The sequence below is a fragment of the Sphingorhabdus rigui genome, assembly GCF_014196595.1.
GTDB lineage: Bacteria > Pseudomonadota > Alphaproteobacteria > Sphingomonadales > Sphingomonadaceae > Sphingorhabdus_B > Sphingorhabdus_B rigui.
In genome coordinates, this window is record NZ_JACIEA010000001.1 from 1,335,521 (window position 1) to 1,450,863 (window position 115,343).

General features: G+C 56.3%; 108 protein-coding genes, 2 tRNA genes and 1 other RNA gene (2 of these 111 running past the window's edge). 55 read left to right on the forward strand and 56 right to left on the reverse strand.

Going from position 1 to position 115,343, the window contains the following annotated elements; genetic code table 11:
* The 5 genes from tig to gatC all read right to left on the reverse strand — a co-directional run.
* Positions 1-259: the 5' end (the start) of a trigger factor gene (tig, locus tag GGR91_RS06095; protein WP_183941030.1), read on the reverse strand. The gene continues 1,241 nt to the left of window position 1, outside the view; the window shows 259 of its 1,500 coding nt (coding positions 1-259); its start codon is at positions 257-259; its stop codon lies off the left edge, out of view.
* Positions 260-353: 94 nt separating this feature from the next.
* Positions 354-438 (reverse strand) — tRNA-Leu (locus GGR91_RS06100).
* Between the two features lie 104 nt (positions 439-542).
* Complete coding sequence (gene gatB, locus GGR91_RS06105) at positions 543-2,009, reverse strand: Asp-tRNA(Asn)/Glu-tRNA(Gln) amidotransferase subunit GatB (RefSeq protein ID WP_183941032.1); 1,467 nt, start codon at positions 2,007-2,009, stop codon at positions 543-545.
* 1 nt (position 2,010) lies between these two features.
* Positions 2,011-3,495: an Asp-tRNA(Asn)/Glu-tRNA(Gln) amidotransferase subunit GatA gene (gene gatA, locus GGR91_RS06110; protein WP_183941034.1), complete on the reverse strand. Its 1,485-nt coding sequence runs from the start codon at positions 3,493-3,495 to the stop codon at positions 2,011-2,013.
* Entirely contained in the window at positions 3,495-3,782 is a 288-nt protein-coding gene (gene gatC, locus GGR91_RS06115; RefSeq protein ID WP_183941036.1) for an Asp-tRNA(Asn)/Glu-tRNA(Gln) amidotransferase subunit GatC, read from the reverse strand. Before gatC ends, gatA begins: the two co-directional genes overlap by 1 nt.
* A gap of 127 nt (positions 3,783-3,909) precedes the next feature.
* On the opposite strand from gatC, the gene GGR91_RS06120 reads away from it, so the two are divergent.
* The 4 genes from GGR91_RS06120 (at position 3,910) to GGR91_RS06135 (ending at position 7,762) form a co-directional block, all read left to right on the forward strand.
* Positions 3,910-5,019, forward strand: coding sequence for a DUF3089 domain-containing protein (locus GGR91_RS06120; protein WP_183941038.1), 1,110 nt, complete (start codon positions 3,910-3,912; stop codon positions 5,017-5,019).
* On the forward strand, positions 5,016-5,477 hold the full coding sequence (gene ruvX, locus GGR91_RS06125) for a Holliday junction resolvase RuvX (RefSeq protein ID WP_183941040.1): 462 nt from the start codon (positions 5,016-5,018) through the stop codon (positions 5,475-5,477). The genes GGR91_RS06120 and ruvX overlap by 4 nt, the downstream gene beginning before the upstream one ends.
* Positions 5,478-5,552: 75 nt before the next feature.
* Positions 5,553-6,548 carry an aspartate carbamoyltransferase catalytic subunit gene (locus tag GGR91_RS06130; protein ID WP_183941042.1) on the forward strand — a complete coding sequence of 332 codons (996 nt, stop codon included), beginning with the start codon at positions 5,553-5,555 and terminating at the stop codon, positions 6,546-6,548.
* Entirely contained in the window at positions 6,545-7,762 is a 1,218-nt protein-coding gene (locus GGR91_RS06135; RefSeq protein ID WP_183941044.1) for a dihydroorotase, read from the forward strand. The genes GGR91_RS06130 and GGR91_RS06135 overlap by 4 nt, the downstream gene beginning before the upstream one ends.
* Positions 7,763-7,812: 50 nt before the next feature.
* On the opposite strand, the gene GGR91_RS06140 is transcribed toward GGR91_RS06135, so the two are convergent.
* The 5 genes from GGR91_RS06140 to hisI all read right to left on the reverse strand — a co-directional run bounded on the left by GGR91_RS06140 (position 7,813) and on the right by hisI (position 11,593).
* Entirely contained in the window at positions 7,813-9,165 is a 1,353-nt protein-coding gene (locus GGR91_RS06140) for an SPOR domain-containing protein (protein ID WP_183941046.1), read from the reverse strand.
* A gap of 31 nt (positions 9,166-9,196) precedes the next feature.
* The gene (locus GGR91_RS06145) at positions 9,197-9,820 is read right to left on the reverse strand and encodes a hypothetical protein (protein WP_183941048.1); all 624 of its coding nucleotides are present in this window, start codon (positions 9,818-9,820) and stop codon (positions 9,197-9,199) included.
* A 19-nt stretch (positions 9,821-9,839) separates the two neighbouring features.
* Entirely contained in the window at positions 9,840-10,556 is a 717-nt protein-coding gene (locus GGR91_RS06150) for an AAA family ATPase (RefSeq protein ID WP_183941050.1), read from the reverse strand.
* A gap of 156 nt (positions 10,557-10,712) precedes the next feature.
* On the reverse strand, positions 10,713-11,237 hold the full coding sequence (locus tag GGR91_RS06155) for a hypothetical protein (protein ID WP_183941052.1): 525 nt from the start codon (positions 11,235-11,237) through the stop codon (positions 10,713-10,715).
* Complete coding sequence (gene hisI, locus GGR91_RS06160; RefSeq protein WP_183941054.1) at positions 11,234-11,593, reverse strand: phosphoribosyl-AMP cyclohydrolase; 360 nt, start codon at positions 11,591-11,593, stop codon at positions 11,234-11,236. Before hisI ends, GGR91_RS06155 begins: the two co-directional genes overlap by 4 nt.
* A gap of 128 nt (positions 11,594-11,721) precedes the next feature.
* Between hisI and purF the strand changes: the two genes are divergently transcribed.
* A complete protein-coding gene (gene purF / locus GGR91_RS06165; protein WP_183941056.1) occupies positions 11,722-13,179 on the forward strand; it encodes an amidophosphoribosyltransferase in 1,458 nt (485 codons plus the stop codon).
* 3 nt (positions 13,180-13,182) lie between these two features.
* Positions 13,183-13,893, forward strand: coding sequence for an SDR family NAD(P)-dependent oxidoreductase (locus tag GGR91_RS06170; protein ID WP_183941058.1), 711 nt, complete (start codon positions 13,183-13,185; stop codon positions 13,891-13,893).
* Positions 13,894-14,039: 146 nt separating this feature from the next.
* Here GGR91_RS06170 and GGR91_RS06175 read toward each other — a convergent pair whose 3' ends face one another.
* From GGR91_RS06175 to GGR91_RS06195, 5 genes are read right to left on the reverse strand one after another with little or no spacing between them, the layout of a single operon-like run.
* Positions 14,040-15,437 (reverse strand): cryptochrome/photolyase family protein, encoded by a 1,398-nt coding sequence (locus tag GGR91_RS06175; protein WP_183941060.1) that lies wholly within the window; start codon positions 15,435-15,437, stop codon positions 14,040-14,042.
* Positions 15,434-16,396 carry a metal-dependent hydrolase gene (locus tag GGR91_RS06180; RefSeq protein ID WP_183941062.1) on the reverse strand — a complete coding sequence of 321 codons (963 nt, stop codon included), beginning with the start codon at positions 16,394-16,396 and terminating at the stop codon, positions 15,434-15,436. Before GGR91_RS06180 ends, GGR91_RS06175 begins: the two co-directional genes overlap by 4 nt.
* Positions 16,397-16,440: 44 nt before the next feature.
* Positions 16,441-16,839, reverse strand: a complete 399-nt coding sequence (locus GGR91_RS06185; RefSeq protein WP_183941065.1) for a GxxExxY protein — start codon at positions 16,837-16,839, stop codon at positions 16,441-16,443.
* 46 nt (positions 16,840-16,885) lie between these two features.
* Positions 16,886-17,932 carry a 2-oxoacid:ferredoxin oxidoreductase subunit beta gene (locus tag GGR91_RS06190; RefSeq protein WP_183941066.1) on the reverse strand — a complete coding sequence of 349 codons (1,047 nt, stop codon included), beginning with the start codon at positions 17,930-17,932 and terminating at the stop codon, positions 16,886-16,888.
* Positions 17,932-19,800 carry a 2-oxoacid:acceptor oxidoreductase subunit alpha gene (locus GGR91_RS06195; RefSeq protein WP_183941068.1) on the reverse strand — a complete coding sequence of 623 codons (1,869 nt, stop codon included), beginning with the start codon at positions 19,798-19,800 and terminating at the stop codon, positions 17,932-17,934. Before GGR91_RS06195 ends, GGR91_RS06190 begins: the two co-directional genes overlap by 1 nt.
* A gap of 146 nt (positions 19,801-19,946) precedes the next feature.
* Here GGR91_RS06195 and GGR91_RS06200 point away from each other — a divergent pair, with 146 nt between their 5' ends.
* Both GGR91_RS06200 and GGR91_RS06205 read left to right on the forward strand, forming a co-directional pair.
* Positions 19,947-20,906: an alpha/beta hydrolase gene (locus GGR91_RS06200; protein WP_183941070.1), complete on the forward strand. Its 960-nt coding sequence runs from the start codon at positions 19,947-19,949 to the stop codon at positions 20,904-20,906.
* Positions 20,903-21,388, forward strand: a complete 486-nt coding sequence (locus GGR91_RS06205; protein WP_183941072.1) for an RNA pyrophosphohydrolase — start codon at positions 20,903-20,905, stop codon at positions 21,386-21,388. The genes GGR91_RS06200 and GGR91_RS06205 overlap by 4 nt, the downstream gene beginning before the upstream one ends.
* 32 nt (positions 21,389-21,420) lie before the next feature.
* Here the strand turns inward: GGR91_RS06205 and GGR91_RS06210 are convergent, their stop codons facing one another.
* From GGR91_RS06210 to GGR91_RS06230, 5 genes are read right to left on the reverse strand one after another with little or no spacing between them, the layout of a single operon-like run.
* A complete protein-coding gene (locus GGR91_RS06210; RefSeq protein ID WP_183941074.1) occupies positions 21,421-21,948 on the reverse strand; it encodes a tetratricopeptide repeat protein in 528 nt (175 codons plus the stop codon).
* 35 nt (positions 21,949-21,983) lie between these two features.
* The gene (locus GGR91_RS06215; RefSeq protein WP_183941076.1) at positions 21,984-23,165 is read right to left on the reverse strand and encodes an RsmB/NOP family class I SAM-dependent RNA methyltransferase; all 1,182 of its coding nucleotides are present in this window, start codon (positions 23,163-23,165) and stop codon (positions 21,984-21,986) included.
* Between the two features lie 3 nt (positions 23,166-23,168).
* Positions 23,169-24,629, reverse strand: a complete 1,461-nt coding sequence (gene guaB / locus GGR91_RS06220; RefSeq protein WP_183941078.1) for an IMP dehydrogenase — start codon at positions 24,627-24,629, stop codon at positions 23,169-23,171.
* A gap of 54 nt (positions 24,630-24,683) precedes the next feature.
* Complete coding sequence (locus GGR91_RS06225; RefSeq protein WP_183941080.1) at positions 24,684-26,168, reverse strand: M28 family peptidase; 1,485 nt, start codon at positions 26,166-26,168, stop codon at positions 24,684-24,686.
* A 16-nt stretch (positions 26,169-26,184) separates the two neighbouring features.
* A complete protein-coding gene (locus GGR91_RS06230; RefSeq protein WP_183941082.1) occupies positions 26,185-27,012 on the reverse strand; it encodes an HpcH/HpaI aldolase/citrate lyase family protein in 828 nt (275 codons plus the stop codon).
* A 138-nt stretch (positions 27,013-27,150) separates the two neighbouring features.
* On the opposite strand from GGR91_RS06230, the gene GGR91_RS06235 reads away from it, so the two are divergent.
* Together GGR91_RS06235 and GGR91_RS06240 are read left to right on the forward strand one after the other, a co-directional pair.
* Positions 27,151-28,065 carry an SPFH domain-containing protein gene (locus GGR91_RS06235; protein WP_183941084.1) on the forward strand — a complete coding sequence of 305 codons (915 nt, stop codon included), beginning with the start codon at positions 27,151-27,153 and terminating at the stop codon, positions 28,063-28,065.
* A 194-nt stretch (positions 28,066-28,259) separates the two neighbouring features.
* Positions 28,260-28,712: an NfeD family protein gene (locus GGR91_RS06240; RefSeq protein WP_183941086.1), complete on the forward strand. Its 453-nt coding sequence runs from the start codon at positions 28,260-28,262 to the stop codon at positions 28,710-28,712.
* 43 nt (positions 28,713-28,755) lie between these two features.
* On the opposite strand, the gene GGR91_RS06245 is transcribed toward GGR91_RS06240, so the two are convergent.
* A complete protein-coding gene (locus tag GGR91_RS06245; protein ID WP_183941087.1) occupies positions 28,756-29,208 on the reverse strand; it encodes a hypothetical protein in 453 nt (150 codons plus the stop codon).
* Positions 29,209-29,247: 39 nt separating this feature from the next.
* Positions 29,248-30,849 carry a phosphoenolpyruvate carboxykinase gene (locus GGR91_RS06250; protein WP_183941089.1) on the reverse strand — a complete coding sequence of 534 codons (1,602 nt, stop codon included), beginning with the start codon at positions 30,847-30,849 and terminating at the stop codon, positions 29,248-29,250.
* Between the two features lie 191 nt (positions 30,850-31,040).
* Between GGR91_RS06250 and GGR91_RS06255 the strand changes: the two genes are divergently transcribed.
* From GGR91_RS06255 to GGR91_RS06285, 7 genes are read left to right on the forward strand one after another with little or no spacing between them, the layout of a single operon-like run.
* Positions 31,041-31,748 carry a response regulator transcription factor gene (locus GGR91_RS06255; RefSeq protein WP_183941091.1) on the forward strand — a complete coding sequence of 236 codons (708 nt, stop codon included), beginning with the start codon at positions 31,041-31,043 and terminating at the stop codon, positions 31,746-31,748.
* Positions 31,729-33,297 carry a sensor histidine kinase gene (locus tag GGR91_RS06260; RefSeq protein WP_407698402.1) on the forward strand — a complete coding sequence of 523 codons (1,569 nt, stop codon included), beginning with the start codon at positions 31,729-31,731 and terminating at the stop codon, positions 33,295-33,297. Before GGR91_RS06255 ends, GGR91_RS06260 begins: the two co-directional genes overlap by 20 nt.
* Complete coding sequence (locus GGR91_RS06265) at positions 33,297-33,770, forward strand: HPr kinase/phosphorylase (RefSeq protein WP_183941093.1); 474 nt, start codon at positions 33,297-33,299, stop codon at positions 33,768-33,770. Before GGR91_RS06260 ends, GGR91_RS06265 begins: the two co-directional genes overlap by 1 nt.
* A complete protein-coding gene (gene rapZ / locus GGR91_RS06270; protein WP_183941095.1) occupies positions 33,767-34,732 on the forward strand; it encodes an RNase adapter RapZ in 966 nt (321 codons plus the stop codon). The genes GGR91_RS06265 and rapZ overlap by 4 nt, the downstream gene beginning before the upstream one ends.
* A complete protein-coding gene (locus tag GGR91_RS06275; protein WP_183941097.1) occupies positions 34,729-35,133 on the forward strand; it encodes a PTS sugar transporter subunit IIA in 405 nt (134 codons plus the stop codon). Before rapZ ends, GGR91_RS06275 begins: the two co-directional genes overlap by 4 nt.
* The gene (locus tag GGR91_RS06280; RefSeq protein WP_183941099.1) at positions 35,130-35,408 is read left to right on the forward strand and encodes an HPr family phosphocarrier protein; all 279 of its coding nucleotides are present in this window, start codon (positions 35,130-35,132) and stop codon (positions 35,406-35,408) included. The genes GGR91_RS06275 and GGR91_RS06280 overlap by 4 nt, the downstream gene beginning before the upstream one ends.
* Positions 35,408-36,220: a TrmH family RNA methyltransferase gene (locus GGR91_RS06285; protein WP_183941101.1), complete on the forward strand. Its 813-nt coding sequence runs from the start codon at positions 35,408-35,410 to the stop codon at positions 36,218-36,220. The genes GGR91_RS06280 and GGR91_RS06285 overlap by 1 nt, the downstream gene beginning before the upstream one ends.
* A 15-nt stretch (positions 36,221-36,235) precedes the next feature.
* On the opposite strand, the gene rmuC is transcribed toward GGR91_RS06285, so the two are convergent.
* The 3 genes from rmuC to GGR91_RS06300 are packed head-to-tail and all read right to left on the reverse strand — an operon-like array spanning position 36,236 to position 39,132.
* Entirely contained in the window at positions 36,236-37,576 is a 1,341-nt protein-coding gene (gene rmuC / locus GGR91_RS06290) for a DNA recombination protein RmuC (protein ID WP_183941582.1), read from the reverse strand.
* 54 nt (positions 37,577-37,630) lie between these two features.
* Positions 37,631-38,398, reverse strand: coding sequence for a CDP-alcohol phosphatidyltransferase family protein (locus GGR91_RS06295; protein ID WP_183941103.1), 768 nt, complete (start codon positions 38,396-38,398; stop codon positions 37,631-37,633).
* Positions 38,398-39,132 (reverse strand): phosphatidylserine decarboxylase, encoded by a 735-nt coding sequence (locus GGR91_RS06300; RefSeq protein WP_183941105.1) that lies wholly within the window; start codon positions 39,130-39,132, stop codon positions 38,398-38,400. The genes GGR91_RS06295 and GGR91_RS06300 overlap by 1 nt, the downstream gene beginning before the upstream one ends.
* A gap of 151 nt (positions 39,133-39,283) precedes the next feature.
* Between GGR91_RS06300 and GGR91_RS06305 the strand changes: the two genes are divergently transcribed.
* The gene (locus GGR91_RS06305; RefSeq protein WP_183941108.1) at positions 39,284-40,504 is read left to right on the forward strand and encodes an NADP-dependent isocitrate dehydrogenase; all 1,221 of its coding nucleotides are present in this window, start codon (positions 39,284-39,286) and stop codon (positions 40,502-40,504) included.
* A gap of 100 nt (positions 40,505-40,604) precedes the next feature.
* A complete protein-coding gene (locus GGR91_RS06310; RefSeq protein ID WP_183941110.1) occupies positions 40,605-42,365 on the forward strand; it encodes a cation:proton antiporter domain-containing protein in 1,761 nt (586 codons plus the stop codon).
* On the opposite strand, the gene alaS is transcribed toward GGR91_RS06310, so the two are convergent.
* The 8 genes from alaS to dapA all read right to left on the reverse strand — a co-directional run bounded on the left by alaS (position 42,362) and on the right by dapA (position 52,585).
* Positions 42,362-45,004 carry an alanine--tRNA ligase gene (gene alaS, locus GGR91_RS06315; protein WP_183941112.1) on the reverse strand — a complete coding sequence of 881 codons (2,643 nt, stop codon included), beginning with the start codon at positions 45,002-45,004 and terminating at the stop codon, positions 42,362-42,364. The genes GGR91_RS06310 and alaS overlap by 4 nt on opposite strands.
* 63 nt (positions 45,005-45,067) lie before the next feature.
* On the reverse strand, positions 45,068-45,694 hold the full coding sequence (locus tag GGR91_RS06320; protein ID WP_183941114.1) for a glutathione S-transferase family protein: 627 nt from the start codon (positions 45,692-45,694) through the stop codon (positions 45,068-45,070).
* 2 nt (positions 45,695-45,696) lie between these two features.
* Entirely contained in the window at positions 45,697-46,515 is an 819-nt protein-coding gene (gene speB / locus GGR91_RS06325; RefSeq protein ID WP_183941116.1) for an agmatinase, read from the reverse strand.
* Positions 46,516-46,683: 168 nt separating this feature from the next.
* Entirely contained in the window at positions 46,684-47,763 is a 1,080-nt protein-coding gene (recA, locus tag GGR91_RS06330; RefSeq protein WP_183941118.1) for a recombinase RecA, read from the reverse strand.
* A 126-nt stretch (positions 47,764-47,889) separates the two neighbouring features.
* A complete protein-coding gene (locus GGR91_RS06335) occupies positions 47,890-50,250 on the reverse strand; it encodes a hybrid sensor histidine kinase/response regulator (protein ID WP_183941583.1) in 2,361 nt (786 codons plus the stop codon).
* 414 nt (positions 50,251-50,664) lie between these two features.
* On the reverse strand, positions 50,665-51,231 hold the full coding sequence (locus tag GGR91_RS06340) for a DUF2062 domain-containing protein (RefSeq protein WP_183941120.1): 567 nt from the start codon (positions 51,229-51,231) through the stop codon (positions 50,665-50,667).
* Positions 51,228-51,710 (reverse strand): SsrA-binding protein SmpB, encoded by a 483-nt coding sequence (gene smpB / locus GGR91_RS06345; RefSeq protein WP_125230014.1) that lies wholly within the window; start codon positions 51,708-51,710, stop codon positions 51,228-51,230. The genes GGR91_RS06340 and smpB overlap by 4 nt, the downstream gene beginning before the upstream one ends.
* Complete coding sequence (dapA, locus tag GGR91_RS06350; RefSeq protein ID WP_183941122.1) at positions 51,710-52,585, reverse strand: 4-hydroxy-tetrahydrodipicolinate synthase; 876 nt, start codon at positions 52,583-52,585, stop codon at positions 51,710-51,712. Before dapA ends, smpB begins: the two co-directional genes overlap by 1 nt.
* An 87-nt stretch (positions 52,586-52,672) precedes the next feature.
* Here dapA and GGR91_RS06355 point away from each other — a divergent pair, with 87 nt between their 5' ends.
* Both GGR91_RS06355 and GGR91_RS06360 read left to right on the forward strand, forming a co-directional pair.
* The gene (locus GGR91_RS06355) at positions 52,673-54,703 is read left to right on the forward strand and encodes a lytic transglycosylase domain-containing protein (protein ID WP_183941124.1); all 2,031 of its coding nucleotides are present in this window, start codon (positions 52,673-52,675) and stop codon (positions 54,701-54,703) included.
* Between the two features lie 12 nt (positions 54,704-54,715).
* Positions 54,716-55,201 (forward strand): GreA/GreB family elongation factor, encoded by a 486-nt coding sequence (locus GGR91_RS06360; protein WP_183941126.1) that lies wholly within the window; start codon positions 54,716-54,718, stop codon positions 55,199-55,201.
* Here the strand turns inward: GGR91_RS06360 and GGR91_RS06365 are convergent.
* Together GGR91_RS06365 and aspS are read right to left on the reverse strand one after the other, a co-directional pair.
* Entirely contained in the window at positions 55,183-55,968 is a 786-nt protein-coding gene (locus GGR91_RS06365; protein WP_183941128.1) for a polyphosphate kinase 2 family protein, read from the reverse strand. The genes GGR91_RS06360 and GGR91_RS06365 overlap by 19 nt on opposite strands.
* 90 nt (positions 55,969-56,058) lie before the next feature.
* The gene (aspS, locus tag GGR91_RS06370; protein ID WP_183941130.1) at positions 56,059-57,849 is read right to left on the reverse strand and encodes an aspartate--tRNA ligase; all 1,791 of its coding nucleotides are present in this window, start codon (positions 57,847-57,849) and stop codon (positions 56,059-56,061) included.
* 94 nt (positions 57,850-57,943) lie between these two features.
* On the opposite strand from aspS, the gene rnd reads away from it, so the two are divergent.
* Positions 57,944-59,128, forward strand: a complete 1,185-nt coding sequence (rnd, locus tag GGR91_RS06375) for a ribonuclease D (protein WP_183941132.1) — start codon at positions 57,944-57,946, stop codon at positions 59,126-59,128.
* Between the two features lie 30 nt (positions 59,129-59,158).
* On the opposite strand, the gene GGR91_RS06380 is transcribed toward rnd, so the two are convergent.
* Positions 59,159-59,743, reverse strand: a complete 585-nt coding sequence (locus GGR91_RS06380; protein ID WP_183941134.1) for a P-loop NTPase family protein — start codon at positions 59,741-59,743, stop codon at positions 59,159-59,161.
* 18 nt (positions 59,744-59,761) lie between these two features.
* Entirely contained in the window at positions 59,762-60,820 is a 1,059-nt protein-coding gene (locus GGR91_RS06385; protein WP_183941136.1) for a heavy-metal-associated domain-containing protein, read from the reverse strand.
* A 61-nt stretch (positions 60,821-60,881) separates the two neighbouring features.
* On the opposite strand from GGR91_RS06385, the gene purM reads away from it, so the two are divergent.
* Complete coding sequence (gene purM, locus GGR91_RS06390) at positions 60,882-61,988, forward strand: phosphoribosylformylglycinamidine cyclo-ligase (RefSeq protein WP_183941138.1); 1,107 nt, start codon at positions 60,882-60,884, stop codon at positions 61,986-61,988.
* Positions 61,981-62,931, forward strand: coding sequence for a phosphoribosylglycinamide formyltransferase (gene purN, locus GGR91_RS06395; RefSeq protein WP_183941140.1), 951 nt, complete (start codon positions 61,981-61,983; stop codon positions 62,929-62,931). Before purM ends, purN begins: the two co-directional genes overlap by 8 nt.
* Positions 62,932-63,034: 103 nt before the next feature.
* On the opposite strand, the gene ndk is transcribed toward purN, so the two are convergent.
* The 3 genes from ndk to GGR91_RS06410 form a co-directional block, all read right to left on the reverse strand.
* Complete coding sequence (gene ndk, locus GGR91_RS06400; RefSeq protein WP_183941142.1) at positions 63,035-63,457, reverse strand: nucleoside-diphosphate kinase; 423 nt, start codon at positions 63,455-63,457, stop codon at positions 63,035-63,037.
* 67 nt (positions 63,458-63,524) lie between these two features.
* Positions 63,525-63,956, reverse strand: a complete 432-nt coding sequence (locus tag GGR91_RS06405) for a DNA polymerase III subunit chi (protein ID WP_183941144.1) — start codon at positions 63,954-63,956, stop codon at positions 63,525-63,527.
* Between the two features lie 12 nt (positions 63,957-63,968).
* Positions 63,969-65,426, reverse strand: a complete 1,458-nt coding sequence (locus GGR91_RS06410) for a leucyl aminopeptidase (RefSeq protein WP_183941146.1) — start codon at positions 65,424-65,426, stop codon at positions 63,969-63,971.
* 175 nt (positions 65,427-65,601) lie between these two features.
* Here GGR91_RS06410 and GGR91_RS06415 point away from each other — a divergent pair, with 175 nt between their 5' ends.
* The 8 genes from GGR91_RS06415 to GGR91_RS06450 all read left to right on the forward strand — a co-directional run bounded on the left by GGR91_RS06415 (position 65,602) and on the right by GGR91_RS06450 (position 74,978).
* Positions 65,602-67,833, forward strand: a complete 2,232-nt coding sequence (locus GGR91_RS06415) for an LPS-assembly protein LptD (protein ID WP_183941148.1) — start codon at positions 65,602-65,604, stop codon at positions 67,831-67,833.
* A 105-nt stretch (positions 67,834-67,938) separates the two neighbouring features.
* A complete protein-coding gene (locus GGR91_RS06420) occupies positions 67,939-69,279 on the forward strand; it encodes a peptidylprolyl isomerase (protein WP_183941150.1) in 1,341 nt (446 codons plus the stop codon).
* Positions 69,279-70,298, forward strand: a complete 1,020-nt coding sequence (gene pdxA, locus GGR91_RS06425) for a 4-hydroxythreonine-4-phosphate dehydrogenase PdxA (protein ID WP_183941153.1) — start codon at positions 69,279-69,281, stop codon at positions 70,296-70,298. Before GGR91_RS06420 ends, pdxA begins: the two co-directional genes overlap by 1 nt.
* Positions 70,295-71,116: a 16S rRNA (adenine(1518)-N(6)/adenine(1519)-N(6))-dimethyltransferase RsmA gene (rsmA, locus tag GGR91_RS06430; RefSeq protein WP_183941155.1), complete on the forward strand. Its 822-nt coding sequence runs from the start codon at positions 70,295-70,297 to the stop codon at positions 71,114-71,116. The genes pdxA and rsmA overlap by 4 nt, the downstream gene beginning before the upstream one ends.
* A 50-nt stretch (positions 71,117-71,166) precedes the next feature.
* Positions 71,167-72,375, forward strand: coding sequence for a hydrolase (locus GGR91_RS06435; protein ID WP_183941157.1), 1,209 nt, complete (start codon positions 71,167-71,169; stop codon positions 72,373-72,375).
* Complete coding sequence (locus tag GGR91_RS06440) at positions 72,372-73,403, forward strand: arginine N-succinyltransferase (protein WP_183941159.1); 1,032 nt, start codon at positions 72,372-72,374, stop codon at positions 73,401-73,403. Before GGR91_RS06435 ends, GGR91_RS06440 begins: the two co-directional genes overlap by 4 nt.
* Before the next feature lie 2 nt (positions 73,404-73,405).
* On the forward strand, positions 73,406-74,659 hold the full coding sequence (locus tag GGR91_RS06445; RefSeq protein ID WP_183941162.1) for an N-succinylarginine dihydrolase: 1,254 nt from the start codon (positions 73,406-73,408) through the stop codon (positions 74,657-74,659).
* 94 nt (positions 74,660-74,753) lie between these two features.
* A complete protein-coding gene (locus GGR91_RS06450; RefSeq protein WP_183941163.1) occupies positions 74,754-74,978 on the forward strand; it encodes a hypothetical protein in 225 nt (74 codons plus the stop codon).
* 156 nt (positions 74,979-75,134) lie between these two features.
* Here GGR91_RS06450 and ssrA read toward each other — a convergent pair.
* From ssrA to GGR91_RS06470, 4 genes are all read right to left on the reverse strand, one after another.
* Positions 75,135-75,476: a transfer-messenger RNA gene (ssrA, locus tag GGR91_RS06455) on the reverse strand.
* 6 nt (positions 75,477-75,482) lie between these two features.
* On the reverse strand, positions 75,483-75,815 hold the full coding sequence (locus GGR91_RS06460) for a 2Fe-2S iron-sulfur cluster-binding protein (RefSeq protein ID WP_183941165.1): 333 nt from the start codon (positions 75,813-75,815) through the stop codon (positions 75,483-75,485).
* On the reverse strand, positions 75,812-76,876 hold the full coding sequence (locus tag GGR91_RS06465; RefSeq protein ID WP_183941167.1) for a cysteine desulfurase family protein: 1,065 nt from the start codon (positions 76,874-76,876) through the stop codon (positions 75,812-75,814). Before GGR91_RS06465 ends, GGR91_RS06460 begins: the two co-directional genes overlap by 4 nt.
* Positions 76,873-77,913 (reverse strand): cysteine desulfurase family protein, encoded by a 1,041-nt coding sequence (locus GGR91_RS06470; RefSeq protein ID WP_183941169.1) that lies wholly within the window; start codon positions 77,911-77,913, stop codon positions 76,873-76,875. The genes GGR91_RS06465 and GGR91_RS06470 overlap by 4 nt, the downstream gene beginning before the upstream one ends.
* Positions 77,914-78,026: 113 nt before the next feature.
* On the opposite strand from GGR91_RS06470, the gene GGR91_RS06475 reads away from it, so the two are divergent.
* Complete coding sequence (locus GGR91_RS06475) at positions 78,027-78,683, forward strand: alpha/beta hydrolase (RefSeq protein ID WP_183941171.1); 657 nt, start codon at positions 78,027-78,029, stop codon at positions 78,681-78,683.
* A 119-nt stretch (positions 78,684-78,802) separates the two neighbouring features.
* On the opposite strand, the gene GGR91_RS06480 is transcribed toward GGR91_RS06475, so the two are convergent.
* On the reverse strand, positions 78,803-79,009 hold the full coding sequence (locus tag GGR91_RS06480; protein WP_183941173.1) for a hypothetical protein: 207 nt from the start codon (positions 79,007-79,009) through the stop codon (positions 78,803-78,805).
* A 116-nt stretch (positions 79,010-79,125) separates the two neighbouring features.
* On the opposite strand from GGR91_RS06480, the gene rpiB reads away from it, so the two are divergent.
* From rpiB to GGR91_RS06505, 5 genes are read left to right on the forward strand one after another with little or no spacing between them, the layout of a single operon-like run.
* Positions 79,126-79,578, forward strand: a complete 453-nt coding sequence (rpiB, locus tag GGR91_RS06485; protein ID WP_183941175.1) for a ribose 5-phosphate isomerase B — start codon at positions 79,126-79,128, stop codon at positions 79,576-79,578.
* Positions 79,575-80,879 carry a serine hydroxymethyltransferase gene (gene glyA / locus GGR91_RS06490; RefSeq protein ID WP_183941177.1) on the forward strand — a complete coding sequence of 435 codons (1,305 nt, stop codon included), beginning with the start codon at positions 79,575-79,577 and terminating at the stop codon, positions 80,877-80,879. The genes rpiB and glyA overlap by 4 nt, the downstream gene beginning before the upstream one ends.
* A gap of 46 nt (positions 80,880-80,925) precedes the next feature.
* Entirely contained in the window at positions 80,926-81,270 is a 345-nt protein-coding gene (locus GGR91_RS06495) for a zinc ribbon domain-containing protein (RefSeq protein WP_183941180.1), read from the forward strand.
* Entirely contained in the window at positions 81,271-81,732 is a 462-nt protein-coding gene (gene nrdR, locus GGR91_RS06500) for a transcriptional regulator NrdR (protein ID WP_183941182.1), read from the forward strand.
* Positions 81,729-82,451: an RNA methyltransferase gene (locus tag GGR91_RS06505; protein ID WP_183941184.1), complete on the forward strand. Its 723-nt coding sequence runs from the start codon at positions 81,729-81,731 to the stop codon at positions 82,449-82,451. Before nrdR ends, GGR91_RS06505 begins: the two co-directional genes overlap by 4 nt.
* Before the next feature lie 87 nt (positions 82,452-82,538).
* Here GGR91_RS06505 and GGR91_RS06510 read toward each other — a convergent pair whose 3' ends face one another.
* A complete protein-coding gene (locus GGR91_RS06510; RefSeq protein ID WP_183941186.1) occupies positions 82,539-82,856 on the reverse strand; it encodes a chorismate mutase in 318 nt (105 codons plus the stop codon).
* Positions 82,857-83,034: 178 nt separating this feature from the next.
* Between GGR91_RS06510 and rpsD the strand changes: the two genes are divergently transcribed.
* From rpsD to GGR91_RS06545, 7 genes are all read left to right on the forward strand, one after another.
* Complete coding sequence (gene rpsD, locus GGR91_RS06515) at positions 83,035-83,649, forward strand: 30S ribosomal protein S4 (RefSeq protein ID WP_183941188.1); 615 nt, start codon at positions 83,035-83,037, stop codon at positions 83,647-83,649.
* 114 nt (positions 83,650-83,763) lie between these two features.
* Positions 83,764-85,431, forward strand: coding sequence for a M28 family metallopeptidase (locus GGR91_RS06520; RefSeq protein WP_183941190.1), 1,668 nt, complete (start codon positions 83,764-83,766; stop codon positions 85,429-85,431).
* 4 nt (positions 85,432-85,435) lie between these two features.
* Complete coding sequence (locus tag GGR91_RS06525; protein WP_183941192.1) at positions 85,436-86,416, forward strand: agmatine deiminase family protein; 981 nt, start codon at positions 85,436-85,438, stop codon at positions 86,414-86,416.
* A gap of 65 nt (positions 86,417-86,481) precedes the next feature.
* Positions 86,482-87,342, forward strand: a complete 861-nt coding sequence (locus GGR91_RS06530) for a class I SAM-dependent methyltransferase (protein ID WP_183941194.1) — start codon at positions 86,482-86,484, stop codon at positions 87,340-87,342.
* A 171-nt stretch (positions 87,343-87,513) separates the two neighbouring features.
* Positions 87,514-88,380: an N-carbamoylputrescine amidase gene (gene aguB, locus GGR91_RS06535; RefSeq protein WP_183941196.1), complete on the forward strand. Its 867-nt coding sequence runs from the start codon at positions 87,514-87,516 to the stop codon at positions 88,378-88,380.
* A gap of 25 nt (positions 88,381-88,405) precedes the next feature.
* A complete protein-coding gene (gene folK / locus GGR91_RS06540; protein ID WP_322788787.1) occupies positions 88,406-88,897 on the forward strand; it encodes a 2-amino-4-hydroxy-6-hydroxymethyldihydropteridine diphosphokinase in 492 nt (163 codons plus the stop codon).
* 40 nt (positions 88,898-88,937) lie between these two features.
* Positions 88,938-89,013: transfer RNA gene (locus GGR91_RS06545), tRNA-Lys, on the forward strand.
* A 308-nt stretch (positions 89,014-89,321) separates the two neighbouring features.
* Here GGR91_RS06545 and GGR91_RS06550 read toward each other — a convergent pair.
* On the reverse strand, positions 89,322-89,579 hold the full coding sequence (locus tag GGR91_RS06550) for a helix-turn-helix domain-containing protein (RefSeq protein WP_183941198.1): 258 nt from the start codon (positions 89,577-89,579) through the stop codon (positions 89,322-89,324).
* Between the two features lie 324 nt (positions 89,580-89,903).
* On the opposite strand from GGR91_RS06550, the gene GGR91_RS06555 reads away from it, so the two are divergent.
* Positions 89,904-90,797: a hypothetical protein gene (locus GGR91_RS06555; protein ID WP_183941200.1), complete on the forward strand. Its 894-nt coding sequence runs from the start codon at positions 89,904-89,906 to the stop codon at positions 90,795-90,797.
* Positions 90,798-90,939: 142 nt separating this feature from the next.
* On the opposite strand, the gene GGR91_RS06560 is transcribed toward GGR91_RS06555, so the two are convergent.
* The 8 genes from GGR91_RS06560 to GGR91_RS06595 all read right to left on the reverse strand — a co-directional run bounded on the left by GGR91_RS06560 (position 90,940) and on the right by GGR91_RS06595 (position 100,651).
* Positions 90,940-92,157 (reverse strand): saccharopine dehydrogenase family protein, encoded by a 1,218-nt coding sequence (locus GGR91_RS06560; RefSeq protein WP_183941202.1) that lies wholly within the window; start codon positions 92,155-92,157, stop codon positions 90,940-90,942.
* Between the two features lie 87 nt (positions 92,158-92,244).
* Complete coding sequence (locus GGR91_RS06565) at positions 92,245-93,411, reverse strand: acyl-CoA dehydrogenase family protein (protein WP_183941204.1); 1,167 nt, start codon at positions 93,409-93,411, stop codon at positions 92,245-92,247.
* Between the two features lie 66 nt (positions 93,412-93,477).
* Positions 93,478-94,635, reverse strand: a complete 1,158-nt coding sequence (locus GGR91_RS06570) for an acyl-CoA dehydrogenase family protein (RefSeq protein WP_183941206.1) — start codon at positions 94,633-94,635, stop codon at positions 93,478-93,480.
* Position 94,636: 1 nt separating this feature from the next.
* Entirely contained in the window at positions 94,637-95,494 is an 858-nt protein-coding gene (locus GGR91_RS06575) for an FAS1-like dehydratase domain-containing protein (protein WP_183941208.1), read from the reverse strand.
* Positions 95,494-97,083: an acyl-CoA dehydrogenase family protein gene (locus GGR91_RS06580; protein ID WP_183941210.1), complete on the reverse strand. Its 1,590-nt coding sequence runs from the start codon at positions 97,081-97,083 to the stop codon at positions 95,494-95,496. Before GGR91_RS06580 ends, GGR91_RS06575 begins: the two co-directional genes overlap by 1 nt.
* On the reverse strand, positions 97,080-98,294 hold the full coding sequence (locus GGR91_RS06585) for an acetyl-CoA C-acetyltransferase (protein WP_183941212.1): 1,215 nt from the start codon (positions 98,292-98,294) through the stop codon (positions 97,080-97,082). The genes GGR91_RS06580 and GGR91_RS06585 overlap by 4 nt, the downstream gene beginning before the upstream one ends.
* Positions 98,291-99,493: a CoA transferase gene (locus GGR91_RS06590; protein WP_183941214.1), complete on the reverse strand. Its 1,203-nt coding sequence runs from the start codon at positions 99,491-99,493 to the stop codon at positions 98,291-98,293. The genes GGR91_RS06585 and GGR91_RS06590 overlap by 4 nt, the downstream gene beginning before the upstream one ends.
* A 3-nt stretch (positions 99,494-99,496) precedes the next feature.
* A complete protein-coding gene (locus GGR91_RS06595; RefSeq protein WP_183941216.1) occupies positions 99,497-100,651 on the reverse strand; it encodes an acyl-CoA dehydrogenase family protein in 1,155 nt (384 codons plus the stop codon).
* Between the two features lie 329 nt (positions 100,652-100,980).
* Here GGR91_RS06595 and cysD point away from each other — a divergent pair, with 329 nt between their 5' ends.
* From cysD to GGR91_RS06610, 3 genes are read left to right on the forward strand one after another with little or no spacing between them, the layout of a single operon-like run.
* On the forward strand, positions 100,981-101,916 hold the full coding sequence (gene cysD, locus GGR91_RS06600; RefSeq protein WP_407698403.1) for a sulfate adenylyltransferase subunit CysD: 936 nt from the start codon (positions 100,981-100,983) through the stop codon (positions 101,914-101,916).
* Positions 101,916-103,838: a sulfate adenylyltransferase subunit CysN gene (gene cysN / locus GGR91_RS06605; RefSeq protein WP_183941220.1), complete on the forward strand. Its 1,923-nt coding sequence runs from the start codon at positions 101,916-101,918 to the stop codon at positions 103,836-103,838. The genes cysD and cysN overlap by 1 nt, the downstream gene beginning before the upstream one ends.
* On the forward strand, positions 103,835-104,587 hold the full coding sequence (locus tag GGR91_RS06610) for a 3'(2'),5'-bisphosphate nucleotidase CysQ (protein WP_183941222.1): 753 nt from the start codon (positions 103,835-103,837) through the stop codon (positions 104,585-104,587). The genes cysN and GGR91_RS06610 overlap by 4 nt, the downstream gene beginning before the upstream one ends.
* Before the next feature lie 37 nt (positions 104,588-104,624).
* On the opposite strand, the gene GGR91_RS06615 is transcribed toward GGR91_RS06610, so the two are convergent.
* Positions 104,625-106,061, reverse strand: coding sequence for a S41 family peptidase (locus tag GGR91_RS06615; RefSeq protein WP_183941224.1), 1,437 nt, complete (start codon positions 106,059-106,061; stop codon positions 104,625-104,627).
* Positions 106,062-106,284: 223 nt separating this feature from the next.
* On the opposite strand from GGR91_RS06615, the gene GGR91_RS06620 reads away from it, so the two are divergent.
* The 6 genes from GGR91_RS06620 to wecB form a co-directional block, all read left to right on the forward strand.
* Complete coding sequence (locus tag GGR91_RS06620; protein WP_183941226.1) at positions 106,285-107,607, forward strand: ABC1 kinase family protein; 1,323 nt, start codon at positions 106,285-106,287, stop codon at positions 107,605-107,607.
* Positions 107,608-107,755: 148 nt separating this feature from the next.
* Positions 107,756-108,319 carry an alkyl hydroperoxide reductase subunit C gene (gene ahpC / locus GGR91_RS06625; protein WP_183941228.1) on the forward strand — a complete coding sequence of 188 codons (564 nt, stop codon included), beginning with the start codon at positions 107,756-107,758 and terminating at the stop codon, positions 108,317-108,319.
* 112 nt (positions 108,320-108,431) lie between these two features.
* Positions 108,432-109,982 carry an alkyl hydroperoxide reductase subunit F gene (gene ahpF / locus GGR91_RS06630; RefSeq protein WP_183941230.1) on the forward strand — a complete coding sequence of 517 codons (1,551 nt, stop codon included), beginning with the start codon at positions 108,432-108,434 and terminating at the stop codon, positions 109,980-109,982.
* A 159-nt stretch (positions 109,983-110,141) separates the two neighbouring features.
* Positions 110,142-111,188 (forward strand): efflux RND transporter periplasmic adaptor subunit, encoded by a 1,047-nt coding sequence (locus GGR91_RS06635; RefSeq protein ID WP_183941232.1) that lies wholly within the window; start codon positions 110,142-110,144, stop codon positions 111,186-111,188.
* A 12-nt stretch (positions 111,189-111,200) separates the two neighbouring features.
* Positions 111,201-114,305, forward strand: coding sequence for an efflux RND transporter permease subunit (locus GGR91_RS06640; RefSeq protein WP_183941234.1), 3,105 nt, complete (start codon positions 111,201-111,203; stop codon positions 114,303-114,305).
* A 117-nt stretch (positions 114,306-114,422) separates the two neighbouring features.
* Positions 114,423-115,343: the 5' portion of a non-hydrolyzing UDP-N-acetylglucosamine 2-epimerase gene (wecB, locus tag GGR91_RS06645; RefSeq protein ID WP_183941236.1), read on the forward strand. 210 nt of this gene lie beyond the right edge of the window; only the first 921 of its 1,131 coding nucleotides appear in the window; it begins with the start codon at positions 114,423-114,425; the stop codon falls past the right edge of the window.

The following is a 115,343-nucleotide window of genomic DNA, read 5'->3' on the forward strand; positions in this document are numbered from 1 at the left end:
CAGGGCGCAGCTTGTGGTCAGAAATCGCCTTTTGGACGCCTTCTTGGATCGAGCTGTTCAGCGCGTCCTGAAGCAACGAATCCTTATGCATTTTCTTGACCAGATTGGCAGGAACCTTGCCAGGACGGAAACCGGGCATACGCACCTGAGGCGCGATTTTCTTTACCTCGGCATCGATGCGTGATTCGACGTCTTTCGCGGTAATCGTCATACGATATGCGCGCTTCAGGCCTTCATTCTGTGTCTCGACGGTTTGCATAATATCTTCTCTATCTGCAGGCAAAGCGGCTGGCCTCACCTTAAACGTTAAATGGCTTTCGGGCTCAACGACAGCCGGGAACTTCCCTATTTCGTGGTGCGGGCGAAGGGACTCGAACCCCCACACCTTGCGATGCCAGAACCTAAATCTGGTGCGTCTACCAATTCCGCCACGCCCGCTTACGAAAAGCTGCCGTTTCACAAACGACGGGAGCCTCTAACGGGAAAGCCCCGCTAGGGCAAGGGCAGAAGCGGCAAAACCGCCGCTGCGCCCTTATCATCTGTTAACCAAGCGCCTTTTTCAGCAAGTCGTTGATGATTTGCGGATTGGCCTTGCCCTGCATCGCCTTCATCGTCTGGCCCACGAAGAAACCAAACAATTTGTCTTTGCCGGAGCGGTACTCGGCAACCTTGTCGTCATTGGCGGCCATGATCTTGGCAATCTCTGCCTCAATCGCGCCTGTGTCATTGGTCTGCTTCAGGCCTTTTTCTTCGACAATGGCAGATGCGCCCTGCCCCGTCTCAAGCATGATTTCGAAGACCTGCTTGGCGATGCTGCCGCTGATTGTGCCATCGGCAACCAGGCCAAGAAGCTCGGCAGCTTGCTTTGGATTGACCGGGCTTTCGTCCAAGGTCTTGCCCAGCTTGTTCAGCGCACCGAACAATTCGGACATCAACCAGTTCGACGCCTGCTTGGCATCGACGCCTTCGGCCAACAAATCTTCAAACCAAAACGCCGTTTCGGCTTCCGCCGTCAGAACAGCGGCATTGTATGCGGTGAGGCCCAATGCTTCATAACGCGCACGTTTGGCGTCGGGAAGCTCTGGCAAGGACGCACGGCATTCCTCCAGAAACGCGTCGTCGAGTTCGACCGGCAACAAATCAGGGTCGGGGAAATAACGATAGTCATGCGCGTCTTCTTTCGACCGCATCGAGCGCGTCTCCATCTTGTTCGGGTCGAACAAGCGGGTTTCCTGAACCACTGCGCCGCCGCTTTCGATCAGATCCACCTGGCGCTGCGCTTCATACTCAATCGCCTGCATCATAAAGCGGATGGAGTTGACGTTCTTGGTCTCTGTGCGCGTGCCCAGTTCACCACCGGGCTTACGGACAGACACGTTGACGTCAGCGCGCATGGAGCCTTGTTCCATATTGCCATCGCACGATCCGACATAGCGCAGGATAGAGCGGAGTTTCTTGAGATATGCTCCAGCCTCTTGCGGGCTGCTAATGTCAGGACGCGACACGATTTCCATCAGCGCAACACCCGAGCGGTTCAAATCAACAAAAGACATTGTTGGATGCTGGTCATGCATCAACTTGCCTGCGTCTTGCTCGACATGGATCCGTTCAATCCCGATTTTCTTGGTCGGGCTATCGGGGTCTTTTTCGTTGAGCGTGACTTCAATCTCGCCCTCACCCACGATGGGGTGATACAACTGCGAAATCTGGTAGCCCTGCGGCAAATCGGCGTAGAAATAATTCTTGCGGTCAAAGCGCGACCAGCGGTTGATCTGCGCATTGATCGCCATGCCGGTGCGCACAGCCTGACGCAGACATTCGCGGTTTGGCACGGGCAACATGCCGGGCATCGCTGCGTCGACAAGGCTCACATGGCTGTTGGGTTCGGCGCCAAAGCCGGTCGATGAGCCTGAAAAGAGTTTGGACTCACTGGTGATCTGCGCATGAACTTCAAGGCCAATCACGACCTCCCACTCACCGGTATTTCCCTGGATGCGGTACTCGCTCATATTACCACCACTCTCCGGCTTCCGCCGTAAATCCTGAACGCTGCTCAATCGCGAGGCCGGCGTTGAGCACAGCCTGTTCGTCAAGCGCCTTGCCGATAATCTGCAGCCCCATAGGCAGGCCTTGCTTGTCGAGGCCACCCGGAACCGACATCGCGGGCAGGCCAGCCAATGAGGCAGGCACCGCGAACACGTCGTTCAAATACATCGACAATGGGTCGGCGTTTTTCTCACCCAAGCCAAAGGCCGCGCTAGGTGCGGTTGGCGCGAGGATGAGGTCACAGCTTGCCCACGCATTTTCGAAATCGCGTGCGATCAAGGCGCGAACCTTTTGCGCCTGCGTGTAATATGCGTCGTAGAAACCAGCGCTGAGCACATAAGTGCCGATCATGATGCGACGGCGCACTTCTTCGCCAAAACCGGCGGCGCGGGTTGCGGCATACATATCCTGCAGGCCAGCGCCCTCAGGCAAATCGCGCAAACCAAAACGCACGCCATCATAGCGCGCAAGGTTCGATGACGCTTCAGCAGGGGCGATGATGTAATAAGCAGGCAACGCATATTTGGTATGCGGCAGGCTGATGTCGACGATTTCCGCGCCTGCATCCTTCAGCCATGCGATGCCATTATCCCACATCTTGGCAATATCTTCGTCGATACCATCAAGACGATATTCGCGGGGAATGCCGATGCGCTTGCCCTTCAGATCGCTATTCAAAGCCGCTTCCCATGCGGGCACAGGCAAATCGAGCGAGGTGGAATCCTTCGGATCAAAGCCTGCCATGGCTTCCAACATGATCGCGCAATCGCGGACGTCGCGCGCCATTGGGCCAGCTTGGTCAAGCGAACTGGCAAACGCCACAACGCCCCAACGCGAGCAGCGGCCATAGGTTGGCTTGATACCGCTAATGCCGACAAATGCGGCAGGTTGGCGGATCGAGCCACCGGTGTCGGTACCCGTCGCAGCAGGGCACAGCCGGGCCGCGATGGCAGAGGACGAACCGCCCGATGAACCACCCGGCGCAAGTGCGGCGTTGCCACCATCATTGCGACGCCAAGGTGAAATGACGTTGCCGAAATAGCTGGTTTCGTTCGACGAACCCATGGCGAACTGGTCAAGGTTGAGCTTGCCCAACATCCCTGCCCCAGCCTTCCAAAGATTGGCGGATACCGTCGACTCATAGGTCGGCACGAAACCTTCCAGCATATGGCTTGCAGCGGTCGTCTGCACGCCTTCGGTGCAGAACAAATCCTTCATGCCAATCGGCACACCGGCCATTTTGCCAAGTGGCTTGCCCGCCGCGCGGTCGGCATCAACCGCTTGTGCAGCAGCAACGGCCATTTCAGGCGTTTCGACGATAAAGGCGTTGAGTGCCTTTGCCGCAGCAACGCGCGTGTTCAGCGCTTCAGCAACCTCAACGGCTTTGAATTCGCCGTTGGCGACACCATCACGAATGGCAGCTACGCCCAGTCTCGAAAAATCAGTCATTATTCAATCACCTTGGGCACGCCAAAGAAGCTGCCTTCCTTCGCTGGCGCATTGGCAAGCACCTTGTCGCGGACATCGCCATCGGTGACGACGTCATCACGCAGGCGCAGCTTATTGGGGATGACAGCCGTCATTGGCTCAACGCCAGTGACGTCTACTTCGCCCAATTGCTCCACCCAGGCAAGAATGCCATTGAGTTCGCCGACCATCTTGTCAGCCTCTGCATCGCTAATCGCGATGCGCGAAAGCCGTGCGATTTTGTTCACGGTATCTTTATCTATAGACATACGCCAGCCGCTAGCATTGCACCTGCCCCGCTTCAACGGAAAAGCTTAATCTTTCAGGCTCTATTCAATTTTCCGATGCTATTTCCGTCCAATCGGCTAAATCGCATCAAAATTTCAGGACATAAACTTGGCTCGTAAATTCATTTATATCGTTGCAGCACTCATCGTCCTCGTCATTGCGGGTGGTTTCGTTATCCGCATTTATGAGGCTGAGCTCACCGAATTGGCATTCGTGCCAACGGCAAAGTTCGAAAAACAGGCGGCGTTTGAACCAAACAAATATGCCAGCAACGATATGTGGTTTGCGCGACCGGGCAAAACCGGCAATCCAGCCGACTGGTTGCCTGCCGGCGCGGCCAAGCCAGACGTGCGGGGCCCCGCGGCGATATTTTTCATTCACCCGACATCTTATATTGGCAGGGACCATTGGAATGCCCCGCTCGACGACGCGGAATCGCAGGATCGCGCGAGATTGTTCCTGCGCGGCTTGGCCTCGCCCTTTGCCAGCACCGGCGAAATGTGGGCACCCCGCTATCGTCAGGCAGCAATAGGCTCGTTCCTAACCACCAAGCCCGAGGGTCAGCAGGCGTTGGACGCCGCATATCAGGACGTTCTTTTGGCGTTCGATGAATTTGTCGCGAAAGTGCAAAAGGACCGGCCGATTATATTGGCTGGCCATAGCCAAGGCGCGCTGCACCTTACACATCTGCTGAAAGATCGCGTTGCAGGCAAACCAATCGCCAAACGAATCGTCGCCGCTTATGTTGTTGGCTGGCCAATTTCATTGAACAATGATGTCGCTGCGATGGGGCTGCCCGCGTGCTCGGGTCCAGATCAAACGGGATGCATCATGGCGTGGCAGAGCTTTGCCGAGCCAGCCGAGTATGACCGCATATCAAAAGTCTACGACACAACGACGGGTTTCAACGGGCAAAGCCGCAAAGGCACCGCGATGTTGTGCACAAATCCTTTAAACGGTGGTGCAGCAGCTGCGGCAGACATGAAGGCCAATTTGGGTACATTAAAACCAGACGCCACGCTGGACACCGGCGAGCTGGTCGTTGGGGCCGTACCCGCACGATGCGACGCAAAGGGCTTTCTATTGATCGGCGATCCGCCCGAAGTCGGCCCTTATGTGCTGCCCGGCAACAATTATCATGTGTATGATTTCCCGCTGTTCTGGGCGAATGTGCGGGCGGATGCCACGTTGCGACTGCGGAAGTTTCTTCAGAAATGATTTTTGATGCCGTCGCCGATTTTCTGGAACAGTTGCCCGAAGGCGGCGTGTTGATAGGGCTCGATATCGGCACCAAAACGATTGGCACGGCGTTTTGCGACGCGGGCTGGACATTCGCATCGCCCGCCGACCTGATCCGCAGGAGCAAGTTTTCCAAAGACAAGGCGTTGCTCAGCGCCGCGATTGCGACCCGCCCTACGCGCGGTATCGTCATTGGCCTGCCGCTCAACATGGATGGCAGTGAAAGCCCGCGAAGCCAATCAAGCCGCGCTTTTGCCCGCAACATCGCGGATCTCGGCCTGCCGATTTTGTTGCGCGACGAACGTTGGTCGACCCAAGCCGTTGAGCGCGACATGATCGCCGCCGACATGAGCCGCGCAAAACGGGCCGAAAAAATCGACAGCGGCGCAGCGGCATTCATTCTGCAAGGCGCAATAGATGCGCTGACCATTGGGTGACGTTTTTGCTCGGCCACGACCTAGCCGACAAAATGATTGAGTATTGCCCCCCTTCCCTTTAAGGGCATCGCTTTAATGACATGGACACAGCCTTTTGCAGCCGACAGCTTTCCAAGCGGGTCGGGCGCTTTTCCGCACAAGCATTTGCTTGGTATCGCTGGACTTCAGAAATGGGAAATTCTCTACATCCTGAAAGAGGCTGAACAATGGGTGGCCTTGAACCGATCCGGCCCTGCAAAGCATGATGGCCGATTGTCGGGCCTTACGATTATCAATGCCTTTTTTGAAAACTCGACACGCACATTGCTGTCATTCGAAATTGCCGGAAAACGGCTTGGCGCGGATGTCGTGAATATGCACGCGGCGCAATCGAGCGTCAAAAAGGGCGAAACGCTTATCGACACAGCAATGACGTTAAACGCCATGCGCGCCGATGCCATTGTCATCCGCCACGGCAGTTCCGGCGCGGTGCAACTGATTTCAAGCAAAGTCGATTGCCCTGTCATCAACGCAGGCGACGGAAGCCACGAACATCCAACGCAGGCCCTGCTCGATTCGCTGACCATCATGCGCCGCAAAGGGCGGGTTGAGGGCCAAACCGTCGTCATTTGCGGCGATGTGCTGCACAGCCGCGTTGCGCGCTCAAATCTGTTCTGCCTGAAAACTCTGGGCGCCGAAGTCCGCGTCGTTGCGCCCCCTGCATTGATGCCAAGCGGTATCGAGGCCTTTGGTGCGCAGACATTTACCAATTTTGACGCCGCATTGGATGGCGCGGATGTCGTCATGATGCTGCGGCTTCAGAATGAACGTATGCAGGGGGATTTCATCCCCTCACCCCGCGAATATTTCCATTTATACGGCCTCGATGAACGCCGGCTCGCCTTGGCCAAGCCCGATGCGCTGGTCATGCACCCGGGCCCAATGAACCGCGGCGTAGAGATTGCGAGCAATGTCGCCGACCATGTTGAACGTTCCGCCATTACCGAACAGGTCGAAATGGGTGTCGCCGTTCGCATGGCGTGCCTCGATATACTCACCCGAAAAGCACGCGGTCAGGAGGGTTGGTCATGACCGGAATCAGCATCCTGAACGGCCACGCCATTTTGCCCGGCGCGAACAAGGCCGAGCCACTGAATGTGCATATTGAAAATGGCAAAATTGCCTCAGTTGGAAAAGCCGCCCCGATAGCGAACCAGTTGGACGCAAGCGATCTCATCATCGCGCCGGGTATCATTGATCTGGGCGTATTTAAGACCGACAAGCCCGCTTTCCGCTTTGGCGGCATCACGCGCGCCGCATTAATGCCTGACCAGTCGCCTGTGCACGACGACCCGGCAACGGTGCGCTTTGCTGCGCTGAAAGGGAAACCCGATCTTTGGGTACATCCGCTCGCTGCAGCAACGCAGGGCCTCAACGGGCTGCAGATGGCCGAAATCGCGCTGATGAAAGAAGCAGGCGCAGTTGGCGTTGCGACGGGACGCAAATGGATTGCCGATAGCGGCATATTGCTGCGCATCATGCGCTACTGCCATGCGCTCGACCTACCCGTCTTTGTGCACAGCGAAGATGCAGGCCTATCGGGTAACGCGGTTGCAACGGCCGGGGAGACAGCCACGTTGCTGGGCCTATCCAGCGCATCGCCCATCACCGAAGCGCTCGCCATCGCCCGCGACCTATTGCTCGCGGAGGAAAGCGGCGTGCATGTGCATTTCCGGCAAGTGACGACCGAACGCGGGCTGGACCTTATTCGCGCGGCGAAGGCAAAGGGCTTACGCATCACATGCGGCATTACGCCAGGGCATCTGTTCCTGTCCGACAACGCCGTTTCGGATTTCCGGACCTTCGCCCATCTGTCGCCGCCCTTGCGTTCGGAAAACGATCGACTGGCCTGTGTCGCCGCCATTACCGATGGCACGATTGACGTGATTGCATCGGGGCACGACCCACGCGGGCCAGAGGACAAGCGCCTGCCCTATTCCGAGAGCGCGCCGGGCATGGCAGGGGCGGAAACGCTTCTCGCGCTGTCGCTCAACCTCGTGCGGGACAATGTGATTTCGATCGGTCGGCTATTCGAACTGCTGGCATCAAATCCCGCGAAGATCTTGGGGCTAAATGCCGGTCAAATAGCAGAAGGATATGAGGCAGATCTTATCCTCGTCGATCCAGACGCGCCGTGGCAGGTCGATGGCGACCGCATGGCCGCACTTGCGGGCAATACGCCATTTGACCGACTGCCGGTTCAGGGCCGCGTGCGCCATATGCTAAAGGGCGGCAAGGTCATTTAATAGGTCCTGACCCTAAACCCACCGCCCAATAACGTTTCACGGATATCAATTTATCGTGCGGCGATCTTACGCCCTGCGGTGTTCGCCATACGGATATTTTGGGGGCCACCATTCGTGCGCACGAAACAATCGCCCCCTTGCGACTTGATCATCTTGCAAGTTGCCCGTGCGCTTGCTGCGTCCCCGAAACCCATTGCAGTCAAACGAACAAGTTTCTTGCCGTTGACCGTTACGGTCGAGCTGGCGGAGGCAAAGCCGTTCAATGCGCGGTAGCGTTTGGCATATTTGTTCCAAGCCGCTTGCGCACTGGCCACAGACGAGAACGCGCCTAGCTGAACCAAGTGGCTTCCCGCAACCGCTGGCGTTGCTGCCTTCGGCACATATGACACGGCGAGCTTCACCGGCGCGGTCACAAATGACTTTGCGGGAACTTCCGACGCCTTGATAAGTGGCGCTTCGTAAACCGGCTGGCTCGGCATTGTCTCGGCAGCTCTCATATAATTCTCAACAGCCGCAAAACCAACACTGTCCGATACAGGTGCCGGACCCACCGCAGCCAACTCCACTGCTGCTGCAGGTGCAGACGAAACATCTGCAAATTCTGGTGCAGCAGTTGGCGCGACATCAGCCTGCGCAAACCCAATGGCATTGATGCTGCTTAACGCGAGGCGCACCGGCTGCCCCGTATCTGACATGTCGGGCTGAACCTTCAACAGGCCTGCTACGCGCGTCGTATAAGCACCGGGACGCGCGAGCTGCGCCCATTCGGCGATCCGTTCGTTGACACGCTCCTGCGGCATATCTTGCGATGCCATGATCCGCGCATCGCGCCAGCGACCATCAAGTGCATAGGCCAAAGCCAGATTCTGACGTATGCGCGATGTGACATTGTCGGCGCGCACGGCATCGGTCAGGATTTTGACGGCATCCGCCGAACGACCTGCCAAAGCCAAGGTCAACGCATAGTCGCTGACAGGCAGAATGGATCGGTTCGAATCGACGAGCAATACGGCAGATTCGGTGTTGCCCAAGGCAATACGCGCCAGAGCGAGGCTGATGACCGTGCGCGAGTCGACTTGGCCCAGCTCCATAACGTCCATCAACGTCCGTTCTGCTGAGGCAAAACGCCCCTTCGCCATGTAAGCGCGTGCCAGCAACCCACGATAGTCGCGGTTTTGCATGTCAGCCTGAACCGCACGCTCTGCAAAGGCCAATGCCTTGTCAGCCTTGCCTTTGGCCAGCGCCCGTTCGGCTGTCTTCGCCCAGGAAAATGCCTTTTGCGGCGATGCCGTATTGACGGAAGCGTTGGCCGTGCTGCCCGCTCCGGCCGCTGATGCAGTCATTGCCGGCACCGCAACCAACGCGGCCGACAAAGCCAGCTTTATAACAAAACGGCTATTCATGGCATCACCTCAAAAAAGCTAAATATAGGCATTAGTGTTTTTTCGCAGGAACATGGGACGCGAGGTCACCAATTTCCGGCATGGATTCGAGAAGTGCATCAAGCGCATCGGTCACAAGCTGTTGCGCCGACTGGTGACGCACCGCGCATGCCAGCCGCAATTTCAAATGCCGTTCGCTATCAAGACGCAAGGTGAAGGCTGCTTTCGCTTTCAAGCCGGGCTTCGCGCGGGCACGCGAACGTGGCGCATCCTTGGCACCCAAAGGCGAGACTGGCCGCGTTGCCGGCTCAGGCGTCATGGTAACAATTGCGGGTGCATCGGTGACCGATTCCGGCGCATCAGCAACGCTATCAACGCCAGATTCGGGTTCAATGTCATTGGAAAGAGCGTTTACGAGACGGTCTTGCATGTGCCTGACCTCAGGAACAGCCGCGGCAAGCGGGTTGGTCCCATTAAAGCCGTGGTCATAATCCATTGGGGTCGTGGGATCTGGATCGACATCATATCCCATATCGTTCCACCCTAGGTCGTCTTGCGACGCTGCAGCGTTGCCATTGCTCGACAGCATTGATGGACGGCGCATTGCGGGACGCGCCAGTCCTTTGCGTGCCAACAATATGCCTGACAGCGAAGCGATTGGTTTAGGTTCACCCATTATCCGGCCCTTCCTTCGCTTAACCTACGACCCGGCGGCCGAAGCCACCCATGGGACGCGCGGCGGATATTTGCTGGCTTACGGCAGCGGGCGCACTAAAAACGGTGCGGCGGAAATTCTTCTCGAGACGATCCGAAATATATGTCCACAGCTGGACAACCTCTTGCGAGGACCTGCCATTGGGATCGATTTCCATCACTGTGCGGCCGTCAATCATGGATGCAGCGAAATCTGTGCGATGGTGGAGCGTAATCGGCGCAACCGTGCCGTGCTGCGACAGTGCCACGGCGGCTTCCGAAGTAATCCGGGCCTTTGGCGTCGCTGCATTCACAACGAAGATCAGCGGCTTGCCAGCACGCTCACACAGGTCGACAGTCGCACCCACGGCGCGCAAGTCATGCGGGCTTGGCCGCGTGGGCACGACGATCAGTTCTGATACCGAAATGACGCTCTGGATAGCCATCGTAATGGCAGGCGGCGTATCAATCACCGCCAGTTTAAAACCTTGCTGCCGCAATACGGCAAGATCGGTGGCGAGGCGGGCCACGGTTGTCTGTGCAAAGGCGGGAAGGTCAGCTTCACGTTCATTCCACCAATCGGCCAAAGACCCCTGGGGATCGATATCGATAAGCACAACCGGCCCCGCGCCTGCGCGCTGCGCCTGAACCGCCAAATGGCCGGACAGAGTCGTTTTGCCCGATCCGCCCTTCTGTGATGCCAATGCGAGTACCCTCACATCATTCCCCTTTTGCAAATGTTTCAAATGGGGATGTGACAGAACAGGGCTAAAAATAGGTTAACACTGATCGGAGGTGTCGGATTTTGCCGTTCGGATGCACCGGCACGCAAAGGTGACGGTATCGGGCCAAGCTTGCTTCGCGATACTGCGGCCTTAACCGCAAAGGCGCTCGATCTCGCGGCCTAGCGTATTACGGGCCGCGCTGTCTCCGGGTTCAATCATGAAATAATGCGTGCCGGAAAGGCTTGCCTTTTCAGAGCAATAGCTTGCGCACCCGCTTTCAACCGCTCCGGCAAAGCGCAGTTCAATACCGTCATAGCGGGCAGCGAAAGTGCAATTACCTTTACCATTCAATGTAACTTCGACCTCATCGCCTTTTACCGACGCTGCTCCGGTTCCTTCGCATTTGCTTTCGGGGCCGAAGACCGCAAGAAAACCGATATCGAAGCGGTTCGCATCGGTTTTCACCGCACAGAATTTATCGATGCCAAGATCGCTGCGCGTTTCAAAACGGCCCGCAAATTCTATTTTATCCGGGTTCGGAAGAACACCCGTCTCCACCGCACGTGCGTCCAGCGTTGCGCCAGCGTCCGACCCAAGGCTTGACGTAAGTGCGCCGTCACCGCACCCCGCCAACAGCGCGCATAGCGCGAAGATTGGAAATGCCGTGCGCGTCACACTGGTTCCAATCCATCCTTGTTTATCCTGCGATAAAAGCAGCTGCGGGCGCCGGTATGGCAACTCGGGCCTTGTGGCTCTGCGATTATCCAAATGGCGTCCTGATCACAGTCAATGCGCATGTCGACAATGTGCAGGACATTCCCGCTGCTTTCGCCCTTTTGCCAAAGCCGCTGCCGGCTGCGCGAGTAAAACACCGCAGTGCGGCTCTCCATGCTTTTGGCGAGTGCCTCCGCGTTCATATGCGCCACCATCAATAGGGCACCATCCGCCGCATCAGTGACGACTGCAGTCAACAATCCGTTGGCGTCAAATTTGGGTGTGAGGGTAAGCCCTGTCTCAATCTCGTCGGTCATTTCCAAGGCCTAACGCAAGGGCAAGTGGCCCGCCAACATTTTCTTTGTTACATTGCTACGACAAGGGGGAGACAATCGATGACGCCTTGCCTATACGCCAGCCAGCGACGCGCAGCGGGATTCGAATTATGCTGACCACCGACCCATTTGATGACGACAAACTTCGCGAGGAGTGCGGGATTTTTGGCGTCTACGACGCCGAAGGTGCTTCAGCGATGGTTGCGCTTGGCCTACATGCGCTTCAGCATCGTGGCCAGGAAGCCGCCGGCATCACCAGTTACGACGACCATGAATTTCACACGCACCGTGCCATGGGCCATGTTGCGGGCAATTTTGACCGTGATGAAATCATCAACGGCCTTGTCGGACGCAGTGCCATTGGCCATGTCCGCTATTCAACGACGGGCGAAACATCGCTGCGTAATGTGCAGCCCTTATATGCGGACCTTGCCACCGGCGGATTTGCGGTCGCGCATAACGGCAATATTTCAAACGCGGTTGCATTGCGCCGTGACCTTGTCCGCCGCGGATCGATATTCCAGTCATCATCGGACACCGAAGTCATCATTCATTTGGTGGCGACGTCTGGGTACCGGACGTTGCTGGACCGCCTGATTGATGCGCTGAAGCGTGTTGAGGGTGCCTATTCGCTCATTTGCCTGACCACCGAGGGCATGATCGCATGCCGTGATCCGTTGGGCATCCGGCCATTGGTCATGGGTAAGCTTGGCGATACAATAATCTTCGCATCGGAAACCGTTGCGCTCGATATTGTTGGCGCAGAATTCATCCGTTCTGTTGAACCGGGCGAATTGGTTGTGGTGCATGGTAGCGAAATTCAGTCGCACAAGCCGTTCATCCCCGTTTCGCAACGCCCCTGCATTTTTGAGCATGTGTATTTCTCACGGCCCGACTCCATTGTTGAAGGCATCAGCGTCTATTCGGTCCGCAAGGCCATCGGCGCGGAACTCGCGCGCGAAAATGGCGTCGATGTCGATTATGTCATTCCTGTGCCCGACAGCGGCACCCCTGCAGCCATTGGCTATGCCGAGGCGGCAAAGATTCCGTTTGAGCTGGGTATCATCCGGTCACATTATGTTGGCCGTACGTTCATTCAGCCGGGCGATGGCGTTCGCCATTTGGGCGTGAAGCTGAAGCATAATGCAAACCGCAATCTGGTCGCGGGCAAAAAGATTGTCCTGATCGACGATTCCATCGTTCGTGGTACGACCTCGCTCAAGATCGTTCAGATGATGCGCGAAGCGGGCGCTGCCGAAGTGCATATGCGTATTGCAAGCCCGCCAACGATGAACAGCTGTTTCTATGGCGTCGATACGCCGGAACGCTCCAAATTGCTCGCGAGCCGCATGGACGTGGAAGAAATGCGGCAGTTTATTCAAGCCGACAGCCTCGCGTTTCTCTCCATCGATGGGCTGTACCGTGCGTTGGGCGAAGATTCACGCAACAAAAACCAACCGCAATATTGCGATGCGTGTTTCACCGGCGACTATCCCACCACCCTCACCGACCATGAGGAGCATGAATCGGGTGATCTCATGATGCTGGGCGAACGGAAGTCTGCGTAAATCATGACGAAGCTATTTGAAGGCAAAGTGGCGCTGGTGACCGGCGCAAGCCGCGGGATTGGTGCGGCAACGGCGAAAGCGCTCGCGGCGCAAGGTGCACATGTCATCATCACAGCGCGCACCGCGAAAGACCTAGAAGCCGTTGAAGACGCGATATTCAACGCTGGTGGTAATGCGACGATTGCGCCTTTGGACCTCACTGATGGCGACAGCATTGCACGGCTCGCCACAGCAGTGACCGAGCGTTGGGGTAAGCTTGATGTCTTGGTATTAAATGCCGCAATGCTCGGAACGCTCGCGCCGGTTCCAGCCATTGATGGCGCAGAATTTGCGCGTTTGTTCACCCTAAATGTAACCGCGCAGCAGGTGCTGATCGCGTCATTTGATGCGTTGTTGCGCAAATCAGATGCGGGTCGCCTCGTCGCGCTGACATCCTCGGTTGGCGCGACACCGCGCGCATTTTGGGGCGCTTATGGCGCATCAAAGGCCGCGCTCGAAACGCTCGTCGCCAGCTATGGCGAGGAAGTGAAGAACCTGTCCGCTGTGCGCACTATTATTGTGGATCCGGGCCGTACGCGCACCCAAATGCGCGCAAAGGCCTATCCGGGCGAAGACCCGGCGACGGTGAAGGAACCATCGGTTGTGGCCGATGCAATCGTCGCGATGCTGACGACCGAGTTTGAGACCGGGCATCGTTTGGTGGTCGAGGGCTAACCCTTTAACATTACCGAAGTCCTGAGCAGCAGTCGCATCGCGACTGCGTCTGTCGAAGGACGCCCATCAGTAAACAGCTATGCTGGGCCGAGAAGCGCCCTTCGACTTTTCGCCAGCGCTGCGCGCTGACGGCTCAGGGCTACGGTTTAAGACTTCACCACCTCATGCGCCTTTAACGCACGCTCACGCGCGGCTTTGTGGCCAATGATTTTGCGCGGATAGCTTTTTGGCCGTGCGCCATATTCGTCGGGGTCATGAATATACGGCTCTTGCAAGCCCGCAAGCTCCGGCACCCATTCGCGGATGTAACGTGCGGCGTCGAATTTCTCTGACTGCGACAATGGCGCCATGATGCGCACGAACATATTGCTGTCTACGCCCGTCCCCGCTGTCCATTGCCAATTGACGCTGTTGCTGCCGTAATCGGCATCGACCAGCGTATCCCAAAACCATTTTTCGCCTTCGCGCCAATCAATCAGGAGATGTTTGACCAGGAACGACGCCGCAATCATCCGCACGCGGTTATGCATCCATCCGGTCGCCCATAATTGCCGCATCCCGGCGTCGACGATTGGGTAACCCGTCCGACCCTTAGTCCATGCCACGAAATCAGCCTTTACCGCCGGATCGGATAGATCGCGCCACGGCAGCCTGTCAAACGCATCGCGAGCATTCTTCGCGCCATATTCGGGCATCTGGACGATCACATTCTGCGCATAGTCCCGCCACACCAGTTCCTTAAGGAACACGTCAACCGACCCGCCGGCATGCATGGTCGCGTGCCAGCACGCAGCAGGTGAAATCTCGCCAAAGTGCAGATGCGGTGACAGGAATGACGAACCCGCCACCGATGGCAGATTGCGTTTCTCGTCATAAAATTTGGCCTTGTCGGCAAAATCCTCAAGCCGATGCCGCGCACCAGCTTCACCCGGGATCCACATATCGGCCATAGCGCCGGACCAATCGGGCTCGGTGGGTAACAGGGCCCAATCATTTAAGCCTTCGCTCGCCGGCCATGTATGGGGCGCAGCGACGTGCGCGGGTGCTGCCAGTGGCACGGGCGGCGGCATATGCTGCCAAAGCGCGCGCATGAATGGCGTGTAGATCTTGTACTGACCGCCGGTGCCTGTTGTGACGCTACCTGCGGGCAACAGATAGTTGCCGTCATGGCACACAAATGCGCAACCCGTGCTTAGCCCACTTGCAACGGCCTTTTCCGCATTCCGCCACCATGGTTCGTAATGCCGCATGCAATGAATGGCCGACGCGCCGGTCTCTTCAGCGAGTGCGCATAAAACGTCGTCGGATTTTCCGGCGCGCAGGATCAATCGCGACCCCAACGCCCGCAAATCTGCGTCGAGCGCCGTCAGACTATGGTGCAACCACCAGCGCGACGCCGCGCCCATCTTGCGATGCTTTGGCGTATCGTCATCAAGGATGTAGACGGGGATAACCGGCGCACCACTTGCCACTGCGGCTGCAAGCGCAGCTTGGTCCGCAAGACGCAGGTCGCGGCGCAGCCAGAGGATAACTGGGGCCGTCATTTGCTTTCAACTCCAATGGGAAAGAACATACTGAACCGGTCACCCACCAGCGGGTCAGAAAAGCGCTGGTCGGAAACCTTCAACGTCTTTTTTGCACCGTCGCCAACAATCTCGGCCACCGGCATACGTGACCAGAACAACAATGGCGTACCGCGGGCAATATGTGCCTCAAAAGCCTGGGAATCTTCACGTCCCATATAATGGGCGCGAATGTCGTCATCGATGCGCGCGCCATGAAACGGCGTGTACGTGCCCTGCCCATAATGGCTGTCATCGCGCCAAAGCATTTCACGCTTCCAAAATTGCACAGGCACAGGGTTTGCGACAACCAGAGTCGGCATAATCTTATGCTGTTTCTGAACGGCTTGAGCGGTCAATTGCTCCGCCCTGCCCGTGATGAGCCCATTGGCCAAGAGATACGCGCAAATGGCGGCAAAACTGGCCAACGCCGGTGTGCGCCAGTTTGCGCGCCCCTTACGTTCGCGGCGAAGCGAAACCCAAACGCCGCATATCAGCGCAGCCCACAGCCAGATGTCGATGATGAATAACGTATCGCCATAAAACCATTGGTTCGAAAATGGTTCGAGCAAACGGATCCCGTAACTGTTGAACCAGTCGAAAAGCGGGTGGCTCAAGCATCCAACATAAGCCAGCGCCAACAACCAGCCTTTATGGACGGGCAACCTTTTCTCAGGCCGCTTTCCGCGTCTTTCTTGCCAGCGATCAAAGCACAGCATGATGCCCCACAACATCAGCGGCAGCACCAGCATCGCGATTGGACCATGCGTGAGGCCGCGCCGGATCGCCAAATGCTGCTGCCCGCCCAGCAAAGTCGCCACGGCGTCAATATCGGGGATGTTCGCAGCAATAATCAGCGTGGGCATGGCAAGGCCAGTCCGCCGCTTCAACCCCATTTGCCCGATGAGCGCGCCAACAAGGCTATGAGTGAGATTATCCATAACAAATTTACTCGCACAAAGGCACGAAGGCACAAAGATAGGATTTAAGCTAAGGGTCGGTAATAATCGTTCGCCAGTCGCTTTACGCCATCGCGAAATGTTTCCATTCCGAAATTCATTAGCAAACCTAATGGAAGTCTCATCAGCCTCAGATACGTGAGAACCTGCTTTGCATGCACCGCCGCATGCTTTTCCGTCGACTTAATTTCAATCAGCAGGCTGCGTTCAACCAACAGATCGGCGCGAAAGCCCTGCTCAAGAACGCGTCCGTTATACGAAATTGGAATGACTTTTTGAACCTCGACAAAAAGCCCGCGATCTTTGAGCGCCTCACACAAAAGAAGCTCATAGACCGATTCCAAAAGGCCCGGTCCAAGCTCTTTGTGAAGCTTAAAGCCGCAATCTATCGCTGCCTTTGCTAGTGCTTCAACGTCGCCCTGCACCAAAACCTCCTTCGTGCCTTCGTGCCTTTGTGCGCGTTAAAATCAATTAAGTCTCCGGATGGCCCTCGGCTACGGTCCAGGTTTGTCCCTTTGCCAGCAGCTTGCCGAGATCAGGTGATTTACCTGCACTGGCCGACTCGTTTTGCGCGATGACGGCGTCGTTAAAGGTCGGGCGTGGATCGTCGTACAGGACGCCGAGTGCCATGGGGAATTCGCCAAATGGCATTTCCACAAGCATGTGCGCGAGCGAACGGTTGGTCACGTCATGGACGATAACGCCCGCGCTCTGCCAATCGCCATCAACGACATCGACAACCTTCAGCGTCAGCCCAACATTGTCGAGCGCAATGCCTTTGGTGCCGCCGGACTTTTCGCTGCCGAACAACATCGGCTCACCATTACGCAGCCACAATTGGTGGCCGTCAGCACCCTTTGGCGCAGCGAAGTCTTCAAACACGTCCTTGTTATACACGATGCAGTTCTGGAAGATTTCGATGAACGCCGCGCCGCGATGGGCGTGCGCTGCCTTCAGCACGTCAGGCAGATTTTTCGACACATCAAAGCCGCGCGCAACAAACCGCGCGCCTGAACCCAGCGCAAACGCACATGGCGTGGCTGGACGATCAACCGAGCCATAAGGCGTCGACGGGCTGTTAGTGCCAACGCGCGATGTTGGCGAATATTGGCCCTTGGTCAGGCCGTAAATTTCATTGTTGAACAGCATGATCTGGCAATCCAGATTGCGGCGCAGCAAATGCATCGTGTGGTTGCCGCCGATCGACAGCGCATCGCCATCGCCCGTGATAATCCATACATCAAGATCGGGATTGGCGAGCTTTACACCCGTCGCCACCGCAGGTGCGCGGCCGTGGATGGTGTGGAAGCCATAAGTTTCCATATAATATGGGAAGCGCGACGAGCAGCCGATGCCGCTGATGAACACGGTGTTTTCGGGCGTGCCGCCGATTTCAGGCATGGTGCGCTGCACCGCCTTCAAAATCGCATAGTCACCACAGCCAGGGCACCAGCGAACCTCTTGGTCGGTTTCCCAATCCTTGGGCGTCGTCGCTTTCACGGGGGTCATATCGTTCATTATAAAGCACTCCCAATCGCGGCTTCAATTTCGGCGATAGTAAATGGCTGACCGGACACTTTGTTCACGGGCTGCGCATCCACAAGGAACTGGTCACGCAATATCGTCTTCAACTGGCCCGTGTTCATTTCGGGGACGATGATCTTGTCAAAGCTCTTCAACAACTCGGCCATGTTTTTCGGCATGGGCCAGATATGGCGAATGTGGACATGCGCGACATCAACACCTTCGGCGCGCTTGCGGCGGACGGCTTGCTTGATGGGTCCATAGGTTGAACCCCAGCCAACGACAGCAAGCTTCGCGCCTGCTGCGCCCTGCTCGACGATCTGGTCGGGAATGCTGTCGGCGACGCCGTTTACCTTGGCCGAACGAATATCGGTCATCGCCTGGTGGTTGGCCGGTGCATAGTTGATGTGGCCGGTATCGACTTCTTTTTCGATACCACCAATGCGGTGCAGCAATCCGGGCGTGCCGGGCTTCACCCATGGGCGCTTCAATTTATGGTCGCGCGAATAGGGCTTGAAGCCATCTTCGGGCACGCTTTCCAGAAACTCGACCGGGAATGGCGTATACTCTTCGAGATCGGGCACCAGCCATGGTTCAGCCGCGTTGGCGATATAGCCATCGGTAAGCAACATCACTGGCGTCATATACTCAACCGCAATCCGCACAGCTTCCACCGCGCAGTCAAAACAATCAACGGGCGAGCGTGCTGCGATCACGGGCATCGGTGCATCACCGTTGCGGCCGTACACCGCCTGATACAGATCGGACTGCTCGGTCTTGGTTGGCAGGCCCGTCGAAGGGCCGCCACGCTGGCTGTTGACGATCACCAACGGAAGCTCGGTCATGATGGCAAGACCCATGGCTTCACCCTTCAACGCAATGCCGGGACCAGACGAGCTGGTAACGCCAAGCTGTCCTGCATAGCTTGCGCCAATGGCCGAACAAATCGCGGCAATTTCATCTTCGGCCTGGAATGTGGTGATACCATATTCTTTCAAGCGGCTGAGGTGATGCAAAATCGCGGATGCTGGCGTGATGGGGTATCCGCCGAAGAACATCTTCAGGCCAGCGAGTTGTGCGCCAGCGACCAAGCCATAAGAAATGGATTCGGCGCCCGTAACCGTCCGATAAAGACCCGCAGGTGCAGGCGCGGCATCGACATGATATTGCTTCAGCGGTCCGGCCAATTCAGCGGTCTCACCATAAGCATGGCCAGCATTCAGCGCCGCGATATTGGCGTCGGCCAAAACCTGATTCTTTGCAAATTTCGCGTTCAGCCAATCGATGATAGGCTGACGATCACGATCAAACATCCATAACGCAAGACCAAGCGTCCACATATTCTTACAACGCAACGCGTCTTTGTTGCCCATGCCAAACGGCTTGACGGCTTCCAGCGTCAGCGCGCTGATATCGAACGCCAGCACCTGCCATTTCGCAAGGCTGCCATCTTCAAACGGGTTGCTGGTATATTTGGCTTTATCGAGGTTGCGTTGGTTAAACTCGCCTGTGTCCGCGATAATCAAACCGCCTTCGCGCAACGACCCGACATTGGTTTTCAGTGCGGCGGGGTTCATCGCGATCAGCACGTCGGGCTGGTCGCCAGCGGTGTCGATTGCGGACGAACCAAAGTTAATCTGAAACGCCGAAACACCGAAAAGCGTGCCGATTGGTGCGCGGATTTCGGCAGGAAAATCAGGGAATGTGGCAAAGTCATTGCCCGCCAATGCCGACGACAGCGTAAACTGTCCCCCGGTCAACTGCATGCCGTCGCCGCTGTCCCCTGCAAAGCGCACAACAACTGCGTCGCTTTGCACTGGAGTATGTCCGCTCGTCTGTTCGTCTTTGAATGCCGTAGCCATGCGTTCTAGCCCGTCTTTAATTGCAACTTTATTGCCTTTTCGCCTAATCCCATTCGCCGCGCACTGCAATGTTAGAAAAACTATAGGTGGATATGCTGGACGCATTGCCCAAGCCACCCTAGGAAGCGGCTGAAATGGAGAATGCGATGACCGATACCCCACCTTATGTCCGTCCAGACGTGGCATTGTTTCTGCAATTTCTGAACGCGGTACCCGGCCCTAAATTTTGGCAAGTGCCCGTTGATGATGCACGCGCGATGACCGCTGCGATGCGCGACGTTGCCGATGCACCCGTTGGCGAACTGGCGGTTATCCGCGATTTATCGATTCCCGGCCCCGCCGGTGCCATCCCCGCGCGATTATATGACAGCCGCGAAGAGCGCGAAGCTGGCCCTGTCATGGTGTTTTACCATGGCGGCGGATTCGTTATCGGCAGCCTCTATACCTATGAACCCTATTGCGCAGAAGTTGCGCGCCTTCTCGATTTGCCGGTCATCTCCATCGATTACCGGCTGTCACCCGAATATCCATTCCCTGCCCCGGCCGAAGATTGTGAAGCCGCAACGCGCTGGATTGCAACAAGCCCTGCGGAACTTGGACGGCGGGTGACTGGGCTGATTACGTCCGGCGACAGTGCTGGCGGTAACCTAGCGATTGTCACCACCATGGCGCTTCGCGACCGTCCGGCCGCCGTGCCTGTGTTGGTGCAACATCCGATTTACCCCGTCGTGACGCTCGATGCTGACTGGCCGAGCATGCGCGAATTTGCCAACGGCTATTTGCTAACCGACGAAGCAATGGCCTATTTCGGCGAAGGCCACGCAGCAACACCCGGAGACTATCGTTCCGAGCCGTTGAATTTCAGCCAGCAGGGCATGCCACCGAGCCTTGTCACCACCGCAAGCCTTGATCCGTTGCGCGACCAAGGCATCGCTTATGTTGAAAAGCTGAAACAGGACGGTGTGCGCGTTGAACATCGCAGTGCCGAGGGCAATATTCACGGGCATATCAACATCCGCCAGGCTATCCCATCGGTCCAATCGGACATCGAGGGCAATATCGCCGCGCTCAAAAACCTGCTGGCAGAAGTGGCGGCAACAGCATGAGCATATCGTTGGAAGATTTACCGTACCGTCCCTGCGCCGGCATCATGCTCGCCAATATGCAGGGCAAGATATTTGTCGGGCAACGCTTGGACAGCCCCGTCGGAACCGATGCATGGCAAATGCCACAAGGCGGCATCGACGATGGTGAGGATGCGGAGACTGCGGCGCTACGCGAGCTATTCGAAGAAACCGGCGTGCGCGCGGATTTGGTCGATATTCTCGCGCGCAGCCGCGATGAACATTTCTATGACTTACCCGATGATATGATTGGCCGCATTTGGAAGGGCAAATATCGCGGGCAACGCCAGCATTGGTTTCTAATGCGCTTCAAAGGGACCGATGCCGATATCAACATCGAAACGGCGCATCAGGAATTTAGCAAGTGGCAGTGGATCGATGCACCGCAATTGCCCCAACTGATCGTCCCGTTCAAAAAGCGGCTGTACGAGAATATTCTCGCGGAGTTTGCAGACCTGATTTGACGCCGTTCCGCGTGCGGAACGCATCCGCGCCCTTAATTGGGTTGCGGAACCGGCACGCTAGCGACGCTTGGTTTCGCATCGGCTGCGCTTGCCTGCATTTGCGGTTTTTCGCTAGCCTTGCTGGATGCAAGCGCAAGCCGGTCAACAGCGCTGCAGTCCGCACGGCATAATGTTTTCAGACGCGCGATATTTTTGCCCGCTTGCTCAATTGCCCCCTTGGCAATCATCGCATCGGCCTGCTCGGCCAATGCAACCTGATCATTGGGTTCAAGTTCCAACGCTTCTGTGTAAAAGCGGATCGCTTTACCATTCAGTCCCTGGGCCTTCACCGCGCGCGCCATCGCAATATATGCAGGGCGATTGCGCGGGTCTACCGCCAGTGCGGATTCATACCAGCTGATCGCATTGTCGAACCGTCCAGCGCTCGATTCCTGGTCCCCCGTCTGCATCAGGGCAATGGAGCGAGCGTCGATATCATCATCCGCGCGTCCGCCGATGCTGGCGCTCGACATGACCGCTAATGTGAACGACAGCGCAATAGCCGCGGGAGAAAAACGCATAAACAATATCCATATCTTTTTGGAACGTGATGCTATCACAGCTTTTGGAGCCTCGCGAAGAAGAATCCATCGCTGGCATCGTGATGCGGGGTCAACAATATGCCGTCGCCGTCGGCACGGCCCATCGACACGCCCGTATCGGCCGCGCGCCAGCCCGGATGCGATTTTAAGAACGCCGCCACTTGGCCCTTGCCCTCACTCTCAATCAGCGAGCACACGGCATAAACCAGATAGCCGCCGCGCACGACCATGTCGGCGCCAATGTCCAACAGCTTCGCCTGTTCATCAACAACGCGCTTCAACCGCGCTGCATCCAAACGCCAGCGCGTCTCTGGATTGCGCCGCCATGTCCCGCTTCCCGAACAAGGTGCGTCAATGAGGACAAGGTCGCAGCCACCGACCAATTCGGACAGCATTTCTTTTTCTTTGCCCGGATTGAGCAAACGCGTTTCGATATTGGTGGCGCCAGACCGGTTGGCCCGAGGTTTCAACTGGTCCAGCCGGTTGCGGTTTGTGTCGGTTGCGATCAACCGTCCCTGATTTCGCATCGCGGCGGCGAGTGCGAGGGTTTTGCCACCAGCGCCGGCGCACAGGTCAAGCACCGTGCCAGCACCCTTTGCCTGACATGCCTCTACAATCAGCTGGCTTCCCAGATCCTGAATTTCCACCTGACCGTCTTCCACGGCGGGGTGGCTGTCGATGGCAGTCCCGCCCGGCAGGCGGAGCGCATATTCGAGGTGCGGAAGGACTTCAGCGTCGGGAAACGTCGCGGATACTTCGGCACGGCTCGCCTTCAACGCATTCACGCGCAAGTCCATAGGAGCGCGGTCAAGCAGGCTTGCCTGCTCGGCCTCGTCAACATGGGCGGAAAACAAAGGTTTGATCCATTTGGGCAGTCCGCCACCCGTTGATCGCGCTTCGCCGGGCTCAATCGCCGCTGGACCATAATCGGTGCCGTCGAACAATGCCGCCAGTTCCGGATCGGCATCCGCCATTGCGACAAAGGCAGACCGCGCTGTCGCTGGCCTTTTGCCAAAGCGGCGGATGGCGCCCCACGCCAAATCGCGGACAGCACGGCGGTCTTTCGAGCCAGCATAACGCCGCTCGGCAAAAAAGCGCTTTGCAAGCTGGTCAGCAGATGCGCCGCCATCACGTGCGGAAAGGATGATTTGGTCAACCAATTCAATGGCTGACTGCAGGCGAGCAGCAGGTCTCATGCGTCAACGCGTCGGATAATTTGGAGCTTCCCGCGTAATTGTAACGTCATGTACATGGCTTTCCCGTAATCCGGCATTGGTGATGCGCACAAACTGTGCGCGTTCCTGAAGGTCCGCAATCGTGCGCGAACCGGTATAACCCATAGCTGCTTTAACGCCGCCGACAAGTTGATGAATGACGTCGCGTGCGGGGCCTTTGAAAGGCACCTGCCCTTCAATGCCTTCTGGAACCAGTTTAAGCTGGTCCTTAATGTCCTGCTGAAAATAACGGTCAGCAGAGCCACGCGCCATCGCGCCGACGCTGCCCATGCCGCGATAGCTTTTATAGGCACGTCCCTGATACAGGAATGTTTCACCGGGCGCTTCCTCGGTTCCCGCCAATAGCGAACCGACCATCACCGACGATGCCCCGGCCGCAAGTGCTTTCGCCAAGTCGCCCGACGTCCGCAATCCGCCATCGGCGATGATTGGAATGCCCGACTTTGCGGCTTCGGCCGCCGATTCCATAACCGCAGTCAATTGCGGAACGCCAACGCCAGCAACAACGCGGGTGGTACAAATGGAGCCTGGGCCGATGCCAACCTTGATACCATCCGCGCCCGCATCAATCAGCGCACGTGTCGCCGCCGCCGTCGCCACATTTCCGGCAACGACCTGAACTTCAGGTGCCATGCGCTTAATCTCTGCAACCGCAGCCGCGACCATCGCGCTATGGCCATGCGCCGTGTCGACCACGATGAGGTCGCACTCCGCGTCAATCAACGCCTTCGTGTACGCCATTCCCTTTTCGCCAACAGTCGTCGCCGCAGCGACGCGCAAGCGTCCTGTGCCGTCCTTTGTTGCGTTGGGATATAGAACGGCCTTCTCGATATCCTTTACGGTAATCAGGCCAATGCAATGATAGGCGTCATCGACGACCAAAAGCTTTTCGATGCGGCGTTGATGCAGCAAACGGCGCGCTTCTTCCTGCGTGACCGACGATGCAACCGTCGCCAGATTTTCATGCGTCATCAACTCAGACACAGGCTGCGCCGGATTTTCAGCAAAGCGCACGTCACGATTGGTCAAGATGCCAGCCAGTTTACCGCTCGCCTCAACAACCGGAATACCGGAGATGGCATGCGCCGACATCAATGCTTGCGCTTCGGCCAAGGTCGCTTCGGGTGCGATTGTGATGGGGTTCACGACCATACCGCTCTCAAAACGTTTGACCTGACGCACGGCAGCGCACTGTTCTTCAATGCTCAGGTTGCGGTGCAAAACGCCAATGCCGCCGAGCTGCGCCATGACGATCGCCATGCGCGCTTCGGTTACGGTGTCCATCGCCGACGATAGCACTGGAATGTTCAGTGATATGCTTTTGGTCAGCTGCGTACGGGTGTCGGCCTGGCTTGGCAAAATGTCGGATGCCCCGGGCTGCAACAGCACGTCGTCAAATGTAAGTCCGAGGGAGATTTCTTTCATTGTGCCACCGCTTTAAGCTTTGATTCGTGGCGGCCCATGTAAACAGTAAGTCCCTTATTCGCCAGCCTTCTTGGATTTATATTTTCTGGCGTCCGCAAAATAGCGGCCAAGCGCAATGTGCAAGTCAGCGTCATCGGCCGCGCCGCCAAGCTCCGTCTTATCCGTGAGCTCATCATCAGGGCCATGATAATCGCTGCCCAGAAACTTTTGCATCAGCTCAAGATCGGCGAACGAACCACCGACCATGAGCGCAGGCACGCCCTTTTGCGCGAGTGCCCAGCCGTCCTGCCTTTGGATAAACGCATTTGCATCGGTCGAACTTTCAATCGCCCTACCCGTCTTTTTTGCTACCGCCTCAACCGTGGCATCATATGGGGTGGTTCCGCGACCGATGATCGCAACCTTTGACCCGCGCGGCGCAATGGCAATTGTATCGACATTTAGGGAAATCACGATCTGATCAAGCGGTAAAGCTGGCTTTTCAGCGAAAGCATAAGCACCCAATAGGCCACTCTCTTCCGCAGTCGTCGCTACAAAATAAATATCACGATCATGCTTTTTCTTCGCCAAGCTTTCCGCGATTTCGTTCAGCACGGCAATTCCGCTGGCATTGTCCACGGCACCATTACAAATCCGGTCAGGCGCACCCTCTGGCGCGCAAATACCCAAATGGTCCCAATGCCCCATGAACAAAACAGCGCCGCTGCCCTTTTTCCGACCCGCAATCTTGCCAACGACGTTTGAGCTGTTGAACCGGTAAATATCCGTCGTGACTTTGAAATCTGCGTCAATGCCAAGTGGCTCGCCCGCATAATCGCTGGCCTTGGCATGTGCGCGCAATTTGTCCCAATCTTGCCCGGCGGCGGTTATCATCGCGACCGCAAACTCGGCGCTCATCGCCCCTTCCAACGGCGCGCGTTTTTCGCGACTCTCAAGTGCGATGGGACGCGACAGCAACAAACGCCGCAGTGAAGGCCAACTTCCTTGCCCGTCGCCGATGAAGATAACTGCCTCCGCTCCGGCGGCGATCAGCGCTTCGCGCCGCGCGCGGGGTGACTTCATATTGTTTGGCACATTTTCGGCGTCAAACAGCACAAGCGCGGCTTTTCCCGCAACATCTGCAGCAACCGAACCATCCGCTTTTACGCCTGCGCCGGTGAATATAAGCGGCAAATCATTGCGCGCATAATCCACCTGTTTACCAATCAGGATGATTTCTTCAGAAACGATGCGCAGTTTGCGGCCCTTGGCCGTAAATGCATATTCCGCACTGCCCTGCCCGCGCTGGATCAACGGAACCGCATCAAACCAGCCGCCGTCTGTCGCCGCGGGCTTTAAACCTGATGTCGCCCATTGCTGCGCAATGTACTGAACGGTTTTTGCCTCGCCCTCCGTGCCGGGTTTACGGCCTTCAAAGGCGTCGCTGGCCAGAATTTCGATATGTGCGCGCAGGTCCGCTTCGCTCACCGCCTTGGCCTGCACCGAACCCGCGGCCATTGCTGAAAAACTGACAAAGACTGCAAAATGGGCAAGACGCATAAATGATCGCTCCGGACTACGAAGGGGCGGCACCCGTCCTATGTCGGGAACGCTCTATCGTTAATTTCGCTTCGTCTACATGCATCGATTCAATCATGCGACCCTTAAATCGCTGCGCACCCCCTCGGCTCGCCGCAATTAATTCCTCCGCCTCAGCCACCGCAGCAGCATCCGCGCCAAAGGCCTGATTGGCGATCGCAATTTGATTGGGGTGAATGAGCGTTTTGCCCGTGAAGCCATAGATTGCGCCTTGACGGCATTCGGCATCGAAGCCGCTCATGTCATCCAGCCGGTTGCACACCCCGTCAAAACGCGGCTTACCCGATGCAGATGCCGCGAGCACGATTGTCTGCAGCGCCAGTTCCAGCCCTTCGCGCAATGGACCGGGCCGAATACCTGTTTCCGCCGCAATGTCATTTGTGCCCGCAATTAGTCCCGCAACCATAGGGTGCGCTGCAATCTCGCGTGCGGCATATAATCCCGTTGGCGTTTCGATCATCGCCAATATGGGCTTGCCAGCATCGGGTATGTCGTCAGGACCTTCAACCTTAGGTACAACAATGAAGTTCGCGCGGCTTTGCGCCAAAACGGCAATGTCGTCGGCATGATATACGCTGTCGGCGCCATTTGCCCGTATGGCAATTATTTTGCCTGTGACGCCGTCTGCGGCATATTGCACGGCTGCCGCGCGGGCATCCGCCTTTGACTCATGCGGGACGGCATCTTCCAAATCAATGATCAGCATATCTGCATCAAGCGACCGCGCCTTTTCCAACGCGCGTGCATTAGACGCCGGCATATAGAGCGCCGACCGCGTAAATTTCAGTTGCTGCAAGATATCCATTTTAGTTCCCATTTTATCGGCCTGCGCATGCTCCCTGCGTAACCTTGGTTAAATGGTAAAGCCCCTCCACCGATTTTTCTTGAAACTATTTCTTAAACCCACCGAATTACAGCTCACTTTTAAAAGGGAGGGCAATCCATGGAATATTTTTTCGGTTTACTCGCGCTGATCGTCATCATTTTTGTGATGATGGGCGTAACCGTTGTGCAGCAAGGCTTTGTTTTCACAATTGAGCGGTTCGGGCGTTATACCTATTCCGCGCAACCCGGGCTGACCGTCATCATCCCGTTCTTTGACCGCGTTGGCCGCAAGGTAAACGTGATGGAACAAGTTCTCGATATTCCCGGACAGGAAATCATCACCAAGGACAACGCCATGGTCGGCGTTGACGCCGTGGTGTTCTTCCAAGTGCTCGACGCAGCCAAAGCCGCATATGAAGTGTCCGACCTCTACGTCGCCATCATGCAAATCACGACAACCAACCTGCGTACCGTGATGGGCAGCATGGACCTCGATGAAACCTTGTCGAAACGTGACGATATCAATGGCCGTCTGCTGTCGGTGGTGGACCACGCAACCAGCCCATGGGGTGTCAAAATCACGCGTGTTGAGGTGAAAGATATTCGTCCACCCGCTGATATCTCGAACGCGATGGCGCGGCAGATGAAGGCCGAGCGTGAAAAGCGTGCGCAAATCCTGGAAGCAGAAGGTATGCGCGCCGCAGAAATCCTGCGCGCTGAAGGCGAAAAGCAAGGCGCCATTCTTCAGGCCGAGGGCCGCAAGGAGGCGGCATTTCGTGACGCCGAAGCCCGCGAACGCGAAGCAGAGGCCGAGGCGAAGGCAACAGTCATGGTTTCCGATTCCATCGCGACATCGGGCACGCAGGCGCTGAATTACTTCATTGCGCAGAAATATACCGAAGCCATCAGCCAGTTCGCAACATCGCCCAATGCAAAGACCATTTTGTTCCCTGTAGAAGCCACACAGTTGATCGGCACGCTGGGCGGAATTGGCGAATTGGCCAAGGAAGCGCTTGCACCCAAAGAAAAGTGAGGCGTGGGGGCGGAGTCAAAGCCCGTAGTCCTGAGCAACAATCGCAAGGCGATTGTGCCCGTCGAAGGACGCCTGTAAGACAGACGCTGCGCTCCACCGGCACACGCCCGTCGACTTTCGTCAGCGCGGTCGCACTGACGGCTCAGGGCTTCGGTAAGATCTGCAGTTTGGACATCGAGATTACGGAGTAACACATGGCACAATGGCTCGACACAATTTCAACCCACTGGTTCTGGCTCTCGCTGGGGCTGGTGCTCGGGGTCGCCGAAATGGTTGCGCCCGGTTTCTTCCTGATGTGGCTTGGCCTTGCCGCGTTGATTGTCGGTGGGCTGGATTACTTCCTTCCCATCACCGTCGCCTATCAAGTTGCCATGTTTGCGACATTATCGGTGTTGACGGTCTTTGCGGGTAAGAAATTTCTACACGACAACCCCATCGAGACCGAAGACGCAAAGTTGAACGACCGTGGCGCGCGGCTAACGGGTGAAATCGTGACCGTGGTTGAGGCGATCACAAACGGTCATGGCCGCGTCAAGGTTGGCGACAGCGTCTGGTCCGCCCGCGGCGTCGATGCCGCGACAGGATCCCGTGTGCGCGTCACGGGCGCTGACGGCGCGGTGTTGCTGGTCGAAGGCGGCCTCGACTGATCGAAGGACGCACTCGGTCCGTCTTTTCAGAGCCCAAAGAGTTCTAAATCAGGTCAAGGCTCGCGCGGTCGGGCTCGATAAAGCCCCGCCGCGCTTGCACGGAAAACAGCCGATCCTTTGAATAAAACTGAAGCGGCAGGTCCCGGCGTCCCCGGTGGGAAAGCAGCAGCGCGTTCACGGCCTCGTGCAACGGCACCTCCATCCCAATCTCTGCCAGATGCGCCTTCACACCAGCGATATACACTTGCGTAATCGTTTCATGATAGCCTTGGGTATCGTCATTCACGCCGCCGACGGCTTCGTTATAGGCTGAAATGATGGCGGGCAGCGCACGCTCAATCGCGATATCCGGCCGATTGCGCACCAGCCAAGTACATGCCGCCAGATGCGCTTCATGGGTCCAATGTTCGCGCGGCAAGGTGCACGCAAGCAAGCCTTCGCCGATCGCGACGATTGCGGCGTCATCTTCAAATAAGCGCATAGAATATTCGGACATGATCGGACCTTCTGCATTGTCCGATGATGTCCGGACGGGTTAAGCGACCTTTGGTGCCGACTGCCTTACACCTTCGTCGACATGATCTGCAAATTGCGCGAAGTTGTCGATGAACTGCTGAACAAGTCCGCGCGCCGTCACATCATATTCCGCCTTGTCCGCCCAAGCTTCGCGCGGATCAAGAATGCCGCTGTCGACGCCCGGAACGGCGACGGGGAATTCAAAACCAAAATTCTGATCCTTACGAAATTCTGCATTGTTCAGGCTTCCGTCAAGCGCAGCGTTAAGCAATGCCCGTGTGGCCTTGATCGGCATACGGCTGATGCCGGGCATCGTTGCTTTGCCGCCCGTCCAGCCGGTGTTGACCAACCAGCATTGTACCGCCCCCTTGGCAATCCGCTCTTTCAGCAAATTGCCATAGATGCTTGGGTGACGCGGCATGAATGGCGCGCCAAAGCAGGTGGAGAATGTTGCTTCAGGCTCGGTCACGCCGATTTCTGTACCAGCGACACGAGCCGTGTAACCCGACAGGAAGTGGTACATCGCCTGATCGGGCGTCAGGCGCGCGATCGGAGGCAAAACGCCGTACGCGTCTGCGGTCAGGAAGATGATTGTCTTGGGAACGGGCCCCATATTCTTTTCCGATGTGTTCGGAATGAACTCAATCGGGTATGAACCACGGCTGTTTTCCGCGAGGCTATTGTCGTCGAAATCCAACTCGCGTGTTTCCGGGTCGATAACGACATTTTCAAGCACCGTTCCGAAGCGCTTTGTCGTCGCAAAGATTTCCGGCTCGGCTTCTGCCGAGAGGCGAATCATTTTTGCGTAGCAACCGCCTTCAAAATTGAAGACGGCAGTGTCCGACCAACCATGTTCATCGTCGCCAATCAGCGTGCGGCTGGCGTCTGCAGACAAGGTCGTCTTGCCAGTGCCTGACAGGCCAAAGAATACGGCGGTGTCCCCGTCCGGGCCGATATTGGCGGAGCAATGCATGGGCATCACACCCTTCACCGGCAACAGATAATTGAGGATGCCGAAAACCGACTTCTTCATTTCACCCGCATAGGCAGTGCCGCCGATCAGAATAAGCTTTTCGGTGAAGTTCACAGCAATGACAGTCTCGCTGCGGCAGCCATGACGCGCAGGATCTGCGCGGAAGCTTGGCAAATCGATAATGGTGTATTCCGGCACAAAGCTGGTCAGCTCTTCCTGCGTCGGGCGCACCAGCAAGGTGCGGATGAACAGATTGTGCCATGCCAATTCGTTAATCACGCGCACATTGACGCGGTGCTCCGGCTGCGAACCCCCGAACAAGTCAGCAACGTACAATTTGTCCTTGCCACCAAGCGCGGCAATGAAATCTTCTTTCAGCGCAGCAAAATGGGCCGGATCCATCGGGACGTTGGTTTTACCCCACCAGATGCTGTTTTCGGTTTCGGCGTCGCGCACGATAAACTTGTCTTTGGCCGAACGCCCCGTGTGTGCACCGGTCTTAACAACGAGCGGACCGTTTTTGGCCAAAATGCCTTCATCATTCGCCAGCGCGGCTTCCACCAAAGGCGCTGTGCCGAGGTTGCAATGCAGCTGCGCCTTTGTGTCAAAACCTTGTTGCGAAAGCGAGATATGTAAAGGTGTCGACATTGGCTACTCCGGCAAAAGTTGCGAATCTAGTGCATACGTATGCACTGTGAAGCCGGAGCCGGTATACCATGGAGCCAGCAACGTCAAATGGGGTTCGTTGTTTAATCGCAACAGCGGCGCCTGCGCCCATCACATTGGCATCAAGAGAGCAAGTGATTGAACCCAAGCCATTGCCCCCCTATAGTCGGCCCATGAGTGCAACCATCGCCCTGGTCGACGACGACCGCAACATTTTGACGTCTGTGTCCATCGCTATGCAGGCGGAAGGATATGTCACCCGGATTTATTCGGACGGCGAAACAGCATTAAAGGCGATGCTTGAAAACCCTGCAGATCTTGGCATTTTCGACATTAAAATGCCGCGCATGGATGGCCTCGAATTGCTCCGGCGGTTGCGCGAAAAAAGCGCTATGCCGGTTATCTTTCTGACATCGAAAGATGAAGAGCTGGATGAAGCACTTGGCCTGGCCATGGGTGCCGACGATTATATCACCAAGCCTTTTTCCCAGCGCCTGTTGGTGGCCCGCGTAAAGGCCATACTGCGTCGTGCGACCTATGATCGCGGCGTGAGCAGCGGCGACGCAGAACCTGAGCTTGAGCCTATGGTGCGCGGGAAATTGCAAATGGACCCCGCGCGGCACCATGTAAAATGGGATGGAAAACCGCTTACACTCACGGTGACCGAGTTCATGATATTGGAAGCGCTCGCCAATCGGCCGGGCGTTGTGCGCACGCGTGATCAGCTGATGGATGCCGCATATCAGGATGACGTGTATGTCGATGATCGCACCATCGACAGCCACATCAAACGGCTACGGCGCAAGTTTCGTGAAGTCGATCCGGAATTTGCGGCCATAGATACGCTTTACGGTGCAGGATATCGCTTTGCAGACAGCTGAGCCCGCTGATCTTCAGCTGGGATGGAGCCGGGGGTTGTCGCTCACCGCCCGCATCCTTGCTGTAAATCTCTTCGTTTTGGCGCTGCTGGGCGCAGGGCTGTTTTTCCTCGACAGCTATCGTGTGCGCCTGATTGCCGAACGCGAAGACGCTGCGCGGCGTCAGGCAACGTTCCTCGCGGAAAGCCTGTCTTTGGTCGCACCCGAAAAGCGCGCCGCGTACATCTATGAATTTGGCCAAGAGCACCAATCGCGGATACGCGTCTATGCGCAAAATGGCGAAAAAATCTTGGACAGCTTCGCCGGCCGTCCGCCGACATATGTCTTCCGCGACCCGGCCAAAGAACCGATACGCAAAGTCATCGCGCGCGGCATTGATAAGATGTTCGATTTTTTGGTGGGTGCGGCCGTGCTGGGGCCATTTGCGGAACCGCGCATAGATACGGCCGATGCTTGGCAACATGTACTAAAGCCTAAGCCAGCGGACGCAGCGTCGACGGTCGCTTTTGCCCCTGACCTCACACATGTGATCAGCGCTGGTTCGCGGTCCCGCGATGGCCGCTTTGCGGTCCTGACGACATCCAATGAACGTGATATTCGCCTATTTGTGCGGGCTGAGCGGTTCAATGTCGGGATGTTTTTTGTCATCGCGCTTGCCATTGGCATATTGCTGTCGATGTTCCTTGCCCGAACCATTGTGCGTCCGCTTCGGCATCTGTCGCGCGCGGCGGTCAAAGTCCGGCTTGGCCGCGCTCAGGAAGTCACCGTTCCGCGCCTGCCCTCACGCCGTGATGAAATCGGCATGCTTGCACGCGCACTGTCCGACATGAGCATTGCCCTTCGGCAACGTATTGACGCGACCGAAGCATTTGCGGCGGACGTCGCGCACGAGATTAAGAACCCGCTGGCTTCGTTGCGGTCGGCACTGGACGGTGCAGAGCGCATTCAAGACCCCGCCCTGCGCAAACAGCTTATGGATGTTGCAAAAGCCGATGTGCAGCGGATGGACCGTTTGATCAGCGATATATCCGACGCCAGCCGCGTGGATTCGCAACTGGCCAAGGCAAAGTTCGAACCCATCGACTTGGGCGATATGATTGAACAATTGCTGCAGGCGCGCGAAGACCGTGGCAGCGACAAGGATGTGAACATCGCCTTCGCACGGCCACGGCGGACAATCGCCACGGTCATGGGGGAAGATGTCCGCCTCGAACGCATGCTCACCAATCTGATTGATAACGCGGTGTCCTTTTCACCACCGGGCGCAGTCGTTGAAATATCGGCTACGCTGGCCGACGAGGAAGTTATCATTCGCATCAGCGATGAAGGCCCAGGCGTTCCTCCGCAGGAACGGGAAGCCATCTTCCGCCGGTTCCACAGTGAACGCCCGCCAACCGAGAATTTCGGCAAACATAGCGGGCTGGGACTGGCCATCGCGCGCACGATTGTTGAGGGGCATCATGGCCGCATCAATGTGCGCGACCGGGTTGATGGCAAAGGCGGGGCCTGTTTTGAAATTGCCCTTCCCTGCGCAGCGGTGGCGACCCGCTAATGCCACAGATGATCCATGGCACCGCGATATCCATCGGTGGCCATGCTGTACTGATTATAGGCGAATCGGGTAGCGGCAAATCCGATCTCGCGCTCCGGCTGATCGATCGCGGCGCTATTTTGATCAGCGACGATGTCGTCTTTCTGGAAACCCGTGACAACGCTCCAATGCTCACTGTTGCCCCCAATATCGCCGGAAAGATCGAAGTGCGCGGCGTCGGCATCGCTAACGTCGATTTCCTTGCGTCTGCGCCGCTTCGCCTCGTTGTGGAGTTCGTCGATTCACCAGACAGATTACCTGAAGACATTGCGCGCACCAACATTGGTGATTACGTCGTTCCCGTGTCCAAGCTAAATCCATTTGAACAAAGCAGCGCGATCAAGGTCGAATATGCGTTGCGGGCAGTTCTCGACCGTGGCGTCCGGCCCGAATTTGTGTCCGCTAATGCTGTAAAAGAAAGCTTGCCATCGTGAACGCCAAAACAGCCTCTACCCCGCAAACAATATTGATTGTGACGGGCGTTTCTGGCGCAGGCAAGACTACCGTTTTGAAGGCGCTTGAAGATTTAGGCTGGGAAGCCGTCGACAATTTCCCAATCCGCCTTGCCAGCCAGTTACTTGAAATACCCGTCACCGGTCGTCAGGCGAGCCCCGATATCCCGATAGCCCTTGGCTTTGACAGCCGAACCCGGGGTTTTGACGCCGAAACGCTCATTCAACAGATCAAACAGCTACAGAACCAGCCCAACCTGACCATCAGAACGCTGTTTCTAGACTGCGCAGGCGTTGAAATTGAACGCCGTTACGCAGAGACGCGTCGCCGTCACCCCGCGGCACCTGACCGCCCTGCCATGGACGGCATCGCGATTGAACGCGCGTTGATGGATCCATTTCGTCAGTGGGCGGAAACGGTCATCGATACCAGCAAGCTGTCTGCACATGACCTGCAACAGGCGATCCGCGAGCAGTATAACAACGAAACATCGCCACATTCGGTCATTACGATAACCAGCTTTGGCTATTCGCGGGGCATTCCCCACAATGCCGATCTGGTTTTTGACCTACGCTTCCTGCGCAATCCGCATTGGGACAATATACTTCGGCCGCTTACGGGGCTGGATGAAGGTGTATCGCATTATGTCGAAGCTGACCCGGCATATCACGCGGCGATGGAAAAGATACGCGACCTGCTCCGCTATCTTTTGCCGCTCTATGACGCGCAAGGTAAGGCCTATGTAAATATCGCCTTTGGCTGCACCGGCGGGCGTCACAGGTCCGTCCATGTTGCCGAACAATTCGGGCGTTGGTTGCGTGAAGATGGCTTTGACCCCGCGGTTAACCATCGCAACCTGACATCAAGACCGATTGACGCAATTGAAGAGCCTGCTAACGGCGCAAATAAGAATAGCGCACCACAGGGTAACGACATCACATGATCGGTTTGATTTTAGTCACACATGGCAAGCTTGCGGACGAATTTCTCGTCGCGTTCGAACATGTTGTTGGCCCCCAAAAAGACATCGCCACCATTTGCATTGGTCCGCATGATGACATGGAGGCCCGCCGCAATGAAATAGCTGCGGCCATTAAACAGGTTGATTCAGGCAAAGGCGCGATAATTCTGTCCGATCTTTTTGGCGGAACGCCCTCCAATCTGGCCATCTCGCTGCTGGAAACTGGCCGGGTCGAAGTCATCGCTGGCGTAAACCTGCCCATGCTGATCCGTCTCGACAGCGCCCGCAAAAACCTGGATGTAAAAGAGGCTGTCGCTGCTGCACGTGAAGCGGGCCGGAAATATATCAGCGTGGCGTCCGAAGTGCTTGAGGCATCAAAATGACCCGCCTCAGCCGGTCTGCCACAATCGTGAATGTGAAAGGGCTGCATGCCCGCGCCAGTGCAAAATTTGTCACCTTTGTCAGCCGGTTGCCCGAGGGCATTAAAGTTGAAGTTGAAAAAGACGGTCAGCTCGTCACGGGCACATCCATCATGGGTCTGATGATGCTCGGCGCGGCAAAGGGTAGTGAAATTACCATTCACGTCGAAGGCGACCAGGCAGAGCCCGCCATTGAAAAGCTCATCGGGCTGGTTGTTGACGGCTTTGGCGAAGACTGATGCGCCGTGAGATTACCGGATTTTCGAATCCGCTTCTGAAGGAAATCCGCGGACTGCGCGAAAAGAAATTGCGGAAACGTGCCGGGCTATTTCTTGCCGAGGGCCTCCGCATCATGACAGAAGCGCGCGAAGCGGGTTTCCTCCCCGAAATGCTGTTCCGGGTCAAAGACCGGCCCGTTCATGCGCTGGAAATCGCGCTTGAAGACGAGGTGCTACGCAATGGCGGGGACGTCATTGAAACCAGCGCCGAAATCATGGCAAAATTGTCCGGCAAAGATAACGCACAGGCAGTCGTCGGTGTCTATCGTGACCATGGTACCGCGCTTGCCGATATAGATCGCGCGACCGCGCCGATCTGGCTCGTGGCGCAAGCGATGCGCGACCCGGGCAATTTGGGGACAATGTTGCGAACCGGTGATGCTGTGGGCGCCGGCGGGCTTATCCTCATTGATGACTGCACCGACCCGTTTTCAGTTGAGGCTGTCCGCGCGAGCATGGGCGCGATTTTCACGCAAAAGATCGTTCAGTGCCGATGGGACGAGTTTATCACTTGGTTACGCGCGGGCGATGGCCAGCTGGTCGGAACGAGCCTGCAAACCGACACGGATTATCAGGCTGCGCACTACAATAGCCCTTGCTTCATCCTCACAGGCAATGAAGCGCAGGGTCTGCCCGACGATTATGAAGGTCAGTGCGACCTGCTCGTCAAAATGCCGATGCAGGGCAAGGCAGACAGCTTAAACGCCGCGGTGGCCACGGCGGTCATGGCGTATGAAGTGCTGAACCAGTTTCGCCGTCCAGCGCGCGGCTGAGGCCCACCAGAGCTATTACTCCGCCGCTTCGCATCCGTCGGCGATTTGCCCGTTGCCTTCGTCATCGCCATAACGGGGCAGCGCCTCAACCGACGGGATATCTTCCAATTCGCGCTTGCCGGTTTCGATATTGAGATCCGCAAACTTCCGACCCGTCGACATGACATTACGTTCAAAGCTGCCCACGAATTTATTGTAGTTATTCACCGCCGAGGACAGGCCACTGCCCACCGATTTCAGATGCTGCGCGGCCACGGCAATGCGGTCATACAATTCCTTGCCAAGTGCGCCAATCTGCTTGGCTTCGCGCGCGAGGCCCTCTTGCCGCCACACGCTGGCAACGGTCCGCGCAATCGCAACCAGATTGGTCGGCGTGGCCAACAACACCTTCTTATCAAAGGCAAAGTCCCACAATTGCGGTTCATGCTCAAGCGCAGCCGCCAGAAAATGTTCGCCCGGGACAAACATAATCACATAATCGGGCGCGTCCTCAAACTGGTCCCAATAGGCTTTGCGCGACAGGCCATCGATATGGTTCTTCATCGACTGTGTGTGCCGCGTCATGGCGACTGCGCGGACGTCGTCATCCACGGAGGCAAAAGCGTCTTGATAATCGTTCAAAGACACCTTGGCATCGATAACCAACGTCCGACCGCCCGGGACATGAATGATCGCGTCAGGCCGCAAGCGAAGGCCATCACCTGCATCAATGCTGGTTTCCAGGTCAAAATCGACATGTTCGGATAAGCCGCAGCTTTCCAAAACATTCTTCAGCTGCTGCTCGCCCCAGCGGCCCCGCGCCTTTGGCGCATTGCGCAATGAGTTCATCAGGCCAGAGGCAACGTTGGAAACACGCTCCTGCCCAAGCCGCATTTCGCCAATCAGGCCCTTCAGATCGCCATATGCTTCCGTGCGGTCTTTCTCGATTTTGCCAACTTGCTCTTCATACGCTTTCAGCTTGTCGCCAACGGGCCCCAAAAGCTGTTTCAGCCGCTCTTCATTCTTTTCACCGGCCTGATGAAAGCGTTCATCGGCGCGTTGAAGAAACGCCGCTTGCGCTTCGCCCAACAGTTTTTGCCCAATCTCGCCAAACTGCGCCGACAAGGTTTCTTTGGCCTGAGCCAGCGCAGCGATCTGTTCTTCAAAGCCGCGTTCACGCTCTTCTAGGCTGGTTTCAAGGCGCGCTAGACGGTCTTTTGCACTGTCGCGTTCAACCACGACCTGATCGAGCATGGAACGCAGTTGCGCGGTGGTCTCCTGCCCTGCCCGGCTTTCACGCCCGCCTGCAAACCAGCCGAGCACAAGCCCGACCAGCAAAGCAAGCACAACAATGACGATGACGACTAACGGCTCCAACACAGCACTCCATATATAGAACGAATGCGGAACATAGCCTATGGTAGGCTTAGGTCAAGCGGCTTCGGTTTGCACCCGCCGTGCCTTTTTTACGCGCGCATAGCTTATGGCGCTAAACGGCAGCAGCGCTGCATAAACTATTGTCGCCCCGATCATCGCAACCCAAGGGGCAGCAACCAAGGTCGCGGTAAACAAACCAACAGTGGCGAGTGCCATAAAGCGCAGGCTGCGGCGGACCTTAATCGACGACCAGCTGTAGGTGGCCACGTTAGAAACCATCAAGACCGCGCACAGGAGCAACCACGGCCCCAGAAAGCGATAGTCACGTACCCATTCCGCACCGGTTTCGAACCAAATCATCATTGGCAGCAAGGCCAGCGCCGCGCCAGGCGGCGATGGGACGCCGGTGTTAAATCCCGCCAATTTATGCGGCTGGTTTTCGGTATCGATACGGGCATTGAAACGCGCAAGTCGCAGCGCAGCGCACAATACGAAGAATACTGAAATGGTCCAGCCGAAGCGGGGCATATCCTGCAGCACCCACATGTACATGACCAATGCCGGGGTCGCGCCGAAAGCAATTACATCCGACAGCGAATCCAATTCCGCGCCAAAGCGGCTTTCGCCTTTCAACATCCGCGCGACGCGGCCATCCATGACGTCAAGCACGCCTGCAATAACCATCGCGGCGACAGCATTTTCCCAGCGGCCCTGCATCGCAAACCATGCCCCCGAGAGGCCAGTGCACAAAGCAAGCGCGGTGATCGCATTTGGTGCGAGCGCCCGTAACGGAATGCCGGGGCGGGAGGAAAAATCGTTCATTAGTGTGCGACGGCAATCAAATCTTGGTCAACACCCAAGTCGGCGATGACCGTTTCGCCCGCAACGCAACGCTGCCCTTTAATGACGCGCGACGATGTTCCATGCGGTAAATATACATCCACGCGGCTGCCAAAGCGGATAAGGCCAATACGTTGGCCATTGGCAACGCTGTCGCCTTCTTTCACAAAAGCGACGATACGACGGGCGACAAGACCAGCGATTTGCGTAAAGCCGATACGCACGCCGTCACTGCGTTCCACGAGGAAATGCTGACGTTCGTTTTCTTCGCTCGCTTTATCCAGGTCAGCGTTCAAAAACTTACCGGCGATATACACCACGCGTTTGATCGTGCCGCGGATAGGCGTCCGGTTGATATGGACGTCAAAAACGCTCATAAAGATCGAGACCCGGGTCATTGGCTCATCACCAAGCCCGTCTGGTCCCCGCAATTCTACCGGTGGCAGAACTTGCTCAATCAAGGTGACAAGGCCATCTGCTGGCGAAACCACAAAGCGGTCGTCTATGGGTGTCGCACGGACTGGATCGCGAAAGAAAGCGAGTGTCCATATAGTCACGGCGCCCATGGGCCACGCGAGCGTCTCCCACGCCATAAATGCAAAAAACAGGGTGATACCCGCTGCGATCAGGCCAAATTTACGGCCTTCAGGGTGAACAGGTGGAAACGACCATTTCGCGACCCCGGTGCCCCGGTTTGTCAGTTCTTGTCTACTCATAGACTTTAGCTAGGGGATGACGGTGCATATGACAACCTTTGATGCCGTTTCCGGCAATTTCCGACAATTGCGCTAGCCAGTTGAACATATGGCAGACTTTGCTATGGCACCGGTCAATATCAAATCTCCCCAACGGAAAGAGCTTTCTGACATGGCAAAAATTAAGGTCAAAAACCCGGTTGTAGAACTCGATGGCGACGAAATGACACGCATCATCTGGGAATGGATCAGGGAACGCCTCATCCTGCCATATCTCGATATTGACCTGAAATATTATGACCTTGGCATGGAATATCGCGACAAGACCAATGACAAGGTCACTGTTGATTCCGCAAACGCAATCCGCGAATTCGGTGTCGGTGTAAAATGCGCGACGATCACACCAGATGAAGCGCGCGTCGAAGAGTTCGGCCTTCAGAAAATGTGGAAGTCGCCAAACGGCACCATCCGCAATATTTTGGGCGGCGTTGTTTTCCGTGAACCCATCGTCATCGAAAATGTCCCGCGCCTGATTCCAGGTTGGACGGACCCTATCGTGATCGGCCGCCATGCATTTGGTGACCAGTATCGCGCGACCGATTTCCTCGTTCCTGGCCCCGGCACATTGCGTCTGGTTTGGGACGGCGACGATGGCCGGACGATTGACGAGGAAGTTTTCCGTTATCCATCACCGGGCGTTGCCCTTGCGATGTACAATCTCGACGATTCGATTCGTGACTTTGCCCGCGCTTCGCTGAACTATGGCGTCACTCGCGAATGGCCCGTGTATCTGTCAACCAAGAACACCATCCTGAAATATTATGACGGTCGCTTTAAGGACCTGTTCCAAGAAGTGTACGAAGCCGAATTTGCCGACAAGTTCAAAGAACTCGGCATTGTGTACGAGCATCGCTTGATCGATGACATGGTCGCGTCCGCGCTGAAGTGGTCGGGCAAGTTCATCTGGGCGTGCAAAAACTATGATGGTGATGTGCAGTCTGACCAAGTCGCACAAGGATTTGGTTCGCTTGGATTGATGACGTCGATTCTGATGACACCAGATGGCAAGACCGTTGAAGCCGAAGCCGCACATGGCACCGTAACGCGCCATTTCCGTCAGCATCAGCAGGGCAAGGCAACATCGACCAACCCGATTGCGTCGATTTTTGCATGGACCGGCGGACTGAAATTCCGTGGCAAATTTGACGAAACACCTGAAGTGACGCGCTTTGCAGAAACGCTTGAAGAAGTGTGCATCCAAACGGTTGAAGACGGCCACATGACAAAGGATCTCGCGATCCTCATTGGCCCAGACCAGGCATGGATGACGACCGAGCAGTTCTTTGAACAGGTTCGCGCCAACCTCGAAGCCAAAATGGGTAGCTGGCAGTAACAGCAAACTGATGAGTACAACAAAGCGCGGGGGGCGACCTCCGCGCTTTTTTATTGTCCGGTCCTTCCCTTTTCATACGGCATTGGCGTAGAAGGTGGGCATGGCAGGCGAACTACACGGTGAAAGCATCAGCGATCTGCTCGTCATTCTGGGCGCAGCTGGCATCGTCATCCCGGCCTTCGCCCGTTTTCGCATCACGCCTATTATCGGTTTCATCTTGGTGGGAATATTGGTCGGCCCCATGGGCCTCGGCACTTTGGTCGAACGTTATCCATTGCTTGAATGGGTCACCATCACCAATCCCGAGGCTATTGGACCCATTGGCGAATATGGCATTATCTTATTGCTATTCACCATTGGGCTTGAACTGTCCTTTCGGCGATTGTGGAAGATGCGGCGTCTGGTTTTTGGCGTCGGCGCAGCGCAATTGTTCGGTGCGGGGCTCATCATTGCCGCGGGTCTTTTGCTTTTTGGATATAACCTGACGGCGGCGATTGGCATCGGCGTTGCGCTGGCGCTTTCATCGACTGCGCTTGTGCTGCCCATATCAGGCACGCATTCCGCCGTTGGCAAATCGGCCCTTGCGATGCTGCTTTTCGAAGATCTTGCCATCGTCCCGATCATCTTCGTCCTGGGCGCACTGGCACCACAAGCGGGTTCGGATTCGTGGGAGGGCATGGTTACTGTGCTCTGGCAGGGCACATTGGTGATCGTCGGTATGCTTGTGCTTGGCCGTTTCTTCCTGCCCCGCCTGTTCGGACAGGCCGCGCGCACCAAAAGCCCGGAACTATTTGTGTCGGTCAGCCTGTTGGTGGTGATCGTGGCCAGTCTCGCGACCGGCGCGGTTGGCCTTTCGCCCATCGTCGGCGCAATGATCGCTGGCCTGTTAATCGCCGAGACGGACTATCATACCGAAGTCGCCGTCATGACCGCGCCGTTCAAGGGGCTGGCGCTGGGTGTGTTTCTAATCAGCATCGGCATGCAAGTTGATCTGCGCTTTGTCGCGGCCAATTGGGCGGCGTTGGTCGGTGCAGTTGCCAGTGTCGTTCTGATAAAGGCGGCGGTTACCGCGGGCCTGCTGAAATTGAACGGCGCACGCACGGGAACCGCGACCGAGACAGGCGTTCTTATGGGAAGCCCATCCGAAACCACCCTCATTGTGTTAGGCGCAGCCGGCGCGGCGCAGATCATTGACGCCGCGACCATCAATTTCTGGCAAGTCGCAACGGCGATTGGGTTGACCATCACACCGATATTGGCGCGTATCGGTCACGATATGGCACGGCGACTTGAACTGCGCGAAAGCGATGACGAAGTGCATGAACAAGACCCGACGCAGGAACCGCGCACGGTCGTTATCGGCTTTGGCCGGGTCGGTCATTTGGTGGCCGACATGCTCACGATGCATGGGCAGCCTTATGTTGCGGTTGAATCCAATGTGGATGCGGTCACAGCCGCGCGGCGCGGCGGGTATAAAGTTATCTTTGGGGACATCTCACGGCCCGAAACATTGGACAAGTTAAGCCTTGGCCACGCAAAGGCGCTTATCCTGACCATGGATCAACCGGTGCTCGCCGAACATATCGTCAAGCGCGTCCGTCAATGGTTGCCCGACATCACTATCGTCGCGCGTGCACGCGATGCAGACCATGCCGCACGCCTGTATCAGGCCGGCGCAACCGATGCCGTTCCAGAAACGCTGGAAAGCTCGCTACAGCTATCGGAAGCCGTGCTCGTCGACCTCGGCGTCGCCATGGGCCCCGTGATCGCATCGATCCACGAAAAACGCGACGAATTCCGGCGGCAGATTAAAGAAGCCGGCGGCCTCGACGAGGCCCCCAAGCTCAAGCTTACCTCTTAACCGGCAATCTTTGCCCTGATGGCATCCAACGCCGCCTGCGCCAGCTCAGCGCCAGCTGGGCCACCACCTTGCGCCATGTCGGGACGTCCACCGCCACCTTGAGCGCCCATTGCCTCGGTCGCGGCGCGAACGAGGTCTGGAGCGGTCAACGTAGCGTGGAGCGCGGGTGAGACGGCGACAACGACGGTGTTGCTGTTCTCATTCGCCGCGATGATGGCGACGATGCCGCTGCCAATGGCTTTCATCTGGTCATCGGCCAAACCGCGCAGGGCCTTTGGCTCAATACCGTTGATGACCTGCCCCATGAATGTGACATCACCGATTGTTTCGGCTTCTGCCTTGGGACCACTGCCACCGGACAATGCGAGCGCCGTTTTGGCTTCGGAGAGTTCTTTCTCCATCCGCTTGCGTTCGCTCATCAATGTTTCAATACGCGCGCCGACTTCATCAGGCGCAGTTTTCAGCATCGCGGCGACATTCTTCAACTGTGTTTCGCGGCCAACGAGCCAGAGGCGCGCGGCCTCTCCGGTCAATGCCTCAATCCGGCGGATACCGCTTGCGACAGCGCCTTCAGAAATGATCGTAAACAACGCAATGTCGCCCAATGCGTTGACATGCGTGCCACCGCACAGTTCGAGCGAATAATGCGTGTCATCGGTCTTGCCCATCGTCAGCACGCGGACTTCCTCGCCATATTTCTCGCCAAACAACGCAAGCGCACCGGCAGCGACCGCGTCATCGGGGGTCATCAAACGCGTAGTTACCGCCTGATTACCGCGAATTTGTGCGTTCACATCGGCTTCAATCATCGCAATTTCATCAGCCGTGACCGCCTGATTATGCGAGAAGTCGAACCGCAGACGATCCGGTGCAACAAGGCTGCCCTTTTGCGTCACATGACTGCCCAGTCGTTCACGCAAGGATGCGTGCAGCAAATGGGTTGCGCTATGGTTCGCGCGCAGGGCGTCACGGCGGCCTGTGTCGATCTTCAAGGTGACAAAGTCGCCGACCTTGATCTCGCCTGTTCCAATCGTGACCTGATGCGCATGCAAACGTCCAAGCGGCTTTGCCGTGTCGGTGACATCACCGCGCATGTTGGTGCTTGAAATAACCCCAGCGTCGCCCATCTGGCCGCCGCTTTCGCCGTAAAATGGCGTCTGGTTGGTGATGACGGTCACAGTGTCGTTTGCCACCGCAGACTGCACTTCAACGCCATCGTTGACGAGGGCAACGACTTGCCCCTCACCTTCATTGGCTGCGTAACCTGTAAATTCGGTCGAACCAACGCGTTCGGCGATGTCGAACCAGACGTCGTCCGATGCCTTCGCGCCAGAACCCTTCCATGCGGCACGCGCCATGGCCTTTTGATTGTTCATGGCGGTTTCAAAACCGGCCTGATCAATGCCAAAGCCCTGCGCACGCAACGCGTCTTCGGTCAGATCATATGGAAAGCCATATGTGTCATACAGTTTAAACGCAGTATCGCCGGCAAGTACATCGCCGGGTTGCATGCCCGTGGTGGCTTCATCCAGCAGCTTGATGCCCTTGTCCAACGTGCGGCGGAACTGGGTTTCTTCCTGCTTCAACGTCGCTTCGATCATCGGTTGCGCGCGCAGCAATTCGGGATAGGCCGCACCCATTTCCGCGGCAAGGCTGCCGACCAAACGGTGCATCAATGGCTCTTTCGCGCCAAGGATATGCGCATGACGCATGGCGCGGCGCATGATGCGGCGCAGAACATAGCCGCGACCTTCGTTCGACGGCATAACACCATCGGCCAACAAGAAGCTGGTCGAGCGCAAATGGTCGGCAATCACGCGGTGGCTGGCCATTTGGTCGCCCTGCGCCTTGGTGCCGGTCAGCTCTTCCGACGCATTGATAAGCGCCTTGAACGTGTCGGTATCATAATTGTCGTGCACGCCCTGCATGACCGCCGCGATGCGCTCAAGGCCCATGCCGGTATCGATCGATGGCTTTGGCAACGGTACATCGGTGCCGTCATCCTGCCGCTCGAACTGCATGAACACGAGGTTCCAGATTTCGACAAAGCGGTCGCCATCTTCATCCGGGCTTCCGGGAGGGCCACCAAAGATATGGTCGCCATGGTCATAAAAAATTTCGCTGCACGGACCGCATGGCCCCGTGTCGCCCATCGACCAGAAATTATCGTTCGTGGCGATACGGATGATACGCTCTTCTGGAAGGCCCGCAATCTTGCGCCACAGGTCGAACGCCTCGTCATCAGTGTGATAAACCGTCGTCGTTAGGCGCGATGGATCAAGGCCCCACTCCTTGGTCAGCAATGTCCACGCATGGGTAATCGCCTGCTCTTTGAAATAATCGCCGAACGAGAAGTTGCCGAGCATTTCAAAGAATGTGTGGTGGCGCGCCGTGTAGCCGACATTGTCCAGATCATTATGCTTGCCGCCCGCCCGCACGCATTTCTGGCTTGAAGCTGCACGCGGCGTTTCGCGGCTTTCCAAGCCCGTAAATACGTTTTTAAACGGTACCATGCCGGCATTGACGAACATCAATGTCGGGTCATTGTACGGCACGAGTGGCGCAGACGAGACTATGTCGTGCTGGGCAGCACCAAAATAATCAAGGAACCCGCGGCGAATATCATTGGTCGATGTCATAACGAAAGCGACTTAGGGAACGACTCGCCGCCCTGCAAGCCGGATATGCACTTTGCCGCTCCATCAGGCATAAGCATAAGGTCCGCCCTTTTCGAGCGCGCGCTGAAATGCCGGCCGCGCGTGGATTGTTTCCACAAATTTGGTGAGGTTCGGGCGGTTGGCGGCACGGCTCATTTTGACGGCGGCCTCCGCTGGAAAGCTCAACATGATATCGGCGCCGCTTATCGTATCGCCCACAAACCATCCGCTGGCGTTCAAGCCATCCTCCATGAACTGGAAATGGCTTTCCAATTGCTCGTTAATGCGCGGGTGCAGCGGCGCGGCGGCTTCGCCCAGACGGGCCGTGTAGAGGTTGAGCAAAATCGGCGTCATTGCCGAACCTTCGGCAAAATGCAGCCACTCAAGGTAGCGGATATGTTGATCTGTCCCGCGTGGTGGCACCAGATGCGCACCGTTATGACGTTCACACAGATATTCGACGATGGCCCCTGATTCAAAAACGACATTGCCGGCGTCTTCTATCATCGGTGACTTACCCAAAGGATGTATTTTCAAAAGCGCCTCGGGCGCAAGATTGGTCACGGCATCGCGCTGATGATGCTGAATTTCATACGGCACGTTCAATTCTTCGAGGAGCCACAAAATCCGTTGCGACCGCGAATTGTTCAAATGGTGCACTGTGATGGTCATGGTTATTCTCCTGAATGATTTTGATAGATACGCGCGGCAATTTCCCGAACCAGCTTGGCCCCGACGATTGCCGTAACATCGTTCACGTCGCGCCGGGGGTTAAGTTCCACAACATCCGCGCCGACGATTGCCGCATTTTGCTTGGCCAATATCGACAGGACTTCGCGCACCGTCAGGCCACCCGGCTCCGGATGCGCCACACCCGGCGCCTCCGACGGGTCAAGGCCATCGAGATCAAAGCTGATGTAGAGCGGCCCTTCAAGAACGGGAACATGCTCCGGCGAGAAGTTCAGCATCGGGAGTATTTCAACGCCGTAACGCTCCGCCTGTTCGCGGCAGTGGCGGTTGAGCGTCCGGATGCCGACTTGAACAATGCGCTTTGCATGGCCAGCTTCCAATATGCGAGCAAATGGCGATGCATGGCTGCGCGGATTGCCTTCAAAATCGGCATACATGTCGGGGTGCGCATCGAAATGCAGGATGTTGAGTGGACCATGACGCGCGGCCAGAGTCGCCACCACCGGATATGTTACCGAATGATCGCCGCCCAGCAGCAGAGGGACAGCGCCCGCGTCCATCGCGTCAGCCACCGCCTTTATGATGCGCGCGTCATCAGCCGCAGTATCAACGTCCAAAAGCGGCACATCCCCGCGATCTACCAGCGCGATGTCGGTTCCTATTTCAAGGCCGCACTCGGTCGATAGGTTGCCCCGATCGCTAAATAACGCATGGCGAATTGCCGCCGGTGCCGCCGCTGCGCCACGTTCGAACGAACTGTTTTGATCTGTGGGCAAGCCAATCAGGTGAATCTGGAATGTCATTGACGCAGTTGTGCCTTAGCCACCCTGCCTGTCAAGAAGTCAGCGGCCAGCGCGCGCTCGACTTTTCATATATCTATGCGCGGCAAGACAAAGTGACCCGCCCCGGGGTGGACCAGGGCGGGTCGAAAGCAGCGGCCTCAGGCAAGGCCGCGCTTGTTCCTATGTTTCTTAAACGTCGTCTTCCGCGTCAGGCCCTGTCATCAGGACTTCAGCGACTTCTTCAGTCTTACCCCGAATGGCGGCTTCCAACCGTGCCGCGACTTCAGGATTTTCCGTGAGATAGGTTTTTGAATTCTCACGACCCTGCCCGATACGGATCGAGTCATAGCTGAACCAGCTGCCAGACTTTTCGACAATGCCCGCCTTCACGCCCAGATCCAAAAGTTCGCCGGTCTTGGAAATACCTTCGCCATACATGATGTCGAATTCGACCTGCTTAAAAGGCGGAGCGACCTTGTTTTTCACAACCTTCACGCGGGTTGTGTTGCCCACAATATCTTCACCAGATTTAATCTGACCCGTGCGGCGAATATCCAAACGGACCGACGCATAAAATTTCAACGCATTACCGCCAGTGGTCGTTTCGGGCGAACCGTACATCACACCGATTTTCATACGGATCTGGTTGATGAAAATCACCATGCAGTTCGACCGGCTGATCGAACCTGTGATTTTGCGAAGCGCCTGGCTCATCAAACGGGCTTGCAAGCCGACATGGCTGTCGCCCATTTCACCTTCGATTTCGGCGCGCGGCACAAGAGCAGCGACCGAGTCGATCACCAAAATGTCGACTGCGTTAGAACGCACCAACGTATCTGCAATCTCGAGTGCTTGCTCACCCGTGTCAGGCTGCGACACGATGAGGTTGTCAATATCGACACCCAATTTCTTCGCATAGCCCGGATCCAGCGCATGCTCTGCATCGATAAATGCCGCCGTACCGCCTGCCTTCTGCGCCTCTGCAATTGCATGCAGGGTCAGCGTGGTCTTACCAGAGCTTTCTGGTCCATAAATTTCAATGACCCGTCCCTTAGGTAGGCCGCCAATGCCAAGCGCAATATCCAGACCAAGCGAGCCTGTGGACACTGCATCAATAGCAATCGCCTCACGGCTACCCAGCTTCATCGCCGAACCCTTACCAAAGGCCCGATCAATCTGCGCAAGCGCCGCTTCTAACGCCTTTTCACGTTCCGAACTTTTCATACCGTTTGCCTGATTCCCATCGACCATTTTAAGACTTGCTGCCATTTTTCCACTCCTTTAGCGTCATGCCTGTTCCAGAACATCATCCGGAATATCGACTATGTACACTTTATGTTCCAAAAGAACAAGAGCGGAACAAATTTATTTATACGTTTATTTTCAATGCCTAAACTAATCAGCCCTCGCGAGCGCGTCGTGGACCGCTTCCGCAATTTGCTGCACTGAAAATGGCTTAGCAAGGAACGACACATTGTCGAGGCTGATCGTCTCGCGCAACTGTTCCTCTGCATAACCCGACATGAACAACAGGCGGATGTCCCCATATGTCTCGCGCAAATTGCGTGCCATTGTCGGGCCATCCATATTGGGCATAACCACGTCCGAGACGACGAGGTCATATCGCTTGCCTTCTGCAAAAAGTTCAAGTGCCTGCTCGCCATCACTTGCGGTTTCCACGACATATCCCTGCCGCACCAACGCGCGCTCTGCAACGGCGCGCACCATGTCTTCGTCTTCAACAATCAAGACCCGGCCGCTGCCCCACAAATCCTTGGGCTTGTACAATTCCTTTTTGCCCGACCCGACAACAGGTGCTTCACCGCGATGCACGGGTAAAAAGATGTCGAAGCGCGTTCCTTTGCCGACTTTTGACTCGGCAAAAATGAACCCGCCCGATTGCTTCACAATGCCGTAGACGGTGGAGAGACCAAGGCCAGTGCCCTTACCCAATTCCTTGGTTGTGAAAAATGGTTCAAATATCTTCGACAGATTTTCTTTGGAAATACCGACACCACTGTCTTCGACTGATAATTTGACATAGTCACCAACGGGCAAGAACTCTTTGCCCATCGCAGCGACTTCCTGCTGACCCACCGCCAATGTGCTTATGTGCACCACACCGCCCTTGGGCATCGCGTCGCGGGCATTTACGCCCAAGTTGATGATCACCTGCTCAAGTTGCCCCGGGTCAGCGCGCACAGCGCCGACATTGCGCCCGTGATGCACCTCAAGCCGGACCGTCTCGCCAAGCAATCGCTTAAGCAAGCTTGATACGTCGGCCACAACATTTGCCAACTGTAATATCTGTGGACGCAATGTCTGCTGACGCGAGAATGCGAGCAACTGACGGGTCAGGCTGGCCGCGCGATTTGAGTTGTTCTTGATCTGCTGAATATCGTCATAATCGCCATCGCCGGGCTGATGCCGCAACAGCATGAGGTCGCAATATCCGATAATCGCGGTCAGGATGTTGTTGAAATCATGCGCAACACCGCCTGCAAGCTGCCCGATCGATTCCATCTTCGTCTGTTGTGCGACCTGCCGCTTCAGCGTTATCTCTTCGCTGTTATCCTTAAGTCCAAGCAGAACCGCAGCGTCGCCAAGCCCACGCACGCCAGCGATGGAAAGCGCAATGACCTCATCGGGTCGCTCTTTCAAGCGAATGACGATATCCCCTGAGGTCATGGAGCCACTACCATAGCGGCGAATGCTATCCAGAACCGCGCCTTTGTCCTCGGCAATGACCAAATCGCCAGGATATGGGGGCAATTTGGTCGGCTCAACGTCCAGAACGCGGGCAAATGCGTCGTTGGCAAACAGGAACCTGCCATCGCGATCAACAAGCGCCAGCCCCAGAGGCAGTGTGGAGAGCAATTGCTCAACATGTGCCAGCGCGAGGCCGCGGTCGACCTTTGCGCTCTCTTCGTCCACCGCGAGCAGCAAGGCGGAGCCTTCAACATTATGTTCGTTCAACGGCACATGCAAAAGCCGGATAGGCAGCCCGCGACGTCCTTCGCGTTCAAAAAAGACGCTGCCCTTGTCATCCATCCGCACAAAATCTGCGAATGAACGGCCATTGAGGGGATCTTGATCCGTGCCCGTTGCGCGCAAGGCAAAAGCAGCGTTTGCGGCACGCACGCAGCCGTCGGGACCAACGGCGACGGCCATGACGCCGCTGCCGGACATGGCGCGCCCGATACGTCCGGTAATCAGTTCAATCGCACGGCTTTCAATCGCAAGCCGCTCAATGGGTGCGAGTCTCCATAATAGATATTCGTCAGAGGCGCCCGCGCGCGCAACCTTGACGCTATATGCCCGCTGGTCCTTCGTTATACTATCGATCTGGGCACTGCCGTCGCGCCATGCTGCACGACCTGCCGCGACCATCAAAGATTGGCTCGATTCATCTACACCGAGATCCGGCGGCGCTTTCAGTCCGGGAAACGCTTTGGTGAAATGGTCATTTGCGCATACCAGCCGACCAGCGCGGTCACTTATGGCGATTGCAGCGTCGCTCAACTGCGTAGCAGCGTGCGCGATGGACCAATCCGGCGGCGAGACATCGACGGCATCCTCGACCGAACCAGCATGACGGAAAAAGTGAATGAGCGCACCCGCCGCAATGATGACGGCGGCGCACGAACCGACAAGAATGATGTTGCCTGTCGAAAACCACAATATCGCCAGCGACAATAAGGTTGCGAGAACCAACACCGCCAGCTGACGCACATCCAGCTTGGCGGATTGATCCATATCCCCGCCAAACATCTGGAATTGGGTCGGCGGGGATATCTTGTTCAAAGCGGTTCCTTACCAGATGCGAACGCGGTCCTCAGACTTGAGGTACAATTTTCCGTCTGCTTTCGGCTGGAACGCATCGTACCATTTGTCAAGATTGCGAACGACCCACGCGCGTTGTTCCGACGGGCTGTGCGGATCCGTGATCAAACGCTGATCGCCGGTCATTCAGTCAATCACCTACCCAGTTGCGGGCCGTCTTTAGCGGGCTCTTGCGTGGCGTCAGATTGGCTTTGGGCAAAAGCTGGTGCGGCGATCGATGCCAACGACACTGATGCGGCCAATGCGAGTTTAAGTGCGAATTTCATTTTTATGCTCCCGTGATATCATGGGGAGATTAGAGGCTGGCGGGCCAAAGGCTACAAAAGTTTATCCGCGAGACGCAACTGACTTCGACCGGCGTCGCCACTTGGCGCTTATCCGCCAGCGCCAGAACCAAGCAGAAACAACATAACCGATGACAGCCGCCGCGATGGAGATGATCGCAAGCCCTGCAATCCCTTGCACCAACGCCAAAGGCGCTTCGTTCCAGACATAATCACCCCACGCGGAAAGCGGCGCCGATGTCTCGATAAGTTCATAAAAGCGGCCTGAGCCATTGTTCAACCGCAGCACCGATTCACCGACATAAACCGACCCAAGCAAAATGAATGGCGTTGTGGCAGGCATACTCAGGAACGTCATCGCCGCACCGATGGGGATATTTGCCCGAAATGGCAGCGCAAGCAGCGCAACACCAGCAATCTGGACACCCGGTATCAAAAGGAAAATCCCAACCAACAGGCCAAGAGCTACGCCCCGCGGAACGGAGCGGCGTGTAAAGCGCCAGAGAGCTGGATGAAACACGCGCTGCGCAAACGGCCGCAGAAAGCGGCTCCGTTCAAAGCTGTCGCGCGTGGGTGCTTGCCTGTGCAACCAGGTATTAAACTTACTCATCCACGATCGCGCATAATGCGTCCCTGCTCACGCTTCCAATCCCGCTCTTTCTCGGTAGCACGCTTATCGGGCGCCTTTTTACCCTTTGCCAAAGCCAATTCCACTTTCGCCCTGCCGCGTCCATTGAAATAAATCGACAGAGGCACAAGCGTCATGCCCTGCCGCATCACCGCGCCATGCAGCTTGTTTATTTCGCGCTCGTTCAACAGCAACTTTCTGGGCCGCTTTGGTTCGTGGTTAAACCGGTTCCCGTGGCTGAATTCGGGGATATTTGCGTTAATCAACCAAATCTGATCATCGCGAACTTCGGCATAGCTTTCGGCGATGGACCCTTCACCAAAGCGCAAAGATTTCACTTCGGTTCCGGTCAGGACAATCCCGGCCTCATATTTGTCATCGATATGAAAATCATAACGGGCGCGTCGGTTTTCCGCGACCGTTTTGACTTTGTTGAATGCTTCAGGTTTTGGACGCGTCATTAAATAAGCCCTGCATTCTCCAAGGCGGCATCAACCTGACGACGGCTCGCTTCGCTTGGCGGGGTCATTGGCAAGCGCAACTCGGTTGGAAAACCGTCGATGACGCGCGACAACGCATATTTAATTGGGCCCGGCGATGCATCAGAAAACAAGGCTAAATGAAGGGGATACAGCTTATCATTCAGTTCACGTGCCAAGTTGTAATCACCCGATGCACATGCTGCCTGAAATTCTGCGCATAATTTCGGCGCAACATTTGCTGTAACCGAAATGCACCCGCGCCCGCCTGCGGCATTGAACGCAAGCGACTGTTCGTCGACGCCCGAAAGTAAGCAGAAATCAGGTCCGCAGGCCAACCGATGGTCCGTTACGCGTGGCATATCACCGCTTGCATCCTTGATACCGATCACCGTCGGCAACTGCGCAAGGCGTGCAACGGTTTCCGGCTTGATGTCGGTCACGGTGCGCGCAGGCACATTGTACAGCACGATAGGCAGGTCGTTCTTCTTGGTCATCGCCTCGAAGTGCGCGTAAATGCCCTCTTGGTTCGGGCGGTTATAGTAAGGGGCGACAACCAGCCCGGCAGCAGCGCCACTTTTCTTTGAAAAGTTAAGATGGAGAATTGCGTTGTTGGTGTCATTCGACCCACATCCTGCAATCACGGGCACGCGCCCGGCGGCTTGCTCTATACACACTTCGATCACGCGATGATGCTCTGCGTTCGACAGCGTTGACGCTTCACCGGTCGTTCCGGCGGGCACCAGCGCGCTTGATCCTTGGTCGATTTGCCAATCGATCAAGGCGCGAAAATGCTTTTCGCTAAACGCTCCGTCGCAAAAAGGAGTCACTAGAGCCGGTATCGATCCCGAAAACATAGCATAACACTTTCAATCTGGGCCATATAGGTCGCTAAGGGCTATATAGTCGTTCGTTCAGCACCTGATAAGGATGGGGCACATAATATGTCCAGCATGGTAAAGCATCTCATTTCGGCATCTATGCTGATAATTCCGTTTTCGACCGCTGTGGCGGCCCAACAAAGTGATGGCATAACTTGGCAGCGCGGTACGGGAGGCTCCCCTGCTGCTGCGCCCACTGCGCAAATGCCTCAGGTCCCGGCGGTGCAATATGACCCAAGCGAGGGCCAAGTCCCTGCCGCATTGCAGCGTTGGAAAATGCTCAGCGCGTCCGCCAATTTCAGCTTTGGTGAATATGCGTCATTTTTGATGCGCTATCCCGATTGGCCAAATAGCGATGAGATGCGCAAGAACGCAGAACAGGCGATCAATCCTTTGTCATCGTCTCCCAGTCAGGTTGTGGCGTTTTTTGACCGCTTACCCCCCCTCACCAACGCGGGGCGCGCAAGGTTCGCAATTGCACTCGACGCGTCGGGCGACAAATCGCGCGCGGAAGCACAAGCGCGCGCGGCATGGCGCGGCGGTGCCCTTAACGATGACGACGAAGCGCGCATGTTCCGCATCGCCGGCAAGTATTTTACGTCCGCTGACCATGACGCCCGCGTTGACCGCTTATTATGGTCGGGCTCAACCCGTGGCGCAGAACGCTGGATAGCCTACACATCCCCGCAACGTCGCCCCGCCTTTGTTGCCGCGCTTGCCACGCGCCTAAAAGCCCCTGATGCCGATCAAAAGGTTCAGGACGCTGGATCACTCGCCAACAGTGAAGCGAGCCTAATCGCCGCCAGAGCAGACTCCATGCGGTCCTCGGGTAACAGCATCGGTGCGCGCGAATTGCTGGCGAACCGCGCCAATCTTGCTGCGCAGGCACCTGTTCTGAAGGACTGGTATCAATTGCTGCTAACGCATGCGCAGGCAGCCGCGAATGACGGCCAATATGATATCGCGTACCGCATAGCGTCACGCGTTGACGACGCAACGCCGCGTGGACTTGTCATGGTCGATCAAGATATCGCCACACGTGATCGCTATACCAGCCTGACATGGCTTGCTGGCATGACGGCGATGGAAAGGCTTGGCCGCCCTGGTGATGCCGTTGCTATGTTCGAACGTTATGCGTCCGCTGCAAAATCGGCGCAAACCCGATCAAAAGGGTTGCACTTTGCTGGCAAAGCCGCGGCAAAGGCCGGAGACCAAGCGTCAGCGACACGCTATCATGAACAAGCCGCCGCTTATTATGAGAGCTTTTTTGGCCAGTTGTCGCTTGAACAGTTGCGGCGTCCCATGCCCCCAGTGCCGCGCATCACCCCCGCCGCACCCGTTTTGGCAGAAGGCGATGTACCGGCAGTCTATTTGGCCGCAGCCCTCGCCTCCAAATATGGAAGTTGGAAGGACCAAAGCAATTTCTTCAGGGCCATTGCGCGGAACGCCAAGGATCCGGATGATTTTGCCACGGCCATTGGCCTTTCCCAAAAATTGGGCCGTCCTGATCTTGCGGTAATGGCGGGTCGCAGCGCCCGATCGGCAGGCATTTCTGAGCTTTTGGGAAACAGCTATCCAACGGTCAATATTCCCGCCGCGCATCACCAGACATGGACGCTTGCCCATGCGATCATGCGGCAGGAAAGCCAGTTTGACCGGGCGGCGGAAAGCCACGCAGGTGCACGCGGCCTGATGCAGCTCATGCCAGGCACCGCGCGCGAGACGTCAGGCAAAATCGCGATGGCATATCGCCCCGAAGCGTTGACCGTAGATACAGATTACAACATCGCCCTTGGCGCGACATATATCGAACGCATGCTGAATTATTTCAACGGAAGCTACCCCCTCGCAATTGCCGCGTACAATGGCGGCCCCGGCAATGTGAACAAATGGCTGAAGGCTTATGGTGACCCGCGTACGGGCAGCATCGGCATGATGGAATGGATCGAAAAAATCCCGCTGAGCGAGACCCGCGATTATGTTTACCGCGTGCTGGAAAATGCGGTGATGTACGATCATCTCCACCCCGAACGCGCGCGCGTGCGGTCGGCAACGCCGCTCAGCACATATCTGGGCAAATCAAGCCCGGGGTGACATAGAGGCGCTATGGAGCGCACGAACCCCATTACCCCTGTCGGATTCGCGGCCTTGCGCGCGCGGTATGAACAATTGTTCGCGGTCGAACGGCCAGCGGTTGTTGAAATCGTCCACTGGGCGGCGGGCAATGGCGACCGAAGCGAGAATGGCGACTATATTTACGGTCGGCAGAAGCTGCGCGCAATCGACCGTGAACTCGGCCAGCTTTCCAAGAAAATGAAAGTTGCAAAGGTCCTAGACCCGTCCAAGCAGGAAGACCGAGACCGCGTATTTTTCGGCGCGACGGTTACGTTGGCTGATATCGACGACGCGGAACGAATCATTACGTTGGTCGGCGATGACGAAGCCAATGCAAGCCATGGCCGCATTGGATGGAACGCGCCGCTGGCCCGCGCCCTGCGCGGTGCGCGTGTGGGCGATGTCAAAACGGTAACGTTGCCAACCGGGCCCAAAGAGTGGGAAGTCGTCGGGATCGCCTATCCAATAGGGGAATAGCCGAATGTCTTTTCGGCCAGCGCGGCAATGTCTGGTTTGGTATCAGGGAAATTCTGCGGAACGCTTGCCTCCAGCGACTCCACAACATGCGTTAATGCAGCTATCCGTGCCGCTTTCTGGTTATTGCCATCGATAACGGTCCACGGGGCCCAGTGCGTGTGGGTGCGCTTAAACATGTCCGCCAGCGCATCCATATAATCCGCGCGCCGTTCGCGATTTCGAAAGTCCTCTGCGGTCACTTTCCAGCGCTTGGCGGGGTCCTTGAGCCGCTCCATCAACACCTTATCCTGTGTTTCCTGTGTGACGTGGAAGAACAGCTTAATGATTTTCGTGCCGATTTCGCACTGTCGCGACTCAAACTCATTAATCTCGTCATATCCACGTCGCCATTCTGCTTCGCTGCAGAATTTTTCGACGCGTTCGACCAGCACACGGCCATAATGGCTTCGGTCCCAGATGCTGATTTCCCGGCTGCCGGGCAGCTTACTCCAAAAGCGCCAGAGGAAATGCTTGTCCTTTTCCTCTGCAGTGGGCGCTGAAACGGGATAGACATGATAATAACGCGGATCGAGCGTCGCCGTCATGCGCTTGATCGCGCCGCCCTTGCCAGCCGCGTCCCACCCTTCAATCACGATCAACGTGCGCGCATTGTGCAATATGTGCAGCGACTGCAGCCGCGAAAGACGGTCCTGCAGCGCTTTCAGGTCTTTGTCGTACGTCCCGCCGTATTTTTTACCGGACTCATAGTTTGATAGATCAATCGCCATCTAACGATTGCAGCACCTATTCGACCGTTAGACAAGACAAAGCAAAACGCTGTCCCCAAAAGGGACAGCGCAATTGCGTCGGCCTATGCTTTACGATTGCGCTTTGGGCGGCTGTTCCACAACGCGAATGTTCAGCTCGCGCAGCTGCTTATGCTCGGCAGGTGACGGTGCGCCCATCAGCAGATCTTCCGCGCGCTGGTTCATCGGGAACAAGGTGATTTCACGCAAGTTCTGAACGCCGCACAGCAACATGACCATCCGGTCGACGCCAGCTGCCATACCGCCATGTGGTGGGGCACCATATTGGAATGCCCGGTACATGCCGCCAAAACGATCCTCAACATCAGCCTGCGTCAAGCCAGTCAGTTCAAACGCCTTCACCATCAGATCGGGATGCTGGTTCCGGATGGAGCCAGAGGCGAGCTCATAACCGTTACAGACCATATCATATTGATAGGCTTTGATGGTGAGCGGATCCTGCGTCTGAAGCGCTTCGAGGCCACCTTGTGGCATCGAAAACGGGTTGTGGGCAAAATCGACCTTCTTGTCTTCCTCGCTCCATTCGTAAAACGGGAAGTCGATGATCCAGCAAAAGCGAAATGCGTCTTTTTCAATGAGATCAAGCTGCTCACCCGTGCGCGTGCGCGCGGCACCCGCCAGCTTGGCGGCTTGTTCTTCCTTGCCCGCAGCAAAGAAGCAACCATCGTCGGGGCCAAGGCCAATGGCGTCGTACAGCGCCTGCATACCTTCGTCGCCGTGGTTTTTGGCAATGGGGCCACCAAATTCGCCAGCCTTGCGGGTGACGTAGCCCAAGCCAGCATGGCCTTCGCTGCGCGCCCATTCATTCATATCGTCAAAGAACTTGCGGCTCTTTTCCGCTGTCTTTGGCGCAGGGATAGCGCGGACAACGCCGCCGCCTTCGACGATGCGTTCAAACAGGCCGAAGCCCGATTTGGTGAAATGGCTGGTCACGTCATGAATGATCAGCGGGTTGCGCAAATCGGGCTTGTCCGTGCCGTAATCCAGCATCGCTTTTGCATGGGGAATACGCGGGAATTGGCCAGCTGGCGTGACGGTTTTGCCATCAGCAAATTTTTCAAAGACACCAGCCATTACTGGCTCCATCGTGTCCCAGACCTCTTCCTGCGTGACGAAGCTCATTTCCAGATCGAGCTGATAAAATTCGCCCGGCAAACGGTCAGCACGCGGGTCTTCATCACGGAAGCATGGTGCGATTTGGAAATAGCGGTCAAAGCCAGCGACCATCAGCAACTGCTTATACTGCTGCGGCGCCTGTGGCAGCGCGAAGAATTTGCCGGGGTGAATGCGGCTTGGCACGAGGAAATCGCGCGCGCCTTCCGGGCTGGATGCCGTCAGGATGGGCGTTGAATATTCGGTAAAGCCGATATCTTCCATACGGCGGCGCGTTTCGCGAATGATCTGCGTACGCTTGACGATATTGGCGTGCAGCGTTTCGCGACGCAAATCGAGGAACCGGTATTTCAGGCGGGTTTCTTCTGGATATTCTTGCTCACCGGCAACGGGCAAAGGCAGTTCTTCAGACTTGCTGAGCACAACGACATTACGCGCGAAGACTTCGATCTGACCCGTGGGCAGGTTTGCGTTCACGGTGGCGGCACTGCGCGCCTTTACGTCGCCATCGATGGTGACAACGCTTTCAAGGCGCAATGCTTCGAGGATTGGCAAAGCGGGGCTGTCGCTATCGGCGACAATCTGCGTCATGCCGTAATGATCGCGCAAATCGACGAACAAAACGCCGCCATGGTCGCGCTTACGATGGACCCAGCCAGATAGGCGTACGGTTTCCCCCACGTGGGAATCGCGAAGTTCGGCGCATTTGTGCGTGCGATAAGCGTGCATTGTTCACTCAATTCAAAAAATCTGTGGAAAGGCCGCCTAACAACCGTGCAGGGGCACTTTGTCAAGTCGGGAATGGGTGCTACGGCGATGCGCAATGCAGATTCATCCACTCATCTCCGATAGCAAACGTCTCGCCGAATTGTGCGCACGCCTTGCAAAATCCCCATTTGTTGCGGTTGATACCGAATTTATGCGGGAAAACACCTATTATCCGGATCTGTGCCTTGTGCAGCTGGCGGACACGCATGAGGCGGCGGCGATTGACCCAAAGGCCGAGGGGCTGGACCTCACGCCAATGCTCGACCTGCTCTGCGCGAATGACGACGTTCTCAAAGTCTTTCATGCCGGTGGGCAGGACATTGAAATATTCTTCAACCTGACGGGCAAAACGCCCTACCCGATGTTTGACACCCAAATTGCGGCCATGGCGCTCGGTCAGGGTGAACAAATCGGCTATTCGAATCTGGTCGATCTGTGGATGGGCATTCAACTCGACAAGGGCGCGCGATTTACAGATTGGTCGCGCCGTCCGCTGGACAAGCGGCAAATCGATTATGCGATTGCCGATGTAACGCATTTATCAGCGATATTTCCGATGATGCTGGAAAAGCTGAAGGTCACGGGCCGTGGTGCTTGGCTGAATGACGAAATGGAGCGCATTTCAGACGCGGCCAACTATCGCAATGACCCGGAAAATGCCTGGTCCCGGATAAAGGTGCAATCGCGTAAGCCGGAGGTTTTGGGCCGACTGCAGGCCATGGCCGCATGGCGCGAAAAGGAAGCGCAGCGTAAGAATATCCCGCGCGGGCGCATCATGAAAGACGAAACGCTTGCCGATATTGCCGCGCATCCGCCCAAGACGCAGGCTGATTTGCCCAAGGTGCGCGGACTATCCCCTGCTTGGCGCGACAATGACATTGGCGCGCGGTTGATCGCGGTTATCGAAGCAAGCCAGCCCATGGCACGCGACGACATGCCCGACCGCGGCAGATCGTCGCCCGGCGGTGGTAAAGACGGATCACTTGTCGCGGACCTGTTGAAGCTGTTGCTCAAAATCCGTTCGCGCGAAATCAATGTCGCGCCGCGCCTCATCGTACGGACCGAAGAACTGGAACGGTTGGCTGCGGGTGAGCGCGATGACCTAGAAGTCCTGACGGGATGGCGGTTTGAACAGTTCGGCCGCGATGCGCTTGATCTGGTCGAAGGCAGGCTGGCGTTCGCAGTGGTGAACGGGAAACTGAAAATGACCCACACCCAAGAAGAAGAGATGGTCCGCTAATCGGACAATATACAACGCCTTCGGTTGGAATTAGCTTTCGAGAACCTTCTTTACCAAGCTGAGATTGACCGGGGCATTTTCCGCCAGCGCCAGCGCATTTGCTGACCGTGCAAATTTTTCGATTGCACCATAACTCCGCTCAATTCGGCGCTTTACGTAGCTTAAAGCATCAATGCTGATTGCAGCCCCGCGATCAGCGAGCTGTTTTTGAATCAATTGTTCAATCATTTCATCGTCGGGCGGCCCAATGTCGAGCAGCAATGCAGAGCCCAGACGCGATTGCAGGTCGGGCAATGTGATGTTCCACTCCGCCGGCTGCCAACGCGAGATAAGCAACAATGGGACGCCGCTTTCCTGCGACCGGTTCCATGCGTTAAACAAGGTTTCCGCCGGACTTGCCTCCGCGTCATCAATGACCGTGCCGTTTTGCCCCGAAAAATAGCGCGCCATGAGGGATTTCCCCGAGCGTGCGGGACCAGTCAAAATCGCACAGCGTTTGGCCCATCCAGATGCGCTCGAAAGCCCGGCAAAAGCGGTCGCATTGGATTGCGTAATGATCAGGCTGGACGATGCGCCGCTGCGCAGTTCGTCCAATGGCAAAGCAATTTGGCGCATAATGTCAGATGCTGGTGCTCATGGCCGTGGTGACGGCGGTGTTGGCGCACCAGAATTGCGCGCAGGTTCTGCTTCTTGCAACACCGATCTTACCACATCATCCAAAGACTGGCGCGCAGGCTCTGCCCCATCGACAACCGACAGGTCTTCCACTTCGCCTTCCAATTCCTCTTCCTCGACCACTTCGGGTTCAAGGACGAGCGAGGCATCTGCCCGCAATCGGCCAGAGGCGAGCGCGGACTGGAACAGTTGGTCCATCTTAATGACCGCCTGATCCATCATGCTCGGAATGCCAGCGCTGTTGGCAACACGCAGGGTGAACGACCCAAGATATTTGTTATCCGGCCCATAACGCGCAGAAAATCGTCCAATAATCGGGCCACCGGGCCATTGCCGTTCGATGCGTGCTATCGGGATGATCACGTCAGCCGCACCAAATTGGTCGAGGATTGTGCGCCACCAAATGCGGCTGCGACGGTCTTTCTGACCCGCGTTCAGCAGCAGTGATTCGCCGCCTGCCCCGCTTGGACGCACATAATCTATCGTGCTGTCAGCGGTGCGATATTTGGCCCAGCTGCGCTGCCATGATGTGCGCTGTTCAAATACCGTCGGCGCACCTGCCGAATAGGTAACAGGTAACAATAATAACGGCGCAGAACGACGCGCCACACCGCTGACGCCCAGCAATTGGCCGGCGCGGGCGCGGTCAAACAATACGCCAAGCTTGGCCACATAACGGCGTGGGCCAATCTGTTCCTGCTCAACCACGATTGCGGCGACGATGCCGTCCAACGTCGAATCGGATAGGCCAGCGCCAACCGTTCCATGGGTTTTGCGCCACAATGCCGACCAGGCAATCCGCTGCGCCTGTTCCCAACCCTTTTGCCGGGCTTCAAACGCATTATTGCCGACGACATTCACGGAGACGCCGGTAACTTCAAAATCACCAGCACTTGCGATTGGCGCAATGCCGCGCTTTGGCCCTTCGATTTGCGCGGCAACGATTCCGCCACCGATCAGCGCCAAAGGCAAGCCAATCGCTGCAATCTGAAACCATTTTCCGCGAGAATTTGTCATTAACGCACCTTTAGGCGACATAGACGTGGAATTCCAACCCTGTTCTCGCTAACGGCGACAAATGGACGCAAAAGAACAGAAGCCCGAATCTTACACCTATGCCAAGGCCGGTGTTTCCATTGAAACCGGTAACGCGCTCGTGCGCGCGATTGCGCCGCTGGCGAAATCGACCCGACGCGCTGGCGCAGATGCCGATCTTGGTGGATTTGGCGGGTTTTTCGACCTCAAGGCCGCTGGCTTTAATGACCCACTTCTGGTCGCCGCAAATGATGGCGTCGGAACGAAGCTGAAACTGGCCATCGAATCCGGTCGCCATGAAGGCGTCGGTATTGACCTTGTCGCGATGTGCGTAAATGACTTGATCGTACAAGGCGCAGAGCCGCTTTTCTTCCTTGATTATTATGCCACCGGCAAACTCGACAACGCGGTGGCCACATCTGTTGTCGCCAGCATTGCCGAAGGCTGCAAACAAGCCGGCTGCGCGCTGATTGGCGGCGAGACCGCGGAAATGCCGGGCATGTATTCCGAAGGCGACTATGACCTTGCCGGTTTCTGCGTTGGCGCGGTGGAACGCGACCAGGTGCTGACGGCAGATAAGGTCGCGGCGGGCGACGTCATTTTGGGCCTTGCATCATCCGGCGTGCATTCCAACGGTTTCTCGCTGGTTCGGCGGCTTGCCGCAGACAAGGGCTGGAAACTCGACCGTCCGGCCATTTTCGACCAGAATGTCATTCTGATCGACGCACTCATGGCGCCGACCCGCATCTACGTAAAATCGCTGCTGCCGATGGTCCGCACCGGCAAAATCCACGCGATGGCGCATATTACGGGCGGTGGCTTGCTTGAGAATATCCCGCGTATCCTGCCGGACGGTTTGCACGCACATGTCGATGCAGACGCATGGCAACAACCGCGCTTGATGGCATTCTTGCAAGCCCAAGGTCATATAGAGCCCGAGGAAATGGCCCGCACATTCAACTGCGGCATCGGCATGGCGGTGGTTGTCGCTGAAACCGAAGTCGCGGGCGTAACCGCTGCACTTGAGGCCGCAGGAGAGACCGTGTTCCGCATTGGACATATTGCAGCGGGTGAAAAAGGCTGCACGGTTGCCGGCAGCATCGAAACCTGGAGCGCCAAAGCCGATTGGACTGCGACGCATCATGGCTAAGGCGCGTGTTGCGGTCCTTATTTCCGGCGGCGGCACCAATATGGCGGCGTTGTTATATGCCGCAAAACGCCCCGACAGCCCATATGAAGTTGTTCTGGTCGCCAGCAACAATCCCGACGCCGAAGGGTTGAAGCTTGCACAAGCCGAAGGTGTCGCCACGTTTGCACAATCGCACGTTGGTCTTAAGCGGGCCGACCATGACGACATAATGCATAATCACATTACCAAAGCGGGGGCGGCTTATGTCGCGCTTGCGGGATATATGCGGATATTGAGCGGAAACTTCGTCGAAAAATGGGACGGCCGGATGCTAAATATCCACCCATCCCTATTGCCCAAATATACCGGGCTACACACCCACCAGCGCGCGATTGACGCAGGCGACAGTATCGCTGGTTGCAGCGTCCACCTTGTCACTGCCGACCTTGATGAAGGCCCCCTTCTTGGCCAGATGGAAGTCGCCGTTTTGCCTAATGACACCGCCGATTCATTGGCGGAGCGCGTCAAGATAGCCGAGCATCAATTATATCCGCGGACGCTGGCCGACTATGTTTCGCGGGCAACAAGCCCCGATTATCTGACATCAAAAGTACGCGAAATCGCGCTGGCCCAGCCGGAAGCCGATGAAGTGGTGTCGCATGGAATGCCATGCTTTGGCATCGTCGGCGGCAAGAAATTCGCATATGTTTCCATCGACCATCATGGCGACGGAAAAATCGCGCTTTTGGTCAAAATTAGCGGCGTCGAAGAACAGGCGATGCTGATCGATAGCGACGCCGAGCGTTACTATCGCCCCGCTTATTTCGGCGATGGCTGGGTAGGCATACGGCTCGACCTGGGCGATACCGATTGGGACCATATCGGCGAATGGATCGCCAAAAGCTGGCGCGCAGTTGCGCCAAAAAAGCTTACGAAATTTCTGGATATACTCGGCTCGGCCTAATCGGTTGCAGGGTCCATAGGCTTTTTCGAACCGCCAAGTTAGGAACATTGACACCAAGCACGAGCTTCGCGCTTGGTGTCAGATAATCTTAGATCGATCGGGTTTAGCCGACGATTTCTTCTGGCTTGAAGAAGTAAGCGATTTCAATCGCTGCGTTTTCGTCGCTGTCTGAACCGTGGACGCTGTTCGCTTCGATGCTTTCGGCCAGTTCCTTGCGGATCGTGCCGGGTTCAGCATTGGCAGGGTTTGTCGCGCCCATGATGTCGCGGTTACGCTGCATGGCGTTTTCGCCTTCAAGAACCTGAACGACGACGGGGCCGCTGATCATGAAGTCGACGAGTTCGCCAAAGAAAGGGCGTTCTTTGTGGACGGCGTAGAAGCCTTCGGCCTGTTCGCGGGTCATGTGGATACGCTTTGAAGCAACGACGCGCAGGCCAGCTTCTTCAAGCATCTTGGTGACTGCGCCAGTCAGGTTGCGACGCGTAGCGTCAGGCTTAATGATCGAAAAAGTGCGGGTAACCGACATGAAAAGCTCCATATTTGTAGGGGGAATTTGGCGCGCATCTAACGTCGCTGCACGTTGAGTGCAAGCTTTATGGGCCTTGGACCCATTTGCCGCCGTCCTGTTTCCAATAGCGGCGCTCTACCCCATCACCCAATGTGCGCCATGCGGATCGCGCATTGTCGGTCTGTTCCGGCGGGAAAAGATAGAAGGCCCGATCAAAATCCTCGGTCACCGCTCGCCAATTTCCGTCAGCGAGTGCAACAAACCGGGCGCCATTTGGTGCATCCGTATCTTGCGACAACAATATCGGTTGAAGTGCATCATCGCCCTCCCCCGATTTTGCATGCGCTAAAAAGCTGTCCGCCCTTGCGGTCCACAACGCTGCAGAGATCGCATCCAGTTGGCCCGCATCATCACTGATAATCAGCAACCGCCCTTTATTGTCCAAGATTCGTTGGGCAATGGCAGGCAGAACTTTTTCAGCAGGATCGCGTGTGAGTTGATAAAAATCGACCTGCATGTCGCGGCAACATCAACCTTCGAAATTATCCGCGACAAACCGGTCAAGCAAACGCACGCCAAAGCCCGTTGCGCCCTTATCCCACACGGGCCCAGCTTTATCGGCCCATACGGTCCCGGCGATGTCCAAATGCGCCCATTTCACGCCGTCCTTGATGAAACGACCCAAGAATTGTGCGGCAGTGATGGAACCAGCGCCCTTGCCGCCGATATTCTTCATGTCGGCAATCGGGCTGTCGATCATTTTGTCATAAGCCTTCGAAAGCGGGAAACGCCACAGCGGGTCGCCAGAGGCTTTGCCAGCAGCGGTCAGCTTATCGGCGAGTTCATCGCTGTTTGAGAACAGGCCAGCATATTCACTGCCCAGCGATACGATAATCGCGCCGGTCAATGTTGCGAGATCGACAATATATTCGGGGTTATAATTTTCCTGAACCCAATGGAGCGCATCACACAGCACCAGACGCCCTTCTGCGTCGGTATTCAGCACCTCAATGGTTTGGCCCGACATTGATGTCACAATGTCGCCGGGGCGTTGTGCGTTGCCGTCAGGCATGTTCTCGACAAGGCCACAAACACCGACAACATACGCCTTTGCCTTACGTCCAGCGAGCGCCTTCATCGCGCCTGCGACGGCGCCTGCGCCGCCCATATCCCACTTCATATCTTCCATGCCCGCGGCTGGCTTGATGGAAATGCCGCCGGTATCAAAGGTTACGCCCTTACCGACCAAAGCAACGGGACGTTCTTGCGAACCGCCGGTACCGTCCCACTTCATCACCAGCAAACGGGCCGGACGACGCGAGCCTTGTGCGACGCCAAGCAACGCGCCCATTCCGAGCGCAGCCATATCCTTGTCATCAAGCACGCTGATTTCGACGCCAAGCTCCGCAAGATGCTTGCAACGTTCAACAAAGCTTTCAGGGTAAATGATATTGGCAGGTTCGGTGACCAATTCCTTGGTCAACGCAACGCCTTCAGCGATTGCATTATAGCTCGGCCACAGGGTGCTTGCGTCTGCAGGCGCGCTTGCGACCGTCAATGTTTCCACCGTCGGCTTTGACGTCTCCGCCAATTTGGTGCGGTATTTGTCCATGCGCCAGTTACGCAATGTTGCACCATAAGCCGTTTCTGCGGCCGCTTTCGCGCTCAGGTTCGCGCCATGAATGGCAATATGTTTGGCCCCAGATGTCTGAACCTTGGCAACAATTTCGCCGCCCGCCTTTTGATAATCGCCGGCTTCACCGTCCGCGACACCAACCAAGATGATCCGAACAAGCTTCCCGCCCTCTTCGTTGATGAGCAGGAAACTTTGCCCTGCCGCACCTTCGAAACGCGCCAATTTTGCGGTCGCGCGCACGATGTCGCTATTTTCCAAAGGAAATTTGAAGTCGGCGAAGGTAGTTTTTGTTACGATGAACGCGAGGACGTCAGCATCTTGGGGGCGTGCATCGGTAAAATTGATCTTCATGGAAACGGTATGCCTTTTTGCGGATAACGGGTTTACATGTCTATAGGCCTAATTCACCCTTGGATTAAAGCAAAAGATAGGGGATAAATTCCCACGGTTAAGCGCAAATACAGCGTTAAATGGGATGATGGGTGGACCCAATGCGATAGCGGCGATAAAGGACTGCACGGTTTTTATGAACATCCCCGCCACCCACACCTTTTTAACCCGCCTTTTGCTTGTTCCGATTTTTATCGGTTGTGGGTCTGTGCCGTCTGTCGCATTTGCCCAAACGGGGCCCTCAGCGGCAGCCGCACAAAAGGCCAGCGACCAAATCGATTTCGCTGCTGCTGTTGTTGAATACGACTCCAACACTGAAACCGTCACCGCAAAAGGCAATGTGATTGTCAGTCGCGATGGATATACATTGCGGGCAGACAATATCATCTGGGACCGCAAAAGCGGGCGTGTTTTCGCTGAAGGCGCCATACGCGCGATAGGCCCAGAGGGCGACGTTGCATATGGTGACAAGATTGAACTCACCGACGCACTAAAAGACGGCGTCATCGACAATCTGCTTGTCGTTTTGGCGGACGAAAGCCGGCTAGCCGCAAAACGCGGCGCACGGAAAGATGGCATTTATACGCTTGATTATGCGGCATATACAGCGTGCAAAGTAATTGACGCTGACGGCTGTCCTAAAAAACCGAGCTGGGAAGTCAAAGCGGTTAAGGTCGTCTATGATCCCAGCAAAAAACGCGTCGTTTATAAAGGTGCACGGATTGAACTGTTTGGCCTGCCGGTCATTCCGCTGCCATTTCTGTCGCACCCGGTAGATGCCAAAGCTGGCAGCGGCTTTCTTGTACCCAGCATCGGCTTTTCGCGGAATAACGGCGCTGAGCTTGAGCAATCCTATTATTGGCGAATATCCGAAAATCGGGATGCGACTGCAGCGATAACCGCTTTTACCGGCGCAGCACCCTTGGGCAGACTAAATTTCCGGACACTCGAAAAAAATGGCGCTATCGAACTGAGCGCATACGGAACCTATAGTAATCGTATCAATACAAGCGGCACTTCGACACCTGTTGGCGCAGATGTTTTCCGTGGCTATCTCGAAGGCGCAGGCAAGTTCCAGCTCGACCCCAATTGGTCTATTTCGGCATCCGGCCGTTATGCGTCGGACCGCACGTTTTTGCGGCGTTATGACATCAGCCGGGATGACAGGCTCCGCTCTACCTTTGCTGCCGAACGAATTGGTGACAACAGCTACTTCTCGCTCGCAGGCTGGGCAGTCCAGACCCTGCGCGTCAGCGATCGCCAAGGTCTAACGCCAATCGCGCTGCCCGAAATTGATTACCGCCTGCGCATGGATGCCCCCATTGTCGGCGGCACAATCCAGCTTCAAGCCAACAGCCTGGCGATCAGCCGGACCGAGGGCCAAGACACGCAGCGCGCATTTTCGTCCGCCAAATGGGACCTGCGCAAAATAACCGGGCTTGGGCAGGAACTAACGCTCACTGCGCTCGCGCGCGGGGATGTGTACCATAGCGACGAAAATGCCAGCACGCTGACCGCGATATACCGCGGAGATTCGGGGTGGCAGCACCGCGCCATTTTCGCCACTGCCGCGGATATTAAATGGCCTTTTGTCGGTGAAGCCTTTGGCGGCACGCAGATTCTTACGCCCCGCGTCCAAATGGTCGCAGCGCCATCGATTTCCAATTTGAACATTCCAAATGAAGATTCGCGCGCCGTCGATTTGGAAGACAGCAACCTGTTCACGCTGAACCGATTCCCCGGCTACGACCGTTTTGAAGACAACCTTCGCATTACATACGGTTTAGACTGGGCATTACGCAAATCAGACTTTACCGCTAACATCAACCTGGGTCAAAGTTACCGCCTATCCAATCGAGAGTCGATTTTCCCTGATGGAACGGGTCTATCTGACAAAGCATCGGATATTGTCGGCAGGTCAGAATTTCGTTTCAAAGACTTGGTCAAGCTCACACACCGCTTCCGCCTCGACAAAGACAATTTGGCGATACGCCGTAATGAAGTTGACGCCACGGTCGGTTCACGCGGTACATATGTTCAGGCGGGCTATCTAAAGCTCAATCGCAATATTGGCCCCACCCTCGAAGACCTCACTGACCGTGAAGAAATTCGCTTGGCGGGGCGCGTGCGTGTTGCACGTTTTTGGTCGGTATTTGGCTCTACCATCGTCGATTTGACCGACACTGCGGAGGATCCGACAAGCATTTCCGATGGCTTTGATCCTATCCGGCACCGGCTTGGCGTTGCCTATGATGATGACTGCTTGTCGTTAAGTCTGACGTGGCGACGCGACTATCAGCCTGTCGGAGATTCGCAGCGTGGAAACAGCTTTCTGTTCCGTCTGGCATTTCGCAATCTCGGTGTGTAAAGCATCCGTAATAAATTCGCGGAGAAGGATGATACCGCTCATCTGCTGTTCAGCAGTGTCTGGTTACCGTTCCCCTCGAACTGTCTGTGTACTGGATGTAAATCAATGAAGTTATTCAAGCGCCTGTCCCTCGTCGCTATGCTCGTTTCCGCAACGGCGCTGACACCGCTGATCGCACAAACTATCGGTGACGATCCTGTGCCAGAAGCCAAATTGGCCATTCCAGATGGACAGCAACTATTTGGCAAAAACGACCCGAATGTACGACGTGCAACGGCTCAGGTGAATGGCGAGATTATTACAGGCACGGACATTGACCACCGCCTCGCGCTGATCGTTGCTGCCAACGAAAATAAGCTGCCCCCTGAAGAATTGGCGCGTTTCCGTGCACAGGTTTTGACAAACCTGATTGATGAAACGCTTCAAATTCAAGAAGCCGCAGCCAATGAGATTGAAGTCACCGACGCTGAAGTGAATCAGTATTTCGATCGCGTGGCGCAGCAGAATTTCAATCGGCCTGCGAATGAAGTTGAAAAATATCTGATCTCTATCGGCTCATCCGTCGCGACGTTGAAGCGCCAGATTAAAGGCGAGCTTTCCTGGAGCAGGCTGTTGTCGCGCAACGTGCGTCCTTCGGCTAATGTCAGCGACGATGAAGTGAATGCCATTATCGAGCGTATCAAGGCAACCAAGGGAACTACGGAATATCGTTTGGGTGAGATTTACTTGTCAGCAACGCCGGAAACGATGTCAGCGGTCACCGAGAACGCAAAGAAAATCATCGACCAGCTTCGGCAGGGCGGTAACTTTGTTGCATATGCGCGGCAGTTTTCGGAAGCCTCAACCGCGTCAGTCGGCGGTGACCTTGGCTGGCTAGGATTGGCGCAGCTGCCCCAGTCGCTCGCCAACGCTGCAGCAAATATGAACGCAAACGAGGTGCAGGCCGTTACCTCACCCGGCGGCATTTCGATTTTGCTTTTGATCGACAAGCGTCAGGTCGCAACGTCCGATCCACGCGATTCCGTGCTCAGTTTAAAACAGATCGCGATTACGTTTCCAAAAGGCACGCCGGAAGCTCAAGTTGCCCCGCTGGTAAAGCAATTTAGCGAAGAAACGCAGCAAATCACAGGTTGTGGCGCCGCCGACGAAATGGCGCGCAAACTGGGCGCCGATGTGGTCAACCGCGACGGTATTAAAATCCGCGAACTTCCCGCACCGCTGCAGCAGGTCATGTTGGATTTGCAGATTGGGCAGTCGACACCGCCTTATGGTTCCTTACAAGACGGCGTTCGCGTCTTCGTCTTGTGCGGTCGTGATGCCCCGCAGGAAGCTGCATCTGAAAGCTTCGACGAAATCATGTCACGGCTGGAAGAAGAGCGCGTAAACAAGCGCGCCCGGATTTACTTGCGCGATTTGCGCCGCGACGCTGTTATCGAATATAACTGATGTCGGTTGGCCGACTGGAACTGCCACTGGCCGTTTCGGTCGGTGACCCGGCGGGCATAGGGCCGGAGATAATTGGCAAAGCGTGGGAGGCCCGCCACGCCGCCGGCTTGGCGCCTTTCTTTGCAATTGGTGATATCGCCAGCTTCGCGCCGCACTGGAATGGTCCGGTCGTTCGCATAGAAGATCCGGCCGAAACCTTTGCGCATTTTGATACGGCTCTTCCGGTCATCCAAGTGCATAACTGCATTTCGATTATTCCGGGTATTCCGGACCTTGATGGCGCGCATTGCGCATATCAAGCGCTTGAAATGGCGATTGGCTTTGCCCGTGCTGGCAGTGCCGCCGCATTGGTCACAGGCCCTGTATCCAAGGCGCAGTTATACGCGGTAGGCTTCACGCATCCCGGCCAGACCGAGTTCATTGCGGAGCGTTGCGGCGTTTCCAAAAACAATGCCGTGATGATGCTTGCGGGCCCTGACCTGCGCGTTGTCCCGATGACGACGCATATCCCGCTTGCGTCCGTCGCGGAGCAGCTTGACGGTCGGCTTATCCGCCAACGCCTGCGTGCGACAGCCAAGGGCCTGCAGCGTAATTTTGGTATAGCAAATCCACGGCTGGCCGTTGCGGGGTTTAATCCGCATGCTGGCGAAGCGGGCAATATGGGCCGCGAAGAACTGGACATATTTGAACCCGCGATTGAACAGATTCGCGGTGAAGGTTTCGACGTTGTTGGCCCCTTGCCTGCCGACACTATGTTTCATGCCGAAGCACGATCGCATTATGATGCGGCCTTGTGCGCTTATCATGATCAGGCCCTCATTCCTTTGAAAACGCTGTATTTTCATGATGCGGTTAATATCACGCTGGGGCTGCCGGTTGTCCGCACCTCGCCAGACCATGGAACAGCGTTTGGAATCGCCGGCAAGAACATGGCACTTCCGCTTTCGATGATTGCGGCCATTAAGATGGCTGAATCTGCGGCGCTGCATCGCCTTGCTGCGGCCGATCTTGGCGGATGACGGTGTCGCTCCCTCCGCTTAGAGACATCATTGCGCGACATGGTTTGTCCGCAAGCAAGGCGCTTGGCCAAAATTTCCTGTTCGATGAAAAGCTGCTTGATCGCATTGCCGCAATTCCGGGCAGCTTGGCGGGCGAGCATGTATATGAAGTTGGCCCCGGCCCCGGTGGCCTCACCAGAGCGCTCCTGCGTGCAGGCGCACAGGTGCTGGCCGTTGAGCGCGACCACCGTTGTCTTCCTGCCTTAGCCGAGCTGTCAGAGGCATTTCCGGGCCAGCTTCGCGTGATTGAAGGCGATGCGTTAAAAATCGATCCGTTCGCCGAAATTGGTGCACCGTTTCACGTTGTTTCAAACCTGCCTTACAATGTCGGCACGGCGCTTGCGGTGGGCTGGTTGGGCGGTAACGAATGGCCGCCACGTTGGAAAAGCCTGACCTTGATGTTCCAACGTGAAGTGGCAGACCGTATTATCGCAGCGCCGGGCACGGGTGCATTTGGCCGCCTCGCGATATTGGCGCAATGGCGGTCGCATGCGGCAATTGCGATGCCTGTTCATCGTTCCGCATTTACGCCCCCCCCAAAGGTGATGTCGGCGGTGGTGCACATCACGCCCAAGGATGCGCCCGCAGATGTGAAAATGTCTGTGCTCGAAAATCTGACAGGCGCCGCCTTTGGCCAGCGCCGCAAAATGTTACGACAGAGCCTGAAGGGCGTCGCAGGCGCGTTAGAAGCGTTGAGCGCGGCCGGAATAGCCGAAGATCGCCGCCCCGAAACTGTAACTATTTCGGAATGGTGCGCTCTGGCAAAGGAAGTGGGTTAACGCATCTAGCAGGGGTGGCTCTTTGGAATATCCAAGGCTAAGAATGCGACATGCACACGCTATCTGCCAGCGAACGACAGGCGCTTGAAACCATAGAGCAACCACCTATGCTTGCCCAAGTCCAGAAATGGGCCGCGATCAACAGCGGCTCGGGCAATCTTGACGGCCTTGCCACCACTGCGGATTTACTCGCGGACGCATTCTCGACCCTGCCTGGCGAATTAACACTCGTTGAGCCCGAACCTGTGGATCGTGTGCTATACGACGGAACGGTAACCACAGTGGCGCATGGGCGGCATTTGCTGATGACCGTTCGCCCGGAATGTCCGACACAATTGCTGTTTACCGGACATATGGACACCGTGTTTCCGGCAGATCATCATTTTCAGACACTGCGCTGGCTGGACGACGGCACGCTCAATGGACCCGGTGTGGCCGACATGAAGGGCGGCATTGCTGTGATGCTCGCCGCGTTGAAGGCTGCAGAATCGTCCGGAAAGCTTGCGCAAACGGGATATCAGATACTCATCAACAGCGATGAAGAGGTTGGCTCGCCATCATCCGCAAAATTGATCGCACAGCTCGCCCAAAACAAGCTTGCTGCGCTCACTTATGAACCGGCGCTGCCCGACGGTACGCTCGCGGGCGAACGTGGTGGAAGCGGCAATTTTTCCATCATCATTGCGGGCAAATCGGCGCATGCGGGCCGGAACCCCGACGATGGACGCAACGCGCTTTTGGCGGCAGCGGACCTTGCGCTGCAGCTCAAGCGACTTTCGCGCGAAGGCCTTTCGGTGAACCCCGCCAAAATTGACGGCGGCGGTCCCAATAATGTCGTGCCCGATCATGCGATATTGCGCGTAAACTTTCGTCCGCGCACGCCAGAGATTGCGCAGCAGACGGACGTGGACCTGCGCAGGGTTATTGCCGACATAGAACGTGAACATGACGTGCGTGCGCATCTGCACGGCAGTTTCGGCCGCCCGCCAAAGCCCATTGATGACGAGGCAGCGAAGCTGTTTGGCTTGGTCAAGCAATGCGGCGCTGATCTGGGCATAACAGTCGCGTGGCGTTCCAGCGGCGGCGTATGTGATGGAAACAATATCGCCGCCTGCGGTGTGCCCGTTGTCGATACGATGGGCGTGCGCGGGGGCAGCATTCACAGTTCGGATGAATTCCTCATCGTCGAAAGTTTGGTCGAACGCGCACAATTATCGGCGCTGACGATTATGCGCTTATCAGAAAAAGGGACTTTATGACCTTCATCATCCGTCCGGCAGATTTGAACGATCTTCAGCCAATTTATGAAATGGCCAAAAGGACAGGCGGCGGGTTCACCAATCTTCCACCCGACCGGAAGGCTCTGATGCAAAAGCTGGAGCGGTCAGCCGCCGGTTTCGATCGCGTGGGTGAGGAAGTCGCCGACGATCTATATGTCTTCGTTCTGCAAAACACCGCGACAGGCGAAGTGCGCGGCACATGCCAGATCTTTGGCAAAGTTGGCCAAAGATGGCCGTTCTACAGCTATCGCATTGGCGCGTTGACGCAGCATAGCGTTGAACTTGAGCGGACATTTCGTGCGGATATCCTTAACCTGTCAACGGACCTCGAGGGCGCGACCGAAGTTGGCGGATTGTTCCTGCATCCCGGCGAGCGGGCTGGCGGCTTGGGTATGTTGATTGCGCGCAGCCGTTATCTGTTCATTCGCAACCACCGCGCAAGATTTGCCGACCGCACAATCGCAGAATTGCGTGGTGTCATCGACGAAGCTGGCGGATCGCCGTTTTGGGACGGTGTCGCTGGCCGCTTTTTCGGCATGAGCTTTCAAGAGGCGGATGAATTTAACGCAAAATTCGGCAACCAGTTTATCGCTGACCTCATGCCAAAGCACCCTGTCTACATTGCCATGCTTCCCGACAGTGCAAAGACAGTCATCGGCGTACCGCATCCTTCAGGCCGCGCTGCAATGCGTATGCTTGAGAACGAGGGATTTGCTTGGGAAAATTACATCGATATCTTTGACGGCGGCCCGACGATGACCGCGCGCACGGATCAAATTCGTAGCATCCGTGACGCGAAAGACGTCAAAATAACTGCCGTCAGCGATGACGTTGGCGAACATAAATCAGGTGATAAAAAGCTGATAACGCTGGGCCGTCTGCATGCGTTTAAAGCCGCCTATGGCTGGATTGATGATACAGGCGATAATGTCATTATCGACAGCAATTGCGCGCGTGCCTTGGGCATTTCAGCAGGTGATGCTGTAACCTATGTCGAGCGCACTTGATCATGGCTTTGGTCGAAATAAACTTTGATGGAATCATTGGTCCAAGCCATAATTACGCAGGATTGAGCGTTGGCAACCTCGCATCGTCGAACAATGCCGGCGCACCATCTTATCCAAAGGCTGCTGCCCTGCAGGGCATCGAAAAGATGCGCGCGAACCTGCGGCTTGGATTAGCGCAGGGTTTCTTCATGCCGCTTGACCGGCCGAACCAAAATTGGCTTTCCGGACTGTCGACCGACATGCAATCGGCGGAACCCCATATCCGCGCCGCAGCTTTTTCGGCGTCGGCCATGTGGGCCGCCAATGCAGCGACTGTCTCGCCCGCGCCTGATACGGCGGATGGCAAATGTCATCTGTCGGCGGCGAACCTGCTGACGATGGCGCACCGCAGCCATGAATGGACCGGAACGCTTGCGCAGTTAAAACTAGCATTTGCCGATGAAGCACATTTTGCCGTGCACGGACCCGTTCCAGCGCCGTTTGGCGATGAAGGTGCGGCAAACTTCATGCGCCTGTGCCAGACGCATGGGGACGCTGGCATTGAGATATTTGTATATGGTAAAACGGGCGGACCATTCCCTGCTCGTCAGCATATTGAGGCATCGAAAGCCATTGCGCGGGCGCACCGGCTAGACACCAGAAAAACATTGTTCGTTCAACAATCCGAGATAGCGATTGCCGCAGGCGCGTTCCACAATGACGTCGTTGCCGTGGCCAATGAACATGTGCTCTTCACCCATGAGCAGGCGTTCGAACATCCCGAGCAGACCTATGCCGATATCAAGCGGCTCTTGCCCGACGCAGAGATCATCATTGTGCCTGCCGACCGGGTCAGCCTTGCCGATGCTATTCAAAGCTATCTGTTCAATGCGCAGCTGGTGACCCTTCCCGACGGCGGCATGGCGCTCATCCTGCCCAGCGAGGCGCAGGACAATGCGCGCGTTTGGAGCTGGCTGAGCGAGATGGTCGCGGGCAATGGCCCAATTCGCAAGCTCGTCCCAGTCGATGTCCGCCAATCGATGGCCAATGGTGGCGGCCCTGCCTGTTTGCGCCTGCGCGTTGTTGCAGATCCTGCCACAGTCGACCCGCGCTTCATCGCCAATGAGGCTAAGCTCGACCAGATTGCCAGCGTGGTTGCTGCATATTGGCCGGAGTCGATTGTGCCAGACCAATTGGGCGATGCGTCATTAATGGATCAAGTACGCGCGGCGCGCATGGCACTGTTAACCATGTGCGATCTAACCGCGCTCGTATAAGCGTCGGTTTTTCTTACAATCGGCGCGTCCGTTAACCATCGTCACCGCTGCAAATGCTGATTTGGCACGGGCATTGCTTCATATTCAGTTAACTATGAAACGCGTCCTACGCCTGTTCACGATCAAAACGAAACTAGAGGTCTTTATGATCACCTACGCGCTTGGCTTGGGTGCCGTAAAGCGTGGTCAGGAGTATATGATCCAATATCCCGGCAACATCGGGAAAGTGTTCTTTCTGCTGTGCACAGGCGCCGTTTTCATCGCTGCCGCCAAAATGCTTCAAGCGGTCGAATTTGATGCAGCCTTCGGCGAGGATTAACGCTCAGCATCAAACTAAATAAGGAAAAGTCCCGGGATTCTGTTGCTCGGCGATTCAATAGCGCGCGCATTTTTTAACCGGAAAACCAGTTCCCACTTTTCCTGAAAATGCTGGATTAGGTGGGGGGTTTCTGTTGCTCGGCACCCCCCGGGCCGCCGTAACCTTTCTGTTGCCCGGCCGGTCCGGCCGCGTTCTTTTAGTATAAGTTCAGACCGTGAGGCCCAAAATTATGCTGCGAGAGCAAGTGCTTCGTTATCGTTTGCACCTATTGGTTATGAACCATTTCACGGCTTATTCATGCCGGGCAAAAACAATGCTTTTCAACGCACGTCGATCCTAGTTCAGCCCCTCCAAGACCTCTGACAAACAGAGATTTTGGTGGAGCTGCCGGGTACCGCCCCCGGGTCCGCTGCATCTATTGCACACCGCAATTTATCACCATAGCCGGGCGAACCCGACACCAGCCTATATAGGCGCTTTTTCGTGAATGGGAAGTGAAGGCGGTTAAAGACCCTGCATATTTCGGCTCTCCGCCGGAATATGGACCACCAGTCCATCGAGATCGGGTGTCAGCACGATTTGGCAAGACAGACGACTGGTGCGCCGCGCGCCGGTAGCAAGGTCGAGCATGTCTTCCTCGTCCTCAACCGACCGGGGCAGTTTATCGAACCAAAGCTTGTCAATGATCACATGGCAGGTTGAACAGGCCATTTGGCCCTCGCACGTGCCTTCCAACGGTTGTCCTGCGGCTTGCGCAATTTCCAGCAGGCGTTGGCCCTCGACCGCTTCGACGTTCTGGACCGTGCCATCGGCAGTGATGAACGTGACTTTGATCATAGCATTGCCTCTGCTGACCGGTTGATTGCATCTGCGGCCATATCAATCTCTTCCGCCGTCGTATAGCGGCCAAAACCCAAACGTATGGATGATTTCGCCTGTGCGTCGGTCAGGCCAAGCGCGCGCAACACATGGCTGGGGCGGCCAGAACCACTGGCGCAGGCAGATCCGGCGGAAAAGGCGATGCTCCGGCACTCCGATATCAACCGCGCGGCGTCGACGCCGTCGCGGCGGATGTTGAGATTGCCTTTATAGCGTTGGGCCGTCGAACCGTTGATGGTCCAGTCCGCAAATGCACTGGCGGCGCGATCCCATAAGGCCGAAACATGCATGGCGTCCGCATCCATGCGTTCTGCCGCCAATTTCGCTGCTGCGCCAAAGCCCGCGCACAATGCGGGCGACAATGTGCCCGAGCGCATGCCTTGCTCCTGCCCACCGCCCAGCATTTGCGGCGTGAGCGCAATGCCGTCACGCACCCACAAGGCGCCAATGCCTTTTGGACCGTGGATTTTGTGCGCGGATATCGCGATCATGTCGGGACCATCGGGGATCGGCATGCGCCCAAATGCCTGAACCGCGTCGCATAGAAACAGATTGCCTTGGGCGTGTGCCGCCGCTGCGAGTTCCGCGATTGGCTGAATGGTCCCAATCTCGTTATTGACGAGCATGATGGCCGTTAACGCCTGCCCACTAACGGAATCAGACGCTTGCGTTTCGGGACAAATTAACCCCGCACTATCGACAGGGAAAGTCCGGCCATCTAGATATTCCACAACGTCCAAAACCGCAGCATGTTCGGTCGCGGCAGCGGTGACGGGTAACCCGCATCCCATGATCGCCAGGTTGATCGCCTCGGTCGCACCAGAGGTGAAGATCACGCGCCCGCCCTTCGGCAGCAGCGCCGCGATTTGATCGCGGGCAACCTCAACAGCCGCAGCTGCCGCCCTGCCCGCTGCATGTGCGCTATGCGGGTTCGCAAATCCATCCTTCAGCCAAGGCTCCATCGCGGCAAATGCCTCTGGGGCCAGCGGCGTTGTGGCTTGATAGTCGAGGTAGATCATGCAGCTTTGGCGCGGATGACGATATTGCGCCAGACATCCAAAAACCGCGCGATATCACCTTCGCTGGTATCGGCGTTGAAACTGACGCGGACGACTTCAGAAGCGGATCGTTCGTCCCAACCCATTGCGCCAAGCACATGACTGGTTTTCAGCGTGCCTGATGAACACGCGCTTCCGGCGGAGACCGCGATTCCGGCCATATCAAAGTTGATCAGCTGACTTGAGGCTGCAACGCCGGGCATACGGTAACTGCCAATGGTCGCCAGCCGGCTGCTTGCTTCTGCCACCACGATGCCGCCGCTGGCAGTGATCTCGGCATCCAAAATTTCACGCAGCCGAACGGCATTTTCCATCCATGCAAAACCGGCATCGAGGGCCGTCGCAAATCCGATTGCGGCGGGCAAGTTTTCGGTGCCGCGCCGGTACCCTTGCTCCTGCCCGCCTGTCGGCGACAGCAGCCCAAGATTGCGGACGAGCAAAGCCCCCATTCCCGGCGGCCCGCCCAATTTATGGGCTGATACGCACATCAAATCAGCATCTGGCAATGGCAGTTTGCCCGCGCTTTGCGAACAATCGGCGAACAATATTCCGCCATTGGCCCGCACCATATCGGCAATCTCGGCCATCGGTTGAATAACGCCGGTTTCGTTGTTCACGGACTGCACCGCATAGCGGCCAGCGCCTTTGATCGCGTTCCGGTCAACATAACCGTCTGGGCCGACGGGCAAGCGGGTTGCGCCTGCCACAGCCAAGACCGCATCATGTTCAACGGCGCTGGCAATCGCATCATGGCCACGCAGCGCAATCGCAATTGCCTCACTTGCGCCGCTGGTGAAAATGACTTCACCGTCCCAATTTAGTGCAGCAGCAACGCGGGCGCGGGCGTTCTCCAGCGCAGCGCGGGCTGCGCGCCCCTCGCTATGCGGAGAGGATGGATTGGCCCATCGCGCCATCGCGTCGGCCATCGCTTCGCGCGCCGCCGGAATGATCGGCGTCGTCGCTGCGTGATCCAAATATATGCGGGCTTGGTCGGGCATAATTTCCATGACAGTTGCGAAAATCGTCACTGCTCCTATATAGCTCTACAAAATCCTGCAAAGCCCGAACCTTCGGGCAAAGCTCGGCACCCATCTAAGAATCGAACAATAATATGCCTGCTATTGCTATTCCCGGTCCCGAAGGCCGCCTCGAAGCCCGTTTTTCTCCGCCACCGCGCCCACGTGCACCGATTGCAATGATTTTGCATCCGCACCCCCAAGCCGGCGGAACAATGAACGACCGGATTACGCAGCAGCTGTACAAAACATTTGTAGCGCGCGGATTTGGCGTGCTGCGCTTCAACTTTCGCGGCGTTGGCCGCAGCGAAGGCGAATTTGACAATGGTATCGGCGAATTGTCTGACGCAGCATCTGCGCTCGATTGGGTGCAAAGCTTCCACCCCGAAGCGTCAACGACTTGGATCGCTGGCTTCAGCTTTGGTGCATGGATTGGCATGCAACTTTTGATGCGCCGTCCGGAAATCCGCGGCTTCATCTCGGTATCGCCGCCTGCAAACATGTATGATTTCAGCTTTTTGGCGCCTTGCCCATCATCGGGCATCATCATTCAGGGTGTGAATGACGAAGTCGTCAATCCCAACGCGGTTCAAAAGCTGGTCGATAAACTGCGCACGCAGCGCCACATCACCATTCACCACGACGAAATCCCGCGTGCGAACCATTTCTTTGAAAATGAAATGGATATGCTGATGGCGTCTGTGAACAATTATCTCGATTTCCGGTTGGACCCGAACTCACCCATTAAGTGATTTTTTGCACGCAGAGGCGCAGAGATCGCAGAGTGATGGTCTGAAAAATAAGACCCTGAAACAAGCCCAAGGTGTCGGCGAAAAACTATGCGCCCTCTGCGCCTCTGCGTGAAATGTTCTTAATGTTGGTCGACGCCGCCCGTCACCAGTGACTGCCCCTTTTGATCGGGCACAACCCAAATCGCAACATTTGCGAAAATAACGAGCGCGGCAGCGATCATCAGCCAGATTTGCTGACTTGCACCATCACGACTCCAGCGTTTCCATGCGCCATAGAGAAGCAGGAACGCGGACAGCATGGCGATGGATAAAACGGCGTTTAACATTTCGCCTCTCTAAAGCCGGTGGATAAGCCGCGCAATCGGACAAATAGCGCATAGCCTTTTGCCGCGCGCTGCCATAGGGGGAGCGTATTCCGACTCATGCTGCTACAGGATGTGCTATGCGTATCGCTATCGCCTCAGACCACGCTGCCCTTGCGCTGAAATCAGCGCTCGTCGAATATCTGCTGTCGGCAGGGCATGATGTGAGCGATCTCGGCCCGCATGATGAAAGTTCGGTCGACTATCCCGATTATGGCTACAAGCTTGCCGCCGCTGTTGCCGATGGCACCGCAGAACGCGGTATTGCCTTATGCGGATCAGGCATTGGCATTTCGATTGCGGTGAACCGCAATCCCGCCGCACGCGCCGCTTTGGTATCCGAACCATTGTCCGCGCGGCTTGCGCGCGAACATAATGACGCGAATGTTATTGCCATGGGCGCGCGCCTGATTGGCATTGAAATGGCCAAGGCCTGCCTTGATGCCTTTTTAACAACGGAATTTGGTGGAGAGCGCCACCAACGCCGCGTTGATAAACTATCCAACCCGAACACGACCAAGGAACCATCATGAGCAGTGCAGCCGCCAATGACATCCATAACTCTGGATTTTTTACGCAAAGCCTGACGGAGCGCGACCCGGAAATCGCAGGCTGGATTGCGAAGGAACTGGGCCGCCAGAAGGACAAGATCGAATTGATCGCGTCGGAAAATATAACGTCGCGCGCGGTGCTTGAAGCCACAGGTTCGATCCTCACCAACAAATATGCCGAAGGCTATCCGGGCAAACGTTATTATGGCGGATGCGAATATGTCGATGAAATCGAAACCATCGCCATTGAGCGCGCCAAGCAATTGTTCGGCTGTGCATTTGCAAATGTGCAGCCCAATAGCGGCAGCCAGATGAATCAGGCGGTGTTCCTCGCGCTTTTGCAGCCCGGCGACACGTTCATGGGCCTAGACCTTAACGCAGGCGGGCATCTAACCCATGGATCGCCGGTAAACATGTCCGGCAAATGGTTCAATCCAATCGGATATGGCGTCCGTCGCGATGACCACCGGATCGACATGGACGAAGTCGCGCGCATCGCGAGAGAAAACAAACCAAAGCTGATCATCTGCGGCGGCACGGCTTATTCGCGGGGCTGGGACTGGGCGCGATTCCGGGAAATTGCGGATGAAGTCGGCGCTTACCTTCTGGCCGATATGTCGCATATCTCCGGCCTGGTTGCTGGCGGCGCGCACAGCTCGCCTGTGCCGCACGCGCACGTCACGACAAGCACAACGCACAAGTCGTTACGCGGACCGCGCTCGGGCATCATATTAACCAATGACGAGGTACTGGCCAAAAAATTCAACTCGGCAATTTTCCCAGGGTTGCAGGGTGGGCCGCTGGTGCATGTAATCGCAGCAAAGGCTGTGTGCTTTGCCGATGCGATGAAGCCAGAATTCAAAAGCTACGCCGCCAATGTCGTCGAAAATGCGAAGGCGCTTGCATCTTCGTTGCAGGAACAAGGGCTCGATATCGTGTCAGGCGGCACCGACAACCACTCGATGCTGGTCGATCTGCGGCCCAAAGAAGCCAAGGGCAAGCATGCTGAACATGCGCTCGATCGTGCCTCGATTACGTGCAACAAAAACTCGATCCCGTTCGATCCAGAAAAGCCGTTCGTCACGTCCGGCCTGCGCTTGGGCACGCCGGCTGGCACCACCCGTGGTTTCGGTCCGGCGGAATTCCGTCAGATCGGACGGATGATCGCCGATGTCGTGGAAGGCCTGCGTCACAATGGCGAGGCGGGCGACGGTCAGATCGAAGCACGGATCAAGGACGAAGCCGAGGCACTTTGCGCACGCTTCCCAATCTACCCATCTTGAATTATATAGGTGACTTACCCATCTAATACACAGAAGGGAAATAACCATGGGTTTTTGTAACGAGTGTAATGCCGAATATAGTGAAGGGATGAAGTTCTGTCCGCAATGTGGCGCCAAAACGCCTGAGCAGCTTGCGGCCGAAAGCTTCCCCAGCCAAGCCAAGCATTATGTCGGTGAAGCCGCTGATGAATTGTGGGGCGCGACCAAGGATGCGTTCCACACGGGCAAACATTTGGCGGATCAAGATACCGTCAAGAAAGTTGCTGGCGGTGCCGCCATCGGCGCTGCAGCCGCTGTCATTGCCCCAATCGGACTGGCAACAGGCGCATTGATTGGCGCCGGTATTGTTGCCTACCGCCACGTAAACAAGAAAAAGAATCAGGAAAAATAATTGCGCTGCCCATTTTGCGGAAACGACGATAGCCAGGTTAAGGACAGCCGTCCCACCGAAGACAATAGCGCTATCCGCAGACGGCGGCAGTGCGAAGGTTGCGGCGGTCGTTTCACGACTTTTGAGCGCATTCAGCTGCGTGAGCTATCGGTGGTCAAGACCGACGGCAAGCGTGAGCCTTTTGAGCGTGAAAAGCTTGAACGCTCGCTTTCGGTCGCGTGTCGTAAGCGTCCCGTCGACCATGCCCAGATTGAAAAGCTCGCCTCTGCCATTCAGCGGCAGTTGGAAACCTTGGGCGAAAGCGAGATTGAGTCCAAGCGCATCGGCGAGTTTGTCATGGATGGGCTAAAGGCGCTCGATAGCGTCGCCTATATTCGCTTTGCATCGGTCTATAAAGACTTCAGCGAAGCGAAGGATTTTGAAGATTTCGCCGGGAGCGTGGTTGAAGCGGCGCAGAAATGAGTTCGCCGCCTGTTATCATTCTTGTTCGTCCGCAATTGGGCGAAAACATCGGCAAAGCCGCCCGCGCTATGCTGAATTTTGGCCTGACGGAAATGCGCCTTGTCGCCCCGCGTGACGGGTGGCCCAACCCGAATGCCGGCCCTGCGGCGTCTGGCGCAGACATTGTGCTCGCCAATGCACAGGTTTTCCCAACGCTTGCCGAAGCGACCGCGGACATCGCACATGTCTACGCGACGACCGTACGCAAGCGCGGCGTCACTAAGCCGGTGATTACACCTGAAGCAGCGGCAAAAGAGGTTGTCGGCAATGCCGGACGAAGCGCAATCTTGTTCGGTGCGGAGCGTTCCGGCCTTGAAAGCGATGAAGTCAACGTTGCGCGCGCCATCATCACTGTTCCCATTAATCCCGAGTTTGGATCTCTAAATCTGGCGCAGGCGGTCATTCTGTGCGCCTATGAATGGTCAAAAACCCAATCGCTTGCCAGCCCACCCAAAACGGATCTGGAACCGCCAGCGTCACAGTTTGAACTCGACGGTCTGATCGCGCAGCTTGATGCGATGCTGGAACCGTTAAATTACTTCACGCCGATCGATCGTGCACCCGTCACACGGCGCACCTTGCGCAACTTGCTCACAAAGCCTGCATGGAACGCATATGAAGTGAGGACCTTACGCGGGGTGCTGACGACATTGAACAGAAGGCGGCCCGCCGAAGAATAGAGACTTGGCAACAGCGCCCCAGCTGTTTGCGCCCATGCGTAAAAAGCAAGGCACCGCGCAGGCGCAATGGGATCAGGCATTTGAAACTTAAGCGCGATTGGCATCCCACTTTTCGAGCTCGTAGGCGATGGAGGCTTCAACCAAAAGCTCCCATAAGTCGCCGACAACCTCTGCGGGGATGCCAGCGTTGCGTGCGGCGTCTTTCACATTTGCCAGCACCTGTTGCTTGCGCGCTTCATCGCGCACCGCAGTACGTTCGGTTTTGACGCGCGCCGCAGCATCCATATAAGCAAATCGTTGCGCCAGCAGATCGACCAGCTGCGCATCGACGGCGTCAACACCTGCCCGCACGTCAACCATGGTTGTGCAATTCCCGGGATTTTTTGGGCTATCAGTGCTGCTCATGGCAGCGCCTTTAAGGTTGACCATGCCTAAAGTCGAGCCAGATGTTGACATATGGCCGATCTGCAGCCATAGGCGCCGCTTCGCAATCGACCCTGCATTCCGGTGAAGCAGGTGTCCGGCACATGTATATGTGTCGCGCGGGACCGGAAACAACGTTGTTAGCAATTGGAGTCTTTAAATGACGAAGCGTACAAGCTCGAAGTATAAACTTGACCGCCGCATGGGTGAAAACATCTGGGGCCGTCCAAAATCACCTGTAAACAAGCGTGAATATGGCCCCGGCCAGCATGGTCAGCGCCGTAAAGGCAAGCTTTCCGATTATGGTATTCAGCTGCGCGCCAAGCAGAAGCTTAAGGGCTATTATGGCGACGTAACTGAAAAGCAGTTCAAGCGTGCGTATCAGGAAGCCAGCAACATGAAGGGCGATACCTCGCAGAACCTTATCGGTCTGCTCGAGCGTCGTTTGGACATGGTTGTATACCGCGCCAAGTTCGCCCCAACCATTTTCGCCGCACGCCAGATCGTTAGCCATGGCCACATTCGCGTCAATGGCGTGAAGTGCAACATCGCAAGCCGTCAGGTTGCGGTGGGCGACGTCATCAGCCTCGGCAACAAGGCCAAGGAAATGGCTTTGGTTATCGAAGCGCAAGGCCTCGCTGAGCGTGACATTCCAGAATATGTTGCCGTAGACGGCAACGACAAGGTGACTTTCGCGCGTATCCCAACGCTCGACGAAGTGCCATACCCTGTTAAGATGGAACCAAATTTGGTCGTCGAATTCTATTCGCGTTAATCTTACAAACGATCTTACGAAAAAGGCGGTCCTTGTGGCCGCCTTTTTTGTTTGAGCCTGACCGGCGGGTCTGGCAGAAGGCGCGCAATAATCTTTCCCCCTTAGGAGAATTTCATGCGCCTGCTGTCTCTGGCCCTTGTATCTGTTGTGGCTCTCACGACCGCCTGTCAAAAGGACGTGGCGGTAGACGCCCTGCCGCAAGTCACAGTCCCTGCGCTTTCCGAAGCGACGATGAAGGACGTGACGCGCGAATTGTCACTCGACAGCTATGAAGGCCGCGCACCGGGTTCCGTCGGCGAAGAGAAGACCGTCGCCTATCTAATAGCCAAATTTAAAGCGGCAGGACTTGAGCCCGGCAATAATGGCAGCTGGACGCAGGATGTGCCGCTGATCGAAATCACCGCGAAAAATGTATCGGCGCTCACAATTGCCGACCGCAGCGGCAAGGCCATGTCATTTGCCTATGGCAACGAATATGTCATTGGCAGTTACCGCGAGACACCCAAAACCGATATTAAGCAAAGCGAAATGGTCTTTGTCGGCCACGGCATTGTCGCCCCTGAAAAAGGCTGGAACGACTATGCTGGCGTCGATGTTAAGGGCAAAACCGTCGTCGTCATGGTCAATGACCCCGATTTCGAAAATGAAGGTCTTGATGGCCCGTTCGGTGGCAAAGCCATGACCTATTACGGACGCTGGACATATAAATTTGAAGAAGCCGCGCGTCAAGGCGCTGCTGCCGTTTTGATCATCCACGACACTGCCCCTGCGGCATATGGCTGGAATGTCGTCAACTCCAGTTGGACAGGCACACAATTTCTGGCGCAGTCAAAGGATGGCGGAAAGAGCCAGACAAAAGCCAATGGCTGGATCCAGAAATCCGTAGCCAAGAAAATTTTTGCCGCCGCCGGTCAAGATCTCGACAAGCAAATGGCCGCGGCCAAGCAAAAAGGCTTTAAGGCGGTTCCGTTGAACCTGACCGCGTCGATGAACTTCGAAAATGACATCGCGCGCAAGGCGAGCAAGAACGTCATTGGCGTCATGAAAGGCAGCAAGCGCCCCGACGAATATGTGCTTTACACGGCGCATTGGGACCATCTCGGTCGGTGCACGGCCGCGGCCGACGGCGACGACATTTGCAACGGTGCAGTCGACAATGCCACAGGCACTGCGGCACTGGTCGCGTTGGCAGAAGGCTTCGCCAAGGCCGGCGCACCGGACCGTTCGGTCGTGTTCCTTGCGGTGACGGCTGAAGAAAGCGGCCTGCTTGGTTCGAAATTCTACGCCGAGAACCCCGTCTTCCCGCTGTCGCAAACCGTCGGCGGCGTGAACATGGATGCGTTCTCAATGTCTGGCCCGGCGAAGAATTTGACCGTCATCGGCAAAGGCAAATCGCAACTTGATCTCTATCTTGAGGCTGCGGCAAAGGCCGAAGGCCGGACACCTGAAACGGAACCGACACCGGAAAAGGGCTTCTACTACCGCTCTGACCATTTCAGCTTTGCAAAGCTTGGCGTGCCGATGGTGTATTTCGAAGGCGGGGACGATCTTGTCACCGGCGGTAAGGCCGCTGCAAAGGCCGCTGCGGAAGATTATGAAAAGAACCGTTACCACGCCCCCGGCGACGAATTTGACGAAAAATGGGATTGGTCCGGCGTCATGTCCGATTTGAAACTATACTATCGCATCGGGCGGATGTTGGCGATGACCGACGCATGGCCAAACTGGAACGACGGCGACGAATTCCGCGCGGTCCGCGACAAGAGCCGCAACGGGAAATAAGCCAATGACGTTCCGTATGCCCGCCGAATGGGCGCCCCATGAAGCCGTCTGGATTGGCTTTCCCAGTTCTGCGGAATATTGGGGTGCGCCGCTCCAACGCGCGCAGCAGCAGATGGCGGCCTTTGCCAATGCGGTACACGCATCGGGCCAGGGCGAACGGGTGCATGTGATTGCCGGTAACGCAGAGGCCATGGCCGTCGCCGAAGGACTCCTTGACGCTGGCGTCCATGTGGAACTGCGCCAAATTGGCGATGTTTGGTTGCGTGACACAGGCTGCATCATCGTGAAAGATGGGGATCGGCGGATTGCCCGTAATTTTGGCTTCAATGGTTGGGGAAACCGGTTTGACTATCCCGGCGATCAAACCATTGGCCAAGAATTGGCGGCGGATTTCGGTTTTGAAATTGCACAGGCGGATTGGATATTTGAAGGCGGATCGATTGATGTTGACGGTGAAGGTCTGGCCGCGACCACCGTCGATTGCCTTTTGAACCCGAACCGCAACCCAACGCTTGATAAGGCTGCAATTGAAGACCGGCTGCGCACTGATTTGGGGATAGAACGGTTGCTTTGGTTGGGCGACGGCCTCGCCAACGACCATACCGACGGCCATATTGATAATTTGGCGCGCTTTGTTGGCCCGAACCATATTCTGGTTCCAAGCAGCGCTGGACTCGACGATCCAAACCAATCTGTCTTTGAAGATGCCCGCGCGCGCGCCGAAGCGTTCGGATGCAAAGTAACGCTGATGCCCTCAGTTGGCCGTTTTGAACAAGACGGGGAAATCGTGCCAGCAAGTTATATGAATTTCTACATCGGCAACCGCGCTGTCGTCGTGCCCATTTATGGCGGCGCAAACGATGACGCCGCGATTGACGTGTTGGCAAGCATCTACCCCGAACGCGACGTTATCGGTGTCATGGCGGATGCTGTATTGACCGGCGGCGGAAGCTTTCATTGTTCCAGCCAACACGTGCCCGTTTGATGATATTGGATATCGACGCGAAACATAGCATAATCCCAAAACAACCAACCAAGAGGACGCCCCCAATGAAAAAGACTTTTCTGATTGCCCTCGCCGCCACTGCGCTTGCAGCACCTGCCTTTGCTGATCATCACAGCATGAGCAAAGCCGAACATGACAAAATGCATAAGGAACATAGCGAACGGCTTGCAAAAATCCTCGCCGACCCGTCGCGCGGTGCCGATGCCAAGCGCGATCAATATCGTCATCCTGCCGAAACGTTTGAATTTTTCCGTTTGCACCCTGACCACGTCATTGGCGAATATGCGCCGGGTGGTGAATGGGTTTCGCGTATCCTTGGCCGTTATGTGAACGAAAATGGCAGATATACCGGCCTGTATTTCGGCACAAAAAGCTACTTCAGCGATCAACAGAAAACCGGCATTGCCGCGGGCATTGCAAAGTTCCCTGCTGATGTCGCTGCAGTATCCGGACGTCCGGCGACAGATTTCAACGCGTTTTCGCTCAGTGAAATCCCAGAAGGTGCAAAGGGCTCGTTTGACCGCATAATTGTGATGCGCATGCTGCACAATATGATGAACTGGAACATCGCAGATTCCGAAATCAAGGCGATGCGCGACCTGTTGAAGGAGGATGGCTTGCTCGGCATCGAACAACATCGCGCCAAGGCAGACGCGCCGTTCAGCTATACCGACGGTACCAAGGGCTATATGCGTGAGGCCGATATCATCAAATTCATGGAAGTGAACGGATTTGAGCTGGTCGCCAAAAGCGAAATCAACGCCAATCCAAAGGACAGTGCAAATTGGCCCGATGGCGTCTGGACTCTTCCGCCAGCGTTGCGTTTGAAAGATGTCGACCGCGTGAAGTATGAAGCGATTGGGGAATCCGACCGCATGACCTTGCTGTTCAAAAAACGGCCCTGATTGTTGGATGAGTGCTGCCCAGCCGGCCGATGCCCCCCTTAATGCCGTGGATTTTGCGGTTGGGGCATCGCCTGTTGGGCACGCTGGTCGCTGGCATAGCAACGACAATATTATTGTATCTGATCACAATCGTGATTGCAGCGCGTTTCGGCGTCCGGCTATAGACGCGGAATGACCCGAAATATCACCGTTGCCGCGTTGCAACTGCCCCTGTCGGCAAGCGAAGCCGAAAATATCGATGCTGTATGTGACCTCGTGTCACAGGCTGCAGAGCAGGGCGCGCAAATCATCCTGCCGCCTGAACTGTTTTCAGGCCCCTATTTCTGCAAAACGCAGGAGGAAGAACATTTTGCGCTGGCGCGGCCAACGCGTGAGCATCCATCAGTCGTCGCCATGGCGAAACTTGCCAAACAACTTGGCGTGGCCATTCCCACAAGCTTTTTCGAACGTGACGGCGCGCATTTTTACAACAGCGTCGCGATGATTGGTCCCGATGGCGAGATTATGGGCATTTATCGCAAAAGCCATATTCCCGACGGCCCCGGCTATCAGGAGAAATATTATTTCCGCCCTGGAAACACCGGGTTCAAAGTTTGGGAAGTCTTTGGCACGCAAATCGGCGTCGGCATCTGTTGGGACCAATGGTACCCCGAATGCGCACGGGCCATGGCGTTGATGGGTGCCGAGCTACTGTTCTATCCCACCGCCATTGGCGCAGAGCCACAGGATTCAACGTTGGATACGCGGCACATGTGGCGCCGGGCCATGGTCGGCCACGCGGTATCAAACTGCATGCCCGTCATCGCGGCAAACCGTATCGGCGCGGAAAACGACCATGGCGGTCTGGCACAAAAATTCTACGGCACCAGCTTCATCGCGAACGAATGGGGCGATGTTGTCTGCGATTTGGATGATGCAGAAACCGGCATATTGGTTGCAACATTCGATCTGGACCAAGCCCGCGCCCACCGCGCAAGCATGGGCTTCTTCCGCGATCGGCGCCCGCAATTATACAGTCGGCTTGTAGAGGATATCTAAGCTGTCACATCTCTACCTCATCGGCATTGGCTCTAATCAGCCACATGCAATCATCGGCGCGCCAAACAAGATCATCGTGCAAGCGGTCGCCGCGTTGGAGATGGACGATATCGACGTCTTCGCGCATTCGGCGACGGTCCAATCAAGCCCCATCGGGCCTTCCTCACGCCTATTTGCAAATGCGGCGGCGGTTGTGTCCACCGATCTTGAACCCCCTGCTCTGCTGGCGCGTCTGCAAGAGATTGAGCACCACTTCGGACGCGTTCGGCGCGGGCAAAGCTGGCGCGCGCGTGTTCTCGACCTGGATATCCTGTTATGGTCCGGCGGCGCGTGGGCGGACAGCAATCCGGCCTTGGCCATTCCCCATCCCGGACTGTGTTCGCGGGGATTCGTCCTGACCCCTGCAGCCATGATTGCCCCCGATTGGCGTGAGCCGCTGACGGGCCTGACCATAAGGCAGCTACAATCGCGATTTAACCGACCAAAGGCGCTTGACCGCACAAGTTCCCGCCATTAGGGGGAGCGCTCTCGCACGGACCAATTCGCGGTCTGGTAGGGGGCCCTTAGCTCAGTCGGTAGAGCAACTGACTTTTAATCAGTAGGTCGCTGGTTCGAACCCAGCAGGGCTCACCATATATTTCAATGGTTTAGCTACATTCCCTTCGGGGAAACCGATATTTAGGTCGGACAAAGGTTTAACCTAGGTTTCACCGTTGCGTCGAAGCTATTCGGCCGGCTGCCGAGGTGAAACGAGCACTTACACCCCTCCCCCCTTCAAAACCTCTGCTCATCCAGACCCCATGGGGGTGCCCCCTTTTCTGGCTAATGGGACCTAGAGTTCCTTTTTACATATCGTTCTGCTCGCCCGGTTAGATGCACTCTGTTCTAGGCTTATTAGGATGGTAGGTAGACATTCTATGCACCCTTGCGGAAGTATACCTTCAGCATTCTTGGTATCCATGTAGAGCCTTTGACGTCTCGGCTATCAATGCGAGGGGATCCCCGCCTAATGCATCCATGATTGTTAGAAATTCGATCACATCCAGCCGTCGTTCCCCACATTCAAATTTTGAGACGAACGACTGCGGCTTGTTTAATTTGTGGGCTAGCTCGATCTGACGCATACCTGCCTTTTTGCGCGCGCCTACTAATAATGCGGCGAATACCGAGTAAGGTTGGCTGTAGACCGATTTTTTCATCCCCCTTCTATTTATAACTTCTTGCAAAATATCCCATATTGGGATATTCCTTATGGAACCGAAACCTCTGGAGGGAAAAATCTAATGTCAGCCGTTCTATTAATCACACCACTCATGCTCGCTACCGCGGCACCAACATTTGACATTCAAGCACCTGTTTACAGCCACGCTACACAAACAACAGCCGGTGCAACGCTCGCACAATACCAGACTATGTACTGCTCAACGACCACGACATTTAACGGCACGCAGACATTTACGGCCAGTGGGAAACCCTTCGATAGCGATAGCGACAGCGACCAACAGGGTGATTGCTAAAGCTTAATGTTACTTTTGTTTTCAGGCTCGTATGACGGGACAGTCGATAGGATTGTCCTGTCATATGGTGATGACGTTTTTCGTTTCAACTATGATCTTTGGCAGGAATATGACCTGTCTTTCACAGAGCACGGCTGGATAATTCGAAACCCCGCCGGGCGCGAGATCACTTCAGAGACCGTCACGGGAGCATATTGGTGGAAAGCTTTTGCATTTTTCACCCAAGACGACAAATATGTTAAAGCAGAAGTAAAGTATACCTTGCGTGATGTATACGGCTGGTGCCAAGTGCGTGGCATAGCCAAGGGCAACTCAATTGATTACCACAACAAGCTGGGGAAAATGACAATCCTAGGGCTTGCAAGGGAATATTTTTCTGTCCCTGACACATTAGTTACATTTCGAAAATTTAATGCGTCAAGATTAGAAGGTTCTCAAGTCGTAGCGAAAAGCTTGGCATCCGAGCTATCGGACAGCAAGGGCGCCTTGATGACCACGCAGGTGAACGTTGCAGAGATTGATCCTTCATTTCCGTGGTACTTGCAATCCAAGATAGACAGCGCGTGGGACGTGACCGTATTTTTTTGCAACGGGCAGTCGTTTCCATTCCGTAGAAGTCGCGCGGGGCTTTCTGGACTTGACTGGCGAGCAGAACAAAATTTTGAAACGCTGGTTGAAGAATGGGAGCCAATGGCTCTGGGCAACACTTTCGCCAACAAAATTCTCAACTTGTCCAATAAACTTGGCGTCGAGTTTGGGCGCTACGATTTCATGACGGTTGGCGATACAGACGACCTAGTGTTTCTTGAATTTAACGCCAATGGGCAGTGGGTGTTTTTGGATCCCTTTGATAAGCATGGGCTTCTTGATTGCGTAACAAACTGGCTTCGATCCGCTTAAGAGAAACGCCCGTTCTTCATTAGCACCAATGGCACCGATTTGATTCTCTGGCGACGGTCACGACATTTCAGCTCATAATCGGCCTTTGCACTAAAGCCGTCCCGCTACGAACGGCGCAAGTTCAACGTTCCACGATGCCAGACTAAGCCAGTCTCTCGAACGTTAGCCCCGCATGCGCCTCAAGCCGCTTGATTAGCTTATCCCCTAAAATCGTTGCTGGCGTCCAGAAGCCGCCCGGAACATCGTCAGGCACGTCTTTGGCAAGGCAGGCGGCGGCCTGAGACAGCATCTTTGCCGTTGATCCATAGCCCGGATCTCTGTCTCCCGTAACGCGGCAACGGATCGTTTCTCCCTTGGCCGTTGACCCGAGGAAAACAATGTCAAAATTCCCCTCAAGCTGCGCTTTTTCGCTTGGCCCCTCACCCGGCTTGGGCAAGACCATAGTTTCCAGCAGCCAGCGGATTGGGGGCACGGCCAGACCGATCATAAGGGCATTGGCACCCCAATGCGCCGCGCGCGCCTTTTGCTTGCCGGAACCGCCCTGGCCCGTCACCACGGCTTCCTCATACTTGAATTCAATGCCATAGCTGTTGTTGCTCAGGGCGTTTGACCGGTACACAACCCGAGTGTTGATACCCGCCATAATAAAAGGCGCGATCCAAGCGCCATAGACATTGTCATATGCGATCTTCACATCGGGCTGCGCGATAGTGAACCCATGATTTTGTGGGCAGAGGCTATAAGGGTCTTTAAGTTCGCGCCGCAGATCGGCGTCGCTGACCGCTTCCTTGACCATGTTAATCATGCTTGCGATGGTGCCGCCGGACGCGCCGCCCTTCATGCTGACAACCCGCATGTTTATCCGGTCACAACTATGCCCGAATTGTTCCAATGCGCCGCGTTGCAGGAAATGGACGCCCAGATCGGACGGGATGCTGTCAAAGCCACAACAATGCACAATCCGCGCACCGCTTTTGATTGCGTCGGCTTCATGCCGCAATTGCATTTTGCGGATCCACTGCGGCTCGCCTGTTAGATCGCAATAATGGGTCCCCGTGGTGGCGCAGACCTGAACGAGCAAGTCACCATACAGCGCATAGGGGCCGACCGTCGACATAACGACAGTGGTCTGCGCACACATTTGCTTCAGCGCATCTTCATCGGCAGCGTCAGCAACGATAATCTCTATGCCCGGCAGTCCAACGGTATCGCGGACCTGCTTAAGCTTGCTGAGCGAACGCCCTGCGATAGCCCATTTTACCGATCCATCGGCGAACTGCTCTTGCATGTAGCGTGTGATGATCTGGCCCACAAAGCTGGTGGCTCCATAGACGATGATATCAAATTTTTTATCAGCCATTGTTATTCCCCCGCGCAAAGCAACTTTGCATGTTTACCCGTGTTCTATGATGTTAGCTGACGGCGTCGCACATGAATGAAGCATCGGTCATTCACGCGTTCCAAGCAAATCGCGGGCGACCACCCAATTGTGGATCTCGCTCGGTCCATCATAAATGCGCATCGTGCGTAGCTTGTTTGAAAGCAGATATAGCGGCATTTCGCGTGTCATGCCCATGCCACCGAACATCTGCATCGCATGGTCAACGATGTCATATGCGGCTTCGGTGCAATAGGATTTGATCATCGAAATTTCCTGCCGCGTGTCGCGCCCTTCATCGATTTTCCACGCGCAGTCATAGGTCATCAAACGCATGGCATGAATGCGTGTGGCGGCATCGGCTATCCAATTTTGAACCGTCTGACGCGAAGACAAAGGCTTGCCAAATGTGACGCGTTGTGGCGCATATTCAACCATCATGTCCAACGCGCGCTGCGCCATGCCGATCGACCAGGACGCCATTTCAATACGCCGCGTGCCAAGCCGCACCTGCATGGGCAGAAACCCCTGCCCGCGCGTCCCGAGCAATTTCCAGCCCGGAACACGGCAATCGTCCAGCGCGATTTCATAGGTCGCGGTGCCGTCAATCATTGGGATTTTACGTAACACGTTGAACCCGGGCGTATCGCGGTCCACCAAAAATGCAGACATGCCATTGCGTCCATTGGCATTCTTGTCGGTTACGGCCATCAAGATCGTGAAATCGGCTTCATCCGCTTTGGTAATCCAGATTTTGCGGCCGTTAATGATCCAGTCGTCGCCATCTTGGACGGCGGTGGTTTTCATCAATTGCGGATCAGCACCAGCGCCAGGCTCCGAAATGCCAATGGCAGAAATCGTTTCTCCCCGCACATAAGGCGCAAGATAATGCTCGCGCTGCTTTTCGTCCGCAGCCGCCATCATCATGCGCAAATTCGGAGAGTCTGGCGGCAGTGTATATGGCGTTGCGGTACGACCCAATTCCTCACCGACCCCAACCATCGCCACCATCGGCAAATTCATGCCGCCGACTTCTTCAGGCGCATCGAGCCCCCACAGACCAAGGTCTTTCGAGACCGCGTCAACCTTGGCCTGTTCATCCTTGGTCAGATAGCTGCCCTTGCCTGCAGTATCGCGTGCCAGAACCTCACTTTCGAGCGGCACCAATTGGGTGTCCACAAATTTGCGGACCAGATCCTTTAACATCCGATGTTCTTCGGCGAGTTCAAAATTCATCCAATGGGCCTTTATTGACTGATGTGGCGGCTGTGTTGTCGATTTTCATGTCCGAAATCATGTCAATCAATAGCTGCGGGGAAGGCCGAGAACATGCTCGGCAAGATAGCTTAGGATCAGGTTGGTGCTGATCGGGGCCACGGTGTACAGCCGTGCTTCGCGGAACTTGCGTTCGACATCATATTCTTCGGCAAAGCCAAAGCCACCGTGCGTTTGGACGCACATGTCCGCGGCGGCCCAGCTGGCTTCCGATGCAAGGAGCTTCGCCATATTCGCCTCTGCCCCCGGGTTACCTCCGGTATCAAATACCCGCGCTGCATGATGCACCATCAGTTCCGCTGCGCACATTTGGGCGTAGCAACGCGCGATCGGGAACTGCACGCCTTGGTTCTGGCCAATGGCGCGACCAAAGACGTTGCGTTCGCTGGCATAATCGCTGGCTTTTTTAATGAACCATTTGGCGTCGCCAATGCACTCTGCGGCAATAAGGATACGCTCGGCATTCATGCCTGACAGGATGTAGCGGAAACCTTTGCCTTCTTCGCCAACCAAGGCCGAGGCGGGGATACGCATATCGTCAAAGAATATCTCGGTCGTTGAATGGTTCATCATCGTGCGAATGGGTTTAATGGTCATGCCGTTTCCGACCACCTTGCGCATATCGATGAGGAAAACTGAGAGCCCCTCCGTCTTGCTGGTGACACTTTCACGCGGTGTCGTGCGTGCCAGCAACAGCATCAGGTCGGAATATTCCGCGCGGCTCGTCCATAATTTTTGGCCATTGATGACATATTCGTTACCGTCCCGCACAGCCACCGTCCGCAAGGAAAGCGTGTCGGTACCGCTGGTCGGTTCGGACACACCAAAAGCCTGCAGCCGCAGCTCGCCTGTCGCGATACGCGGCAGATATTCCTGCTTCTGTTCTTCGCTGCCATATTTCAACAACGTGTTCATGATGTACATCTGTGCATGGGCCGAAGCGCCGTTGCAGCCTGACGCCTGAATTTCCTCCATGATAATGGCCGCGTCAGAGAGTGCGAGTCCCGACCCACCATAAACTTCCGGTATCAACGCCGCGAGGAACCCGGCCTTGGTCAGCGCATCGACAAATTCGCCCGGATAGGCACGGGTGCTGTCTTTTTCCCGCCAATATGCACCCGGAAAATCGGCGCATAATGCCTGAACCGCACGGCGGATTTCGGCGATATTTTCACTCTCACTCATGTCAAATATGTCCTTGCGCCGAAGCTGCCATGATCTGTCGTCCGTCGCCTGCAAAGGCGGCCAGTTCAATCTCGTTGCCTGATCCCCGCATCACCAGATGCAAGGCCTCTCCACAGATTGCTGGAGATAGACCCCGGAATGCGAAACTGGCCAATGCGTTGTCCCCCAACGCCCGGCGGGCGAGGTCCAGCAGCAAACTCGCGGTCAACGGACCATGGACCACCAACCCGCGATAGCGTTCTTCATCGCGCGCATATGGCAAGTCATAGTGGATCCGGTGGCTGTTGAACGTGAGCGCGGAATAGCGAAAAAGCAACGGCTCGCTTGGGACAACAACGCGCTGAGCGTCCCAACCATTGGCATCAAAGCTGCGCGCGCTTTCCACGGGTGGTGATAGCGGCGTTTCTAACCCCGCGGCCGCGCGATACACGATGCTTTGAACCTCGCGCACGGCCAGTCCGTTTTCACTGGACGTTTCATGCGCGACATCGACAAATACCAATTGCCCGGAATTGCCGGACTTTTCGGATATCGACAATATGCGCGACGTCCGCGTGACGACCGCACCAACATGCAATGGCTGCAGAAACGCGACTTTGCTTGAGGCCCACATACGGCGCGGCAGCGGCACGGGGGGTAGGAAGCTTGCTAAGCCATCATCGCGCAAGGGATGCCCATCAGGCCCCAGCTTTGCGGTTGGTGCGTCCGGCAGACATAGGCACCAGTGCAAACCCTGCGGCACATTGCCATCGCTCGGCGCATCCCGGTCAAAGGTTGCAAGCCAGCGCGAAACCAGTCCCGCATCCACCCTGTCTGTCCGCACCTCCTCGCGACCAATCCAAGCATCCCATGCCCCCATTAGTTTACGCCTCCCATCAGGCCTTTGGCGATCACCTGCGCCTGAATTTCTGCGGCACCTTCAAAGATATTCAATATCCGCGCATCACATAAAATGCGGCTGATTTCATATTCCAACGCATAGCCGTTGCCGCCATGAATTTGTAAGCTCGCGTCGGCATTGCTCCACGCCGCGCGGGCCGCCAGCAACTTCGCCATGCCCGCCTCAATATCGCAGCGTTTGGCCGAATCCTTGGCGCGGGCAGCAGCATAGGTCAGTTCACGGGTCATCACGAAATCGGCCACGCTCATGGCCAATTTATCCGCAACGCGGGGAAAGTGTATGATCGCCTTGCCAAACTGTTTGCGGTTGACGGCATAGTCGAGACCCAGCTCCAACGCGCGTTTGGCAACACCCACGGCGCGCGCTGCGGTCTGGATACGTGCGCCTTCAAAGGTACGCATCAACTGCTTAAAGCCCTGCCCCTCTTCGCCGCCCAACAAAGCGTCATCAGGGGCAAGCATGCCATCAAATTGCAAGGCATATTCGCGCATGCCGCGATAGCCCAGCACTTCAATCTCACTGCCGGACATGCCCGTCGCCGGAAACGGGTCGCTATCCGTTCCGCGCGGCTTGGGGACGAGCAACATCGACAGCCCCGCATAGCCTTTCGCGTCGGGCAAAGTGCGCACCAGCATCGTCATCAGATCGGAACGGCTGCCATGCGTAATCCATGTTTTGGCTCCATTGATCGTCCATCCATCAGCGGTCCGTTGCGCGCGGGTTTGCAGCGCGCCGAGATCAGACCCTGTGTCGGGTTCGGTAAACACGGCCGTCGGCAAGGCTTCTCCGCTCGCGATTTTCGGCAGCCAATGCGCCTTTTGCGCCTCTGTGCCGCCCATGGAAATCAATTCACCGGCGATTTCAGACCGTGTGCTCAGCGACCCCGCGCCGATCCAGCCGCGCGACAGCTCTTCGGTTATCACACACATGACCAGCTTGGACAAACCAAGGCCGCCATATTCGGCAGGAATACACACGCCGAACGTGCCAAGCGCGGCCATTGCCGAAATCGTGTCATCGGGGATCAAATCATTGGCCAAATGCCATTGATGCGCGTGCGGCAAAATCTCGCTGTTGGTAAAGCGGCGATATTGATCGCGAATGGCGTCAAGCTCTGCGTCGTGAAGGCTTTCGCTCGGCATCGCACCTGACGCCAGCGCCTGCGCCACATCGGCGCGGACCGCGGCATGATCTGCACCCAATAGATCTTCGCAACGTGCGGCCAACAGTGCCGCCTGTTGCGACATGCCAAGATCAACGGGACGGAATATTTCATTCTGTCCCATCGGTAATCCGCCGGTCAATTGCCCAAGCGTTTCGGCAAAAATCAGCGTCGCAATGTTTCGATCAAGGTCGGTTCCGCCATCATGCAGGCGAAGCCAATCCGCCACTGCCGCAAGCGCAGCCACGCTTGTCCCAATCCACGAAAAGCCGTGGGCCGCTCGTTGGTCGGCGTCCATCGACCGCTCTTTTACCCGGTCGGCAAGCGCCGCCTTCGCCGCATCGCGGTAGCCCTCAGCAGCTTCGAGAGCGGCCGCAAAACTCATGCGCGCTCAAACACCGCCGCTATGCCCTGACCACCGCCAATGCACATTGTTTCCAGACCATAACGCACATCACGCCGCTGCATTTCACGCGTCAGGTTCGCCAATATACGGCCACCGGTTGCGCCGATTGGGTGGCCAAGCGATATGCCCGATCCATTGACGTTAAGCATGTCATGGCGGCTGTCATCATCCGACCAGCCCCATCCTTTGAGACAGGCGAGAACCTGCGGCGCAAACGCCTCGTTCAATTCAATCAAACCGATGTCGTCCCAAGAAAGGCCATTGCGCGCAAAGAGCCGCTCTGTCGCGGGAACAGGACCAAAGCCCATGCGTGATGGCTCGCAACCCGCTGCGGCCCAGCTGTGGAAATAGGCTATGGGTTCCAAACCAAGCTCTTCAAGCTTGTCCTCTGCAACGACAAGGCATGCGGCTGCAGCGTCATTTTGTTGGCTGGCATTGCCCGCAGTGACCACGCCGCCTTCGAGCGGGCGTAACGCGGCCATTGTCTCAGGCGTTGCGTCGGCGCGGTAGCCTTCATCATGATCAAAGACTATTGCGTCGCCTTTCCGTTGCGCGATGCTGACGGGCACCAATTCATCGTCAAACAGACCATTTGCCCATGCCGCCGCCGCGCGCTGGTGCGATCGGGCCGCATAGGCGTCACAAGCTTCGCGGCTGATATCATGGTCTTTGGCCAGATTTTCGGCGGTTTCGATCATCCCCGAAATCACGCCAAAGCGTTCAACGGGCTGGCTCATAACGCGTCCGCGGGTCAACCGGTCATGCAAGGTCAGATTACCCGCCCGAACACCTTTGCGGATGTCGGTGGTGTAATGTTCGACGTTGGACATGCTTTCACATCCGCCTGCGACCACCATGTCGCTCACCCCTGTTTGGACCATCATCGCGGCATTCACGATCGCCTGAAGCCCGGAACCGCAACGACGGTCGATCTGGTAACCTGGCACTTCAATCGGCAAGCCAGCGGCCAGCCATGACCAATGCCCGATACACGGCGCCTCACCGCTGCCATATCCTTGCGCGAACACAACATCGTCCACGCGGGACGGGTCAATCTTCGTCCGCTCGACAAGTGCTTTCAATATGATGCCACCCAGCTCGCCCGCGTTTAAGGACGAAAGCGCACCGCCGAACTTGCCAACGGGTGTGCGGATGGGCGCGACGATTGCGGCACGGCGAAGCTTATTCATTTGGCAATTCCTACTATTCCAGAGTCGATGAGATGGGCGATTTCGCCCGAGGATAGGCCGAGCGAAGCACTCAATATTTCCTCGCTATGCGCCCCATTGCGCGGCGCTGCCTTTGAGTCGCCACGCGGCAATTGGGGAATAGTGGCAAAAGCACCGGCAGCGGGATAATTGAAGCCCGACGGGTTTGCGTCAAAGTCGCTAAACATCGGATTATTACCGACCAAGCGTGGATCATGTGCAGCATCCAACATCGTTCGATAGGCCGAATGCACAATTCCGGCCTCATCCAGCGTTGCAGCCATCACCGCGTGATCGAGCGAACCAATTGCCCTTTCAAATAACGGATAAAGCGCATCGCGGTGCTGAAAGCGAAGTCCATCGTCGTTGGCGAAGCTCACTCCGCGCTCCGCCTCTATCGCCTCCACCTGCGCCTTCAAACCAAGCGCACCAATAAGGTTCGCCCATTGCCGGTGGGTGACAACGACCACCATCGTGCGCACATTGTCTTTGGTCACAAAATCGCGGCCGAACAGTCCATAGACCGCGTTGCCGAGCCGAGGACGATTGGCATTATTGTGCAACACTTCTGCTAGACTGCCCAGATTGGCAACGGTGCCAATGGCGACGTCCGACAGGGGAATGCGCACCTCACTGCCCTCGCCCGTCTGTTCGCGCCTACGAATGGCAGCCAGCATAGCGAACGCCGCATAAGCGCCGCTGATGACATCCCAAGCGGGCAACACATGATTGACGGGTTCGGGGCCAGCCCCAGTCATCATGGGATAGCCAACCGCATTATTCACCGTGTAATCCAGCGCAGGCGCCCCGTCCGCCCAGCCCATGACCCGCACGGTTACAAGATCGGCGCGTCCTTCAGCCAATTTTGCGTGCGACAGAAAACCTTCGGCGGGGAAATTGGTTATGAACTGACCGGTGGCCCGCACCAGTTCCTGCAACAACTCGCGCCCCTGCGGGCTGGATAGATCAAGTGCGACCGATTTTTTGGCGCGGTTTAGATTTTCCCAATACAGCGAGTCATCCGCCTCCGTCACTGGCCAGCGATGGTAATCCGGGCCGCCGCCAATCTGATCGACACGGATCACCTCCGCCCCGAATTGCGCGCAATATAGGCCAGCTGTCGGCGACGCCACAAAGGACGACGCCTCGATAATCTTTAGACCATCCAGCAAATTATACATGCATCAGGCCTGAGCCGCCCATTCACGCAGCATATGTTTGGCAATTTGAAGCTGCAGGATCTGCGTTGTGCCTTCATAAATCCGGTAAATGCGTGCGTCACGATAGAAACGTTCCGCATCATATTCTGCGAGATAACCGGCACCACCGTAAATCTGAACCACGCGGTCAACCACGCGGCCGCACATTTCGGATGCAAACACCTTGGCCGCCGCGGCTTTGCGCAGCACATTTTCACCGGCATCGGCGCGGCGGGCCGCGTCATCCAACATGCATTCTGCGGCGTAAATCTCGATTTCACTGTCCGCCAGCATTTGTTGGATAAGCTGGAAATTGGCAATCGGTTCGCCAAATGCCTTGCGCTCATTGGCGTAACGCAGCGCGCTGTCGAGCGCACGCCGCGCATAGCCCGTCGCCGCCGCACCGACCGACATGCGTCCGTTGTCGAGGCTCTTCATAGCAAAGGCAAAGCCCTTGCCCTCTTCACCACCCAATATGGCGTCGGCAGGCAGCTTCACATCTTCCATGATGATATCGGCGATATGGCTGCCGGACTGCCCCATTTTCTTGTCGGACTTACCAACGGTGATACCCGCCGTGTCCATCGGAACGATAAAGGCCGAGACATGCGCGTTTTTCGGCAAGGCTTCCTTGCTTGTCCGCGCCATGATCAACGCGACATTCGCGAATGGCGCATTGGTGATGTACCGTTTTGTACCGTTCAGCACCCAGCCATTGCCTGACTTCACCGCTGTGGTTTGCATCGCCGCGGAGTCGGATCCGGACCCTGGTTCTGTCAGACCAAAGGACGCAATTTCGCCAGCCGCCAAACGCGGCAGCCATTCCGCCTTTTGCGCATCCGTCCCGCCATTTTTGAACGCGGAACACACCATCCCGACATTGATGGACGTGACCGAACGAAAGCATGGTGCCGCATAGCTGAATTCACGCATGGTGCGGATATATTGCTGAATATTCATTCCAGCGCCGCCATATTCCTCCGGAACCGTCAACCCGAACAATCCGAGGTCGCGCATTTCGGCCATGATCGCTTCAGGGATCATTTCCGTTTCGAGCACTTCCTTTTCCGCCGGAATTAACCTTTCACGAATATAGCGTCGCAGCTGTTCCGTGAATTGTTCGAAAATGTCGTTATCCATTATGTTCCTCTCCGCTCCCATGCAAAATTTGCGCTTCGTCATGGATTACTGTTAGTTTTTGAAATTCAAAAGTACCCGTTCGACAAAACCGTGACATTGCGTTCAACGCTTGTCGACTGAAATGCGGCTTTTTCATCCCTTTGATGTATAAAAATCCGCTGAGAACGCAGCTTCGCCGTGGCGCGCCAGCCAATAATCGTCGGTAAGCTGCGCACAATCGGAACATCACAATCTGCGCATAGGAAAAGCTCTTGTGACTTGCTAAATATATCTTGAAACAGAGATAATCGAGCGTGCAAGAATGTCTTGTTTGCGCGCGGCGTCCAGTTCTGACAGTAGCGTCTGCAGGAAGTGACCAGACTATGACGAAAACGCTGACCCATCTTGAGCGCCTTGAGGCTGAGGCGATCCACATCATGCGCGAGGTTGTGGCCGAAGCGGAAAAGCCCGTCATGCTGTATAGCGTCGGAAAAGACAGCGCCGTTATGCTGCATCTGGCGCGCAAGGCATTCTACCCCTCGCCGCCGCCATTCCCATTGCTGCATGTCGACACGACGTGGAAGTTCAAAGACATGTATGCGCTGCGCGAAAAGGCCGCGCGCGATGCGGGCATGGAGTTAATCGTTCACCAAAATCCCGAAGCGATTGCGCGCGGGATCAATCCATTCGATCATGGATCGCTGCACACCGATATGTGGAAGACAGAGGGCCTGAAGCAAGCGCTCGACACATATGGTTTTGATGTCGCATTCGGTGGTGCGCGCCGCGATGAAGAGAAAAGCCGTGCCAAGGAGCGTATCTTTTCATTCCGGACAGCGACGCATGGTTGGGACCCCAAGAACCAGCGCCCGGAACTCTGGAATCTGTACAATGCCCGCAAGGCGAAGTCCGAAAGCATCCGGGTATTTCCCATCTCAAACTGGACGGAGCTGGACATCTGGCAATATATCCATCTCGAAAATATCGAGATTGTACCGCTTTATTTCAGCGCGCCGCGTCCCACGGTAACACGCGATGGCATGCTGTTGATGGTTGATGACGAACGCTTTCCATTGCAGGATGACGAAGTGCCCGTGGAACGGTCCATCCGGTTCCGAACGCTGGGCTGCTACCCGCTGACGGGTGCGGTCGAAAGCACGGCATCCACATTGCCCGAAGTCATTCAAGAAATGTTGCTGACCACCACCTCCGAACGCCAAGGTCGGGCGATTGACCATGATCAGGCCGCAAGCATGGAAAAGAAGAAGCAGGAAGGATATTTCTAATGACTGCTTCCTTAGACAACCCGGTCATTTATAAAGCCGATGAACTGATTGCGTCGGATATTGATGCCTATTTGGATGTGCATCAACATAAATCGCTGCTGCGCTTTATCACCTGCGGTTCGGTTGACGATGGCAAGTCCACACTTATCGGTCGGCTGCTGTACGATTCAAAAATGATCTTTGAAGATCAACTAGCGACGCTTGAGTCCGATTCCAAGCGCATGGGCACCCAAGGTCAGGACATTGACTTTGCGCTGCTCGTGGATGGGCTGGCCGCCGAACGCGAACAGGGCATCACGATTGACGTCGCCTATCGCTTCTTCGCCACAGAGAAACGCAAATTCATCGTCGCCGATTGCCCGGGGCATGAACAATTTACCCGCAATATGGTCACTGGAGCATCGACGGCGGACCTCGCGGTTATCCTCATTGATGCGCGCAAGGGCGTCCTCGTGCAGACACGCCGGCATAGCTATCTTGCGAAGCTGCTGGGTATTCGTAATATCGTGCTCGCGGTGAACAAGATGGACCTGATCGACTATGATCAGGCAAAATATGACGCCATCGTTGCCGAATATACCGAATTTGCCGCCAGTATCGGCATCAGCGATTTCACGCCGATGCCCATTTCGGGTTTCAAGGGCGACAACATCACGGAAATCTCGCCAAATACCCCTTGGTACAATGGCCTACCGCTAATGGCCCATCTGGAAACCGTTGCACTCGATAATGATGCTGATCAGGCCAAGCCTCTGCGCATGGCTGTCCAATGGGTCAATCGGCCAAATCTCGATTTCCGCGGCTTTTCCGGCCAAATTGCGACAGGGACGGTCCATCCGGGCGACGCCATTCGTGTTTTGCCATCGGGCAAGACAACCACCATCAAAAAAATCGTAACACTTGATGGCGAGCTTCAGGAAGCCGTGGCCGGCCAATCGGTCACCTTATGCTTTAATGACGAAATCGATTGTTCGCGCGGTGATGTTATCGCCGCTGCTGACAATCCGCCAGAGGTAGCCGACCAGTTCGAAAGCACTATTGTGTGGATGGCGGATGACGCGCTTGTCCCTGGCCGTTCTTATTGGTTGAAACTTGGCACGCAGATGGTTTCTGCGACTGTGCAAGCGCCGAAATATACCGTCAACGTGAACAGCATGGAGCATATGGCGGCCAAAACGCTGGAGCTTAACGCGATCGGCGTTGCGGAAATTTCGACCGACAAGCCCATTGTGTTCGCGCCTTATGCGGAAAACCACGCACTCGGCGGCTTCATCCTGATCGACAAGATAAGCAACGCGACCGTTGCTGCTGGAATGTTGCACTTTTCGCTGCGCCGCGCACAAAATGTCCATTGGCAGGCGACCGACATTGGTCGTGACGCGCACGCCATGTTGAAGAACCAAAAGCCGAGGATTTTGTGGTTCACCGGCCTGTCGGGTTCTGGAAAATCGACCATCGCTAACGAGGTGGAAAAGGCGCTTCACCTAATGAACCGGCACACATTCCTGCTTGACGGTGACAATGTCCGGCACGGTTTGAACAAGGATTTGGGCTTCACGGAAACCGACCGGATCGAGAATATCCGCCGCGTCGGCGAAGTCGCCAAATTGATGGCGGATGCGGGGCTGATTGTCCTGACCGCGTTCATTTCACCATTCCGCGCCGAACGCGACATGGTGCGGGCGATGTTACCCGAGGGCGAATTTGTCGAAATCTTCGTTGATACGCCATTGGAGGTCGCCGAAGCGCGCGATGTGAAGGGCTTGTATAAAAAGGCGCGCGCCGGCCAACTTAAAAACTTCACCGGTATCGACAGCCCCTATGAACCGCCCGAACATCCCGACATTCGCGTGAACACCGTCGAGATGAGCCCGGCCGAGGCAGCCGAATATATCGTGCGCCAGTTGATGCCGCTCAAATGACGATCATCGCTGACGATACAGAGCTTGCCGCATATTTGGCAAAGGCCGCAGGCGCGCTGGTTCTCGAAATGCGTGATACCAGTGGGTTGGTCGCGAAGGAATTGGGCAACGCGGGCGATCAAACCGCCAACCAGTTCCTGATCCGTGCGCTTGCCGAACAACGCCCTGATGACGGTCTTTTGTCGGAAGAAAGCAAAGACACCGACGCCCGCCTTTCAAAATCGCGCGTGTGGATTATCGATCCAGTCGATGGAACACGCGAATATAGCGAAGGCCGGTCCGATTGGGCGGTCCATGTCGCGCTGGCCATCGACGGTGCGCCCGTCATTGGCGCCGTTGCGCTTCCGGCTTTGGATTTGGTTCTGCGCACGGATCAGCCAGCCATCATCCCCCCTGCCCCTGTAAAACTCCGCATGGTGGTCAGCCGGACGCGCCCGGCACCCGAGGCTGTCGCCGTGGCCGAAGCATTGGGCGCTGAGCTCATCCCCATGGGGTCTGCGGGGGCCAAAGCGATGGCCGTGGTCCGCGGCGAGGCCGATATCTATCTGCACACCGGCGGGCAATATGAATGGGATAGCTGCGCACCCGTTGCGGTCGCGGCTGCCTATGGCTTGCACGTTAGCCGCGTTGACGGCAGTCCGTTGGTCTATAACCAGCGTGATGTGTACATGCCCGACCTGCTCATTTGCCGCAAAGAACATGCTGCGCACGTGTTGGCACTGGTGCAGTTATCAGCGGAAAAGAACTGACCCGGCGCGCTGACGTCTTTATTGCCGTTCGGAATCTTCAAAACAAACCTGGCACGTCGCGTTGGGCGGCGCGCGCATCTACTGGCGCAGGAAGGACCCGGCGTTCGGTGCGCGTGGAGACGCCTTGCGCGGTTTGGGCAACGACCACCGGCGTGCAACTGCGGCCAGCAATAAAGTCCAACGCTGTGCGCAATGATGCCTCAAGCGGATCGCCCAAGGGCCGGCTAATGTCGTCCGCTGCTGCGCATGTCGCGCGCATTGTGCCCGCCAGTCCCGAATAATAGTCGCCCTGTCCGGCTGCATTTTCTTTGGCAAAGGCAACAACGCGAATTCGGTCATCGCATGCGGACTGGTCCAGCGCGATTTGTCCGACGGGTTTGCCATAGCTGTTGCTGCCAATCAGTGCGGCATTCACGCCCAAATAGGGCCCAAAACTGTTCATCACCAACTCGCTGGCCGAAGCGGTGGCACCGGTTGCGATAAAGGCAATTTTAATGGGCGAAACCGACTGGGTTTGTGGCGCAAAGCGACGGGTTTCGTTGTTGGATGATTTTGACGCGCGAAAACGCGTGACCGTAAAGATGTCGCTGGGCAAGCGGTTGCCAGCCATCAGGTCGCCCATCAATTCAGCCGTCGAAACCAGCCCGCCGCCATTGTACCGGAAATCGATAACAAAATTGGTGATCCCCTGAGCCCGGAAATCGGCAAACGCGGTTCGCAACTGATTATCTGCCGTGGAAATAAACGTGCGCATATTGATGTAGCCAACGCGCTGACCACCATTGTCGATCACTTTCACGCCATAGCGCGGCGACAATGGCGCGATATTATAGTCGGCCTTCGCCACCGTCACATTCCGCGTGCCGCCGGCGTCGGTAATGCGCAATACCCGGCTTGTACCAGCCGTGCTTGGTCCCAGCGCGCTCGTGATCCCGCTTGTACCCTGCGCGGTGATGATATCAGCGACGGGCGTAAGATTTGCGGCATCGGTTCCAATCGCCAGAACTTCGGTTCCGCGATCAATGCCCGCAGCAAGCGCGGGTGCACCTTCAAACGCTTCAATAACGAAAACGCGGTTGCCCTGAAACGCGAAACGTACGCCAAGACCGGCAGTCGAACCCGATGCGTAATAGGCATTCTCTTCCTGAATGGACGTCACATAGGTAAAGTACCGATCACGTCCCTGCGCACGCGCATTGGCGGTGAGCGCATCAATATAGGATTGCACAGACGTATAAGGTGCCGTCGCTAATGACCCCGGAAGGGTTTCTGGAAACAAATACCATTCATTCAAAACCGAAAAGGCAAAATCTTGCCGGCTGCTCAGACTGCACGCCGATGATGTGGGCGGTGACGTGGGGGGCGTCGGCGGAACTGTGACGGTTCCACCGCCGGAACTGCTACCGCCGCCACCGCATGCCGTTAGGGCCGCCGCCAAGATGACAATGACGTTCTTCAACGCGCCGTTTTTCATGCCAGTCTATCTCCCCCTCAGGTCGGTTTATGCAGTAACAGGTGCACGGGAAGGCGGCCGTCGGCAAGGTGGATTTCGCATAATAACGCAACTTCATGTAAAATTTTCAAACGTCATTCTTGGTCGGCCTATTCATTGGGCCAAGAGATAATTTGGGTCGCTTGCCTTGTCTAATTCGTCACGCCCCTCATATTGAAGTCTTACTTCATCGAGACCCTCACCCATGCCACCTGAAGAATTTCGGTCCAAAGGACTGCGTGTACCCAGCGGGCGGCTTTCGCGTATCGCCCGTTTTGGCAATATGGCGACGGGCATTGCGGGAAGCATGTTGCTTGATGGTGCCAAGCAGTTTGCATCTGGACGGCGGCCGACGGTGGCCGATTTGCTTCTGACACCAGCAAACGCATTAAAGGTTACCCTGCAACTGGGACAAATGCGCGGCGCGGCGATGAAATTGGGGCAGCTTGTGTCCATGGACACCGGCGATTTCCTTCCGCCCGAGCTTGCGGATATATTCGCGCGACTACGTGCGGATGCGCAGCATATGCCGCCAGCCCAGTTGAACGCGGTGCTCGCAGGGCATTGGGGCAGGAATTGGCGCGAACAATTCATTCGCTTTGACGACCGCCCCATTGCGGCAGCCTCCATCGGGCAAGTCCACCGCGCGCTGACCCTCGACAATGAAGATGTCGCAATCAAGATCCAATATCCCGGCGTCCGGCGCAGCATTGATAGCGATGTCGATAATGTCGCTACGCTGTTGAAACTGTCGCACCTCTTGCCGAGCACACTCGACATCGCGCCATTGCTGGTCGAGGCAAAGCGCCAGTTGCATGAGGAAGCCGATTATGTGCGCGAGGGCGACTATCTGGCACAGTTCGGGGCGCTTTTGGCTGATAACGCGGCGTACACCGTTCCGGCGCTGCATCCGGCCTTAAGCGGCAAAAACGTGCTGGTCATGTCGTACATTGAAAGTGTCGCAATAGAATCGACAGTGACTGCGCCGCAGGAAGAACGCGATCGGATCATGACGTTGCTGATTGAACTAGTCTTGCGCGAACTGTTTGAATTCAATCTCATGCAAACCGACCCAAATTTCGCCAACTATCGTTACGACCCGGCAACTGGGAAAGTCGTGCTTCTCGATTTCGGGGCAAGCCGCCCATTACCGAAAACGGTCGTCGACCAATATCGCCATCTGCTTCAGATGGGATTGGCCGGTGACCATGATGGCGTTTTGGCGGCGGTCATCGATATGGGCTTTATGAACGCCCAGACGGCAAAGTTGAATAGCCGCGAGATCAGGAACATTGTCGCGACGGCAATCAACATGGTGCAGCAGCAAGGCCCGTTCGATTTCGGCCAAACAGGGTTCGTGGGCGACATGCGCGACGAAGGCATGAATATAGCCGCCGACCGCCGCAACTGGCACATCCCGCCGTCCGAAATGCTATTTGTGCAACGCAAGTTAGGCGGCGTGTTTTTGCTGGCAAGCCGGTTAAAGGCCCGTGTTGATGTGCGCAGCATGTTGGATAGTTATGTGTAATACATCCCGGATACACTGCACCGCGACCCCACATATCGAATTATCGGAAAAAACGATTAGTCATTGCAAAAACGGTTGCTGGACTAAATAACAGAATTCGTGTTGGGGAGCGTCAGAATTTCAAAAACCACCATCGAAAGGATTTCACATGGGTATCATCGGTTCAAGCATTAAGCCGTTCACAACGCAGTCGTACAAGGCTGGCAAGTTCGTTGAAGTTTCCGACGCCGACGTAAAGGGCAAGTGGGGCGTATTCTTCTTTTACCCAGCTGACTGGACATTTGTATGCCCAACCGAGCTGGAAGACCTTGCTGACCAATATGCGGACCTGCAAGCCATGGGCGTTGAAGTATTCGCAGTGTCGACCGACACGCATTTCAGCCACAAGTCATGGCATGACAGCTCGCCAGCGATCAGCAAGATCAACTACCACATGCTTGGCGACCAGAACCACGTCATCAGCAACAATTTCGGCGTATTGCGCGAAGGCCAAGGCCTTGCTGACCGTGCGACCTTCGTAGTTGACCCAGACGGCGTCATCCAGGTCATGGAAATCACCTGTGAAGGCGTTGGCCGCAACGCGGTTGAACTCGTCCGCAAGATCAAGGCTGCGATCTATGTGCGCGAGCACCCCGGTCAGGTTTGCCCTGCGAAGTGGGAAGAAGGCGGCGAAACGCTTGCACCTTCGATCGACCTCGTCGGCAAGATCTAATATATATTCGGGTGTCGCGTTCTTTAGCGCGGCACCCACCCCCCCCCAATATTTGACCAATTTAGCCGCCATCCGTTGCGGCGTGAACGTGCTTGCGTGAAAGAGACCCAAGATGCTTGATGCTGCTACCACTGCCCAGTTGAAAACGTATCTGGCAAACCTGCGCACCCCTGTTGAGCTCGTCGCGACCCTCGACGATAGCCCTAAATCTGGGGAAATGCGCGCTTTGGTTGAAACCGTCGTCGAACAATCGCCCCTGCTGACCGCGCGTTTTGATGGGCATGCGGATCGCGTGCCTTCATTCGCTATCCGCCGCGCTGACGGCACTGCTGAAACGCATTTTGCAGGCCTGCCATTGGGGCATGAATTCACATCGTTGGTCCTCGCGCTTCTGCACATGGGCGGCCACCCGCCCAAGGAAGAAGCCGAGTTACTCGATTCCGTGAAGGCGCTTGAAGGCGACTTCCACTTCGAAACATTCTTTTCGCTGTCGTGCCAGAATTGCCCTGACGTCATTCAGGCCATCAACATCATGGCCGCGCTCAATCCAGGCGTCAGCCATGTGGCAATCGATGGCGCCATGTTCCGCGACGAAGTTGAAACCCGCAAGGTCATGGCCGTCCCTGCCATTTACCTGAATGGTGAACCCTTTGGCCAAGGCCGGATGGACCTCGCGCAGATCATGGCCAAGTTAGACACAGGTACCGTTGCCCGCGCTGCGGAAAAGATCGCAGCCAAGGAACCGTTTGAAGTCTTGGTCGTCGGCGGCGGTCCAGCCGGTGCGGCGGCAGCCATTTATGCGGCGCGCAAGGGTATCCGCACCGGCGTTGTTGCGGAACGATTTGGTGGTCAGGTGCTCGATACGATGGGCATTGAGAACTTCATTTCGATCCAGCACACCGAAGGGCCAAAACTGGCGGCGCAATTGGAACAGCATGTCCGCGAATATGACGTCGACATCATGAACCTTCAGGCCGCGACGGAGCTCATCCCCGCTGCCGAAGGCGGCTTGCATGAAGTGAAGCTCGCGAGCGGTGCAACGTTAAAGGCACGGACGATCATATTGTCGACAGGTGCCCGTTGGCGGCAAATGGGCGTTCCCGGTGAAGAAGAATATCGCAACAAGGGCGTGGCATATTGTCCGCATTGCGATGGTCCGTTGTACAAGGGCAAGCGCACCGCCGTCATTGGTGGTGGTAACTCCGGCGTTGAAGCGGCCATCGACCTTGCAGGCATTGTCTCCCACGTGACGCTCGTCGAATTTGACTCGCAACTGCGCGCGGATGCAGTGCTGCAAAACAAACTGCGCAGCCTGCCCAATGTCGACATCATCACGTCGGCATTGAGCACGGAAGTGTTAGGCGACGGCGAAAAGGTTGAGGCATTGGTCTATACCGACCGCCTGACCGGCGCGTCCCATCGCATCGATCTTGAAGGCATCTTCGTGCAAATCGGGCTGGTTCCGAACACCGAGTGGTTAAAAGGACCGCTGCAGCTTTCGCCGCGCGGGGAAATCGAAGTCGATGCGCATAACGCGACGAATATCCCCGGCGTTTTCGCTGCTGGCGACGTTACGACCGTCCCGTACAAGCAAATTATCGTCGCGATGGGCGAAGGTACAAAGGCAGGCCTGTCTGCGTTCGATCACATCATCCGGCATTAATAGTCCTGCCGCAGCGGGCCGGGAACGGGCGTTCTCGGTTCGCTGCGGCAGGATAATGTTTCGCCTTTAGAAGTGCTTTCGTCGAAATCTGCTGTTAATAACGGTTAAGTTCCGCCAACACGCGAACTTCGATATCCATCTCCCCTCACCGGTGAAAAAATGCGCAAGCCACTCATTCTATCGTTGATGCTATGTGTCGCTGCCTGTGGCGGCGGTGAAGAAAAACGCGACCGCCCTGCGCCTTTGGTCACACTGGGTTCTGCAACACAGCATGTATTTTCGGACCGCTACGTTGCCGTTGGCACCGCGAACGCAAATGAGCAGGTTTCGGTTCGCGCGCCTGTGACCGAACGCATCACGCAGCTTGGCTTTTCCGACGGCGACTATGTACGGCAGGGCCAGATGCTGGCCGTTCTGGCGCAAGGGCAGGAAACGGCATCACTCGCCAGCGCGCAGGCGCGCGCGCGTCAAGCCGATCAGCAACTGGCGCGGATTAGTGAGCTCCATCGGCGCGGCTTTGCAACCAACGCCAATCTTGAGGCGCAAACCGCATCTGCGGCATCGGCAAGAGCCGCCGCCAATGAAGCGCGCGCGACGATTGGCGACCGCGTTGTGCGGGCACCCTTTTCGGGACAAGTGTCGCTGCGCCGCATATCGGTTGGCGCAGTTGTAAGCGCTGGCGACGAAATTGCCGCCGTCAGCGACCTGAGTGCAATTAAACTGGATTTCACCATACCCGAAACGATGTTGGCGAACGTCCGTGTTGGCCAAGACATCAGTGCGAAGGCGGCGGCTTTCCCCGATTATATCGCTTCAGGAAAAATCATTGCGATCGATCCCGTGGTGAACCCGCAAACGCGGACCGCCACGCTGCGCGCGATATTGCCGAACCGCAACGGACAGTTAAAACCGGGAATGTTGTTGTCGGTCACAATTACATCGAAAACGCGAAACGCCCCGGCGGTCCCTGAACTCTCGCTCGTCCGTGAAGGCGATGCGAGCTTCGTCTACATGCTGGATGCCGATCAAAAGGCAAAACGTATTGAGGTTAAGACAGGTGGACGCGACGGCAATCTGGTCGAAATCATCAGCGGACTTAAAGTCGGCGACAAAATCGTAACCGAAGGCGTCGTGAAGCTGTCGGATGGTGCCAAAGTGCGCACCGGAAAAGCCAAAGCTGGCGAAGCCCCCGCAAAAAGCAAATGATGCAGGTTTGAGATGACACTTTCCGACATCTCGGTCCGCAGACCCGTATTCGCAGCCGTAATTGCGATCTTGATGGTGCTGGTCGGCATTGTCGGCTTTTTAAACTTACCCGTTCGCGAATATCCCGACACGGAACCCCCGATTGTGTCGGTTGGAACCGCCTATACCGGCGCTGCGGCCAGTGTCGTCGAAACGCGGGTGACGCAGGTGCTCGAAAATGCGCTTGCCGGCATTGAAGGCATTCAAACCATCACGTCCCGTTCGCGCGACGGGCAGTCCGAGATCACCATCGAATTCGCGCCGGGCCGCACCGTAGACAGCGCAGCGAACGATGTCCGCGACCGTGTCGGTGGGGTTGCGGATGATTTGCCCGAAGAAGTGCTCGCGCCTGAAGTGCGCAAGGTCGATGCCGATGCATCGCCCATTCTCTTTCTCGTGGTGTCTAAACCGGGTTGGTCGCGGCTTGAACTCAGCGACTATGTCGACCGCAATCTGGTGGACCGGTTCTCCGCCCTCGATGGCGTGGCGCGCATATTTGTAGGCGGCGAAGCCCGGCCATCGATGCGTATTTGGCTGCAGCCAGACCGCCTTGCGGCATTGGGCCTCACGCCGCTTGATGTGGAAAATGCGCTGCGCAGCCAGAATGTCGAACTGCCCGCCGGTCGCTTGGAGTCTACCGATCAAAACGTAACCCTGCGCGTCAGCCGACCATTTGGGAATGAGGCCGAGTTCCAGCAGCTGATAGTTGCACGCGGAGCCGACGGTTCGCTCATTCGTCTGGCGGATGTGGCGCGCGTCGAAACCGGTCCGGAAAATCCCTATGCGGCATTCCGGCTGAACGGCGAATCTGCGCTCGGTATGGGCATCGTCCGCCAGTCGGGTGCCAACACTTTGGCTGTCGCCGAAAGCGCAAAGGCGCTCGCCGAACGCATCAAAGGCGACCTGCCAAAGGGCATGACCATTACCGTTGGATCGGATGACTCGCTGTTCATCAGCAAAGCGATCAGCGGCGTGTGGACCACCTTGGCGGAAGCGGCGGCATTGGTTGTCTTAGTCATCTTCCTGTTTTTGGGCAGCTGGCGCGCAACGCTTATTCCGGCGATCACCGTGCCCATCTGCTTGCTCGCAACCTTTGCGGTGCTGTGGCTGTTCGGATTTTCCATCAACCTGTTAACGCTGCTGGCGCTTGTCCTCGCAATTGGGCTGGTGGTCGATGACGCCATCGTGGTGTTGGAAAATGTCTACCACCGGATTGAACAAGGCGAGCCTCCCCTTGTCGCGGCGGTGACGGGTACGCGGCAGGTCGCTTTTGCGGTTGTATCAACCACCATCGTCGTCTGCGCGGTATTCGTGCCCGTTATGTTTCTGACAGGCCAGACCGGCTTGCTATTCCGCGAGCTTGCAGGTGCAATGATTGCCGCCATCGCCTTTTCGGGCTTTGTTGCGCTCAGCCTTGCGCCGATGCTGTGTTCGAAACTGCTCAAGCAGGAAAAGCGCGGACGTGTTGCGTCATGGGTGGATGACAAATTCCAACGCGTGGAGACGCGCTATACGCATATGCTGTCCCGCGCGATTGCCAAGCCCTTGGCCGCGATACTTGGCGTCATTGGATTTTTGCTTGTCGCAGGCCTTTTGTTCACGACGCTGCAGTCTGAACTCGCGCCAGCCGAGGATGTGGGCATCTTGAATGCGAACATTTCGGCGCCCGAAGGCACTGGCTTCCAAGCGATGGACAAATATATGTTGGATGCGTCCAAACCGCTTTTGGAATTGCTCGATAAGGGTACGGTTCGGTCCATCATTCAACGCACACCCGGCGGCTTTTCCGCGAGCGACGACTTCAATTCTGGTACTTTCGTCATCTTCCTGAAACCATGGGAAGAGCGCACCGAGAAGACCGAAGATGTCGTCGCACAGGTCAACAAAATCCTTGCTGATCTGCCCGCTGTGCGCGGTAATGGCGCGGCGCGGTCGTCTATCGGACGTGGCCGGGGCCAGCCGCTGAACTTTGTCATCGCAGGTTCGACTTATGAATCCCTAAGCGTTGCGCGTGACAGGATATTGACTGCCGCGCGGGAAAATCCGGGCATTGTGAACCTTGATTCCGACTATAAGGAAACGAAACCGCAAATGGAGATTCAGGTCGACACGGCACGCGCCGGTGACCTGGGTGTATCCGTTGCCGACGTCAGCCAAGCGCTGCAGTCGCTATTGGGGTCGCGCCGTGTCTCAACCTATGTGGATCGGGACGAAGAGTATCGCGTGATTGTTCAGGCCGATGCCCAAGACCGCGCAACGGCCGAGAATTTGGCCGCTATCCAGCTGCGGAGCCGCGATGGTTCCTTGGTGTCGCTCGCCAACCTCATCACCTATAAAGAAACCGCCGGCGCACGCGACCTTGGCCGTTATAACAAGCTGCGCGCCATTACGCTGTCTGGCGGATTGGCGCCCGGCTATTCAATGGGGCAAGCACTCACGTTTCTGGAAGAGCAAGCCGCTGCATCGCCAGAAGTGCTGGCCGTCGGCTATCGCGGTGAAAGCCAAGCGTATAAGGAAACGGGCGGTTCCATCATCCTCGTGTTTTTCATCACGATCCTGTTGGTCTATCTCGTCCTTGCGGCGCAGTTCGAAAGCTTTGTCCACCCTGCGACAATTATCACCACCGTTCCATTGGCCGTCGGCGGTGGTATCATTGGACTTGCGCTGACCGGGATGACGCTCAACCTCTACAGCCAGATTGGCATCGTCATGCTCGTCGGGCTTGCGGCAAAGAACGGCATTCTGATTGTCGAATTTGCAAACCAGTTGCGCGATGAAGGCTTGGAAATTCTGGAGGCGATCCAGCAAGCTGCAGCGCGCCGTTTGCGACCAATTCTGATGACCTCGATTGCGACCGTGTTCGGTGCAATCCCGCTTGCTATTGCCAATGGCGCTGGCGGTGCGGCGCGGTCTTCTATAGGGGTGGTGATTGTCTTCGGTGTAACGCTCGCCACGTTGATAACGCTGGTCCTCATCCCGCTGATTTATGCGCGGCTTGCGAAATATACGGGATCGCCAGAAGCGGTCACGCGCCGTTTGCAGCAGGAACTGGCTGAACAGGAAAAAGGCGCAGCCTGACGGCTATCGCAGGGGCCTCCCAAGGGGCCCGCCCTTTGACGCTGTGACTTCGTCACTTCTTAACATGTTGGGCTTAGACGGCCACCTGCACAGGCGCATCGACTGCAGGAACCCGACATGCATAAGAATATGGTTATCTTTGGCACGCGGCCAGAAGCCATAAAGTTATTTCCTGTGGTCAATGCGCTGGCAATCTACGCCAATATGCGCACGGAAATATTGGTGAGCGCGCAACACCGGCAGATGCTTGATCAAGTGCTGGCCATCAGCGGCATCGTCCCGGATTATGACCTCGACCTCATGCAACCCGGGCAGTCGCTTGATGCGCTCACAGCGCGCTTGTTGGAGGCTATTGGCCGCGTGCTCGATTCTACAAAACCCGACCGCGTGATCGTCCAAGGCGACACCGCAACCGCGATGGTCGGCGCACTCGCCGCTTATTATCGCCAAATTCCCGTGAGCCATGTCGAGGCGGGTTTACGCAGCAACAATATCCGCCAGCCATGGCCTGAGGAAGTGAACCGCAAGATTATCGGCTCGATTGCGGATCAGCATTTCGCACCAACCGCTGTGTCTGCGGCTGCGCTTACCGCAGAGGCGGTTTCACCCGAAAACATTTACGTCACCGGCAACACAGGTATTGATGCGCTGCATTGGGTAACCGATCGCATCGCGCAAAACCCAGCATTGGCAGCAAACCTTGCGCCATATGAAGAGCGGTTCCGTGGCCGCAAGATCATTGGCATCACGGCGCACCGTCGGGAGAATTTCGGCGATGGCATGGGCAACATCGCATCGGCCATTCGGGCCATTGCGGCGCGGGACGATGTCGCGTGCATCTTCCCCGTGCATATGAACCCAAATGTGCGGGCAGTCATGGAAGCCGCACTGGATGACTTACCCAACGTCGCCATGATTGAACCCTTGGATTATCCCAACTTCGCCCGCTTACTGTCGATATCCCACATCATGTTAACCGATAGCGGCGGCGTTCAGGAAGAGGCTCCCGTGCTTGGAAAGCCGGTGTTGGTCATGCGC

Bases quoted from the DNA above. Each gene is read 5' to 3' on its own strand.
- GGR91_RS06420 (WP_183941150.1), top strand. From the start codon at position 67,939: ATGAAGTTATTCAAGCGCCTGTCCCTCGTCGCTATGCTCGTTTCCGCA.
- GGR91_RS06610 (WP_183941222.1), top strand. From the start codon at position 103,835: ATGACGATCATCGCTGACGATACAGAGCTTGCCGCATATTTGGCAAAG.
- GGR91_RS06320 (WP_183941114.1), bottom strand. From the start codon at position 45,694: ATGACCATCACAGTGCACCATTTGAACAATTCGCGGTCGCAACGGATT.
- purN (WP_183941140.1), top strand. From the start codon at position 61,981: ATGGCTAAGGCGCGTGTTGCGGTCCTTATTTCCGGCGGCGGCACCAAT.
- GGR91_RS06615 (WP_183941224.1), bottom strand. From the start codon at position 106,061: ATGAAAAACGGCGCGTTGAAGAACGTCATTGTCATCTTGGCGGCGGCC.
- GGR91_RS06265 (WP_183941093.1), top strand. From the start codon at position 33,297: ATGCCACAGATGATCCATGGCACCGCGATATCCATCGGTGGCCATGCT.
- gatC (WP_183941036.1), bottom strand. From the start codon at position 3,782: ATGTCTATAGATAAAGATACCGTGAACAAAATCGCACGGCTTTCGCGC.
- GGR91_RS06410 (WP_183941146.1), bottom strand. From the start codon at position 65,426: ATGAAGATCAATTTTACCGATGCACGCCCCCAAGATGCTGACGTCCTC.
- GGR91_RS06465 (WP_183941167.1), bottom strand. From the start codon at position 76,876: ATGATCTACCTCGACTATCAAGCCACAACGCCGCTGGCCCCAGAGGCA.
- gatB (WP_183941032.1), bottom strand. From the start codon at position 2,009: ATGAGCGAGTACCGCATCCAGGGAAATACCGGTGAGTGGGAGGTCGTG.
- GGR91_RS06240 (WP_183941086.1), top strand. From the start codon at position 28,260: ATGGCACAATGGCTCGACACAATTTCAACCCACTGGTTCTGGCTCTCG.
- GGR91_RS06520 (WP_183941190.1), top strand. From the start codon at position 83,764: ATGCGCCTGCTGTCTCTGGCCCTTGTATCTGTTGTGGCTCTCACGACC.
- GGR91_RS06245 (WP_183941087.1), bottom strand. From the start codon at position 29,208: ATGTCCGAATATTCTATGCGCTTATTTGAAGATGACGCCGCAATCGTC.
- alaS (WP_183941112.1), bottom strand. From the start codon at position 45,004: ATGACATCGACCAATGATATTCGCCGCGGGTTCCTTGATTATTTTGGT.
- GGR91_RS06620 (WP_183941226.1), top strand. From the start codon at position 106,285: ATGCCACCTGAAGAATTTCGGTCCAAAGGACTGCGTGTACCCAGCGGG.
- GGR91_RS06190 (WP_183941066.1), bottom strand. From the start codon at position 17,932: ATGAACGATATGACCCCCGTGAAAGCGACGACGCCCAAGGATTGGGAA.
- GGR91_RS06440 (WP_183941159.1), top strand. From the start codon at position 72,372: ATGACCTTCATCATCCGTCCGGCAGATTTGAACGATCTTCAGCCAATT.
- GGR91_RS06640 (WP_183941234.1), top strand. From the start codon at position 111,201: ATGACACTTTCCGACATCTCGGTCCGCAGACCCGTATTCGCAGCCGTA.
- GGR91_RS06255 (WP_183941091.1), top strand. From the start codon at position 31,041: ATGAGTGCAACCATCGCCCTGGTCGACGACGACCGCAACATTTTGACG.
- GGR91_RS06200 (WP_183941070.1), top strand. From the start codon at position 19,947: ATGACCGATACCCCACCTTATGTCCGTCCAGACGTGGCATTGTTTCTG.
- GGR91_RS06235 (WP_183941084.1), top strand. From the start codon at position 27,151: ATGGAATATTTTTTCGGTTTACTCGCGCTGATCGTCATCATTTTTGTG.
- GGR91_RS06355 (WP_183941124.1), top strand. From the start codon at position 52,673: ATGTCCAGCATGGTAAAGCATCTCATTTCGGCATCTATGCTGATAATT.
- GGR91_RS06435 (WP_183941157.1), top strand. From the start codon at position 71,167: ATGCACACGCTATCTGCCAGCGAACGACAGGCGCTTGAAACCATAGAG.
- GGR91_RS06285 (WP_183941101.1), top strand. From the start codon at position 35,408: ATGCGCCGTGAGATTACCGGATTTTCGAATCCGCTTCTGAAGGAAATC.
- GGR91_RS06360 (WP_183941126.1), top strand. From the start codon at position 54,716: ATGGAGCGCACGAACCCCATTACCCCTGTCGGATTCGCGGCCTTGCGC.
- aspS (WP_183941130.1), bottom strand. From the start codon at position 57,849: ATGCACGCTTATCGCACGCACAAATGCGCCGAACTTCGCGATTCCCAC.
- GGR91_RS06470 (WP_183941169.1), bottom strand. From the start codon at position 77,913: ATGCCCGACCAAGCCCGCATATATTTGGATCACGCAGCGACGACGCCG.
- GGR91_RS06530 (WP_183941194.1), top strand. From the start codon at position 86,482: ATGAAAAAGACTTTTCTGATTGCCCTCGCCGCCACTGCGCTTGCAGCA.
- GGR91_RS06130 (WP_183941042.1), top strand. From the start codon at position 5,553: ATGACATGGACACAGCCTTTTGCAGCCGACAGCTTTCCAAGCGGGTCG.
- GGR91_RS06585 (WP_183941212.1), bottom strand. From the start codon at position 98,294: ATGAATAAGCTTCGCCGTGCCGCAATCGTCGCGCCCATCCGCACACCC.
- GGR91_RS06385 (WP_183941136.1), bottom strand. From the start codon at position 60,820: ATGACAAATTCTCGCGGAAAATGGTTTCAGATTGCAGCGATTGGCTTG.
- ahpF (WP_183941230.1), top strand. From the start codon at position 108,432: ATGCTTGATGCTGCTACCACTGCCCAGTTGAAAACGTATCTGGCAAAC.
- ruvX (WP_183941040.1), top strand. From the start codon at position 5,016: ATGATTTTTGATGCCGTCGCCGATTTTCTGGAACAGTTGCCCGAAGGC.
- dapA (WP_183941122.1), bottom strand. From the start codon at position 52,585: ATGTTTTCGGGATCGATACCGGCTCTAGTGACTCCTTTTTGCGACGGA.
- GGR91_RS06195 (WP_183941068.1), bottom strand. From the start codon at position 19,800: ATGGCTACGGCATTCAAAGACGAACAGACGAGCGGACATACTCCAGTG.
- GGR91_RS06230 (WP_183941082.1), bottom strand. From the start codon at position 27,012: ATGGATATCTTGCAGCAACTGAAATTTACGCGGTCGGCGCTCTATATG.
- GGR91_RS06565 (WP_183941204.1), bottom strand. From the start codon at position 93,411: ATGAATTTTGAACTCGCCGAAGAACATCGGATGTTAAAGGATCTGGTC.
- GGR91_RS06275 (WP_183941097.1), top strand. From the start codon at position 34,729: ATGATCGGTTTGATTTTAGTCACACATGGCAAGCTTGCGGACGAATTT.
- GGR91_RS06135 (WP_183941044.1), top strand. From the start codon at position 6,545: ATGACCGGAATCAGCATCCTGAACGGCCACGCCATTTTGCCCGGCGCG.
- rnd (WP_183941132.1), top strand. From the start codon at position 57,944: ATGCAGATTCATCCACTCATCTCCGATAGCAAACGTCTCGCCGAATTG.
- GGR91_RS06580 (WP_183941210.1), bottom strand. From the start codon at position 97,083: ATGAGTTTTGCGGCCGCTCTCGAAGCTGCTGAGGGCTACCGCGATGCG.
- hisI (WP_183941054.1), bottom strand. From the start codon at position 11,593: ATGACCGACGAGATTGAGACAGGGCTTACCCTCACACCCAAATTTGAC.
- GGR91_RS06210 (WP_183941074.1), bottom strand. From the start codon at position 21,948: ATGCGTTTTTCTCCCGCGGCTATTGCGCTGTCGTTCACATTAGCGGTC.
- ahpC (WP_183941228.1), top strand. From the start codon at position 107,756: ATGGGTATCATCGGTTCAAGCATTAAGCCGTTCACAACGCAGTCGTAC.
- GGR91_RS06590 (WP_183941214.1), bottom strand. From the start codon at position 99,493: ATGTATAATTTGCTGGATGGTCTAAAGATTATCGAGGCGTCGTCCTTT.
- GGR91_RS06635 (WP_183941232.1), top strand. From the start codon at position 110,142: ATGCGCAAGCCACTCATTCTATCGTTGATGCTATGTGTCGCTGCCTGT.
- GGR91_RS06310 (WP_183941110.1), top strand. From the start codon at position 40,605: ATGGCAGGCGAACTACACGGTGAAAGCATCAGCGATCTGCTCGTCATT.
- ndk (WP_183941142.1), bottom strand. From the start codon at position 63,457: ATGTCGGTTACCCGCACTTTTTCGATCATTAAGCCTGACGCTACGCGT.
- GGR91_RS06340 (WP_183941120.1), bottom strand. From the start codon at position 51,231: ATGAGTAAGTTTAATACCTGGTTGCACAGGCAAGCACCCACGCGCGAC.
- rsmA (WP_183941155.1), top strand. From the start codon at position 70,295: ATGACGGTGTCGCTCCCTCCGCTTAGAGACATCATTGCGCGACATGGT.
- GGR91_RS06595 (WP_183941216.1), bottom strand. From the start codon at position 100,651: ATGGATAACGACATTTTCGAACAATTCACGGAACAGCTGCGACGCTAT.
- GGR91_RS06560 (WP_183941202.1), bottom strand. From the start codon at position 92,157: ATGGCTGATAAAAAATTTGATATCATCGTCTATGGAGCCACCAGCTTT.
- GGR91_RS06555 (WP_183941200.1), top strand. From the start codon at position 89,904: ATGTTACTTTTGTTTTCAGGCTCGTATGACGGGACAGTCGATAGGATT.
- GGR91_RS06305 (WP_183941108.1), top strand. From the start codon at position 39,284: ATGGCAAAAATTAAGGTCAAAAACCCGGTTGTAGAACTCGATGGCGAC.
- speB (WP_183941116.1), bottom strand. From the start codon at position 46,515: ATGACATTCCAGATTCACCTGATTGGCTTGCCCACAGATCAAAACAGT.
- GGR91_RS06225 (WP_183941080.1), bottom strand. From the start codon at position 26,168: ATGCGTCTTGCCCATTTTGCAGTCTTTGTCAGTTTTTCAGCAATGGCC.
- guaB (WP_183941078.1), bottom strand. From the start codon at position 24,629: ATGAAAGAAATCTCCCTCGGACTTACATTTGACGACGTGCTGTTGCAG.
- purF (WP_183941056.1), top strand. From the start codon at position 11,722: ATGCTGACCACCGACCCATTTGATGACGACAAACTTCGCGAGGAGTGC.
- GGR91_RS06300 (WP_183941105.1), bottom strand. From the start codon at position 39,132: ATGAGTAGACAAGAACTGACAAACCGGGGCACCGGGGTCGCGAAATGG.
- GGR91_RS06405 (WP_183941144.1), bottom strand. From the start codon at position 63,956: ATGCAGGTCGATTTTTATCAACTCACACGCGATCCTGCTGAAAAAGTT.
- glyA (WP_183941177.1), top strand. From the start codon at position 79,575: ATGAGCAGTGCAGCCGCCAATGACATCCATAACTCTGGATTTTTTACG.
- GGR91_RS06550 (WP_183941198.1), bottom strand. From the start codon at position 89,579: ATGAAAAAATCGGTCTACAGCCAACCTTACTCGGTATTCGCCGCATTA.
- GGR91_RS06445 (WP_183941162.1), top strand. From the start codon at position 73,406: ATGGCTTTGGTCGAAATAAACTTTGATGGAATCATTGGTCCAAGCCAT.
- GGR91_RS06140 (WP_183941046.1), bottom strand. From the start codon at position 9,165: ATGAATAGCCGTTTTGTTATAAAGCTGGCTTTGTCGGCCGCGTTGGTT.
- purM (WP_183941138.1), top strand. From the start codon at position 60,882: ATGGACGCAAAAGAACAGAAGCCCGAATCTTACACCTATGCCAAGGCC.
- GGR91_RS06480 (WP_183941173.1), bottom strand. From the start codon at position 79,009: ATGTTAAACGCCGTTTTATCCATCGCCATGCTGTCCGCGTTCCTGCTT.
- gatA (WP_183941034.1), bottom strand. From the start codon at position 3,495: ATGACTGATTTTTCGAGACTGGGCGTAGCTGCCATTCGTGATGGTGTC.
- GGR91_RS06175 (WP_183941060.1), bottom strand. From the start codon at position 15,437: ATGACGGCCCCAGTTATCCTCTGGCTGCGCCGCGACCTGCGTCTTGCG.
- aguB (WP_183941196.1), top strand. From the start codon at position 87,514: ATGACCCGAAATATCACCGTTGCCGCGTTGCAACTGCCCCTGTCGGCA.
- GGR91_RS06570 (WP_183941206.1), bottom strand. From the start codon at position 94,635: ATGAGTGAGAGTGAAAATATCGCCGAAATCCGCCGTGCGGTTCAGGCA.
- rpiB (WP_183941175.1), top strand. From the start codon at position 79,126: ATGCGTATCGCTATCGCCTCAGACCACGCTGCCCTTGCGCTGAAATCA.
- cysN (WP_183941220.1), top strand. From the start codon at position 101,916: ATGACTGCTTCCTTAGACAACCCGGTCATTTATAAAGCCGATGAACTG.
- smpB (WP_125230014.1), bottom strand. From the start codon at position 51,710: ATGACGCGTCCAAAACCTGAAGCATTCAACAAAGTCAAAACGGTCGCG.
- GGR91_RS06335 (WP_183941583.1), bottom strand. From the start codon at position 50,250: ATGGATCAATCCGCCAAGCTGGATGTGCGTCAGCTGGCGGTGTTGGTT.
- GGR91_RS06525 (WP_183941192.1), top strand. From the start codon at position 85,436: ATGACGTTCCGTATGCCCGCCGAATGGGCGCCCCATGAAGCCGTCTGG.
- GGR91_RS06295 (WP_183941103.1), bottom strand. From the start codon at position 38,398: ATGAACGATTTTTCCTCCCGCCCCGGCATTCCGTTACGGGCGCTCGCA.
- GGR91_RS06250 (WP_183941089.1), bottom strand. From the start codon at position 30,849: ATGTCGACACCTTTACATATCTCGCTTTCGCAACAAGGTTTTGACACA.
- GGR91_RS06575 (WP_183941208.1), bottom strand. From the start codon at position 95,494: ATGGGGGCATGGGATGCTTGGATTGGTCGCGAGGAGGTGCGGACAGAC.
- rpsD (WP_183941188.1), top strand. From the start codon at position 83,035: ATGACGAAGCGTACAAGCTCGAAGTATAAACTTGACCGCCGCATGGGT.
- GGR91_RS06145 (WP_183941048.1), bottom strand. From the start codon at position 9,820: ATGGGTGAACCTAAACCAATCGCTTCGCTGTCAGGCATATTGTTGGCA.
- GGR91_RS06460 (WP_183941165.1), bottom strand. From the start codon at position 75,815: ATGATCAAAGTCACGTTCATCACTGCCGATGGCACGGTCCAGAACGTC.
- GGR91_RS06450 (WP_183941163.1), top strand. From the start codon at position 74,754: ATGAAACGCGTCCTACGCCTGTTCACGATCAAAACGAAACTAGAGGTC.
- GGR91_RS06510 (WP_183941186.1), bottom strand. From the start codon at position 82,856: ATGAGCAGCACTGATAGCCCAAAAAATCCCGGGAATTGCACAACCATG.
- GGR91_RS06495 (WP_183941180.1), top strand. From the start codon at position 80,926: ATGGGTTTTTGTAACGAGTGTAATGCCGAATATAGTGAAGGGATGAAG.
- GGR91_RS06505 (WP_183941184.1), top strand. From the start codon at position 81,729: ATGAGTTCGCCGCCTGTTATCATTCTTGTTCGTCCGCAATTGGGCGAA.
- GGR91_RS06215 (WP_183941076.1), bottom strand. From the start codon at position 23,165: ATGAGACCTGCTGCTCGCCTGCAGTCAGCCATTGAATTGGTTGACCAA.
- GGR91_RS06365 (WP_183941128.1), bottom strand. From the start codon at position 55,968: ATGGCGATTGATCTATCAAACTATGAGTCCGGTAAAAAATACGGCGGG.
- GGR91_RS06205 (WP_183941072.1), top strand. From the start codon at position 20,903: ATGAGCATATCGTTGGAAGATTTACCGTACCGTCCCTGCGCCGGCATC.
- recA (WP_183941118.1), bottom strand. From the start codon at position 47,763: ATGGCAGCAAGTCTTAAAATGGTCGATGGGAATCAGGCAAACGGTATG.
- GGR91_RS06380 (WP_183941134.1), bottom strand. From the start codon at position 59,743: ATGCGCCAAATTGCTTTGCCATTGGACGAACTGCGCAGCGGCGCATCG.
- GGR91_RS06280 (WP_183941099.1), top strand. From the start codon at position 35,130: ATGACCCGCCTCAGCCGGTCTGCCACAATCGTGAATGTGAAAGGGCTG.
- GGR91_RS06415 (WP_183941148.1), top strand. From the start codon at position 65,602: ATGAACATCCCCGCCACCCACACCTTTTTAACCCGCCTTTTGCTTGTT.
- GGR91_RS06170 (WP_183941058.1), top strand. From the start codon at position 13,183: ATGACGAAGCTATTTGAAGGCAAAGTGGCGCTGGTGACCGGCGCAAGC.
- GGR91_RS06475 (WP_183941171.1), top strand. From the start codon at position 78,027: ATGCCTGCTATTGCTATTCCCGGTCCCGAAGGCCGCCTCGAAGCCCGT.
- pdxA (WP_183941153.1), top strand. From the start codon at position 69,279: ATGTCGGTTGGCCGACTGGAACTGCCACTGGCCGTTTCGGTCGGTGAC.
- GGR91_RS06180 (WP_183941062.1), bottom strand. From the start codon at position 16,396: ATGGATAATCTCACTCATAGCCTTGTTGGCGCGCTCATCGGGCAAATG.